Source organism: Actinocrispum sp. NPDC049592, from assembly GCF_040675465.1.
In the GTDB taxonomy this organism is placed as follows: domain Bacteria; phylum Actinomycetota; class Actinomycetes; order Mycobacteriales; family Pseudonocardiaceae; genus Kibdelosporangium.
The window spans coordinates 170970-285346 of record NZ_JBFAPA010000012.1 but is presented as its reverse complement, the minus strand read 5'-3'; the positions used below and the strand labels follow the sequence as shown (position 1 = coordinate 285346).

The window sequence follows — 114377 nt, the reverse complement described above, 5'->3', positions numbered from 1 at the left end:
CTCGCGCCGGAACTCCTCGGCGGGAGCGGCCAACCGGTCCAGCTCCCTGCGGCTGATGTCCGCCCACGGATGCGCGCCGAGCCGTTCGTGCATGGCCACGGCCGCGGTCAGATGCCGGACGGCGTCCTCGTGGTTGCCGAGCGCGGCACTGAGCCGGCCGAGGTGGTAGTCGACCGCGCCGGAGTAGGACGCGCACCCGCCGACCACGATGTGCTGGCCCGCCAACGGCAGAAGTCGTTGGTACATCTCGGTTCGCTGCTCGGCCGAGCCCACCGCGGCGGCCACGAACGCCATCAGCGCGTACAGCTCCGGATGGGGCTGCTCGACCAGGGTCCCCAGGCTGAAGTCGGCGAACTCCGCGGCGGCTTCGTCGAGGGACCCCGAGGCAACCAGGACTCCGGCGCGGATCGCGGGCAGCATCGGCGCGATCGGGTCGGCGGGACCGAGCCCGACCGGCGCCTCCAGCCCGACGATCCCGATCATGCACAACGACAGGTGCAACGTGCCGTGCACCGGGATCGCGTCCGGCTGGCCGATCAGCTGACCCAGTTCGAGAGCCATGTGTGCCAGCTCGGTCGCCTCGGTGCCCGGACCGGTGATCAACGCGAGCGTCGCCCGCCGGGTCAGCGCGCCGTACCGGCCCCGCGAATGCCCCAGTCCTTCGCACAGGCGGACATAGGTGTGCAGTTCGGTCAGCCCGTCGGGGTAGCCGAGCTCGATCAACGCCGTGGCCCGCAACAACACCGCTTGCGCGATCATGTCAGGGTCGGCGGCCTGTTCGGCGGCGGACTCCATTTCGGACACGATGGCCAGCCGCCGGGAGGCGTTGCCGCGCTGCCAGGCCACGTCGTGCTCGGCCAGCAGCGAGAACGCCAGCACCGAGGGATCCCCGGACGCCCGCGCCAAAGTACTCGCCTCGGTCGCGACAACGGCCGCCCGCTCGGGGTTCGGCTTGGGTCCTTGCCGCAGGTCCCGGCCCAGCGCGGCAAGCACGCGCGACCGCATCGCCAGGTCCTCGGCGGGCAACAGGTCGATGGCCTCGTCGAGCAGTCGCAGGTGGAGGGTGTCGATGGTCCCGGTCCGGAACCCCAGACCGTGCATTCCCAACGCCGCCGTCGCCAACGCCCGGGCATCCCCGGTGCGAGCGGCCAGCTCGGCCAGTTCCCGGTAGGTTTCGCGGGCGGCGGGGGCGTCCCCGGCCCGATCCAACGCCTCGGCCAGCGACACCAGGAGTTCCTGGCGCCCGGTTGGCGACTCCAGCAGGTCCAAAGTAGACAGAGCGGTCCGGAAGTGTGCGGCGGCATCGTTGTGGGCCAGCCGTTCCCCGGCCTCGTGACCGGCCAACGTGCTGTACCGCACGGCCTTCGCGGCATCCGCGGCGGCGAGGTAGTGTGTGGCGATCTCGGCCGCGGACACGGGAGAACCGTTCTCGCGCAACGACTCCAACGCGTCCCCGGCGGCGTGGTGCAGCTCGGCCAGCCGCCGCGCGGGCAGCTCGGCGAGCACGGTCTCCCGGAACAAGTCGTGGCTGAACCGCAGGTCCGGCGTGAACACCCGGGCGGCGACGGCCTCGTCCAGCAGGTCCGGATCGGCCGAACCCATCCGGCTCAGCAGTTCCGGCCGGACCACCCGTCCGCCCACCGCGGCGGCGGCGAGCATTTCCGCGCAGGGGTGGGAAAGCCGCGCCAGACGGCTGCGCAAGGTGTCGCGCACGCTGTCCGGGATGGTGTCGGCGGTGCCGCGGGCGGCGATCAGCCGGGTCAGCTCGCGGACGAACAGGGGGTTGCCGCCGGACCGCCGCCACACCTGTTCGGCCAGGTCCTCGGCCGGCTTCCCGGCGATCGAGGTCATCACCGCGGCCACCTCGCCGGCGTCCAGCCCGAGCAGCTCGAACCGTTGCGCGGTACCGGTCAGCCGGGACAGGTCGGCCTCGCGGTCCCGGTACGCGCCGAGCAGCAGCACCCGGCTCGTACCCAGGTGGCGGCCGAGGAACTCGAGCATCCGCACCGAGGCCTCGTCCGCCCAGTGCAGGTCGTCCAGCAGCACCACCAGCCCGCTGTCCTCGCCGGCCCGGGTGAGCAGCCGCGCGGTGGCGTCGAACAACCGGAACCGCGCGTCCAGCGCCTCGGCCTCGGTGCTGACCCGCGGCACCGAGTCGACCAGGCCCGGCTCGATCTCCCGCAGCGCCTGGATCCACGGCCAGTACGGCGGGGCGCCGCCGTCCCAGCAGGTCGCCCGCAGCACCCGCGCACCCCGCTCGGCCGCCTCGTCGGCCAGCCGGGTGAGCACGGCGGTCTTGCCGATCCCCGGTTCCCCGGTGACCAGCACGAGCTGGGCCGACCCGGCCAGCGCCGTGTCGAGCGCGGCGCGGGCCATGGCCAGCACCGCGTCCCGGCCGACGAGCCGTTCGAGCGAGGTCACCGCTCGAGCCTACGGCCGCAGCTCCAGCAACAGGTGCATCGGCACATCGGGCAGGATCCGGCGGACCGTGCCGAACCCGGCGGCGTGCGCCACCTCGGTCAGCCGGGCGGGACCGGCCAAAGTGCCCAGGGCCTCGTCCGACTGGGACAGTGCGTTGGGGGTGCAGATCAAAGTGGACACCGAGTAGAACATCCGGCCGAGTGGCGTGAAGTTGTCTTCCGCCCGCTCGGCGCCGGGCGGCTCGACCAGCAGCACGGCGCCACCCGGGGCCAGCGCCTCGCGGGCGCGGGTGAGCGCGCCGACCGGGTCGCCGAGGTCGTGCAACGAGTCCACAAAGGTCACGAGGCTGTAGCCGTGGCCCGGGAAGTTCGTGGCCGAGGCGACTTCGAACCAGACGTTGCCACCGAGCGCGCGGGCCGCGGCGATGGACTGGTCGTGGTAGTCGAACCCGGTCACCTCCGCCTCCGGGAAGGCCTGCGCGATCATCCGGGTCGGCGCGCCGTACCCGCAGCCGATGTCGGCGACCTTGCCACCGTTGTGCAGCGCCTCGGCCACCCCGTCCAGCGCGGTGATCGCGCCTGCGAACAGCGCGGTGTCCTTGCTCGCCCTGGTCAGCGCGTCAGTGCCGCACCAGTGCTCAGGCCTGCGCTGGTGCCAGCCGAACCCGGTGCCGCCGCGGAACGCCTGCTCGAACTCGGCGAACCCCGCGCCCATCGCGGCGAGCATGTGGACACACGCGTCCACCATCGCCCCGCCGGGCGCGTGCAGGACCGCCACGGCCACGCCCTCCGGCAGGGTGAACCGGCCGTCCTCGTACTCCAGGTACCCGGCGGCGGCCTGGGCCAGCAGCCATTCCCGCACGTACGGCTCGACCAGGCCGGTCCGCCCGGCGACCTCGGCCGCGGTCAGCGGCCCGGCCCCGGCGAGCGCCTGCCAGATGCCGGTGCGCAGGCCCAGCGCGGTCAGCAGCACGCCGAGACTGGCGCCGAGCTCGGTGAGGATCTGGTCCATCACCTGGTCGGGGGAAGCGGTGGTGCGCGTCATGTCGTCCTCCTTCGTCCGGTTACCAGAAGGGCGCGAGATCCGGGCTCGCGGTTCGCCAGACCGGATCTGGCGCCCCAGGTGTGACACCGAAAGGAGCGGCGATGACCGACGTCACCGTGAACGGGACCACGCTGTACTACACCGAGACCGGCCAGGGCCCGACCACGCTGGTCATGCACGGCGGCCTCGGGGTGGACCACACCACCTACCGCGGGCTGGACATGTTCGCCGACCGGCTGCGCCTGGTCTACTACGACCACCGGCACAACGGCCGGTCCGGGCGGCCCCCGCTGGACACGCTCACCATGGAGCAGCTCGCCGACGACGCCGCCGCGCTGGCCACGCACGTGGCCCACGAGCCGGTGATCGTGATCGGGCACTCCTACGGCGGGTTCATCGCCCAGGAGTTCGCGTTGCGGCACCCCGGCCTGGTCCGCGCGCTGATCCTGGTCGACACCACCGCCGGCCAGCTCGGCTCCGGCGAGGACCCCAACGCCTACCAGGGGCCGCCGCCCCCGGACGAGTGGGTCGCCATCGTCAGCGACCCGCCCGCGGACGACGCCGAGATGGCCAAGGTCTTCCCCGACCTGCTGCCGTTCTACCTCAGGCCGGGCGCGGATCCGGCCGCGGCGCGGGAGGCCATGGCGGACACGATCTACAGCGCCGAGGCGGCCGGCCGGTCGATGCAGGTCCTCGCCCAGTGGAGCTCGTTCGACCGGCTCGCCCGGATCACCGTGCCCACGCTGGTCCTGGTCGGCGCGCACGACGTGATCACCTCGCCGCCGCAGGCACTGCGGATCGCCGACCACGTCCCGAACTCGACGCTGGTGGAGTTCGCCTCGTCCGGCCACTTCCCGTGGATCGAGGAGCCCGAGCGGTTCAACGAGGTCGTGCGGTCATTCCTGAGTACTGCCGCGCGGGGTTAGCCGCGGCAGCTCGTCCTCCAGGTCGCCGGTCGCGGTCCCGTCCATCACCTCGACCAGGCGCTGCGCCGCGCGCCGGCCGAACGCGTAGGTGTCGCGGACCAGCGCGGTGAGCATCGGATGGGTGAGCCGGCAGAGGGGGGAGTCGTCCCAGGCGACGAGGGAGACGTCGGCTGGGACGGCCCGGCCCAGCGCCGCGGCCGCGCCGATGCCCGCGACGGCCATGATGTCGTTGTCGTACACGATCGCGGTCGGCGGTTCGGCCGCGGTGAGCAGCTCGCGGGTGACCCTTCGGCCGGCCTCGTCGCTGTAGTCCGTGGTGACCGACTGGGCGCCGGTGGCGCGGTGGAAGGCCTCGATCCGGTGCTGCGTGTGGACCAGCTCGGGCAGCCCGGCCACGTGGGCGATCCGGTTGTGCCCCAACGAGGTCAGGTGCTCCACAATGGACGTCATGGCCCTGGCGTCGTCGGCCCAGATGCTCGGCAGCGTCCCGGTCGGGTCCGGGCCGCCGATCAGCAACGCGGGCAGCCCCAGCTCGGCCAGCAGGCCCGGCCGCGGGTCGTCGGTCCTCGGGTCGACCACGAGCACCCCGTCCACCCGCCGCTCGGACCACCAGCGGCGGTAGATCTCGGTCTCCGCCTCGACGTTCTCCACCACCTGGAACATCAGCGCGGTCGAGCTGGCCGAGAGCGCGGACTGGATCCCGGACACCAGCCGCAGGAAGAACGGCTCGACCCCGAGCGTCTCCGCCGGGCGCGCGAACACCAGCCCGATCGCGCCTGCCTTCGCCCCGCCCAGCGCCTTCGCCGCGCTGTTCGGCCGCCATTTCATCTCCTCGGCGACCTGCAGGATCAGCCTGCGCGTGTACTCCGACACCCCCGGCCGGTTGTTCAGCGCGAACGACACGGCGCTCTCCGAGACACCGGCCCGCTGCGCGATCTCCCGGATCGTCACCCGCCTCACAGTGCACGAACGTAGAGAAACTAAAGCGCATTAGTCAAACAACGGACAGGCTCCTTTCGAATGGTTGACAAGTCCCCGGACGCAGTGCTTTCTTGGGGCCGAATCGCTACGCAAAGGAGCTCCGCGATGCAGCAGGTGAACCGGGTCCGCCGAATGGCGGCGGTGGTGCTGGCGGCAGGCCTAATGGCGTCCGGCTGCGGCCTGTCGGGAGGTGGGCAGGCCCCGGCGGCCGGCCCCGCGGACGGGCAGGTGACCGGGACGATCTCGTTCCAGACCTGGAACCTGCGCGCCAAGTACTCGGACTACTTCAACGGCGTCATCAAGAAGTTCCAGGTCGAGCACCCCGGCACCACGATCACCTGGCTGGACCAGCCCGCCGACGGCTACGCCGACAAGCTCAGCGCGGACGCCAGCGCCAACGCGCTGCCGGACGTCGTCAACCTCTCGCCGGACCTCGCGTTTCCGCTGTACCAGCGGAAACTGCTGGTCGACCTGGACCAGGCCGTCCCGGACGCGGTCAAGGAGTATCTGCCCGGCGCCTGGCAGGGATTCGTGATGCCCGGCCAGCGGGATTCCTACTCATTCCCGTGGTACCTCAATACCGGGCCGGTGTTCTACAACAAGAAGCTGTTCGCCGACAACGGCCTCGACCCGGCCAAACCGCCCAGGACGTATACCGAGCTGCGGGACCAGGCGCTGGTGCTGGCCGCCAAGAGCCAGGGCGCGGTCGCGATGTTCGGCCAGACCCCGGGCATCGAGGACTTCGGGCTCTACGGCGTCGAGCTGATGAACCCTCAAGGCACGAAGTTCACCTTCAACAGCGCCAAGGGCGTCGAGCTGACCGAGCTGTTCAAGCAGATGTACGACGTCAAGGCGCTGCTGCCGGAGGCGCTGACCGCGACCTACACCGGGTCGGGCAAGAAGTTCATGGCCCAGCAGGTCGCCCTGTCCTCGGGCAGCGCCTACGACCTGAAGAACTTCAAGACCGACGCGCCCGGGCTGTACGCGAACATCGGCATCACCACGCCGATGACCAACACCGGCAAGGCGAACATGTACCTGCAGGGCGTCTCGGTGTCCGCGAACAGCAAGAACAAGGCCACCGCGCTGGCGTTCGCCCGGTACGTCACCAACGCGGAGAACCAGCTGGCCTTCGCCAAGATCGTGACGATCTTCCCGAGCACCACGGGCACCCTGAACGACCCGTACTTCACCACCGATGACGGTACGGACGACGCCCGCGTGCGGGTCGCGGCGGCCAAACAGCTCGCGACAGCGGTGAACTACACGCCGGTCTCGTTCACCGACCAGATGAAGAGCATCCTGCGCAACGAGCTGGCCAACGTCATGCTCGGCAAGTCCACCGCCCAGCAGGCCCTCGACAGCGCGGTCGCCCAATGCAACAAGCTCCTAGCCGCGTAACCCCGGTCGTGAGTGGTTTCGGTCGTTCTGACGTCCGGAACCACTCGCGAGGGGTACGCAGGCACTTCGCGGTGACGCCGTGGTTGTTCCTGTTGCCTGGCCTTTTGGTGACGCTGTTGTTCACGGTGTATCCGTTCGTCAACACGGCTGTGCTGTCGTTCACCGACGCGAAGGTGTTGGGCGGCGGGGCTTTCACCGGGCTGGCCAACTTCTCGAAGATGCTCGACGACCCGCTGTTCTGGGTCGCTCTGCGCAACAGCGCGCTCTATGTCGTTGGCGTGGTGCCGTTTCTGGTGATCCTGCCATTGCTGCTGGCGTTGCTGGTGCAGCGGCACATCTTCGGGATGGCGTTCTTCCGGGCCGCGTTCTTCACGCCGGTGGTGGCGTCGATCGTGGTGATCAGTCTCATCTGGACCTGGCTGCTGGACAGCCGTGGCCTGGTGAACAACGTGCTGTCGGTGTTGCACGTGATCTCCTCGCCGATCCCGTTCCTGACCGACCAGACCCTGCTGCTGATCAGCGCCATGCTGGTGACGATCTGGCGCGGCCTGGGGTACTACATGATCGTGTACCTGGCCGCCTTGGCCAATGTGCCGCGGGAGCTGCACGAAGCGGCCGAAGTGGACGGTGCTGGGGCGGTACGGCGGTTCTTCTCGGTCACCGTGCCGATCATCCGGCCGACCATGGTGCTGGTCGGGGCGTTGTCCGCGGTGGCCGCGTTCCGGGTGTTCTCCGAGGTGTACCTGCTGTCCGGGACCTCGGGCGGGCCGGCCGGGCAGGACACCACCCTGGTGATGCTGATCCGGCAGGTCGGCACCGGGCTGAGCGGGAACGCCGGCTATGCCTCGGCTCTGAGCCTCGTGTTGTTCGCGCTCACGCTGGGCCTGCTGCTGGTGACGTTGCGGCTCAACCGGAGTGACTCATGAGCCGGACCGTGCGGTATGTGTTGCTGCTGGCGGTGTTCCTGATCTCGATCGGGCCGTTCCTGTGGCAGCTCTCGACCTCGTTGAAGGGCATCGGGGAGGACATCTACGCCAACCCGCCGCAGTTCTTGCCCGCCGACCCGACGGTGTCGAACTACTCGCGGGTGGCCGGGGTGATCCCGGTGTGGGACTTCGCGTTGAACTCGCTGATCGTGGCCGTGGCCAACGTGTTCAGCAACTGCGTCGGCGCGGCGATGGCGGGCTATGCGTTGTCGCGGATGAAGTTCCGCGGCAAGCGGTATGCGTTGCTGGCGTTCATCCTGGCGTTGCTGGTGCCGGGAGAGACGATCATGATCTCCCAGTTCCTGATGATGCGGTCGGCCGGGCTGACCGACACGTTGGTGGCCGTGGTGCTGCCCGGTGCGGTGTCCGCGTTGAACGTGCTGTTGATGCGCAACGCTTTCGCGGCCCTGTCGAACGAGGTCGAGGACGCGGCGATGATCGACGGCGCCAACTCCTGGCAGCGGTTCGCCCGGATCGCGGTGCCCTCGGTGAAGGGCACCATCGCGGTGGTGGCGATCTTCTCGTTCATGTTCAGCTGGGACGACTTCCTGTGGCCGCTGATCGTGTTGCGCGATCCCGGCAACTACACGCTGACCATCGGCCTGAACTACCTGCAGGGCACGTTCGCCAGCGACCAGCGCCTGGTCGCCGCGGGCACGATCATCGCGGTGGCGCCGTTGATCGCGTTGTTCCTGGCGCTGCAACGGTATTTCTTCCGGGGAGTCGGAGAGGGAGCGGTGAAGGGCTGATGGTGTCCAGCGCGCGTTTCGGAGTGAACTACACCCCGTCGGTCGGCTGGTTCCACCATTGGCTGGACTTCGACCTGGACGACGTGCGGGCCGACCTCGACTCCCTGGCGGGGCTGGGACTGGACCACATCCGGGTCTTCCCGCTGTGGCCGGTGTTCCAGCCCAACCGGGCCGTGGTCCGGCCGCGCGCGGTCGACCAGCTCGTGTCCCTTGTGGACGCGGCTGGTGAGCGTGACCTCGATGTGGTGGTCGACGGGTTGCAGGGACACCTGTCCAGCTTCGACTTCCGTCCTTCGTGGACGGTGACCTGGCACCGGCGCAACCTCTTCACCGATCCGGCGGTCGTCGCCGGCCAAGCGCACTACCTCCGGACGCTCGCCGAAGCCCTGCGCGACCGGCCCAACTTCATCGGCATGAGCCTGGGCAACGAGTTCAACCAGTTCTCCGACAAGCCGCACCCGGACGCCGATCCGGTCGGCGTCGACGAGGCCGCGGACTGGCTGACCGGGTTGCTGGCCGCCTGTGAAAGTGGTGCGCCAGGCGGCTTTCACACGCATTGCGAGTACGACGCCGTGTGGTACCAGGACGGTCACCCTTTCACGCCTGCCCATGCCGCCCGGCTCGGGGCGGCGACGAACGTGCATTCGTGGGTGTTCAACGGAACCGTGCAGCGGTACGGCCCGCTCTCGACCGCCAGCGTCCGGCACGCCGAGTACCAGGTCGAACTGGCCACTGCCTGGGCGGTGGATCCTCTCCGGCCGGTGTGGTTGCAGGAAGTCGGGGCGCCCAGCCCGCACGTTCCGGCCGATCTTGTCCCGGAGTTCGCCGCGCAGACCATCCACAATGTACTTACTTGTTCGTCGTTGTGGGGCGTCACCTGGTGGTGCTCGCATGACGTCTCGCGCGAGCTGGCCGACTTCCCGGAGCTGGAGTACGGCCTGGGTTTGCTGACCTCTTCTCGTGAGGTCAAGCCGATGGCCCGGCGGATCGCGGCCGCCATGGCTTCGGAGCGGGAGCCTGTGCCACGGCAGACGGCGTTGGTGCTCGATGTGGGGGATGAGCGGACCGCTCCCGGCCGGTCGGCCTGCGGCCCGGGTGGCGAGTTCTTCGAGGCGTGGATGGCGTTGGCGGACAAGGGGGTCCGTGCGGCGGTGGTGCTCGCGTCGCGAGTCGGGGACACTGAACACCTTGCCGCACGCGGCATCACGGACGTGGTGGAGGTACGGGCCGATGCACGATGACCGCAAGCTCGTCGAGGACCGGATCACCCGGGTCCTTGCCGAACGCATCAAACCCGCAGTCTATCCACGGTTCGTGCCGCTCGATCTCGCGGTGTGGAACGCGCCCGGTGAGCCTGTACCCGTCGCTGAGGGGCTGAGCGCCGACTATGAGACCTGTTCTGTTGGCTACCAATGGGGTCCGGCGTGGGGAACGAGCTGGTTCCGGATCTCGGGAACGGTTCCCGGCGAGTGGGCCGGGCAGACCGTGGAGGCCATCGTCGACCTCGGCTTCGACGAGAAGATGGTCGGCTTCCAGTGCGAAGGCCTGATCTACCGGCCGGACGGTACCCCGGTGAAAGGCCTCAACCCACGCAACATGTGGCTGCGCCTGGAACCGTCCACAACGGACGTTCTGTTCTACGTCGAGGCGGCCGCGAACCCGGTCCTGTTGGACTACCACCCCTTCCTGCCCACTGAGCAGGGCGACCGGCTGACCTCGTCGGCAGAGCCGTTGTACCGGATCCGTGCGGCCGCGTTGGCCGTGTTCGACCGTGAAGTCTGGCAGCTGGTGCAGGACATCGAGGTGCTCGACCAGCTGATGCGTGAGCTTTCGCCGGACAGTGCCCGGAAGTGGGAGATCCTGCGTGCTTTGGAACGCTGTCTGGACGCGATCGACCTCCAGGACGTGAACGGGACCGCGGCCGCGGCCCGCGACTTGCTGGTCGACGTGTTGGGGCGGCCTGCTTCGGCGAGCGAGCACCGGATTGTCGCGATCGGACACTCGCACATCGACTCCGCCTGGCTGTGGCCGACCCGGGAGACGGTCCGCAAGGTCGCGCGGACCACGTCGAACGTGACCAACCTGATGGACTCGCATCCCGAGTTCCTGTTCGCCATGTCGTCGGCCCAGCAGCTCGCCTGGATCGCCGCACATCACCCTCGGGTGTTCGAGCGGGTGAAGGCGAAGGTGGAGGCCGGCCAGTTCATCCCGGTGGGCGGGATGTGGGTGGAGTCGGACACCAACATGCCCGGCGGCGAGGCGCTGGCCCGGCAGTTCGTGCACGGCAAACGGTTCTTCGCCGACCAGTTCGGCATCGAGACCGAGGAGGTCTGGCTGCCGGACTCGTTCGGCTACACCGCCGCTTTGCCCCAGCTGGTGGCCTTGTCGGCGTCGAAGTGGTTCCTGACCCAGAAGATCTCGTGGAACAACGTCAACAAGTTCCCGCACCACACCTTCACTTGGGAAGGCCTGTACGGAACCAGGATCTTCACGCACTTCCCGCCCGCGGACACCTACAACTCCGAGCTGTCCGGCAAGGAACTGGCCCACGCGGCAAGGAACTTCCGTGAGAAGGGACGCGCTTGCGTCTCACTGGTGCCGTTCGGGTGGGGCGATGGCGGCGGTGGGCCGACCAGGGAGATGCTCGCGCGGGCCTCGCGCCTGTCCGATGTGGAGGGTTCGCCGCGGGTGAGCATCGAGCCGCCCAGCGAGTTCTTCCGCCGTGCGCAGGCCGAGTATCCGGATGCCCCGGTCTGGGTGGGCGAACTGTACCTGGAGTTCCACCGCGGCACGTACACCAGCCAGGCCAAGACCAAGCAGGGCAACCGTCGCAGCGAACACCTGCTCCGCGAGGCCGAGCTGTGGTCGGCCACCGCCGCCGTCCGGGTGGGTTTCGAGTATCCCCATGCCGCGCTGGACCGGATCTGGAAGGCCGTGCTGCTCAACCAGTTCCACGACATTCTGCCCGGCTCGTCGATCGCGTGGGTGCATCGCGAGGCCGAGGAGACCTACGCGGCGGTGGCTGCCGAACTGCTGGAGATCATTTCCGCCGCCCAGCAGGCTTTGGCGGGGGAGGGCACCCAGGAGATCGTGTTCAACGCCGCCCCGCACGCGCGGGACTCCGTGCCCGGTGGTGGCGCTTCGATCGTTCCCGTGTTCGACGGCCCCGCTGTCTCGGTGAGTGAGTCCTCGTCGGGATTCCTGTTGGACAACGGCGTCCTTCGCGTGGTCGTGTCCCCTGCCGGGCTTCTCACTTCGGTCTATGACATCGCGGCCGACCGGGAGGTGTTGGCCGGTCCGGCGAACTTGCTGCAGCTGCATCCCGACTTCCCGAACATGTGGGACGCCTGGGATGTCGATGCCTTCTATCGCAACACTGTCACGGAGTTGTCTGATGTGGACAGTGTAGTGCTGGAGGCCAAGGAACCCGGCCGGGTGTCCCTCCGGATCAGGCGGTCGTTCTCTCAGTCGAGTGTGTCCCAGCTCGTGACCCTGCGTGCCGGGGGGCGCCGGGTGGACATCGACACCGACGTCGACTGGCATGAGTCGGAGAAGTTCCTGAAGCTGGCGTTCCCGCTGGATGTCCGGGCCGACCGGTCGGCCTCGGAGATCCAGTTCGGACACGTCTACCGGCCCACGCACACCAACACCAGTTGGGACGCCGCCAAGTTCGAGATCTGCGCGCACCGGTGGGTACACGTGGGCGAGCCCTCTTATGGTGTCGCTTTGGCCAACGACTCGACTTACGGGCACGACATCACCCGGACCGCTTTCACCACAACGGTTCGGGCTTCTCTGTTGCGGGCGCCGCGGTTCCCGGATCCGCGGACCGATCATGGCCCGCACCGGTTCCGGCATGCTCTGGTCGCCGGGGCTTCGATCCCCGATGCCGTGCGGGAGGGCTACCGGATCAACCTGCCTGCCCGTGTTGTAGCCGGTTCGCGGCCGGTTGCCCCTCTGGTGTCCGTCGACAATCCCGATGTGGTCATCGAATCGGTCAAGCTCGCGGATGATCAGTCGGGCGATGTCGTGGTGCGGCTGTACGAGTCGGCTGGTGGGCGGGCGCGGACCCATTTGACCGCTGGGTTCCCGTTGTCCTCGGCGGTGTCCACGGACCTGTTGGAGCGGGAGTGGCGTGAGCCTGTCTCATACTCGGTGACTTCGGACGCGATCTCGTTGCGGCTGCGGCCTTTTCAGATCCTCACGCTGCGGCTTTCGCGTTGAGTTTCTCGTCGACGAAGGCGACTTTCGCGATGGACTGCTGGTACATCCGCAGCGCCGGGTCGAGATTGATGTGGCCGAACTCCAGCATGGTCCGCAGGCTGTCCAGTTCCGCGTTGGCCGCTTCAGCCGCCGTGACCTTCCCCGCGTGGTTCTGCGACCGCAACAGGTTCGTGCACACAGCCGCGACCACCGAAACCGCCAACGCCAGATAACACAACAACCGCCAGACAACCGAATCCGTCGCGAACCCCACACTGTCCTTAACAGCCCCGGCAAACCCCTCCCCACCCACCGCCGGCCCCGCGGTGAAAACCGCGGCCAACGCACTGCTCACCACACTCACCACCCCCAACCGCGCCGACCGCGGCCGCGTGTGGTCGAGAAACTCATCGACCTCCGCCCGCCGCCGCTCGATCCGCGCGATCAACCGTCGCCGCGCCTCAGCATCATCACCATCGTTCACAAACCCGAATAATGGCCCCCGCACCCCACCACGACCACCCCTCCGGCAAGACTTGGCCACAAAGGAATCCCCAGCAACCCCAATAAGTTCACCACCCCCAACCCACCCCACAGCCCTGTCAGCGAGCACCGCGATGCGCCCCCACCACCCTCAGCCGCGCGGCAATCGTGCCTGTCCCGACGCCGCGATCGTGCCGGTGAGGCGGGGGTCCTGCCCGCCGGGCACCGCAATCGTGCCGGTGAGGGCGGGGTTTCCTGCCCGTCGGGCACGGGATCGTGTCGGTGAGGCGCGGATTCCTGCCCGTCGGGTACGGGGTCGTGTCGGTGAGGGTGGGGGTCCTGCCCGTCAGGCGCGGGATGTGCTTGCCGTGCATCCGCGATTGAGGCCGCCAGTGCCGTGATGGCTTCTGCGTGCCCGGACAGTTACTCGCCTGTGTCGCCGCGGTTCGCACCGGGCTCGCAATCGCTGCTGTGGTTCCCGCGTGTGCGGCTCCTGCCGTCTGGCGTGGGTGCCAGCTCAGTTGGTGCCGCAATGGTTCAGGGCCGCACGATGTGCTCGCCGTCGCTGTCGTGGTTTCGACAATCGCTGCGATGTTCCACCAGGTGGCTAGAGCGTCGCCGAAGCTTGGCGATGGTCTGTGCGGGGATGATTCACAGGTCCGCGATGAATCTGCCTGGGCCGGGGCGCCGTGGCTCCTGTCAAGGCGCGCCAAGGGCCGTCTGCCGGCCGCCGGCAGGGCCGCGGCCTTGCCTCCGGCCCCCGAAATCCACGCTACCGCACGCCACCGACAAGATCGGCGGACCAAGATCGCCGCGACCGCGGTTGTCCACAGGGGCGACACCCATTCCCGGTCACCGTGCAGTTGTTCCGCTACTTGAACTCGGCGGATATCCATGGGACTGATGGGGGTTGGCTATGGGGGATTTCGCGCAATGTGTCGAGAGGGTATCTCAGTATGGTCGGATCATTGGTTTAGGGAATTGGTTTGTAAAACGCTTTTTGCTCCGTTCAGTCGGATGTCTTCGGCTGGGGGTGGGCTACTGTGCGTGTAGCGCCTCGATCGTAATTGATCAGCATCGGAAAGGTGCCCCCCATGATTAGCACCCTGCTCTCGCTTGCCCTCGCCACCGTCGCGGTGGTCCCGCAAGCGGCCGCGCCCCGGGCGGTGGGTGAGGACGAGGTTCCCATCCAACGGGCCATCGTGGAGATCGTCTCCGTCAACGGCTCCGGGTGTCCCGCCGGGACAACGGACGTCGCCGTCGCCGACGACAACCTCTCGTTCACCGTGTCACATCGGTCGTTCATCGCCAAGGCGGGCGGCGGGGCTGAACCCACCGACGCCCGCAAGAACTGCCAGCTCGCGCTGGACGTCTTCGCGCCGAAGGGATTCACCTTCGGTATTGCCAGCGCCGAGTATCACGGCTTCATCAATCTGCAATCGGGCGCGACTGCCGCCCAGCGAGCCCTCTACTATTTCCAGGGTAGTGCGAACACGACAGTCCGCACGCACCCGTTCAAGGGCCCGTTGCGGGACGACTGGCAGTCGGTCGACACCACCGACCCGGCGTCGATCGAGTACGCACCCTGCGGTAACGACCGCCTTTTCAACATCAATACCGAATTGCGGGTCAATGCCGGCTCGTCGAACCCCTCGGCCACGAGCTGGATCTCCATGGACAACCCCGACCGCAATCCGGTCGTCCGCTACCACTTCGCGTGGAAGCGCTGCTGACACCGTCGTTGCTGAGATCACCGATGTGAACCGCGACCCGAGACCCCCAGCCTCGGGTCGCGGTCTCAGCCCATGATCCGCACGTACCGCCGCGGCATGTACAGCCGCTGCGGGTAGAGCTGGACGCGGTAGGTGGTACCGGAGTCGCCCGCCTGCTCGAACCCCCAGTACGAGTTGCGGCTGGCCCACCGGTCGAAGATGACGACGTGCCGGGTGATGTTCGTGCCGTCGCTGCGCAGCAGCACGTCGCCGGGCAGCAGGTCCTTGTGGTGCACCGGGTAGCTCACCGCCGCGAGCCCGAACGTGTTCAGGCCGCCGTCGCGCAGCATCGGGTGGCCGGGCAGGCCCCAGGCCATGGACACGTAGCCGGAGCAGTCGGCCCGGTAGCGCCCGTACTGGTTGGTGTGCAGCTCGGTCTGGCTGTAGGGGACCTCTTCGGTGAGCCAGCTGCGCGCCCGCTCCATGACCTGGTCGCGGGTGACGTCCGGGCCGAGCAGAATCCGCGACTCACTAACCCTCGTTGCCATGGTCCTTGCCTTCCCCAAGTCGTTCCGATCTCTGACATGGAGAAGCTTCGACCTCGCGCCTATAGATCGCCTATAAACGCGCTAGCCATCCCTCTGGCGAGGATTCCCGCAGCTCAGCGGCCTCGCGCCCGCCCACAGAGGTCATCAGCTCCAGAGCACGCGCCCAGTGTGCACCAGCGACATCCGGGGTCGCCACCGAGGCCGCCGCGAGGTCCCGGAGGGTCCGCGCCTCCCACAGCGGCAGCCCAAGTTCGGACCACCGTTCCAGCGCCTCGGTCAGCAGCTCCCGGGCCCGCGCGTGGTCGCCGAACGCCAGCGCCGCCTCGCCCATGGTCCGCACCGCGAGCGCCAGCCCGAACCGGTCCCGGTGCGCCAGGAACACCTGATGGCAGGAGTCGAGCAGGTCCGTGACCGGCTTCCGTTGCCGCAGCAGGGCTTTCGCCAGCGACTGACGCGCGTACGCCGCCCCGAGCGCGTCTCCGGCCTCGCGCAGGATCACCTCGGCCTGCCGGCTCTGGTCGGCGGCCTTGCCGAACTCCCCGGCCGCCCGGTGGCACAGGCTCACCCCGCGCAGTGCCAGGCCTTCGCCGCGTTGGTCACCCAATTCCCGGTACAACGCGACACATTTGTCGAACGACTGGGCCGCGGACGCCAATTCCCCCAGATCCCGTTTGATGGCACCGAGGCCGTACTGCGCCGCGGCGGTCACCCCGGCATCGCCCGCGCGGTCGGCGAGCTCGCTGCCCGCCAGCAGGTGCGCGATCGCCGGATCGAACTCGCCCAGCTCGCGGTGCACCGTCCCCATCCCGACCCGCGCGACACCCTGCGTGAGGTCGTCCTCCGCGGCCTCGGCATGCACCCACGCCTGATGGAAATGTGCCATGGCCGAGGAGAAGTCGTCCTGCTCGTACCGCAGCTGCCCCAGGCTCGCGTGCACGGTCGCCAGCTCCTGACGCGTCTGGGCCGCGCTCAACGCCACGTCCAGGATCCGCTGCCAGCCGTCGAACTCGTTGCGCACCGCGAACGGCGACGCCAGCAGCGACACGATCAGCATGATCGTCGCCCGGTCGACGCCCAGCTCGTGCGAACGCTCCACCGCGCGCACCACCGCGGCCGTCTCGGACTTGAGCCACTCGGTCGGATCCTGCTCGACCTCGTAGCGCAGTCCCGGGTCGATCTTCTCCTGCGACGCCGACGGGCGCAGGCCCAGCGTCACCCGGGGCAGCTGCCGGGCGCCGTACTCGACCAGGCGCATCCACGTGGTCAGCAGGCGGTTGAGCGCCGGCCCGAGCGGCTCGTCCGCGCCCTGCTCCGCGCCGAACAGCTGGATCAGGTCGTGGAACCGGTAGCGCACGCGCCCGAGCGAGTCGATCCCGACGACCTCCAGCAACCGCAGGTCGACGAGGTGCTCGACGATGTCCTCGGCGGCGCCGGGGGTGATGTCCAGCAGCGGCGCGGCCAGCCAGGCGCCGAAGTCCGGCAGGTCCAGCCGGGTCAGCAGGTGGAACGCCGTGCGGTGGTCCGGGCCGAGGTCGGCGTAGTTGAGCTGCAGGCTGGACCGGATGGCCAGGTCGCCCACGGCCAGCTCGTCCAGCCGTCGCCGTTCGTCGGACAACCGGCCGGCCAGCGCCCGCACCGGCCAGTGCGGCCGCGCCCGCAGTTTCGCCGCGGCGGCCCGGATGGCCAGCGGGATCCCGCCGCACAGCCGCGCGATGGTGGCCGCGGCCTCGGGTTCGGCGTTGATCCGCGGCGCCCCGACGATGGTGCTCAGCATGGTCACCGACGCGTCCGTGCGCAGGAAGTCCAGCTCGATGACCTCGGCGCCCTCCAGCCCGGTCAGCCGCGACCGGCTGGTGATGATCACCAGGCAGCGCGGCGATCCCGGTAGCAGCCGCCGGACCTGGTGTTCGCCGGTGACGTTGTCCAGCACGACGATCAGGCTGCGCCCGGCCACTTTCCGCCGGTACAGCTCGACCCGATCGTCCACAGTGTCCGGTAGGTCGGCGCCGGACACCCCGAGCGCGCTGAGAAACCGCCGCAACGCGTCCCGCACGCCGAGCTCGGGATCGGCCCCGCGCAGATCCGCGAACAGCTGGCCGTCGGCGTACTTGCCGGCCAGCAGGTGCGCGGTGTGCACGGCCAGCGCGGACTTCCCGGCCCCGCCGAACCCGGACACCACGACGGTAGGGGTCGCCGTGCGCGGCTTCGCGATCGCCTGTTCGGCCAGACCGACCAGGAAGTCCAGCTGCTCGTCGCGGCCGGTGAAGTCGCCGATGTCCGGCGGCAGGTGGCGCGGCGTGGTGTAGGCCGTTTCGGTGACGAGCGGGTCGAGCGTTCCGGTGAGGACGTCGTTGTGCAGCTGCTGCAACTTCTCGCCGGGTTCGACGCCCAGCTCGTCCAGCAGGTGCTTGCGGCCTTCGCGGTAGACCGCCAGAGCGTCGGCCTGCCGCCCGCTTTCGTACAGTGCGCGCATCAGCACCCCGCGCGCCTCTTCACGCAACGGGTGAGCCGCGGTCACCTTTGCCATGCGGGCGGCGGCTTCGGCGGTGCGGTGCTGGGCCAGTTCGCAGCGCGCGAGTCCTTCCTCGACGGTCAGCCGGTCCTCTTCCAGCGCCACGGCACGGTTTCGGGCGAAGTCCGCGTCGACGCCGCCGAGCGCCGAGCCACGCCACAGCTCCAGCGCTTGTTCGTACCGCGTGGCCGCTTCGGCGTAGTCGCCGTCGCGCTCCAGCCGCCTGCCCGCGCTCAGCAGCTGGGCGAACGCCTCGAGGTCGTTGTCCTCCGGCGCGATGTCCAGCCGGTATCCCGGTGGCTGGGTGACGAGAACCGAGCCGTTGCCCGCGGTGGTGAACGCGCGCCGCAGCGCGGACACATAGGTATGGACCAGTGCGGTCGCCGACCGCGGCGGGGTCTCGTCCCAGATGGACGAGATCAGCTGGTCGATGGAGACGACCGCACGCGGGTTGGTCATCAGGGCGGCCAGCAGGGTCCTCGGCTTGGCACCGCCGAGCGGGACCGGCTTGCCGCCGGCCCGCAGCTCGACCGGACCGAGCATCAGGACGCGCACACGATCATTATTCCTCACATCGGGTGGTCTTCCAGATACTGCGCCCAGACCTTCTTGGGAACACACATCCGCCACGCATCCACCACGAGCTCGCGCAGTTCGTCGGAGTCGATGGCCGAAAGCCAGACGCAGACCCAGTTGTAGCGCATGTCAGAGGCCCTCGGCAGGTGGAACTTGGCCGGTTCGCCCGCGACCAGAGCCGCGCGTTCCTCCTTCGGATAGCCGAAGCCCATGACCGTCTCGTCCCGCGACAGGGCCGCGAAGACGATCCGGCCCACCCGGAACTTCGCCCGATCGCGCACGTACGCCTGGTACGCCCTTGGCAGCTCCAGTGCGATTTCGCGCACGTCATCCCCAGTGACCATGCCGTTCATCATGCGCGCAACCGGCGTCCGCCACCAGTGTCCACAGTAGATATTGGCCGGAAATCCCGTTGTGCCTGGATACACAGGGCTGAAGGATGATGGGGTGACTGTGGAGAACCCTGCCCCGCTCCGCCTCCGGCCCCTCATCCCGCTCGCCACCCTGAGCCTCTCGGTCGGTATCGCCGGTGCGCTGGTGATCCCGTTCCTGTCGCTGTTCCTCACCGACGGGCTGCACGCCGGCCCGGTCCAACTGGGCGCCTTCCTGCTGGTCGTACAGATCGCGACGGTGATCGTGAGCACAGTGCTGGCCAGAGTTTCCGATTCACGGGACATCCGCCGCACCCTGCTGCTGGCCGGAGCCGCTGCCGGTACCTGCAGTTATGTCCTGTACGCCGTTGTGCGCGACTACTGGACGCTGCTGCTGGTCGCCTGCACCCTCGTGCCGGTCGCCTCCTCGCTGTTCCCGCAGCTGTTCGCGTACGCCCGGCAGTCGTTGCAGCGCACGGGATCGGCGAAGGTGCCGCAGATCATCGGCAACCTGCGCATGCTCATCTCGCTGGCGTGGGTGGCCGGTCCGCCGATCGGCGCCGCGCTGATCGGAGTAGGTGGGTTCGCCACGTTGTTCGGCGTCGCCGCGGTCCTCTACGGAGCCGTTGGCCTGTCGGTCATCCGCCTCCCAGATGTTGGGAAAGCGGACAAGACCGCCACTGTGTCCGACGAAGCCGCGGCCCCGCCGCGGGGAAACGTCGCGCTGAGCTTCGTGGCGTTCGGCCTGATGGCGGCGGCCAGTTCGCTGGGCACGTCCGCGCTGCCGTTGTTCGTCACGTACGACCTGCACGGCTCGACCGGGGACGCGGGCCTGATCTTCGGCCTGTGCGCCGCCCTGGAGATCCCGATCATGATCGGGTTCAGCTACCTGACCGGGAAGACCGATCTGCACCGGCTGGTTCTCGCCGGGCTGGTGGTGGCGCTGGCCTACCACGGCGTCATGGCGTTGACGACAAGCCCGTGGCAGATCGCCGCGGCGCAACTGCTCAACGCCACGGTCATCGCGTCGGTGATGGGTGTGGGCATCAGCTACTTCCAGCTGCTGGCGCCGGACCGGCCCGGGCACGCGACCACGTTGTACGCCAACACGAACACGGTCGGCGCGATGCTGGCCGGCCCGCTGCTCGGTGTCGCCGCGAAGTTCGGCTACCGCAACGCCTATCTGATGACTCTGGGGATGGTCGTCGCCGCGGTCGCGCTGATGGTCATCACCCGGCCGCGCCGGACGGTCTGACGACGGTGGAAGCACCCGGCCAGGGGCATGCGGGCTTTCGCGCGATTCGCGTTGTATCAAATCCGCCACGACTGGGTACCCGCTCGCTCGTGACTCCAATCGAGGTGGTCCGCGCGGACGGATCCACCGCACATGTGACCGTGTCCGGCGAGCTCAACCTGGCTACCGGTGACGTGGTGTTACGGAAGCTCTCCAGCCTGATCGACCGGGGTTATGTCCGGTTGAGCGTCGACGCGTCCGAGGTGAGTTTCTGCGACTCCAGCGGCCTGGGGGCGCTGCTGCGCGCACGGGCCCGGGCCACCGCGGTCGCCGGGAGCCTGTCGCTCACCGCGGTCTCGCCGCAGTTGCGCAGAGTGCTTGAGATCGCGGGCATTCAGAAGCTGTTGGTGGCACGCTAAGACCCGTTCGGCTGATCCCGGTCGCGCCCATCCTGCTCGTACTGTGAGGTAGGTCTCATCGGTGCGGCTGTGGGGAGTTGGGCATGCGAACCGGTTTGAAGCTTGGACTGTTATGCACCTTATTGGCATCTTCGGTGGTGACCGCCCCGCAGGCGTTCGCCGACGATCGGCCGACAGCGGTGGTCTCGTTGGGGGACAGCGCGATGTCGGGCGAGGGTGCCGGCGACTACGAACCCGGGACACGGGGTGAGAACGGCGACTGGTGCCATCGCTCGGTGCACGCGATGATCCACCGCACCCAGCTGGCCACCAACACTTTCAACCTGGCCTGCTCGGGTGCGGACTCCGCGAACGTGTCCCTCGCGAACACCTCGCACTACACCGAGGGTTCGCAAGCCCAGCGCCTGGTTGACATTGCTCGCGCCAATCGGGTGACGGCGGTCCTGGTTCAGGTGGGGACCAACGACGAACCGGCGTTCGCGGACACGCTCGTGGGCTGTATCAAGGAATGGTTCAACCCGTTCAGCAGCGGCTGCGCGCCGAAACTGCGTCAGCAATGGCCGCAGCGGCTGGCCGCGATGGCACCGCGGGTGACGGCCGCTCTGACCGACGTGCGGTCCGCGATGCGCCAGGCGGGGTACGCGGATTCCTCGTACTCCTTGGTGTTGACGTCCTACGCGTCGCCGCTGACGGAGAACATGGACCCGATCCTGCATGGCCCGCAAGGCTGTCCGCTGAAGCTCAACGATGCCAAGTACGCCCGCACCGAAGCCGTTCCGCAGCTGAGCGCCGCACTCCAGGGCGCGGCGGCCAACGCGGGCGCGAAGTTCCTGGACTTCTCCCGTGCCACCGAAGGACATGAGGCCTGCAGTGGCGGCGACAGCTCGGCGAACGAGTGGCAGCGGCGGCTGACCGTGGACCCGAAGGCGTTGGTGTACGGCGGGCTGGACGCGATCGGCATCCACCTCGCGCAGGAGTCGTTCCACCCCAACGCGACCGCGCATGGCCAACTGGGCCGCTGCGTCACCGAGTTCGTGAACAGCGGCGCCAACACCGCACGGTGCCTCGTCGGCACCGACGGCAACGTGCACTCGGTTCAGAGCGCGGCGAGAGCCTCGCGTGCCTGAGCGCGGAACTTGTCCACATTGGCCAGTTTGACGTCTTCATAGCCACGCACGACGTCGTAGAGCGACACCAGCGCTACGACGTCGTGCAGGTTGTCCTCGGTCAGCTTCGCCACGGCCTGGCCGACGAGCTGCTGGTACTCCTCGATCAGCTCCCGCTCCAGGCGGCGGACCTTGGCGTAGCCGAAGATGTCCGCCTTCGTGCCGCGCATCCGGCGGGCCGCCCGCAACGCCTTGAACACCGGCGTCGCGGTCCGCCGGAGCCGGATCTTGCGCTTGAGCCCCATGGCTTTGAACACCGGCGGGTGCAGCAGCACGGACACCGACGCGTCGGGGCCGAACTCGGCGTCCCGGCGGGCCCGTTCGACGGTGTCCAGGTGCAGCCGGGCGACCTCGTACTCGTCCTTGTAGGCCATGAACCTGTGCAGCCCCTTGGCGTACTCGATCGCCACCTCGACGCCCGCCTTGCCGACCCGCTGGGCGACCTCCTGCACGGCGTCGAAGTAGCGGCGGGCGTAGGCGGCGTCCTGGAACTCGATCAGGTCCGCGACCCGGGTGCTGAGCACCTCGTGCAGGTCGCCTTCGGTGTCCTGGGCGAGCGCGCGGGCCTCGGGCGTCACGGTGACCGTGGCCGGTACCGGCCGGGTGACCGCGGCCTGCACAGCCCCGGGATCGACGACAGCCGCGCGGCCCCAGCGGAAGGCGGCCAGGGACTTCTCCACACTCGCGCCGTTGAGCCGGATCGCCTGCTCGATCGCCTCGGCGGTGATCGGCAGGCAGCCGTGCTGGTAGGCCGCGCCGACCAGCAGCAGGTTCGTCGGCATGTGGTCGTCGAACAGCGCCTCGGACAGGCCCTGGGCGTTGAGGTAGAGGTTGCCGGTCGCCCGGGTGGCGGACTCGAGCCGCTCGATCGAGTCGTCCGGTGACCCCGGGACGACGACCCGGTTGGTCACCATCGCCGCGGTGGGCACGATCGCGGTGTTGATGACCCCGATCGTGTGGCCCGGCCTGCACACCGCGAGGTTGCTGTCGTCAGCGCAGCCCAGCAGGTCGAACCCGATGAGCACGTCCACGCCGCCGCGGGAGGCCCGCAGCGAGCCGGTGATCGGCTGCTTGGCGATCCGCACGTCGCTGACCACCGGGCCGCCCTTCTGCGCCAGCCCGGTCTGCTCGATCCCGGCCGCGTACCGGCCGTCGATCCGGGCCGCCATCTGCAGGATCGCGGACACGGTCACCACGCCGGTGCCGCCGATGCCGGGCATCCGCAGCAGGGTGCCGTCGGCGGGCACGCGCAGGACGGGTTCGGGCAGCTCCACGGGCAGCGCCGGAACCTCGCGCTTGGCCTTGGTGCCCGGTTCGACGAGCAGGAACGACGGGCAGTCGCCCTTGAGGCAGCTGAAGTCCGAGTTGCAGGAGGCCTGGTGGATCTTGGTCTTGCGGCCGAACTCGGTCTCCACCGGCTGCACGGACAGACACGTCGAGACGTCCCCGCAGTCGCCGCAGCCCTCGCAGACCCGCTCGTTGATGACCACCTTCTCCTTGGGCGTCGGCAGGGTGCCGCGCTTGCGCAGCCGTCGTTCCTCGGCGGCGCAACGGTCGTCGTGGATCAGGATGGTCACGCCGTCCATAGCGGACAGTTCGCGCTCGACGTCCGCGAACTCGTCGCGGTGGCGGACCGAGGCGATCGGGTCGAGCGTGACACCGCGGTACTTGCGCGGCTCGTCGGTGGTGACGACGATCCGCCGGACGCCCTCGGTGGCCAGCAGGCGGGTCAGCGCGGGCACGTCCACCCGGCCTTCGGCCTTCTGCCCGCCGGTCATCGCCACGGCGTCGTTGTAGAGCAGCTTGTAGGTCATCGAGACGCCCGCGGCGATCGCGGCGCGGATGGCCAGCGAGCCGGAGTGGTGGAACGTGCCGTCGCCGAGGTTCTGCACGAAGTGGCGGTCGTCGGTGAACGGCGCCAGCCCGATCCACTGGGCGCCTTCTCCGCCCATCTGTGTGACGCCCAGCTGCGTTCCGCGACCGTCGCCGTCGAGCGCGACCATGGCGTGACAGCCGATTCCCACCCCAACGAGCGTGTCGTCGCCGGTTCGGGTGGACGTGTTGTGCGGGCAGCCGGAACAGAAGTACGGCGTGCGCTTGTCGATCGTCGGCAACGCCAGCCGGGCCGGCCTGATCTCGATCGGCGGCGAGGGCAGCCGGTCGGTGCCGACCCGCCGGGCCAGCGCGCGGGCGACATCCTCGGCGCCGACCTGGCCGCGGGCGCTGAGCAGCGGCTTGCCGGTCTCGTCGAACTTGCCGATCACGTTGGGCGCCTGCGGGTGGCGGTAGAGCGCGTCGCGGACCAGCGTCTCCAGGAACGGGTTCTTGTCCTCCACCACGAGGACCTCGTCCAGGCCGCTGAGCAGCTCGGTGACGGCCTCGCGGTCCAGCGGGAACGGCATGGCCAGCTTGATCAACCGCAGGCCCAGGGCGTCCAGCTCGGGCTCGTGCAGGCCGAGGTCGCTCAGCGCGCGCTGGACCACGGCGTAGGCGGTGCCACCCGCGATGATGCCCAGCTTGGCCTGGCGGGCGCTGAATGTGATCTTGTTCAACCCGGCAGAGCGCGCATACGCGCGGGCGAGGTTGAGCCGGCGGGTGAGCATGTCGTGCTCGACGTCGACGGACACCGGGCCGACCAGGATCGGGTTCAGCGCGCGGCTCTCGGTGGCGGGCATCGGGATCCCGTGCCGCAGCGCGCCGACGTCGATGGTCGCGGAGGCGTCGGCCACGTCGGCCACGATCTTCAGGCCGGTCCACAGGCCGGTCGCCCGGGACATCGCCACCGCGTGCAGGCCAAGCTCGATGACCTCGGCGACCGAGCCCGGCGCCAGCAGCGGCATCGACAGGCTCTGGCACATCGGTTCGCACGAGCTGGGCAGGGTGGAGGACTTGCTGGCCGGGTCGTCGCCGATCAGCGCGACCGCCCCGCCGAGGGCCGCGGTGCCCGAGACCACGCCGTGCCGGATGGCGTCCGCGGCCCGGTCCAGGCCGGGGTTCTTGCCGTACCAGAACCCGGTGACCCCGTCGTGGCGACGGCCCGGCGTCTTGTCCAGCAGCTGAGTGCCCGCCACCGCGGTCGCCGCCAGCTCCTCGTTCAGCCCGGGCTGGAAGACGATGCCGTCGAGAACCTTGCGCGCCCGCGCTAACTCCAGGTCCAGCCCGCCCAGCGGCGAACCGGGGTAGCCGCTGACGAAGATCCGGGTGTTCAGCCCGCGCGACTCGTCCAGCCTGCGCTGTTCGAGCATCAGCCGCACCAGCGCCTGCACGCCCGACATCAGCGCCCAGCCGGTGCCGGCCATGTACTTGTCGTCGAGCGACACAGAGGTGTCCATCGCGGGCTCCACGGCGTTGGAATGGGGGTTTGGCGATAAGGGAACATAGTCAACCACCCGGCTCACAAGGTGTTGACGCAACCAGGCCACCAAGACGCAAACTTTTGTACCCTGTGAGACCGTTCGCACATATTCCTTGCGTCACAAGGCCGGGGAGGGACCATGCCGGTGGACGTGGACGAGACCGACCGCAAGCTGCTGGCGCTGCTCAAGGCGGACGGCCGCCGCACCTACTCGGACATGGCCGACGAAGTGGGTCTTTCGGTCGCGGCCGTCAAACGCCGGGTGGACCGGCTGCGCGAAATCGGCGTGATCACGGGTTTCACCGTCCAAGTTGACCACACCAAACTCGGCTGGGGCGTGCAGGCCTTCACCGAGCTGCGCTACATGGGCACCACGCGCGTGAACGAGATCCTGCAGACCGCCGCCACGGTTCCCGAGGTCCAGGCCGTCTACACCATCGCGGGCGACCCCGACGCGCTCATCCAGGTCCGTGCCCGCGACATGAGCCATCTCCAGCAGGTGATCGACACGCTGCGTCATGTCGGCAACGTCACAGGCACCAAAACCCTCATCGTCCTTGGCGCCTGGACCACCGACGAACCCCAATTCCGGTGAAAGAAACGGTTTTCACGAAACCACCCGTATGTGTCCGGTCACTGACAAAAATGGGTTGGGCCGAACGGTCCAATGTGGATCGGCTGTTCGGTCCACTCGGTCCGGTGGGATGCTCAAGTCGTTGCGCGCCAACGGGTCCTGATACGCTTCTCGGCCGGTCCACCCCTGCCGGACCGCCGTCCGGCCTCCACGGTAATCGGAGGCGGGGAGACCGACTTGAGTACCACGACCGCCGCACAGCTCGGCGAATTCCGGCCGTCCGGTAACACCGTTGACAAACGCGAGCAGAATGGTTTCCGCACCGATGTGCAGGCGCTGCGCGCGGTCGCGGTGCTGGCCGTCGTCGTCAACCACCTCTGGCCGGAGTCGCTCACCGGCGGCTATGTCGGCGTCGACGTCTTCTTCGTCATCTCCGGGTTCCTGATCACCTCGCACCTGGACCGCGAGATCATGAAGACCCAGCGGCTGCGGCTCTTGCGGTTCTACGCCCGCCGGGTCCGCCGCCTGCTGCCGGCCGCATTCCTGGTCATCGGCCTGAGCGTGGTCGCCGCCTACTTCCTGTTGCCGTACCCGTGGTGGTCGTCCACCACACAGGAGGCTGTCGCCAGCGCCACCTACTGGGAGAACTGGCTGCTCGCGGCCAACTCGGTCGAATACTCGAACCTGACCCGCGCGGCGAGCATGTTCCAGCACTACTGGTCACTGTCGGTGGAGGAACAGTTCTACCTGTTCTGGCCATTGCTCCTCTTGCTGCTCTACAAGGTGCGCGTGCGGCGGGCGAAGGTGATCGGTATCGCCGTTGCGGGTGCCGCCTCGTTCGCGTTCTGCGTCGTCTTCACGGATTTGTCGAAGAGCCAGGCCTACTTCGCGACCCCGGTGCGGGTGTGGGAGTTCGCGATCGGCGCGCTGATCGCGTTGGCCGGTGCGCGGATCGTGCTGCCCGCGATCCTGGCGAACCTCGCGTCGTTCGCCGGTGTCGTGATGATCGTCGGGTCGGCGTTCGGATACGACCACCACACGAACTTCCCGGGCTGGGCCGCCCTGGTCCCGAGCGCAGGCACCGGCCTGATCATCCTCGCCGGGACGCACACCGCCCGGCAGTGGCACACTCCGGTCTCGGCGCTGCGGCCGGTCCAGTTCGCCGGGAACATCAGCTACTCGCTCTACCTGTGGCACTGGCCGTTGATCGTGCTGGCGCCGTTCGCGTTGCGTGGGGCGCTTGCGGACGGCCGGCTGACCCCGCAGTTGAAGGCCGGTGTCCTGGTGATCTCGGTCGCGCTGGCGTGGGTGACGAAGCTGCTGGTCGAGGACCGGTTCCGCACATGGGCGCCGATCGCGCGCAGCTCGCGGCTCACGTTCACCGGCATGATCGCCGGGATGGCCGCGGTCGCGGTCGCCGCGGGTGTCCTGAACTGGACGTACGACCGGCACGTGGCCCAGGCGGCGCTGGAGATGGGCACCGGCGGCCCGTGCCACGGCGCCGCGGCGCGGGTGAAGGGTGCGAACTGCCCGGACCCGTTCGGGCCGGCGAAGAACGTGAACATGGGGCCGGCCAACGAGTACTGGAACCCGCCGGAGGAGTGCGGGGACCCGGTCGCGGAGTTCGACTTCGACGGCCAGCCCTCCACCCGCTACTGCGACTTCAGCCTCAACGCACCGGGCCACAAGGTGGTGTGGCTGGTCGGCGACTCGCACGCGCAGCAGTGGCTCGGCCCGATCGTGGACCTGGCCAAGGAACGGCAGTGGGAGCTGAAGATCAGCTTCCAGGGCGGCTGCCCGTTCGCCAGGATCCAGTACCGCGGCTACCAGGACACCTGGCCGGAGTCGCTGACCCAGCGGTGCATGGCCTGGACGCCCCGGATCGCGGACCTGATCGCGAGCAGCAAGCCGGACATCGTGTTCACCTCGTTCTTCGCCCGCCAGGAGTACGCCGACGACCACAGCGGCCGGTCCCAGACCGAGCAGTACCGCGAGGGCGTCCAGCGCTACTGGCACAAGTGGACCGACGCGGGTGCCCGGGTGATCTGGCTGGTCGACCCGCCGCTGAACAAGGACGTCCGCGCGGTCGACTGCGTGACCCTGAACCCGCGGACCCCGTTGAAATGCGCGGTCGAACGAACCCAGGCCCAGCCACCAGACCCACTCACGGACATTGTGAAGTCCTACAACGACCCGAACGTGGCCTTCGTCGACCTCACCGACTACTTCTGCGACGAACGCAAGTGCTACGCCGTGGTCGGGAACGTGGCCGTGTACTTCGACGCCAACCACATGAACCTCGACTTCAGCCGGACCCTGCGGCCGATGATCGCGTCGGTCGTGGACAGCTGAGGTCAGGCCACCGAGCCGAGGACCCGCATCACCGTGATCTCGAGGACCACGCGTCTGGGGTTCACGCGGGGGACGCGGTAGCGGCCGGCGTACCGGGTCTCCGCGTCGCGGACCGATTCGGGGTCGTCGCGCAGGACGGCGACGCCTTCGAGGGTGGACCAGCGGCGGCCGTCCACCTGGCACACGGCGACGGGCATCGAGCCGGCCCGGCGGACCTGGCGCGCCTTGGCGGAGTCGCCGGAGGTGATCACCCTGGCGATGCCCTCGTCGACATCGAGCGTCACGCCGACCGGCACGACGTGCGGCGTCCCGTCGGCGCGGATGGTGGTGAGGGTGCTGAGGTGGCGTTCCTGCCAGAACGCGCGGAAATCGGCTCCCCTGTCCTTGGTGACGCTCATGCGGTGAAAGTTAACCGGATTGTGCCGCCGAACGGCACGCGCGTGTCACGCCTCATACAATGTGGTGAAAGTGCTGGTCGCGGACAGTCAGCCGATGTACCTCAATGGACTGGCGACCTACCTCGGACAGACCAGGGACGTGTGCGTGGTCGGGATGGCCGCCACGCCGGCGCAGGCGCTCGACCGGCTGCGTGCCGACCCGCCGGACGTCGCCCTGCTCAACGTGGACATGCTGGCGATCGTCCAGGATGTACCGGATGTCGTGGTCGTCGCGGTCAGTGATCTGGACAAAGAGGAGCATCTCGGCGCGGCGATGGCCGCCGGGGCCGGTGCCTACCTGACCAAGAACGCCGAACCGGAGGACGTGCTCACCGCGATCCGGGTGGCGGCGCGCGGCGGTTTCTTCACCAACGCGGCGGTCGCGCCGAGGATCCGCCGGATGCTCAGCCCTGGCACCGCGTTTCCTCAGCTCACCGCGCGGGAACGGGAAGTGCTCGACCTGCTCGCCCAGGACACCGGCCTGACCGCCATCGCCGGATCGCTCGGCGTCACGAGCAAGACCGTCGGCCGGCACGTTTCCAACATCTGCCTGAAGCTCCCGGCCCGCAGCCAGGCCGACGCGATCCGCATCGCGCGGGCCGCTCGAATCCACAGTAGACAGTAGTCGCCGGGCCAGTTGGCGTGACACCGATATCAATCCGCCGGGCCATACGGCAGACTTTCCCGGCGTGGACACGTTCGTCGGCCGGGGTGACGAGCTTGCCGTGCTGTCCGGCATCCGGGCGCGCGCGGCGGAGGGCCGTCGCCAGGTGGTCGTTCTCGCAGGTGAGGCGGGGGTCGGCAAGACCTGGTTGGGGGAGCGCGCCGCCGACGAGGCCGAACGCGAGGGCTTCGAGGTGGTCTGGGGCCGGTGCTGGCCGCACGGCGGCGCGCCCGCGCTCTGGCCGTGGCCCGCGATCTTGCCCGCCCTGACCGGACCCGAAGGCGCGCAGTTGCTCGCCTCGGACACCGGAGGCGAAATCGTCGGCTCGGAACGGTTCGCGCGCTTCGCGGCCGTGGCGGACCTGCTGCTCACCACCCGGCGCGGCAAGCCGACCATGATCGTCATCGACGACCTGCACTACGCGGACACGAGCACCCTGCTGCTCACCCGCTTCCTCGTGCAGACCCTCGACCGCCTGCCGCTCGTGCTGGTCCTGGCCACCCGCCCGGACTCCTCGCCGGACTCGTTGATCGCCGAGCTGCAGCGGGACGCGACAACCGTGGTGCTGCGGCCATTCGGCCTGGCGGACACCACCGCTTTGCTTACCGCGCACGGCATGCAGGACGTCAGCGACACCGCCGCTCTGGTGCTGTTACGGGTCACCGGCGGTAGCCCGCTGTACCTGACGCAAGCCGTCGGCCTGGGGTGGACGGGTTCCGGGGATGTCACCGCCGGGCACGCGATCGCCGCGGCGCTCGGGCGGCTGGCGCCCGGGACACGGCGGATCTTGGCGTTCGCCGCTTTGCTGGGTGTGGACGGCACGACGACTGAGGTCGGCGCCCTGGTCGGGGAGCCGCCCGAGGTCGTGGTCGAGGCTTTGACGGTCGCCTCCGGCACGGGGCTGGTCGACCTCACCGACACCGGATGGCGGTTCCACGACCTGGTTCGTGAGGCCGCTTTGGGTCTGCTGGACCACACCGAGCAGTTGAACGCGCACGCCGGTGCCGCCGCGATGTTGCCGGGGCCGCCTGAAAGGGTCGCTCACCACGCTCTGGCCGCGGCGCCGCGGTCGGCGGCGGACACCGACATCGCGATCGCCGCGTGCCGGACGGCGGCCGTTTCGTTGCAACGTGGGTACGCGTACGAGCAGGCGGCGGAGCTGCTCGACCGGGCGGTGGCGTTGGCGTCGCGGATGGGGGCGTCCGCGGAGTTGCTGATCGAGCGGGCCGATGCGGTGCTCGCTTGTGGACGGTTGATCGATGCGCGGGCCGGGTTCGAGGTGGCCGCGGAGGCAGCTTCGCGGGTCGGTGAGCCGGTCTTGTTGGCGCGTGCGGTGCTGGGGCTGGGCGGGGTGTGGGTGCACGAGCATCGCAATGCCACTGTGCGGCAACGGGTTCTGGCGCAGCAGCGGGCAGCTTTGCGGGCGTTGCCGCCGGAGGAGGAGTCGTTGCGGTGCCGGCTGAAGGTCCGGCTGGCCGCGGAGGCTGTTTACGAGGGGGCTCCCGAGCAGGCGGTGCTGGACGCCTTGGAAGAGACCCGGCAGGTGGGTGACGACTGGGCGCTGGCGGACGCGCTTTCGTTGGCGCATCACGCTTTGCTGGCTCCGGAGCACGCGCACGCCCGGATGGCGCTCGCGCAGGAACAGATCGAGGCGGCTTCCGCCGCCGGTGACGCGATTTTGTCGTTGTTCGGGCTGTTGTGGCTGACCGCGGATCGGTATCTGGTGGGGGATCCGCTGGCGGAGCGGTCGTTGAACGAGCTGCGGCAGCGGTCGGCGGCTTTGGGTGTGGCGAGCATCGGGTACATCGTGGCGGCGATGGACGTCATGCGGTTGATCCGGGCCGGGCGGCTGGCAGCGGCTGAGGAGGCGGCGGGGCCGTGTCTGCAGCTGGGGATCAAGGTGGGGGACGCCGACGCCACGGGGTACTACGGCGCGCAGCTGATGGCGATTCGGTGGTTGCAGGGGCGGGACGCCGAGCTGGCTGAACTCGTTGCGGCGACTATGGCTTCGGCCAGCCTCGCGGTGCCCGAGTACGGGTTCCGGGCCAGTGCGGTGATGTTGCTGGCGCGGGGTGGACGGCCTGCTGAGGCGCGGGCTGCTTTGGCTCCGTTGCTGGAGATCGGGTTGGCTCAGCTGCCGCGGTCGAGTACGTGGCTGGCGGCGATGGTGGCGTTGGTGGATGCCGGGGTGTTGCTGGACGACGCGGAGCTGGTGAAGCAGGCCGCGGATTTGATCCGGCCTTTTGCCTCGTTGCCGGTAATGCCTTCGCTCGCGGTTTCCTGTATTGGGGCGGCTTCCCGGGCGCTTGGGGTGGCCGCGATGATGGATGGGGATCTTGACGCGGCTGTGTCCTATTTGGAGCAGGGGGTGCTGGACAACGTCCGCATCGGGCATCGTCCGGCTGTTGCCTTGAGTCGGGCGCAGTTGGCTGAGGCTCTTATCGCGCGGGGGCATACTGGGGATCTTCCTGCGGCTCGTTCTTTGTTGACTGAGGCGGCTAATGAGGCTCGGGCTATGGATATGCCTGAGCGGGCTGAGGCTTGGCTGGCTCTGGCTGGGCCGCCTGACATCCCAGCGGTTCTGCGGCGGACACCCACCGGGTGGGCGATTGTGATGGGCGAGGCGGTGACAGCCTTGCCTGATCTGGTGGGGATCCGGTATCTCAGTGTGCTGCTCGAGCATGCGTGGCAGGATGTTCCGGCACTGGACCTGGCTGCGGCGGGGGTGGTTGACGCGCGGCACGAGCTGATTGATGAGTCCGCTGTGGATGCTTATCGGCGGCGGTTGCGGACCATCGACGCTGAGATCGATGTGGCGGACAGCGATATGGATCTGGCGCGGGCTGAGCGGTTGCGGTTGGAGCGGGAGGCTTTGACTTCCGAGCTTGCCGGGGCGGTTGGGTTGGGAGGGCGGATCCGGGGGTTTCCGGATTCTCCGGAGCGGGCTCGGACTGCCGTGCGGAAGGCTTTGAAGCGGGCGCTGGATGTTATTGCTGAGGCCGATCCTGTGCTGGGGGATGAGCTTCGGGGGTCTATCAGTACTGGTCTGGTTTGTCGTTGCGCTCCGGGACGGCAGTGGCGGGTTGAGCGTTAGCTCTCTTGGCGGTCGCGGTTGAGCGCTGGCTTCGGCTGGGTGGAAGAGATGTCCTCGCCGGACGGGCAGGCCGCCAAGAGGGGCGGGGGATCCTTCGGATCCTTGTGGGCTGGGTTGGGTGACCTGCGGTGTGGGGGTGGCTGGTGGGGGTGGCGGGTTTGGTCTTTTGGAACATTGCAGGCGGGGGGATGGGGTGTTGCCCTTTTGGGCGTTGTGTGGGGGTGGGTGGGTTGTGATTGTTTGGGGTATGGGGCAGTTTGATCGGTGGGTTGAGCGGGTTGATGGTGCTGTGCGGGCTGGTGGTGATGATGGTGGTGGTGAGGGTGGGAGGGTTGTTCGGCCTGGTGGGGCGGAGGGGCCTTCGTTCCTGGCCGCGGGCAACCAGGCTGTGGCCAAGGCGGCGGCTGAGCCTTCGATGCTTGTGCGGTTGTGGGGGCTGGGGGATGTGTGGGATTCGGCTATGGGGGCCGTTTCTGAGGTGTCGCACGGGCTTTTCGGGCAGGAGCTGCGTGGGTCTGTTGGGGTTGAGGGGGAGAACCAGCCCGGGGATGTGGTGATCGTCGAGCGCCTGTTGATGGGCGTGGGGATGGCCGATCTGGATGTCGGGGCCGCCATCACCAAGTTCCAGCGCGAGATCATGGGGTGGCCCAAAGCCGACGGGCGCGTTGACCCAGGTGGACGGACGTTCGCGGCCTTGCGGAAACACCAACCCAAGCCGCAGCAAGGAAAACCGCACGGCGAGGCGGCGGCGGGAGCGGCGGCGCCCGCGGCGGCGGCCTCGAAGCCTGCGGCGCCGCCGGAACTGGGTGGGCTGGAGAACTGGCCGACCGTCCTGCCCGTGGCCAAACGGGACAAGAAGACCAAGATCACCCTGACCAAGGGTGAGGACCAGGTCAACATCCCCGAGATCGACGTCCCCGAACTCACCGCCGAGCAGAAGACCCTCGTCGAGAAGATCAAGGCCAACCGCGAAACCCTGCCCGAGTACGCGATCAAGAAAACCACGTACCACGGCAACAAAGGCATGGTGCTGGGCGACAGCGGTGCCAACGAGAAACTCACCCCGACCCAGCTGCAGGGCGACGCGAACGACCCCGCCGCCAAGGCACGGAAGGTCGCCTTCAAGGAGCTCGGGCACGAGGGGACCGTCGACTCCATCAACACCTACGACGACCAGATCCTCACGTGGGGCAAGGGGTTCAGCGGCAAGAGCGGCTCGATGAACGAGGTCCTCATGATCATGTTCGAGCAGGACCCCGAAGCCAGGGCCGTTCTCCTGCGCGCGGGGATCGACTGCGGGCGGAACAGCTGGCGTGTCGTGAACACCGACACCGGGATGATCGAGACCGACGACAACGCGTTGCGGCTCATGCAGTTCGACAAGAAGCTCCTCGGCGTGTTCGTGACCCTGGGCCGCGATCCGGAACACCAGCAGCACGCGCTGGACGCCCAGTGGGCCGCGATGGAGAAACACGCCGCGCACATCCCGGAGTACGCCTACGACTGGCCGGAGTCGTCGATCGCGCTCGCCGCGCACCTGGCGCACTGGTCACCGGCGTTCGGGTGGGGCACGCATCCCAAGAGCTTCGAGAAGACCGGCGGCGACCTCGTGGAGATCGCGGGGGTGTGGGGCAGGCTGGCCGCGTCGAACCCGAAGTACACGACCGTGCTCAAGAACGGCGCGATCGTCGGCCCCTACGACATGATGCACGAAGGCCACCGGCTGCTCGGGTTCGCCGACGGCGCGGGCGGCAAGGCGGTGAAGGCCGCCGCCGAGATCATCACGGGCACCCGTGACGAGATCGGCGACGACCCGAAGTACACCAACCACGTGCTCTTCCCGGTCTACGACAAGAAGAACCAGTACTACGACATCGGCATGGCGGGCAACTAGCAGGCCCGCAACGCCTGGTGCGCGGCGGAGGTGGTGTCCGCCAACGCCCGCGCCAGGCGGGGCGCGCCCGTCCGCAACGCGCTCTCGACGGCCACATGCCGGGCCCGGCGCAGCAGCTTGTCCTGCAACGCACGGGCATCCATCGCCCACGGGGACGCCGGGTACTCGGTCAGCACCTGCCCCGGCACCAGCAGCTTGATCGCCTGCTCGGCGACCAGCAGGCAGTGCGCGGGCTGAGCGCTGCGCAGGGCCCGCTCCGCCTTGGTCACCAGCACCGCGGCCTCGTGCAGATCCACCTGCACGGTGCCGCCCAGCCGGTAACCGGTGCGCCGGCCGATGATGGTCTCCAGGCCGAACCTGGCCCGCAGCCGGCTGACCAGAGTGGCCACGTTCGCGGCCGGTTCCTTCGGTGGCGCGCCCTGCCACAGCGCGTCCACGATCTCCGTCAAGGTGACCCGTTGATCACCGTGCGCGCCCAGCAACGCCATCAGGGTCAGCGCCTTGCGGCTGCCGACCGGGCTGGTCTCCCACGTCGCGCCCATCCGGGCCATCTCGACCTTGCCGACCAGCCTCAGCTGCCAGCACGCCCCCTGCTGCTCGCGGAAACCCACGATCCCACTGTCCTCGCCCATGCCACACTGGCGTGACACAGACGTGCCGTGACCGTGCCGTTCACTCTCCGCGCATGGCCCGTCGGATTTCCTCGAGCTTGTCCTTGCCCGCCTGCTCCCGCTCGGCCATCTGCTGGTCGATCGACTGACCCTGCGGCGACTCGCCGGCCAGCTCGTTCGCGCCCACCGAGGTGGCGAACCGGCCCTCGATCCGGTCACGGACGTAGTCGAACGTGGGCACGCCGCCCTCGGTGTAGTCCGGGTCCGGCACGACCGGCGGCACGTACGGCTCCGAGGAGGCCGGGACGATCTCGCCCTCGATGACCGGGGGCTCCTGTTCTTTGTCCGTCATGATGTCAACCTAGCCGACATTCCAGCGGGCCGACGCGTTGTCCCTGGCCGGTCAGCACGACCGGGCCGAGCGTGCAGCCGATCTGCGAACGGGCCACTGTGGACAGTTTGGACACGTCGGCGGACACGGTGATCTCGGTGCCGGATTCGGCGGACGGGCCGATGTCCGCGGGCACCTCGGTGGTCAGGCCGGGCTCGGCCGGGCCACCGGCTAGCAGCGCCAGCGTTTCGAGCAACGACAGTGTGTGATCCGTGGGGCGTTCCTCGGCGATGAGCTTTCTGTTGGCCACGAAGAAAAGCCGCACCGGCGACAGGTCGACTCGAGGCGCCTGAACGCCGGAGATGACGCCACTGGCCTGGATTCCGCAAGCGGCCGTCATCGACACGGCCAGCACCACCATGAGCGAGCGCAGGATCCTCATGAGGTCGTCCCCGAGGGCAGCCGGAGGGTGAACACGGCGCCGCCGTCCGGCCGGTTCGCCGCGACGAGGGTGCCATGGTGCAGGTGCGCGTTCTCCCACGCGATGGCCAGGCCGAGCCCGCTGCCCTCGGACCGGCTGCGGGCCGTGTCGGCCTTGTAGAACCGGTCGAACACGTGCGGCAGGACCTCGGCGGGCAGGCCCTTGCCGTTGTCGCTGACCGTGATCACGACCCAGCCGGGGAACGCGTCGAGCGTCACGGACACCGGGGCAGCGCCGTGCCGCAGCGCGTTGCCGACCAGGTTGGCGACGATGACGTCCAGCCGCCGCCGGTCCACCGGCGCGACGATCGGCGGCAGCCGGGTCTCCACCATGTCCAGCCAGCCGCGGGTGTGCAGGGTCGCGGTGATCGCGGCGGCCAGGTCGACCGCGTCCAGCGCGAGCCCGGCGGTGCCGGAGTCGAACCGGCTGATCTCCATCAGGTCGTCGACCAGCCGGGTCAGGTTGCGGGTCTCCTGGCTGACCAGGCGCGCGGCCTGACCGGCGTCCCCGGGCAGGTTGGGCGCCTCCTCGTCGAGGATGTCGGCCACCGCGGTCATCGCGGCCAGCGGGGTGCGCAGCTCGTGCGACACGTCCGCGACGAACCGGCGCAGCTCGCCGACCTGGTGTTCCAGCGCCGAGGCGGTCACGTTGAACGTCCGAGCCACGCCCGCCAGCTCGTCCGTGCCGCGGACCGGGACGCGGGTGGTCAGGTCGCCCAGGCCCAGCCGGTGCGCGGCCATGTCGAGGTCCCGCACCGGCCGCAGCACGCCTCGCGCGGCCAGCCACGCCAATGTCATCGCGAGCACGAGCGACGCGGCGCCCAGGCCCCACGCGATCGTCGCCAGCTGGTTGACGCGTTGGTCCTCGTTGTCCATTCTCCGCTGGGTGTAGAGCTCCACGCCGTACGGCCTGTTGGTGGCGCGGTTGACCGGCGCCATCCCGACCACCAGCCAGATCGAGCCACCGCCTGAGACTCGTTGCCAGGCAACGCGTCCCGTGCGCACCTCGGCCCGCAGCTCCGGCGACACCCGCAGGTTCTGGTCGCCAAAGGACTGTCCGTTGTAGACGATCTTGGCCGAGGTGTCCCGGTCGGACAGCACGCCGATGAGCCCGTCGCCGCTGGGCGGCAGCTGCAGCCGCGCGGTGGAGACCCGGTCGGTCATCGTCCGCACCGCCGCGTCCTGGGTCTGCTGCACGATCACGTCACGCGCGTTGACGTACATCCCACCGGCGACCGCGGCCGCGGTGACCGTGGTGAGCAGGGCGAACGCGAGCAACAGGCGGGTGCGCAGGCTCCTCACAGCGGCCCGAACCGGTAACCGAAACCGCGCACGGTCTGGATGTACAGCGGGCCGGCCGGATCGTCCTCGATCTTGGCCCGCAGCCGTTGCACGCATGCGTCGACCAGCCGCGAGTCACCCAGATACCCGTGTTCCCACACCGCTTCCAGCAGCTGCTGGCGGCTGAGCACGCGGCCGGGCGAGCTGGAAAGCTCCAGCAGCAGCCGCAGTTCGGTGGGGGTGAGGCCGATCGTCCGGCCGTTCTTGCTGACCACCAGGCCCGCCCGGTCGATGGTCAGCCCGCGGTAGTCGTCGCCCTCGGGTCGTGGCCTGGCGTCGGTGGTCGTGCCGCGGCGCAGGACCGCGCGGATGCGGGCCTCGAGAACGCGGGCCCGCACGGGTTTGACCACGTAGTCGTCGGCGCCCGCCTCCAGCCCGGCGACCACGTCCATGTCGTCGTCCCTCGCGGTCAGCATGATGATCGGCAGGTCGCCCTCGGCGCGGATGCGGCGGCACACCTCGAACCCGTCCATCCCGGGCAGCATCAGGTCCAGCACGACCACGTCGGCCTCCGGCAGCCGGCCGAGCCCCTGCTCGCCGGTCCCGGCGGCGTGCACGGTGTGGCCTTGCCTGGTCAGCGCCAGCTGCAGGCCGTCGCGCACGGCCTCGTCGTCTTCGATCAGCAGAACCCGGGACATGTCCTCAACAATCGCACCGCGGACAGAACTCTGCTCGCCATGGTGCCCCAGGTGTGTCCCGATCGCGTGCGTGACATGTACGGGTTGTGTCACAGAAGTTCTGTTACACAACTCGGACACGACCAGCAACAGGCGTCCACAGTCGACGCTCACCGTGGGGTTCATGAGTTCACGGGAACAGTTCTTCGCCGCCACGACCAAAGTCCTCGCGCGCTGCCTGCTGCCGGTCGCCTTCCTGCGCGCCCCCGGCCACGCCCGCTACTTCGCCGCCCAGTGGGCGCTCTCGCTGCGGTTCCCGCACGAGAACCTCCGCGGCCTCACCAACGACACTTACCTGGCCTTCACCGCCGCGCGTTCGGAGGCGCTGTGGCGCGACGGCCAGCTGCTCGGCCTGACCTCCGGGCACCGCGACCCGGTGGAGCAGCATCGGCTGTACTGCGAGGAGATCATGCGGACGGGGTCTTCGGCTTTGGCGCGGGAACGGGTGTTGCCGCCCGAGGAGTCGTCGCATGTGCAGGGGATCGCCCTGGATGTGCGGCCCCGCGAAGGCGCCCGGTGGCTGGAGGCGAACGGCGCGCGCTATGGCCTGTACCGGACCTACGACAACGAATGGTGGCACTTCGAGTTCCGCACCTACGCGCCGACCCGCATCCCGAACCCCAGCCTGGTCACGATAATGCGGACAGAACGTATGTCGCTTCGTCAGGGTGCATACGCGGCTCGGTCCGGCCGTCTTCGGACCGGAACGTGACGAAGTACCTGTGCACCGCGGCCAGACTCAGCCCCCACGGCTTCGCCCATCCCGCACACGTACTCCACTTAGTTCAGTACTACTCAAGCAGTTGATATTGGCCGTGACGAAAACCGTCTCTCTGCCGCAGCTCGCCGTACGAGGTGGCCCAGGTGATCGATGCCATCGCCGAAACCGCGCTGAAAAGTCTGCTGAAGTAGATGTCGACCGACGGGGGACCCGTTCGACGTTGGGGTGAAGGATCACCCGAGCAAGGAGATGATGATGGCATACGCACAGGTCAACGGGCTGAACGTGTACTACGAGGTGCACGGCACCGGCAAGCCGCTGGTCCTGCTGCACGGCGGGCTGCTCACCATCGAGCTGGCGTTCGGCGGGCTGCTCCCGCACCTCGCCAAGTCCCGGCAGGTCATCGCGATCGAGATGCAGGGCCACGGGCGCACCGCCGACACCGACCGGGTGCCGAGCCTGGAGCTGTTCGCCAGTGATGTCGCCGGGGTGCTGGACACGCTGGGCATCGAGCGCGCTGATGTGTTCGGTTACAGCCTCGGCGGCCTGGTGGGCCTGCAGATGGCGCTGACCCAGCCGGATCGCGTCGACCGGCTGGTCGCGGCCGCCGCGCACTACCGTTCGCAGGGCTACCACAACGACATCCTCGACCCGGCGCTCTGGTCGGCCTCCCGCCGGATGCCGACCGCCGAGGACTTCCAGAAGATGCGCGACGCGTTCACCGCCGTCGCCCCCGACCCGAGCGTGTTCGACCAGGTCGAGGCCAAGCTGCAGCCGCTGGTCTCCGGCGTGGACGCGTGGACCGAGGCGGACTTCGGCGGGATCACCGCGCCGACGTTGCTGATCATCGGCGACAACGACTTCGTCACCATCCCGCACGCGGAGCTGATGCGCGACCTGATCCCCGGTTCGCAGCTGGCGGTCCTGCCCGGAACCACCCACATGCAGATCCCCCAGCGGGTGGACGTGCTGCTCGCCCTGCTCGGCGACTTTCTGCAATGACCGTCTGAGCAGGGGCTGGGACACGTTACGTTGGGTGTATGAGCTTCCGGGTGAACGGACGGTTTGTCGCTGACCCGCACACGAGCTACGAACGGCTGCGGCAGGAGGCGCCGGTGTGCCCGGCGCGGTTCCACGGCGGGCTGGACGCGTGGCTGGTCACCCGGTACGCCGACGCGAAGGCGCTGCTCAACGACCGGCGGCTGAGCAAGGACGTGACCAGGGGACTGCCGCTGTTCCCGCCCGGGTCGGAGGGCGCGCACAGCTCGCCGCTGGCCAAGCACATGCTGCACAGCGACCCGCCGGACCACACCCGGTTGCGCCGCTTGGTGAACAAGGCGTTCACGCCGCGGACCGTGGCCCGGCTGCGGCCGCGGATCGAGCGGATCGTCGACCGCCTGCTGGACGGGATGTCCGGCACGGTGGACATGATCGAGTCGTTCGCGCTGCCGATCCCGATCGCGGTGATCTGCGAGCTGCTCGGCGTGCCCGAGGAGGACCGGCTCGAGTTCCAGGAATGGTCACACCGCCTCGCCGGTGAGGGCACGGTCGAACAGATCGCCGAGGCCAGCGACAAGATGGGCGCGTACCTGGCCGGCATGGTCCGGGCCAAGCGCGAGCGCCCCCGCGAGGACCTGGTCTCCGACCTGATCCAGGTCTCCGACGGGGGCGACCAGCTGTCCGAGCGGGAACTGCTGAACATGGCGTTCCTGTTGCTGGTGGCCGGGTTCGAGACCACGGCGAACCTGCTCGGCACCGGTGTCAAGGGGTTGCTGGAGAACCCGGAGCAGCAGGCGGCGCTGCGGGCCGACCCGTCGCTGCTGCCCGCCGCGGTGGAGGAGTTCCTGCGGTTCGAGGCGCCGATCCACATGGCCACCTTGCGGTTCACCACCGAGCCGGTGCGGATCGGCGACGTGGAGATCCCGGCGAACCAGATCGTGATGATCTCCTTGCTGTCGGCCAACCGCGACGGGGACCGGTTCGAGGACCCCGACCGGCTGGACATCTGCCGGTCGGGCGACCCGCATCTGGCCTTCGGCTACGGGATCCACCACTGCCTGGGCGCCCCGCTCGCCCGGCTGGAGGGGGAGGTCGCGTTCGGGCGGCTGCTGGCGCGGTTCCCGCTGCTCACTCCCGCCTGGGAGCCGGAGTCGCTGGTGTGGAAGCGAAGCACGCTCTCACGGGGGCTCAGCAGCCTGCCCGTCCGAATCGGACCCTAGATCCGGTGGCCGGTCGTGACTTCGACGTGGTCCGGGACTTCCTCGTGTTCGTCGCCCACTGACAGGGTTCCGGTCGGCTCGACCAGCAGCACCACCGCTCCCTGTTTTGTGGACGGTTTGTGGAAGGTGTTGCGGGGCACCACGAAGAGGGAACCCTTGGGCAGGGTGACGACTCGTTCGCCGTCGGGCTCGCGCAGGGCGATGTCGATCTCGCCGTCGAGCACGAGGAAGAACTCGTCGGTGTTCTCATGCTTGTGCCACACGTGTTCGCCCGCGAACCTGGCCAGCCGGATGTCGTAGTCGTTGACCAGGGCCACGATCCGCGGGCTCCATGGTTCGGTGAAGGTGTCGAGCACGGACTGCAGGTCCAGGGGCTGAGATGTCATGGAGCCATCGTGGGGGCTGGCGCCGGGCGAGCGTGAGTGCTAGGAATCGCACATGTCGCAAGAATCCTCGCACCGGGTCGCCGTGCTGGTGGACGAGGGCTCGAACCCGTTCGAGCTGGGCGTGGCGACCGAGCTGTTCGGGCTGCGCCGGCCCGAACTGGACCGGCCGTGGTACTCGTTCACGTTGTGCGCGGCCCGCCCGGCGGTGTCGATGCACCTCGGGATGTTCACGCTGTCCGGGGTCGCGGGCCTGGAGGCCGCGGACGCCGCCGACACCCTGATCGTGCCCAACCGGCCGGACCCGTTGAACACGGCGTCCCCGGAGGTGCTGGCGGCGATCGCACGGGCGGCTGAGCGGGGTGCGCGGCTGGTGAGTTTCTGCACGGGCGCCTTCACGTTGGCCGATGCCGGCGTGCTGGACGGGAGGCGGGCGACCACCCACTGGCGGTGGGCCGATTCCTTTGTCGCGCGGTACCCCTCGGTGCTCCTCGAGCCGGATGTGTTGTTTGTGGACAGTGGGAACGTGTTGACAGCCGCGGGGAGCGCGGCCGCGCTGGACCTGGGGTTGCATCTGATCCGGCTGGATCACGGCGCGGAGATCGCGAACGCGGTGAGCCGGCGGCTGGTGTTCAGCGGGCACCGGGACGGCGGGCAGCGCCAGTTCGTCGAGCGGCCGATCCCCGCTGTGGCCGACACTTCACTCGCTCCAGTGCTGGCCTGGGCCCGGGAGCGGCTGGATCAGCCGTTGACCGTGGCGGATCTCGCCTCGCGGGCGGCGGCGAGTCAGGCGACGCTGCACCGGCGGTTCCAGACCGAGCTGGGCACGACTCCGTTGGCGTGGCTGACTTTGGAGCGGGTGACGTTGGCGTGCCGGTTGATCGAACGCGGGGAGTCGCAGCTGGACCGGGTCGCCGGGGCCAGCGGACTGGGCACGACCGCGAACCTCCGCGCCCAGTTCCGCCGGCACACCGGCGTGACGCCGTCGGCTTACCGTCAGCGGTTCGGCCGTTAGAACCAGAGGGCCTTGTCCACCACGTTGATCAGCGGTTCTCCGGCGGCGAACCGCTTGGCGTTCTCCAGGATCACCGCGAACCGGCGTTCCTCGCTGTGCGGCCCGGCTCCGGCGACATGCGGCGTGATCAACACGTTCTTTCGTTGCCACAACGGATGCTCCGCCGGCAACGGCTCGGTCTCGAACACGTCGAGTGCCGCTCCCGCGAGCTCTTTGACTTCCAGCGCATGGTTGAGCGCGTCGAGCTGCACGAGCGGGCCACGGCCGATGTTGATCAGGTAGGCGCTCTTGCGGAACAGCTTGAGCCGCCGCGGGTTGATCAGGCCTTCGGTCTCTGGGGTGTGCGGGATGGCCAGGATCACCAAGTCGGCACGCGGGATCTCATCGTCCACTGTGTCCGGTGGCCGCACGGTTGTGAACCCTTCCGGCGCGTCGGTCCGCCGGGCGTCGATGCCCACGACCTGTGTCCCGAACGCCGCGAGCATCCGGCCCACCTCGGCCCCGATCGCACCGACCCCCACCACCAACGCCCGGATTTCCGCCAACGCCAGCACCGACCCGGGATCCCAGTCCGGCGCCCACCTGGACTGCTCCTGCGCTCGCACATACATCGGGATCCCACGCGCCAGACTCAGCACGAGCGCCATCGTGTGCGTCGCCACATGATCCGTGTACGTGTCGCGCATGTTCGTCACCCGAACCGGATGCGCGATCAGATCCGCGTGGTAGAACCCGGGCGGCGGCCCCGCCTGCGGCGCCTGCAACCACCGGAGCCTGGTCGCGTGCCTGAGCAGATCGGCCGGCAGGGTGCCGTACGCCGCATCCGCCTCAGCCAACGCCTCAGCGGCCTCGTTGGTCGTTCCCGGCCGCAGGACCTTCAGGCCGGGCACGGCTTGCTCGAGCCGTCGCGGCCACGTCGAGGTGTCCTCCTGATGGGGCGGCACCATCACCAGCGTGAATCCTTGGGTCACCGCCGCGACGTTACCCTGACCGGGCGCTGTTCGTGATCGCCCCCATCGTGCCGGGCAAGGGGCTTTCTCCCGCGATCGCGTGCGGGAGAAAGCCCCTTGCTTCAGTTACTTCAGAATGCCTGGCCCGCTTCGATCGCCGCCTGGGTGGCGGCGGCGCGGCGGTCGGCGGACTTCTGCTCGCCGGTGTTCACCCGGGGAGCGGCGGCCTGGGCGCGGGCGGCCTTGGAAGCTGCGGCCGCGGCGCCGGTCTGGCCGACGACGCCGCCGCGGATGCGGTTGTTGGCGGCGACGGCGGTCGCGGGGTTGTTGCCGTTCAGCTGGAGCTGTCCGTTGATGATGGTGTCATCGACGGAGGACTTGCCGTTGGTGTTGCTGATGCTGACGTCCCGGCCGAAGTAGCCGCCGGACGCGCAGCTGTCCAGGGCGCCGTTCGGGCCGAGCTGCACGCCACCCTGGTTGCCGGCGAAGGTGGCCTTGCCGGCGACCGAACCGCCGCACACGACGCTGCCGTTCGCGTTGTTCAGCACCGACAGCGTACCGTCCACAAAGGAGTCACGGACGTCCGTGGAGTACGCGCCGCTGCTGTTGACGTTCCCGGTCACCTGGGTGTTCTTGTCCAGGCGGACCTCGCCGACGCCGGCCGTGACATTGCCGTCGATGACCGAGTCGTCCACGAACAGGAAGCCCTCGACCGTGGCGGTTCCCTTGGGCTGCAAGGTGACCGAGGCGCCCCGGACCTTGCGCAGGTAGCTGCCGAACCCGCCGGGGGCGAGCACGACCTCACCGTCGACGCGGGTGTTGGTGGCGTCGAAGTAGCCGTTGTTGGCCACCTGGACCTGGCCGTTGATCGTGCCGCCGGAGATCACCAGGTTGGCGCCGGCCTGGACGCGCACGTTGCCGGTGACGGTCGTGCCCTCCAGTGAACAGGACTCGCCGGAGGGCACCAGCAGGTCGCTGGGCACGGTCACGGCACCACCGGTGCCGACGCAGTACATCACCAGGTCGGCGTTCGCGTTGGGCGCCGCCACCAGCGCGGTGACGATGGCGCTCAGGGCAGCGAGCGCGGAAACGGTGCGTCTTGGCATTCTCTTAACTCCTTGTGGTGAAAGGGTCCTGCTCATCTGCCAATGTCCGAACGGGACGCCGCGCGCACGATGGTGCCCTGGTCCCTGCGAGAAAGCACGCCGTTGGCCACCAGCGGGCTGGTGACGTCCTCGACGTGCCGGACGAACGTGCCATGGTCGGGGTAGGACGCACGCTCGGCGATCAGATCGTTGACCGTGCAGCCGTTGCCGGTGTCGATGTTGGCGACCTTGGTGTCCTCACCGCCGATGATCACCGTGGCCCGCGTGTCCGAGTCGGGGCAGACATCCCCACTCGGCTCGACCACCGTGAACGACACCGAAACCGGCGCCGAGGCGTTCCCGGCGTTGTCGGTCGCCCGGGCCTGCACGGTGTGCTGACCGTTCGTGCCAACGACAACGGGAGCGGTGTAGGCCGCGAACGCCCCACCGTCCACTGAGTACTCAACGGTCTTCACGCCGGACTGCGAGTCGGTCGCCGTCACGGAAACCGTTGCGCTGTCGATGTAGTTGCCGTTGGCGTCCCGGTTCCCGGCGACCGAAGTGGACACCACTGGCGGCGTCGTGTCCTGCACCGGCGGCTCGACGACCGTGAACGACGTCGACACCGGGGTGGAAGTGTTCCCGGCGTTGTCGGTGGCCCGGGCCCGCAAGGTGTGCGATCCCTTGGCGCTCACGACAACCGGCGCCGTGTAGGCGGTGTAAGCCCCGTTGTCCAACGAGTACTCGACCGTCTTGACGCCTGACTGCGCATCCGTGGCCGTGACAGTCACCGAAGCGCTGTTGACGTAGTTGCCGTTGGCATCCCGGTCACCGGTGACGGTGGTGTTCACCGACGGCGGAGTGGTGTCCTGCGGCGGCGCCGAGACGACGGTGAACCCGGACATGCCCTCCGGAGAGATGTTCCCGGCGTTGTCAGTGGCGCGGTAGTGGATCATGTGTGATCCGGCTGCGGTCACCTCGACGGGGGCGGTGTAGACGGTGAAGGCGCCACCGTCCAAAGAGTACTCAACGGTCTTCACGCCCGACTGGGTGTCCGTCGCGGTGATGGTGACCGTCGCCTTGCCGATGTAGGCGCCGTTGGAATCCTTGTCACCGGCAACAGTCGCGTTGACCGTCGGCGGGGTGGTGTCCTGCGGCGGTGCCTGGACGATGGTGAACCCGGTCATCCCCTCGGGTGAGGTGTTCCCGGCGTTGTCAGTGGCCCGGTAGTGGATCATGTGTGAACCCACTGCCGTGACCTCGACGGGGGCGGTGTAGGCGGTGAAGGCGCCACCGTCCAAAGAGTACTCAACCGTCTTGACCCCGGACTGGGTGTCCGAGGCCGTGATCGTCACGGTCGCCTTGTCGACGTAGTTCCCTTGTGGATCCTTGTTCCCGGCGACGGTCGCGCTGACCGTCGGGGGAGTGGTGTCCTGCGGGGGAGCTTCGACGACCCGGAACGACACCGAGCCGACGGGGGAGACGTTGCCCGCCTTGTCGGTCGCGCGGAACTGCACCGAGTGGTCGCCGACCGCCGTCACGTCCACCGGGGCCGTGTAGGGCAGGAAGCTCGTGTCGTCCACCTGGTACTCGATCTTGTCCACACCGGACCCGGTGTCGGACGCGGTCACCGTCACCGTCGCCTTGCCCAGGTAGTTCCCGTTGCCGTCCTTGTTGCCGGAGACGACCCCGTTGACCGTCGGGGGAGTGGTGTCCGGGCCGGCCGGTCCCACGGTGAACTCGCCGACCATCTGCTGATGGCCCGGCATGGTGCAGAAGTACCGGTACTTGCCCGGCGTCAGCGTCACCGTCTGCTCGTGCCGGCCGTTCTCGGTGTCGAACGGGTTCGCGAGGATGTTGACGTTGACGTCGTGGTTGTAGCCCGGGGTGTCGGTGTCGAACGTCAGCGTGTGCGACATGCCGGTCGTGTTGCCGGTCGCCTCGCTGTTCTCGAACACGATCGTCGTCTGCCCGGCCGTGGCCGAGGTGGGCGCGGACTTGTAGCGGGTGATGTCGTTGTCAGCGGTCCACGTCAGCGTTTGCGCCAGCGCGGGCTGCGGGATGGTGGCCGACGCCACGGGGACGACGACCACCGGGATGAACAGCGCTAGGCCGAGCAGAACCACCCAGCAGCGTTTCAGAACCGTTTGAAACATGGCACCTTCCATGAGTGCGGTACCGAAAGGGCCCGGCCGGTGGGCAGTTCACCGGCCGGGCCACGCGGTTACAGCGACCGCACCCGGATGTTGCGGAACTCGATCAGATCGTTGTCACTGTGGTTCTGCAGACCCACGAACCCGGTCAGGAACTGGCGCAGATCCGTCGGCGGGTCGCCTGCCCGGGAGGACTGCTTGCCCGGGGTGTTGTCGAACTCGTTGATCACCACGCCGTTGCGGATGATCGTGTAGTGCTGGCCGACAACGCGGATCTCGTAGTTGTTCCACTGCGCCTTCGGCGTGACACCCGCTCCCGGCAGGCTGACCGGGTCGAAGTTGTAGATCGACCCCGTCTTCTGCGGCTCACCGGTGTCACCGTCGTAGATCTGGATCTCGTGTCCACAGTAGATCGCCACCCAGGCCTGCGAGGTGGCCGCTGATCCCGTCTGACCGCACGCCGGGCGCTGGCTGACCGGCTGGCGCGGGTCGGGGAACCGGGTGAAAACACCGCTGTTGGCGCGGAACCCGTCCGGGGCGATGTCACGGAACTGCAGCTTGAGCGAGAAGTTCGCGAACTGCTCGTTCTTGTACCACAACATGCCCAGGCCGCCAGCCGACCTCAGTGACCCGTCCGGCTGGATCGAGAACGACCCGGACGGAGCCTGTGTCCAGCCCTGCAGCGACTCGGGAGTGCCGTCGTACAACGGCTTGTAGCCGGTGTTCGTCGACTTGCCCACGTCGGACGCGGACGCCGCGCGCACCAGGGCCGAGTTCTCCCGGCTGGTGATCGTGCCGTCCTTCTGCAGCTGGTCGGCGATCGTGGTGACATAGCGGACGAACGCGCCGTGGTCGGGGTAGGCGCTCTCGTCGTCGATCAGGTCGTTGATCGTGCAGCCGCCACCGACCTGCTTGTTGGCCACACCGGAGTCCTGGTCGCTCAGCCACACCGTCGACCGGTTGTCCGGCACCGCACAGCCGACGTTCACAGTGGACTGCGCGGAGGCGATCTCACCGTCGGCGTAGGTGACCGTCAGCTTCGCCGTGTAGGTACCCGGCTTGGCGTAGACGTGCCGCGGGTTCTGCTCGGTCGACGAGGTGCCGTCGCCGAAGTCCCAGCGGTAGGACACGCCACCGGACTTGGACCCGTTGAACGCGATGGTCAGCGGCTTGTTCTGCACTGCCACCGAGTTCGCGGCCGGGGCCGGGGTGGCCGGGCCGCCGGTGTAGGCCACGCGGATCAGCTTCTGGTTGGGGTGCAACGAGAAGAAGCCGCCGCCGTAGTCCAGCATGTACAGTGCGCCGTCCGCGCCGAACTTCGCGTCCATCCAGCTCTGCATCCGGTTGTCGCCGTTGCCGGACGGGATGATCCGCGACAGCGTCTCGGCGAACGCCGGGGGCGCCTGCTGCGGCACCTTGTTCGGGTCGACCGTGACCGCGATCCGGTTGTTCGGGCTGGACTCGTCACCGATGAACCACTTGTCGTTCCAGTACGACGGCCACGCGACGCCGCTGTTGGCGTTGATCAGCTCGCGGTGGTACGTCGGGCCGGACATGATCGCCTGGCCGCCACCGCGCACGTACGGCTCGGTGTAGACCGCGTCGGCCGCGTTGTAGGTCGGGATGCCGCTGCCGTCGGAGCGCAACGGGAAGACCGGGCCACCGCCGTCGGGCGAGTACCAGATCATGTTGTCGCGGATCGGCGGCAGGTCGACGAGACCCGTGTTGCGCGGCGAGTTGTTCTTCGGCGCGTTGCAGTCGTACCACCCGGTCAACACCGTGGCGTCGGTGTTGCTGCGGTCACGGTACGGCTGGCGGTTGCCCATGCAGTACGGCCAGCCCTGGTTGCCCGCGGAGGTGATGATCGTGCCGGTCTCGTACTTCGCCGGTCCCAGCTCGGGGTTGGGCGAGGACGCGTCCGGGCCGACCCAGCCCGCGGTCAGCCACTGGTGCACCGGGTCGATCGCCAGGCGGGCGATGTTGCGGACACCCATGACGTAGATCTCCGGGCGTGCCTTGGGGTTGCCCGGCGGGAAGAGGTTGCCTTCGGGGATGGTGTACGTGCCGTCGGCCTCCGGGTGGATGCGGATGATCTTGCCCGCGAGGTCGTTGGTGTTGCCGGCGGTGCGGCGGGCGTCCTGGAACGAGATGCCCGCGAACTCCTGGGTCCAGTTGTTGCCGGAGTACCCGCTGGAACCCTCGGAGGAGTTGTTGTCGCCGGAACCCACGTACAGGTTGCCCTTGGCGTCGAACGCCATACCGCCACCGGCGTGGCAGCAGCTGTGGATCTGCACCGGCCAGGACATGATGTCCTTGCGGGTGGCCTGGTCGATCGTGTTGTTCGCCTTGTCGTAGGTCAGCCGCGAGATCGTCCGGTAGCCGATCCGCTTGACCCGGTCGATCGACTCGTGCGGCATCCAGTAGACGTAGATCCAGCCGTTGGCCGCGAAGTTCGGGTCGGGCACGATGCCGAGCAGGCCCTCCTCGTTCTTCACCAGCTCCGAGCCGCTGCCCCGGTTGCCCATGACCTGCAACGTGGTCAGCAGCTTGGTGGTCTTGGTCGCCGGGTCGTAGCGGTGGATCGTGCCACAGCCCAGGCCCACGTTCGGGTCGTCCCAGCTGACGATCGGGCCGGTCGGGCAGGCGGCCTTGCCGACGTAGAAGATCGAGCCGTCCGGCGCCACGGTCAGCCCGTGCGGCTCACCGATCTGGTCGAGCTGCCCGGCCTGGTTCTGCCCGGTCAGCCGCTCGATCTTGTAGTTCGACGCGATGGTCGCCTGGCAGTCGCCGCGCACGAGACCGGCCGTCCACTTGAGAGCTCCGTTGAGGTGCTTGCGGAACGCGTCCTCGCCGTAGCTGCCCTCGGTGTGGCCCATGCCGGTGTAGAACGACCGGCCGCCTTCGTAGTCACGGCACCAGGACACCGGGTGGAAGGCGCCGTTCGCGCCCGGACCCGGGTTGTAGAACCGCTCCTCGACCTGCGCGACCGTGTGCACGGTGCCGACCGGGCTCGGATCCCAGTTGTACCAACGGTCCGAGCGGGTCACGTTGAGCGGCAGCTCCTTGGTCGCCGGGTGCTGGCGGTCGAGGATGTCGACCACGGCCTGGTTCACACCGGGCGCGGGCGGGGGTGCCGAGCTGCCGGTGAACAGGCGGATGTCGGCCAGCTGCACCAGCGGCTCACCGGAGTTCGCGGTGATGTTGAGCCGGTAGTACGTGTACGCGGTGGTGTTGACCGGGGTGGTGGTGAACTTCCTGGTCTGGAACCGCTCCGGGAACGTCTGTCCGGTTTGGACGTCCACATTGGTCCACGCCTGGCCGTCGTTGGAGCCCTGCAGCTGCCAGTCCCGCGGGTCGCGGCCGGGGAAGTCGTTGGCCGAGGTGAGCGCGTAGCTGGTCACCACGGTCGGCTTGGTCAGCTGCAGCCGGGCCCAGCCGGTCGGGTTGAACGTCAGCCACTTGGTGTTGGCGTCGTTGTCGATCAGCTTGGTGGCGATCTCGTTCGGCGGGTTCTCCGCGCTCGCGGTGACCGCGGCGACCGCCTCCGGGTTGGCGATGCTGCCGACCGGGCGGGTGCCGATCAGACCGGTGAACCAGGACGAGCTGTCCTGCGCCTTGGCGGCGTCACCGATGCCGAGGAAGCCACCACCGGCCTTCATGTAGTTCTGCAGCACGGCTTCCTGGTCCCGCGTCAAAGCGTTGCCCTGCGCGGAGAGGAAGACGACACCGCGGTAGCCGGCCAGGTTCTCCGGCGTGAACACACCCGGGTCGGTCGACTCGGTGACGGTCAGGCCGTTGGCCTGGCCCAGATCCTTGATCGTCTGCGTGGCCACAGCGACCGGGTCCTCCTGCTGCGCGACCTGGCCGTGGAACACCAGCACCGAACCCGTCGCGGCCGCGGCCGCTGGCGGCGCGGCCGGTGCGGCGGCAGCGGAGGCCGGGACCACCATGCCGCCCAACGCGATCGCGGCCCCGGTCAGCACGAACAGCGAGCGATGTCTCGCCGTTCTGCGCCGGTGGCCCGTGGAAAACCTATGCCCCATCCGTGAACTCCTTTGTCGTTGGCAGGCCGAGAAAAGGAAGCGATGGCTCTAGTGCGACATCCCTGGCATGTCGGTCGCGGCTGACGCCGCGTGCACGTGGCCGTGGAAGCGGTCGATGGCGTCCTGGGCGCCCGGCGGCATGCTGCCGTCGGCGTTGCGCACCAGGAAGATGCCGACCATGCCGCCGTCGGAGTGGTTCTGCACGTGGCAGTGGTACATCCACGCGCCCGGGCCGACGCCCTCGCCGGCGATCACCTGGAACCCGAACGAGCTGCCCGGGTTGAGGTCCTTGTTGTCGATGGCCCGCGTCGGGTCCGACGGGCCGTCGAGGTATCCGGTCCGGTTGTCGGCCCAGCGGTGGGCGTGCAGGTGGAACGTGTGGAACAGGTCGCCGTGCCCGATGGCGATCCACTCCACCCGCTGGCCGAGGTTGGCCTCGAACATCGGGGTGTCCGGGGCGACCTTGTTGTTGATCTGCATGCCGTTGAACACGGCGACGAACTGCTTGTCGGGCAGGATGTCCCCGCGGCGGCGCACGATCAGCGCTCCGTACAGTCCTCTGAGGACACCCTGGGTGCCGTGGTCGGTGCCCATCGCGTGGTCGTGGTAGTGCCAGTACCCCGCGCTGCCGGGCAGGTACTGGCGGCCGGCGGTCTGCGCCGCGACCCGCGAACGCCAGGTGTAGACCTTGGTCTCGCCGGGGTTGTTGAAGGAGGCGTTGAACGGGCTGCCATCCGAGTCGGTGCTGTAGTCCACGCCGTGCGGGTGGATGGACAGCCGCTTGTCGGTCTTGTTCACCAGGGTGATCTCGAGCGTGTCGCCCTCGTACATCTCCAGGGTCGGCCCGGGCACGGTGGCCTGTCCCTCGGCCAGCCCGTAGCCGTAGAGGTTGCCGGGTAACAGCTCCGCGTAGATGGTCACCTTCTTCACCACGCCGGTCTGGGCCGCCGCGGTGTGCGTCGGCGCGGCCGCGCCGACCGTCATGGCGGCCGGGACGGCCAGTCCGACCGTGGTGCCCGCGAGCACCGAGCGCCGGGAGACGAGCTTGTTGAACCAGCCGGTCTGGGCGTGCTTTTCCATCCCTCTCCATTCGGGGTCCATGAAAAACCGGGAACAGCGCCATGCGGGGCATGGCGTGAGGCACGCACATCCCCAGGGATCGACTTCTTACCCCTCGCCGCGCGCACAGGGGGTATCGGTGTTACTCGGTTGCCTTCCGGGCCGTCGGTTGCTCATATTCTTTCGTGTCGATCACGTGGAACTTATGCATTCCCGAGACAAAAGTTAAGGGCCAAACGGCGTAACGGGCCGGACAGGCCTGTGTCATTTTCGCAGGACAGGCGTCCTATGGGCACTGTATGGGTTCAGTTCCGAACAAAGTTCCCGTCACGGTCTGCCAGCATTCCCAGCGAAGGCTCTCACTGTCCGCGACCGCCCGGCAAGATCCAGAAGTTCTCGATCAGCGGCATGAGCTGGCGGTCCTCGTGCATGCCGGTGATCGTTCCGGCCCCATGATGGGCTGTCTGTGCGGGCCAATAGGATCGGTCGCGAATCACCGACTGGGGGCGTGCATGCGTAAGTTCTTTGTCGTCATCGGAGTCCTGTTGGCGGCGGGCTGCACTTCGGTGCCCGACGAACCAGCGAAGGCCGCGGGCGGGCAGCCGTGGCTGGACGACACCAAGGCCGCCACCGCCGCCGGCCCGATCGGCGCCACCGGCAGCCTGTGCCCGATGCCGGTCACCTTCGAGGTGGCCAAGTCGTGGAAACCCAAGGCGATCGAGAACAAGGGTGACGACGAGCTCGGCCTGGCCCGGATGGGCAGGTTCACCGCGGTGTGCGAGGTCGACGCGAAACCCGCCGGGATGATCGGGTTCCTGCGGGTGTGGACCGACGAGGACGGCGGCCCGCAGGCTCGTGCCGCGCTGGAGGACTTCGTCGCCGACGTCAGGTACGCCAAGCAGCCCGAGTACCGCTCGGTGCGGCTCGGCTCGCTGGCGGCCGAGGAGGTCACCTACTCGCTGGAGGCGCCGCAGTCCGATCCCAAACGGGAGAGAGCGTTGGCCGTGCCGACGCCGAGGGGCCCGGTCGTGCTGCACGTCGGTGGCCTGGACACCGAGGAGCACGAGCAGATGCTGCCCGCCTATGTCCTGGCCAAGCAGACCCTCAAAGTCTCGTGAGCGGTTGAGCTGGCAGTTGGGTCAGCCCCGTCACGATAGGTTTTGAACACGTTCAAAAAGTCGTACCGTGGCAGTGGAGAGGGGACTGCCATGAAGATCGTCATTCCCGGTGGGACCGGGCACATCGGCCGCTTCCTGACCCCCGCGCTGCGCGCCGCCGGCCACACGGTGGTCGTGATCGCCCGCAGCGACGGGGTTGTCTGGGACGGCCGGACGTTGGGACCGTGGGCTGCGGAGATCGACGGCGCCGACGCCGTGATCAACCTGGCCGGACGCAGTGTGAGCTGCCGCTACACCGACGCTCATCTGCGCGAGATGATGTCCTCGCGAATCGACTCGACCCGCGTGATCGGCGAGGCCATCGCCTGTGCGGACAAGCCGCCGTCGGTGTGGCTGCAGATGAGCACGGCGACCATCTACGCGCACCGGTTCGACGCGCCGAACGACGAGGCCACCGGCATCATCGGCGGCCACGAACCGGATGTGCCCGCGTACTGGGCCTACAGCGTGGACATCGCCAAAGCGTGGGAACACACCCAGGAAGAGGCCGTCGTCCCGGGGACCCGCAAGGTCGCGTTGCGCACGGCCATCACGATGAGCCCCGGGCGGGGCGGGCCGTTCTCGCACCTGTACCGGATGGCCCGGCTCGGGATCGGCGGGCCGGTGGCGGGTGGCAGGCAGTTTGTTTCGTGGATTCACGAAGTCGACCTCGTGGCCGCGGTGGAGTTCCTGCTCGGGAGCGACCTCACCGGCCCGGTCAACCTGGCCGCACCCGCCCCGCTGCCGCACCGGGAGTTCATGCGCGAGCTGCGCAAGGCCGCGAAGGTCCCGTTCGGAATCCCGTCCACGGCCTGGATGGCCGAGATCGGCGCGTTCGTGATCCGCACCGATACCGAGCTGCTGCTGAAAAGCCGCCGGGTGATCCCAGGGCGGTTGCTGGACGCGGGTTTCTCGTTCACGTACCCCGAATGGCCGAAGGCCGCGGCCGACCTCGTGCGACGTTATCGCTCCAGGACATGGACGCCCGCCGGGGTTTCGTGATCAGCTGGGCGAATGGACTTCGCTGATGTGCTGAAGGTGCGCCGGATGGTCCGGGACTACCGGCCCGATCCCGTTCCCCCGGACGTGCTGCGCCGGATCGTGAAGGTGGTCCACCGCGCGCCCAGCGCCGGGTTCAGCCAGGGGCACCGGCTGATCGTGGTCACCGATCCGGCGGTACGCCGGCGGATCTCCGACCTGTACGACCCGGCCTACAAGGGCGCGGACATCCAGGGCTGGATCGGCAAGGCCCCGGTGCTGATCGCGGTCTGCGTCCGGGAGGAGTCCTACCACGAGCGGTACACCCAGCCGGACAAGCTGGACGACGACGGCAACGAGATCGAGTGGCCGGTGCCGTACTGGTGGTTCGACAGTGGCAGCCTGCTCGTGCTGCTCCAATTGGCCGCCGCCAACGAAGGGCTGGCGACCGGGTTCTTCGGTCCGCACGAGGAGGGGCTGCGCGAGATCCTCGAGCTGCCGGACGACATCGGCCTGTCCGGGATGCTGACGCTCGGCTACGCGGGGGACAAGGGTTCCCGCGCCGCGGAGCTGAAGAAGCGCCAGCTGCCGTTGGAGGATCTGGTCGAATGGCGCTGAAGCACGCGGTGGTCACCGGTGGGTCCAGCGGGATCGGGCTGGCCATCGCGACGCAGCTGGGGCAGCGGGGGATGACGGTCTCGCTGATCGCCCGCGACGCCGAGCGGCTCTCGGCCGCGGCGGACTGCTTACGAGCCAAGGAGATCAAGGTCCACACCGCCAGCGTGGACGTGTCCGACCAGGACGCTGTCACCAAGGCGCTCGCCTCGCTGACCGAGGCCGCCGGTCCGTGCGACATCCTGGTGACCGCGGCCGGCCAGGCCCGGCCCGGGCAGTTCCAGGAGCTGGACGACGAGGTGTTCCGCCGGATGGTCGAAGTGGACTACTTCGGCACGCTGTACGCCGTGCGGGCGGTCGTTCCCTCGATGGCCGAGCGTGGCACCGGGTCCATTGTGGCCATCTGCTCGGCGACCGGGATCCTGGGGATCTACGGCTACACCGCTTACGCCCCGGCGAAGTACGCCGTGCGAGGCCTGATGGAGTGCCTGCGGGACGAGCTGCGGCCGCGCGGTGTGCACGTGGCCTGCGTTTACCCGCCCGATGTGGACACGCCGCAACTGGCCGAGGAGAACCTCTACAAGCCCAAGGAGACCGCCGCGATCAGCGGGACGGTCAAGGCGATGACCGCCGAAGCCGTTGCCTCGGCGGTCATCCGGGCCATCGACCGCAAGCGCTTCACGGTGTTCCCGGACCGGTCGATCGGCCTGCTCGCCGCGTTCGGGCCACTGATCGCGCCGATACTGCGCAGGATGATCGACCGCAAGGTCCGTCAAGCGCAGCGGGTCACATCGGCATGAGCACCGAGTCGACGATGTAGACAGTGGCGTTGGCGGTCTTGATGTTGCCGCAGACCACGTTGGCGTCGTTGACCTTGTACGACTCGCCGCTGCCGGAGGTGGTCAGCGACCCCTTCTCCAGGGTCTCGAAGCTGCCCGCGGCCAGCTGCATCGGGCTGATCGTCCGCGGGACCACGTGGTAGGTCAGGATCTTGGTCAGGGTGGCCTTGTCGGCCAGCACCTTGTCCAGGGTGTCCTTGGGGAGCTTGGCGAACGCGTCGTTGGACGGCGCGAACACCGTGACGTCCCTGGCCCCGTTGAGGGTGTCGACCAGACCGGCCTGTTTGACCGCCGAGACCAGTGTGGACAGTGCCGGGTTGTTGGAAGCCGCCGTGGCGACGGGATCCTTGGCCATGCCGGCAAACGACCCGGCACCGTCCTTCGGCACACCGGCGCAGGCGGGACCGAACTGTTGCGCCGAGGTGGTCTGCGTCATGGACGGCTGGGTTCCGCTGCCGGCCTGGTTCGAGCTGCCGCAGGCGGCCATGCCGAGCACGGCCAGTCCGGCGGCCGCCAGGCCCGCGGTACGTCGCAGAAGCATGGTGGTGCACTCCTTGGGAAGTGGAACAGGTGCCGGGGGTTCGAAGCGATATGCACGCCAGGCTTGGACTTCGTGGCCGAATCACCCGGTCGGAGGGAAAACCCAATCCACCTCGCGACCGGCGCCGAATCCCTGGAGTCGCGTGCGGCGGCGCCGGGTATCCCGTGCGATAGACGCCACTGCGAGGCAATTGCACATCACTTGTGACAGTGCGGGGCACAGCGTAGGTTCGTAGGTGGTCAAAACAAGCAGTGCTTGGGAGGTGGGAGTGACCGCAACGTCCGTTTCCGCACGCGATTCCCGTTGGTCGCGAATGTGGGGCGCGCTGACCCGCCAGGACCGCCGGTCGCTGGCCGGGATGCTCGGGTTCATCGTGTTCCTGCACGTCGCGGGCTTCGGTGTGCTGCTCCTGCTGGTCATCCCGCGGCACTACGACCTCGGCGAGACGGGCGTTTTCGGAATCGGCGTCGGCATGCTCGCCTACACGCTGGGAATGCGGCACGCGTTCGACGCGGATCACATCGCCGCGGTGGACAACACCACCCGCAAGCTGATGGCCGACGGCGGCAGGCGGCCGTTGTCGGTCGGATTCTGGTTCTCCCTCGGGCATTCCAGCGTCGTTTTCGGACTGACCTTCCTGCTGTCGATCGGCGTGAAGGCGCTCGCCGGCCCGGTCGAGGACGACGGCTCGGCGCTGCACTCGGTCACCGGGGTGATCGGCGCGTCGGTCTCCGGCGTGTTCCTGTGGATCCTCGGGATCCTGAACCTGGTGGTGCTGCTGGGGATCGTGCGCGTGTTCCGGCAGATGCGCACCGGCCGGTACGACGAACAGGAACTCGAAGCCCAGCTGAACAAACGCGGCTTCATGAACCGGATCCTGGGCGGGCTGACCAAGTCGGTGCGCAAGCCGTGGCACATCTACCCGATCGGTGTCCTGTTCGGACTCGGCTTCGACACCGCCACCGAGATCGGCCTGCTCGTGCTGGCCGGCGGCGCGGCCGCGTTCAACCTGCCGTTCTACGTGATCCTGGTCCTGCCGGTGCTGTTCGCCGCCGGGATGTGCCTGCTGGACACCATCGACGGCGTGTTCATGAACTTCGCCTACGGCTGGGCGTTCGCCAAGCCGGTGCGCAAGGTGTTCTACAACATCACGATCACCTCGGTGTCGGTCGCGGTCGCGCTGGTGATCGGCACGATCGAGCTGGTCGGCGTGCTGGTCGACCAGGCGAAGATCACCTCCGGCCCGCTGGTGGCGATCGCGGACATCCCGCTGGACTACGCCGGGTACGGGATCGTCGCGCTGTTCGTGGTGGCCTGGCTGGTCGCGCTCGCGGTGTGGCGGTTCGGCCGGATCGAACAGAGGTGGAGCGCGCGCGAGGAGACCTGAGATCATGGCCCGGGACACGCTCTAGGCGAAGGAGTTCGGGTGAACCGGGTCACGCAGGCGTACGAACGCATCCGGCGGGTCGACCGGCCGGAGATCTGGATCGATCTGCGGCCGGAGGCCGACGTCCAGGCCGAGTTCGCCGCCGCCACCGGGCCGCTGGCCGGGAAGCTGTTCGCGGTCAAGGGGAACATCGATGTGGCCGGCCTGCCGACGACCGCCGCCTGTCCGGCGTACCAGTACCAGCCCGTCGAGGACGCCGCTGTGGTTGCGCGGCTGCGGGCCGCGGGCGCTGTCGTGGTGGGCACGACCAACATGGACCAGTTCGCGACCGGTCTGGTGGGCACACGCAGCCCGTATGGCGCTGTGCGCAACGCCATCGACCCCGAGCGGGTGTCCGGTGGGTCGAGTTCGGGGTCGGCCGTGGCGGTCGCGCTGGGCATTGTGGACTTCTCGCTGGGCACGGACACCGCCGGCTCAGGCCGGGTTCCCGCCGCGTTCAACGGGATCGTCGGCCTGAAGCCGACCTACGGGCTGATCCCGACCGACGGGGTCGTGCCCGCGTGCCGCAGCCTGGACTGTGTCTCGATCTTCGCGCGGACCGTCGCCGAGGCGTCCCAGGTGCTCGCGTGTGCTTCGCAGCAGCCGCCGACGCCGGTGTTGTCGTTGCCGTACCGGCTGGGTGTGCCTGCTGAGCTGGGGGAGTTGGCGCCGGGGTGGGCCGAGGCGTTCAAGGTCGCGGTCGAGCGGTTCCCGGGTGCCTCGCTGGTGCCGATCGACCTGGAACCGTTCCTCGCCGCCGCGCGGTTGCTGTACGAGGGTGCGTTCGTGGCCGAGCGGTACACGGCCGTGGGCGAGTTCATCGACGCGCATCGGTCCGAAGTGGACCCGATCGTCGGTGGGATCATCAGCGCTGCCAAGGACGTTCCCGCGCACCGGTTGTTCGCCGACCAGGAGGTGCTGGCACGGCTGCGGTCGATCGCCCTCGGCCAATTGTCCACTGTGGACGCTCTGGTGCTGCCGACCACCGTGGCGCATCCGACCATCGCGGAGGTCGCCGCCGACCCGGTGGGCGTGAACGCGCGGCTGGGCCGGTTCACCAACTTCGCCAACCTCTTCGGGCTGGCGGCGCTGGCGATCCCGGCGGGGACGGTCGACGGACTGCCGTTCGGGATCTCCTTGCTGGGTGAGGGATTCAGCGACGGGTTGCTGGCCTCGATCGCCGGGACGCTGCCCGCGACCGCGAAGGTGGCCGTCGTCGGCGCCCACCTGAGCGGGCAGCCGCTGAACAACGAGCTGGTGTCCCGCGGGGGTGTGCTCGTGCGGGACACGACCACCGCTGCGGCCTATCGGTTGTACGCCTTGGACACGACCCCGCCGAAGCCCGGCCTGGTGCGGTCGGACGACGGCGCGGCGATCGTGGCCGAGGTGTGGGAGCTGCCGCTCGACGCGTTCGGGTCGTTCGTGGCGTCGCTGCCCAGCCCGATGGCGATCGGCCGGGTCGAGCTGGCCGACGGGACCTGGGTGCCGGGCTTCACCTGTGAGCGGTACGCGCTGGAGGGCGCCGAGGACATCACCTCGTACGGCGGCTGGCGACCCTATCTGACCAGGGCTTTGTAGCTCAGTTGTATGTGGCTGGGTCACCCTTGCGCCCACCTCGACCCAAGGGAGGTTCAGCCATGCGGGTACTCCTGCTGACCGCGATGGTGGCCGTCTCGGTCGCCGCCGCTCCCGCCCAGACCGCCGTCGCGGCCCTGCCGTCGGTGAACATGGAGGCGGTGCTCAAGGCGGCGCAGATCGATCCGCGCCGGCCCGACACGGCGCTCACCCCGGGCGCCAAGGACAGCGTGATCCTGGTCGAGCAGGCCCTCGTCGCCAAGGGCCTGCTCGACAGCCAGTACGTCGACGGCCACTTCGGCACCTCCACGATCTCCGCGTACGCCGCCTACCAGCGATCCCTCGGCTACACGGGCATCGACGCGTCCGGCTTCCCCGGCCCGACGTCGCTCAAACAGCTGGGCACCAACAGGTACACGGTCGCCAACGTCATCAGCGCGGGCAGCAAGGTCACCTACCACGGCGCCACGATGAACACGCGCACGAAAGCCATGCTCGTCGCCGCCGAAGGCCTGCTCGGCCGCCAGCTCGGCATCACCCAGGGTTCCTACAACCCGGGCGGCGTCGGCGGTTCGGCCGGAACCCACGACGGCGGAGGAGCGCTGGACATCTCCGTTGAGGGCATGTCATCGGCGACCAGGGTGACGGTCGCCAAGAACCTGCGCCTGGTCGGGTTCGCGGCCTGGGTCCGTACGCCGGACCAGGGCGACTGGGGCTACCACATCCACGCGATCGCGATCAGCGACACCGACCTGTCCACCGCCGCGCAGCACCAGGCGGGCGACTACTACCTGGGCTTCAACGGCCTGGCCAACCACGGCGCCGACGACGGCCCGGCCGTGTCGCCGAAGCGCACGTGGGAGGAGTACCAGCGCGCCTAGAGCAGCGTCTGCTGGCCGTCCAGGTCGGCGGCGAGCGCCTCGATCTGCGTCCGCACCAGGCGCCCGTACCCCTCCTCGGGCAGCGTGGCCTCGGCTGCGCGGGCGGCGTCGAGCTGCTTGCGGGCGTCCTCCGGGCGGCCGAGCTTGTTCAACGCGGTGGCGGCGTTGACGTGCAGCGATGCACGCAGCGGCGCCACCGCTCCGGCGTCCTCGTGCTCCGGCGTGACCTCGGCGGCGGCTTCGAGGGCGCGCTCGTCCCAGAGCAGCTCCTCGGCCGGGTCGTCCTGCAGATCGGCCATGTAGTGCGCGATCGAGACGCGGTGCAACGGCTTCTCGGCCTTGGCCCACAGCTGCTCGTACGCGGACTTGGCCTGCTCCTTGTGCCCCCGCAGGGCGGCCTGCTGGACCTGGGCGATCGTGGCCATGACCGGGTCGTCCATCGGCACGGCGGCCGCGCTTTTGTTCTGGTCCAGGCCCTGCAGGATCTCGTACGAGGCCCGCACGCACCCGTCGCAGATCCACACTTCCGGCCCGGTGAACAGGTAGCCGACCTGCGCGCGACCGGCACCGCAGAAGGAACAGGCTTCGCTCATGAGCGCAGTGTGGCAGGCGGGGCGAGCAGGGCGATCGAGGCCCGGACCGCCGTCTCGGTGACGTCGCTGGCGCGTCCGCCGTCCTCGATCGTCGTCGCGATCAGCTCGCGCAGGCCGCCCAGCAGCAGGATCACGATCTGCCGGGACACCGGGCCGGCGCCCGCCCCGCGCCATTCCGGTGTGTCGCAGAGGGTCTGGACCATCGTGATGAAGCCCTCCATGCCGTCGCGCTGCAGCTGGCGGGCGGCCATGCCGAGGGTGGGCACGTCGCGGATCCAGGCCAGGTTGATCTCCTGGTTCGCCTCCATGCTCGCGACCCAGCTCTCGATCGCCTGGCGGACCTGGGTCGCCCACGGCGCGCTCTGGTCCACCGCCGCCGTGATCCGGCGGATCATCTCCGCGTTCGCGTCGGCCAGCAGGGCGACCAGGCACTCCTCCTTGCCGGCGAAGTGCTCGTAGAAGGTGCGGCGGCTGGTGCGGGCGAGGCGGACGATGTCGGCGACCGTCGTCTTGCGGTAGCCGTCCGCGACGATCGACGCGGCCAGGCCGTCGAGCAGGCGCTGGCGGAACGTGGTGTCGTCGAGCGTGGTCACGGCGCTCCCTGCGGTCCGGGTCTTGCCGCACATGGTACAGCGGCGTACCGTCGGTGTGGTACGTCCGCGTACCACGTGTGGAAGGGCTGCTCGATGACGACGACACTTCCCCCGGGATCGACCGCGCCCAGGTTCGTGCAGGGCGCGTTCGCGTTGGCCGGGCGTCGCCGCAACCTGCTGCGGTTACGGGCCAAGTACGGCGACGCGTTCACCATCGACGTGCCGGTGTTCGGCCGCGCGATGGTGATCAGCGACCCGGCGGAGATCAAGCAGCTGTTCACCACGCCGCCGGAGATCGCGGACAACCTCGAACGCAACCTCGGCCGTGTGCTGGGCCCCGGTTCGCTGTTCGCCAAGATGGGGGAGGAGCACAAGAAACACCGCAAGCTCCTCGTTCCGTCGTTCCACGGCCGCAGACTGGCCGTGTACGAACGGATCATCGAGGAGGAGACGGTCCGCGAGCTGGCCCGCTGGCCGCAGGGCCGGCAGTTCCCGGTGCTGCCGTCGATGATGCGGATCACCCTCAACGCCATCCTCAAAGCGGTGTTCGGCGCGGAGGGCGAGGAGTTCGCCGAGCTCCGGGAGCTGCTGCCGCGGTTCGTGGAACTCGGCTCCAAGCTCGCGGTCCTGCCGGTGCCGACCGTCGACTTGGGACGGTTCAGCCCGTGGGGCCGGTTCTGGCTGATGCGCCGCCGGTACGACGCCATCGTGGACAAGCTGATCGACAAGGCGTCGCCGGACGGCGACGACGTGCTGGCGATGATGCTGCAGAGCCGGTACGACGACGGCACGTCGATGACCCGCGGCGAGATCGCCGACCAGCTGCTGACATTGCTCACCGCCGGTCACGAGACCACCGCGACCACCCTTGCCTGGACCGTCGAACGGCTCCGGCGCCACCCGGATGTGTTGCACAGGCTCACTTCCGAGGTCGACTCGGGCGGAAGTGCCTTGCGGCAGGCCACCATCCTCGAGGTCCAGCGCAGCAGGCCGGTGATCGACATGGTCGGCCGCCAGGTCCGCGCGGACAGCCTCCAGCTGGGCCGGTGGACCGTGCCCAACAGGACGGCCATCCTGGTCTGCATCGCGCTCGTGCACAACGACGACGCGGTCTTCCCCAACGCCAAGGCGTTCGACCCCGACCGGTTCCTGAACGCCAAACCGGACCTGTACGAATGGATCCCGTTCGGCGGCGGCACCCGGCGGTGTGTCGGCGCGGCCTTCGCGAACATGGAGATGACCGTGGTGCTGCGCACGATGCTGCGTGAGCTCACCTTCATCCCGACCCACGAACGCGACGAGCGATGGCACTCCCGCGGGATCGCCAACGCGCCAGGCAAAGGTGGCCTCGCGGTGGTTCAGCGCAGGCCCGTACGGCACAGCACCGACACCGACGCGGCAAGGAGCGTTCATGCCCCGACCCCATAGGATCACCGGCCGGCCCGTGGTCATCACCGGCGCGGCGTCCGGCATCGGCCGCAGCCTGACCCGGCGGCTCGCCGGGCTCGGCTCGCCGGTGGCCATCGCGGACGTGGACGAGTCCGGCCTCAAGGAGACCGCTCGATCGCTCAAAGTGCCGGTGTACAGCCGGGTTCTGGACGTCCGGGACGCCGAGGACGTCACCCGGTTCGCGCGTGAGGTCGACGACTGGCTGCCCGCGCCCCTGGCGGCGGTGTTCAACAACGCTGGTGTGGCACTGAGTTCGTCCGTGCTGGACTCGGTTCCCGAGGACGACGACTGGCTGTACCAGATCAACTTCAAGGGCGTGGTGCACGGAACCCGTGCGTTTCTGCCGATCCTGGTCGAACAGGACAGCGGTGTCATCGTGAACACCTCCAGCGTCTTCGGGTTGCTGGGCATGCCGAACCAGAGTGCTTACTGTGCGGCCAAGTTCGCCGTCCGCGGCTACACGGACTCGTTGCGCCAGGAGCTTCGCGGCACCGGCGTGAGCGCGGTCAACGTGCACCCGGGCGGGATCAAGACGAACATCGTGCGCAACGCCCGGATCCGCAAGGATCCCGAAGGCCGTGGCCGCACGATCGAGCAGATGGCCGAGGACTTCAACGCCGTCGCCATGACCACCCCGGACAAGGCGGCGATGATCATCCACAACGGAGTGGAGCGCGGCAGGGCGCGGATCCTGGTCGGCCCCGACGCTTACGTGTTCGACGCGCTCGCCCGGATCGCCCCGACCGGCTACTTCACCGTGATCGACCGCTTGCAGCAGCGGTTGCGCGACCGGCAGAAGGAGGCGGCGAACACACCATGACCGCGGACGTCGACGTGCTGATCATCGGTGCCGGGTTGTCCGGCATCGGTGCGGCGCACCACATCCAGTCGGCCTTCCCGGGCCGGACCTACACCATTCTCGAGGCACGCGAAGCGATCGGCGGCACCTGGGACCTGTTCCGGTACCCGGGCATCCGGTCCGACTCGGACATGCACACCCTCGGCTACCGGTTCCGCCCGTGGACCAAGGCCAAGGCGATCGCGGACGGTCCCGCCATCCTGAGCTACGTCCGGGAAACAGCTTCGGACGCGGGCATCGACCGGCACATCAGGTTCTCGCACAAGGTGCAGAGCGCCGAGTGGTCCACTGAGGACGCCATGTGGACAGTGAACGCCTTGCACAACGATGAACCAGTGCAGATCACCGCCCGGTTCTTGTACGTGTGCAGCGGCTACTACAACTATGACGGTGGCTACACACCGGACTTCCCTGGGGTGGAACGGTTCCGCGGTCAGGTGATCCATCCGCAGAAGTGGCCGGAGGACCTGGACTACGCGGGCAAGAAGGTCGTCGTCATCGGCAGCGGGGCGACGGCGGTGACGCTGGTTCCAGCGATGGCGGACAAGGCCGCGCACGTGACGATGCTGCAACGGTCGCCCACGTACATCCTCGCGCTGCCGGGTGAGGACAAGATCGCGAACACGCTGCGGCGCGTGCTGGGGGCGCGCTTGACGTACCCGATCACCCGGTGGAAGAACGTGATCCTGTCCACTTTGCTCTACCAGCTCAGCCAGCGCCGCCCGGCGATGATCCGGTCGTTCATCCGTGGCGCGACGGTGAAACAACTCCCGGCCGGGTACGACGTCGACACGCACTTCAAGCCGGAGTACAACCCGTGGGACCAGCGGCTGTGCCTGGTGCCCGACGGCGACCTGTTCCGGTCGATCAAGCACGGCAAGGCCTCCGTGGTCACCGACCGGATCACCGAGTTCACCGAGACGGGCCTGCGCCTCGAGTCCGGCGCCGAGCTCGAGGCGGACATCATCATCACCGCCACCGGCCTGAGGCTGCTGGCCATGGGCGGGATCCGGCTCGCGGTCGACGGCGACGACATCAAGTTGCCGGAGACGATGGCGTACAAGGGTTTGATGCTCAGCGGCGTGCCGAACTGCGCGTTCACAGTCGGCTACACCAATGCCTCGTGGACCCTCAAGGCCGACCTGGTCAGCGAGTTCGTCGTCCGCGTCCTGCGGCACATGGACGACCACGGGTACGACAAGTGCGTGCCGATGAACGACGATCCCGCGGTGACCGAAAAGCCGTTGCTGGACTTCGCCGCCGGGTACGTGCTGCGGTCCATCGACGAGTTCCCGAAGGCCGGGTCGCGGGCGCCGTGGCAGCTGGGCATGAGCTACGCGCACGACCTGGTCAAGCTGCGGTACGGGAAGATCGACGACGGCGCCCTGAAATTCTCCCGGACGAGAGCCAATCAGCCGTCGATCCGGTAGCGGGGGTGGAAGACCCGGTCGAAGCCGACCTCGCGGCGGGGCCCGGCCATCACGACGGGCACCGTCGCCCGGATGTCCACACTGGACGCTCCGACGCGGAGCTCGACTTCGCCCGGGTCGACCTGGCGGCACCCGGCGCGACCGGTGTAGGCGGCCAGGTCGGCGTGCAGCTCGATCGTGACGGTGCGGGTGGCTCCCGGGGGAAGGCCGACCGGGACCGCGCCGATGAGCTGTCGCACCGGCCTGGCCACTTCTGCGACCGGGTCATGCAGGTAGATCTGGATCACTTCGCTCGTGGCGATCGGAGTGTCGTTGTGCAGCCGCACTTGCAGCTCACACGTGCCGTCGGTCGGCCAGGACGCGGGCCCCCGCACGTCGAGCCACGTCGCCGGAGCGTAGGAAAGCCCGTGGCCGAACGGGAAGAGCGGGGTCGGGTCGACCGTGCTGACCTCACTGCGTTGGCCGAGCGGCGCCGCGAGGTAGGTGGAAGGCTGAGGCACACCCGCGGCCGGGAAGCTGATCGGCAGCCGGCCGCTCGGGTTGATCCGTCCACAGAGGACGTCCGCGACCGCGTTCGCGCCCTCCTCGCCGGGGAAGAACCCGCACACCACAGCCGCCAGCCTGTCGATCTGGCGGGACAGTTCGTACGGCCGGCCCACGAACAGGACCAGGATCACCGGCGTTCCGGTGGCCAGCAACGCCTCCAGGAGCTCCTCCTGGCGGCCGGGCAGCTTGAGGTCGGCGGCGTCACAGCCTTCGCCGGACGTGCCACCGCCGAACAACCCGGCCTGGTCGCCCAGAACCGCGATGCACACGTCGGCATTCCATGCCATGTCAGCGGCTTTGGCGATGTCGTCGTCGCTGCCGCCGAGCACTGGGCAGCCCTGCGCGTACAGCACGTCGTGGTCGGCCTGCAACGCCTCCAGCAGCGTTGGCACCTCGATCCCCATCGGCACATCGGGATGGTGTACACCGACGTGCAGCGGGAACGAGTAGCACCCCATCATGGCCCCCGGGTCGGCGGCCCGCGGTCCCACGACGGCGACCTTCGACCCGGTGTGCAACGGCAGGAGTCCGTTGTTGCTCAACAGGACCGTGCCGCGTTGGGCGATCTCGCGGGCCAGCGCCCTTGACTCGGCGTCGTCGAGGTCGATCGAGCCGGGCGGGTCGGGCGCCCAGTCGTCGTCCAGCAACCCGAGCTGGCACTTCTGGATCAGCACCCGCTCAACGGCCCGGTCGACCACCGTGATGTCGATCTCGCCGCTCTCCACCGCTTCCAGCAGGGGAGTGCCATAGCAGTGGACGGTCGGCAGCTCGACATCGATCCCGGCTCGCAGGGCCTCTCCGGCCGCGGCGGCCGGTGATCCGGCCGTGCTGTGCAGGGTCTGCAGGAACGCCACCGAGAAGTAGTCGGCCACAACGGTTCCCTGGAAGCCGTACTCGTCGCGCAGCAGCTCGGTGAGCAGCTGCGGATCGGCCGCGACCGGGACGCCATCCAGGTCGACGTAGGCGTTCATCACCGACCGGGCGCCCGCCTGCAACGCCATCTCGAACGGCGGCAGCAGCACATCGGCCATCTCACGGCGGCCAATGGAGACCGGCGCGAGGTTGCGGCCACCGCGAGACGCGGAGTAGCCGACGAAATGCTTGAGCGTTGCCACCAGCCCGGTGGACTCCAGGCCGCGGACGTAAGCGCTGCCAATGGTTCCGACCAGGTACGGGTCCTCGCCGATGGTCTCCTCGATCCGGCCCCAGCGCAGATCCCTTGCCACGTCCAGCACCGGCGCGAGTCCCTGGTGGACACCCAGCTTGCGCATCACGGTGCCGATCTGGGCGCCCATCCGCTGGATCAGGTCCGGGTCGAACGTCGCACCCCAGCACAACGGCGACGGGTACACAGTGGACTGCCAGGCGGCCAGGCCGGTGAGGCACTCCTCGTGCACCATCGCGGGGATGCCCAGGCGGCTGGCGGCCATGATCTGCCGCTGGCTGCGGGCCACCGCGTGCGCGCCGACCTCGGGGGCGACCGGCGCGGTGCCGAACGGGCGGGTCAGCTGGCCGACGCCGTCGCGGATGTGCGCCTCCCAGTCCGGCGGCTCACCGGCGAAGTCGTGCTGGTGCGGGGCGACCGCGCCGGAGTCGATGCCGACCCAGATCCCGGACAGCTGCGCGACTTTCTCGGCTGTGGTCATCCGGCCGACGAGATCGCGGGCCCGGATGGTCGGCGGGGCCATGGTGTCGCGCCAGGTCTCCTCCGGCATCCGGTAGGTGATCATGACAGCGCCCTGGCGGACTGGCGCACCACGAGTTTGGTCTCCAGGGTGACGTGCATCGTGTCCGGCTGCTCGCCGCGGATGAGCTTGATCAGGTCCTCCACCGCGCGTTTGCCCATCCGGCGGATCGGCTGGTCCACTGTGGTCAGCGGGGGAGTGCAGAACGCGGACTCGGGCACGTTGTCGAAGCCCACCACCGAAAGATCCTCCGGGACTCGCAGGCCGAGCTCGCGGGCCACCTCGATGGTCGCGATCGCGGACAGGTCGTTGGCACCGAAGACCGCGGTCGGCCGGTCCTCAGTGGACAGCAGGTCTCGCGCGGCGGCGGTGGCGATCTCCGGGTCGTAGTCGCCGATCCGGACCAGCTTCTCGTCCACCGGGACCCCGGCATCGGACAGCGCCTGCCGGTAGCCGCGTTCGCGCAGTTGCGCGGACTGCAGGTCGGCGCGGCCGGTGAGCATGGCGATCCGCCTGTGGCCCAGCGAAAGCAGGTGCTCGGTCGCGAGCCGGCCGCCGTGCAGGTTGTCCGAGTCGACGGTCAGCAGGCTCGAAGGGCCCGTGTGCGGGTCGACCGCGACGATCGGCGCCTCGTACTGGACGTCGACGACGGTCGGCGTGACCAGAACGGCCCCGTCGATCAGGGTGCCGCTCAACCGGGACAGATAACGGCGTTCCCATCCGGTGTTGTCGCCGGTCCGGCCGCCCGCCGAGTAGACGACCAGCTCGTAGCCGGTCTCCCGGATCGCGTCGGCGGCGCCCTTGAGCAGCTCGGTGCTGAACGGCTCGATGTCGGCGACCAGGATGCCGATCACGTTAGTCCGGTGGTTGCGCAGGCTCTGCGCGACCAGGCTCGCCTCGTAGCCCAGCTCCTCGATCACGGCCAGCACGCGCGCGTTGGTCTCCGCGGCCACGCCATAACGGTGGTTGATGACTTTGGAGACAGTCGCGACCGAGACGCCGGCGCGGGCGGCGACGTCCCGGATGGTCACGCGAGAACTCGGCTGCACGCTGGCAACGATAGCCATGTAAAACGTTATCGACAACGATTGACAGACCAGTTTCTGCGGCGCCACACTCTTGGCCAACCTGGGCCGCAGCACGCCCGGTCCGTCTGTCGTCGCCGCCAGGAGTGGACCAATGCGCAGCATCCGAACAGCGTTCTCCATCATGTCCGCCGTCGCGCTCGTCGCCGCGTGCAGCAGCAGCGGGGGTGGTGATGCGGCACCCAGCCAAACTGGTCCGGTCACGCTGACCTGGTGGCACAACGGATCCAGCGAGCCGCTGAAGAGCCTGTGGCAGCAGGTGGCCGACGACTACCACGCCGCCCATCCGAACGTGTCGTTCCAGGTCGAGCCGATCCAGAACGAGCAGTTCCAGACCAAGGTGCCGCTGGCGCTGCAGTCGGACAACCCGCCCGACCTCTACCAGCAGTGGGGCGGCGGCCAGCTGGCCAGCCAGATCACCTCCGGCAAGGTCAAGGACATCACCGCGGACACCAGCGGCTGGATCGGTCAGCTGGGCAAGGCCAAGGACGGCTGGCAGATCGACGGCAAGCAGTACGGCGTCCCGTACGTCCTGCACGCGGTCGGTTTCTGGTACCGCAAGGACATCTTCACCAACGCCGGGATCACGGCGCCACCGTCCACAATGGCCGAACTGGCCGACGCGGTCACCAAGCTGAAGGCGGCCAAGGTCACGCCGATCGCCATCGGCGGCAAGGACAAGTGGCCGGACGCCTTCTACTGGGCCTACTTCGCGGTCCGGGGCTGCTCGACCGACACGCTGAAGAGCGCGTCCAAGACGATGAAGCTGGACGACGGCTGCTGGACCAAGGCGGGCGAGGACGTCAAGGCGTTCCTGGGCACCAACCCGTTCCAGGACGCCTTCCTCGGCACCCCGGCGCAGCAGGGTGCGGGCAGCTCGGCGGGCATGCTCGCCAACGGCCAGGCCGCGATGGAGCTGCAGGGCGACTGGGAACCGTCCACAATGGCCGCACTGACCTCGGACAAGGACCTCTCGTCGAAGCTCGGCTGGTTCCCGTTCCCGGCCGTCAGCGGAGGCAAGGGCGACCCCGCCGTGCTGCTCGGCGGCGGTGACGGGTTCTCCTGCACCACCAAGGCCCCGCCGGCCTGCGCGGACTTCCTGAAGTACATCACCGGCGCCGACGTGCAGAAGAAGCTCGCCGCCGCGGGCGTCGGCCTGCCGGTGAACCCGGACGCCGCCGCCGCGGTGACCGACTCGGCCACCAAGTCCACTTTGGAGAAGGCGCAGAAGGCGCCCTACATCCAGACCTACTTCGACATCGCGTTCCCCACCGCGGTCGGGCAGGCGCTCAACGACGCCATCGCGAACTTCTTCGCCGGCAAAGGCACCCCGCAGTCGATCGTCCAGGCTGTCACGGATGCCTCCACGGGGGGCCGGTGATGCGGGAGGCCACCACGCTGCGGGACAAGCCCGCGCTGGTGACCGTCGGGCCGGCCGCGGCGCAGGGGCGGCCGGCCCACCGCTTCACCACCAAGCGGCTCGAGCTGATCGTGTTGCTCGGGCCCGCCTTGGTGCTGTTCGTCGGGTTCGTCCTGGTGCCCATCGGCGTCGCGGCCTACTACAGCCTGTACGACTGGAACGGGTTCGCGGCGCTGGACCGGTTCGTCGCGCTGGACAACTACTGGCTCGTCATCACCGGACCCGTTTTCCAGCAGGGCGTCCTGCACAACCTGATCATCGTGGTGCTGTCCATCCTCGTGCAGCTGCCGATCAGCATCGGTCTCGCCCTGCTGCTCAACCGCAAGCTGCGCGGCCGGGCGTTCCTGCGGCTCGTGGTGTTCGCGCCCTACGTCCTTTCCGAGGCCACGACCGCGGTGATCTGGTTGCAGTTGTTGCAGCCCAACGGGTTCGTCGACGCGCTGCTCCGGCCGTTCGGGCTGGTGCACCAATGGCTGGCTGACCCCTCGCTCGTGCTGTACACGTTGTTCGTCGTGATCACCTGGAAGTACATCGGGTTCGGGATCATCCTGCTGCTGGCCGCCCTGCAGAACATCCCCACGGAGTTGCGGGAGGCGGCGGCGCTGGACGGGGCTTCCTCCTGGCAGACCACGCGGCATGTGGTGATCCCGTTGCTGGGGCCGACGATCCGGATCTGGATCTTCCTGTCGGTGATCGGCTCGCTGCAGCTGTTCGACCTGGTGTGGATCATGACTCTGGGCGGGCCCGCGAACGCGTCGACGACCATGGCGACCTACCTGATCGACCACGGGTTCAAGCGGTACCAGTTCGGGTATGGCAGCGCGGTCGCGGTGATCCTGTTCGTGATCTGTTTCGTGTTCGCCCTGCTGTACCAGCGGTTCGCGCTGCGCCGGGACACCGAGGGCGCGCTGACCCGGCTGGCCGGGTGACCGGCGTGCGGACCCGCGACGGCTTCGCTTATCTGGCGGCGGTTCTGGTCATCGGCGTGACCGTGGTGCCGATGCTGTTCGTCATCCTCGGCGGGTTCCGCACCACCGCGCAGATCAACTCGGCTCCTGCCGGGCTGCCGGATCCGTGGGTCTGGGACAACTACGAGTTCATTGTCACCTCCGGCGCCTTCTGGCGGTTCCTGCTCAACAGCGGTTTGGTCGCCGTGGTGGCAACGGTTCTCGCGGTGGCCTTGGGTTCCATGACCGCGTTCGCCTTGTCCCGGTACTCGTTCAAGGGGCGGGAGGCGATGTACACACTGTTCACCATCGGCCTGCTGTTCCCCATCGGTGTGGCGAGCCTGCCGCTGTACCTGTGGATGCGGCAGCTGCACATGCTCGAAAGCCCGCTTGCCCTGGCCGTTCCCGAGGCGGCGTACTCCCTGCCGGTGACCATCGTGATCCTGCGGCCGTTCATGCGCGCGATCCCGGCCGAGATCGAGGAGGCCGCCGTGCTGGACGGCACCAGCCGCCTCGGGTTCTTCTGGCGGATCCTGCTGCCGTTGAGCGTTCCAGCCCTGACCACGGTGGCCGTGCTGGCCTTCGTGACGAGCTGGAACGCCTACCTGCTGCCGTTCCTGGTGTTCAACGACTCCAGCAACTTCACGCTGCCGCTCGGTGTCGCGTCCTTCCAGTCCCAGTACACCTACGACACTTCCCGGATCCTCGCGTTCACCGCGTTGTCGATGCTGCCCGCGCTGGGGTTCTTCGTGCTGGCCGAGCGGCGGCTGATCGGCGGCCTGACCGGATCGGTCAAGGGGTAGCGATACCCCAGAACTGGCCGATCTGCCATGCCGCGCATACGCCCACGTCCAAGATGTACGCGGCAGCGTGCCCGCAGTGCCCGTCGGTGGTGCCGGGTGAGACCGGCTGGCCGTGGCCCATCCCGATGATCAGGTGCGTCTCAACGGTTGCGCCCACGTCGGTCCACTGTTCCTTGAGCTCACGCAGGTTCGACGGGTTGACCGTGAAGTCGGCGCTGCCCTGCCAGATGCTCACACCCGGACGGGGCCCAGTGGATGAGCTGGCGGCTCGGACCTTGTCGCCCCATTGCTTGGGAGTCAGGTCCTTGCCAGGGTTCATGCAGGTGTAGGCGTCGACAATCGAAGTGGCGCAACCATAGGGCAGGCCGGCGACGACCGCGCCACCGGCGAACAGATCCGGGTACGCCGCCAGCATCACCGAAGTCATTGCGCCACCGGCGGAAAGCCCGGTGACGTAGGCGCGGCTGCCGGCGGCGTCGGCGATCCCGCGCCGGGCCATCTGCGCGATCGACTCGGCCTCACCGGAGCCGCGCGAGATGTCGTTGGCCTGGAACCAGTTGAAGCACTTGCTGATGTTGTTCGCCATCACCTGCTGGGGCAGCACGACCGTGAACTTCCAGCGGTCGGCCAGTTCCGTCCAGCCCGCGTTCTGGCCGTAGGTCGCGTCCTCGGTGCAGCCATGCAGGGCGACAACGACCGGGCGCCCAGCGGGCAGGCCGGCCGGGGTGTACTCGAACATCTGCAGTGCCCCCGGGTTGCTGCCGAACCCGGTGACCTGCCGCAATGTTCCCGCAGCGGACGCTGGGGGAGCCAGGGCGAGCAGCGCCGCCAGGACGATGAGGATTCTCCGCATCCCGACCACCTCCTTGTGACCGTCGTCACTCTGAGGGTACGAACGGTCACCGGACGATCCCACGGTGCCAACCACTACAGTCCGCAGGCGTTTTGTGTGGGCAGACCGCATATCGCTCGGCGATGTGGCCACCTACCGTCCGGCCAATGCGGCTTTCCTTGGTTATCGCCGGAGTTCTCCTTGCCACCTCGGCCACACCGGTGGCCCACGCGGATACCTGCGCGCCCGTGTTCGTACCCGGGGCCGCGCACACCGAACAGTCCTGTTTGGACGACCTGACCACGACCGGCACACTGAAGACGGGCCACACCGTGCAAGCGGACTGGGCGGGTCTGACGTCGGCCGGACTGCCCGCGCCGAGCGGGGTTCCCGGGGTTCAGGTGGACGGCTACTTCCCGGACACTTCCACCACCAACACCAACCACGGCTGGAACCACGACTCCCAGTTCGTCCTGCGCCTGCCCGCACGCTGGAACGGCGGGCTCGTGGTGTCCGGCTCACCAGGAGTCCGGCGCCAGTACGCGAACGACCGGGCCATCGGCGACCAGATTCTGGCCGCCGGATACGCCTTCGCGGCCACCGACAAAGGCAACACCGGCGCGGACTTCTTCACCGACGGCAAGCGCCCGGGTGATGCGCTCGTCGAGTGGAACGACCGGGTCACGCAGCTCACGATCGCCGCGAAGCTGGCCGTGACGTTCCACTATGGACGCTTCCCGAAGCGGACCATCGCCGCGGGACTGTCGAACGGCGGCTACCTCGTGCGGTGGCAGCTGGAGAACCGCGCCTGGCTGTACGACGGTGGCGTCGACTGGGAAGGCACGTTGTGGCGCGCCGAAGGGCCGAACCTGTTGACGTTCCTGCCGCCCGCGATCCGAGGCTTCCGCGATGGCAAGCCGCAGCAGGTTCTTGACGCCGGATTCGCGCCGGGGTCGGAGTTCCTGTGGCCGTACCACAAGCAGGTCTACTGGGACCTGACGCAACGGATCTACCGCCAGGAGGTCGATCCCGGTTACATCGGTGACGACGCCGACTACGACTACGCGTCCCGACCGGTCCACCAGGTCGTCGCCCGCATCGAGCTGACCGGCCGGATCGGCAAACCGATGATCACCCTGCACGGCACGCTGGACTCGTTGCTGCCGATCAGCCAGGACTCCGACGTGTACCAACGCATGATCGCCGCCCAGGGCCGGGCGCATCTTCAGCGTTACTACCGGATCGAGGGCGGCAACCACGTCGACGGCCTGTACGACGCCTACCCGGACCTGTTGCGGCCCATGGGTCCCTGCTTCCGGGCGGCGTTCACCGCGTTGGCGGGCTGGCTCAACGGCAGGCAGCCACCGGCGTCGGCGACCATTCCCCGTCCGGCCGCCACCGACGCCGCCACTTGTGCTTTGGGTTAGAGCTGGTGCTTGTGGATCACGCCGTGCACCCGGCCGTCCACAAGCACCCAGGCCGCGTCCCGGCCGTCCAAACGCGACAGCACGGTCTCGGTGCTCTCGCCGATGCCCACGGCGGGCAGCGGTTCGGTGGTGTGGTCGGTGACGAGGGCCGCTGGGTCGGCATCGCTGTCGCGGAGGGCGGCGATGTCCAGCGTGCCAACGACTTCCGCGACCGATGGCGGCCCGGCGGCGCGGACCGCGCACACCGGCCACAGGTCATCAGGTTCGGTCCGGGCGAGCGCGTCGCCGACGGTCGCGGTGGCCGGCAACCACGGTACGGGAGACGGGCTGAGCGTCTCGGTACCCTCCAGGAAACCAAGCCGCGCAAGCCATTCGTCGTCGTAGTACTTGGACAGGTAGGCCTTGCCGGAGTCGGGGATGATCACGACCACGACGTCATCGGGCCGCTGCGCCACTCGCAACGCCGCGGCGACCGCGGTTCCGGCCGAACCGCCGAGGAGCAGGCCTTCTTCGCGCGCGAGGCGACGCGCGGTCAGGATCGACTCGCGGTCGCCGATCCGCTCGATCCGGTCGGCCACCTCGGCGTTGTAGGACTCCGGCCACACGTCGTCCACAGTGTCCGGATGCCGGTAGTGGCCGATGCTCTCGACCAGGTACGGGCTGCCGTCGCCGCCCGAGTAGGTGGAATGTTCGGGGTCGGCGCCGATGACCTGGACTCGGCCGTCGCTGATCTGTTTGAGGAACTCACCCGTCCCGGTGATCGTCCCGCCCGTGCCGATGCCGCAGACGAAATGCGTGATCCGGCCCTCGGTCTGGGCCCAGATCTCCGGGCCGGTGGTGGCGCGGTGCGCGTCCGGGTTGGCCGGGTTGTTGTACTGGTCGGCCCACCAGGCGCCGGTCTCCGCGGCGATCCGCGCGGCGACCTCCCGGATGTGCTCGGGATGTCCGAGTGGCCGCATGCCCGGGGTGATGACCACCTCGGCGCCGTAGGCCTTGAGGGTGTCGATCTTTTCCTTGCTGCTCTTGTCCGGCAGCACCACGATGAGCCGGTACCCGCGCTGGGCGGCCACGATCGCCAGACCGATGCCGGTATTGCCCGATGTGGACTCGATGATCGTGCCACCCGGCTGTAGAACGCCCGATTCCTCCGCGGCCAGCACCATCGACAGCGCCGCGCGGTCCTTGACGCTGCCGCCAGGGTTGAGGAACTCGGCCTTGAGCCAGACCTGCGCGCCGGAGGCCGGCGCCATCCGGTTGAGCCGGATCAACGGCGTGCCGCCGACCTGGTCCAGCACGGAACCGAACTCCGCCATGGTCACCCCCGGGTCTGTCGTCCCATCTCACCGTACCCGCATGTCGCGGGTTGTTCTGGTCGGACTACCAGTGGCGGGGTGTGTACAACTCATGTACCGGCCGTGAGCGAGGCCGGCACCGCCACCCCGGAGGAGGGGCACCGAAAATGGAAATGAAGGTGACCAGCACCCGCGAGATCCGTCCGCTCCGGCTGCTCGGGATCATCGCGGCGCTCTGCTTCTTCGCCTACCTCGCCGGGGGTGCCACCGCCACCGCCAAGGCACCCGCCGCGCCCACCGTCGCGGCCTGCACCAGTCGGTAGGCGTTTACTTGCTCGCAGGCAGCATGCCGGCGGCCGGCGTCGCCAGCAGCTCACGCACGCGGGGGATGACCGCGTTCCCGTACAGCTCGATCGTGGTCATCAGCGACTCGTGCGGCAGGCCGCCGATGCCGTACTTCAGGTCGAACCTGGTGGCCTGCAACACCCGCAGGTTGGCCGCGATCTTCTGCGCGACCGTCTCCGGGGAGCCGACGTAAAGCGCCCCATGGGGTCCGACCTCGTGCGCGTACGAAGCCTCGGTGGGCGTGGCGAATCCGCGCGTCCTGCCGACCCGGGTGATCACATCCCGGTAGTACGGCCAGAACTCGCGCTGCGCCTGCTCGTCCGTGGCGGCGACGTGACCGGGGGAGTGCACGCCGACCGGCAACGGGTCGCGGCCGAACTGCTTGAGCGCCTGCTGGAACAGCTGCGAGTAGGGCGCGAACCGCTTGGGGTGCCCGCCGATGATCGCGAGCATGAGCGAGAACCCGTAGTGCGCGGCCCGCACGACTGACTGAGGGCTGCCGCCGACGCCGACCCAGACCGGGAAGTCGCCGGTGTGCGGCACGACATCCTGGTTGTCCAGCGCTGGGCGGGTCTTGCCGTGCCAGGTGACCGGCTCGCCCTTCATCAGCTCGGCGAACAGGTTCGTCTTCTCCTCGAACAGCTCCTCGTAGTCGGCGAGGTCGTAACCGAAGAGCGGGAACGACTCGATGCTCGAACCGCGGCCGAGGGTGACCTCGGCGCGTCCATTGGAGACGGCGTTGAGCGTGGCAAACCGTTGGTAGACACGGACAGGGTCGTCCGAGCTGAGCACGGTGACCGCCGAGCCGAGCCGGATGTCCTCGGTGCGGCCCGCGATCGTCGCCAGCACGATGTCCGCGGCGGGCATGGGCATGTCGTCCGTGTGGTGTTCGCCGATCCCGAAGAACTGCACGCCCACCTGTTCGGCCAGCACGGCCTGCTCGACGACGTTGCGGATGGCCTCGGCGTGCGACACCGGCTTGCCGTTGGCGTCCTCGGTGACGTCGCCGAAGGTGTCCAGCCCGAATTGTGCCGTGGTCACGACAGTCTCGCTTTCTCAATGGCCGCTTCGAACCCGGCGCGGGTCAGGCGCGCGCCGAAGACCGGGCCGCCGGGTTCCAGCAGCCGCCCGTCGGCGAGGCTGTCCAAAAGCACGGCGTCGTAGCCGATCCGTTCGATCAGCTCCGCCACCGTCTTGGTCGCGGTCGTGTCGTCGCCCGCGACGCCCAGGGCGCGTCCGGTGTTCCGGTCCTCGTCGAGCTCGTGGTAGCCAAGGTGGTTCAAGGTCTTCACGATCGTGGAGTTCGCGAGGCGGGCGGCGACGATCTCACTGCTGCCGCGCCGGCCGTCCTCGAACATCTCCTGCACGCCGTCGACCGGCGGCCAGTAGTTCATCGAGTCGATCACCAGCTTGCCCGCGACCAGGTCCGGGTCCAGCTCCGGGAACCGGTGCACCGGCAGGGAAAGCACGACGATGTCGGCGTCTCTCACCGCGTCCGCCGCCCACTTCGCCGTGGCGCCCGGGGCGAGCACCTGGGCGATCAGCTCGATGTTCCTGGGGTCGCCCGAGTTGGCGATCGACACGTCGTACCCCGCCTCGGCCGCGACCCGGGCGATGATCGGCCCCATGTGGCCGCTGCCGAGGATGGCGATGCTCATGTCGTCGCCTCCATGTGCTTGCGCAGGGTGGTCAGGATGTCGTCGAGGGCCTCGAACTGCTGCGCGGACAAGGCATCCGCGAACACCCGCTTGATCGCGCGCAGGTGCGGCCGGCCCGCCCTGCGGAACGCCTCGGCGCCTTCATCGGTGAGCACGACCTCCGCGCCCCGGTTGTCCGTGGCACAGTCGTCCCGCCGGATCAGGCCGCGGCGTTCCATCCGGCCGAGGTGGTGGCTGAGCCGGCTGCGTTCCCAGTCGATCCCGGCGGCGAGCTCGGACGACCGCAGCCGGTGCTCCCTGGCCTCGCTCAACGCCAGCAGCACCCGGTAGTCCCCGCTGGAGACACCCGACTCCTGCAGCTGCGCGGTCAGCACCCTTCGCAGATCGTCCGTCGTGTCCAGCAGCGACCGCCACACCGACAACTCGTACTCCGTCATCCGCCCGGCCATCACACACCCCATCTCATTGACACGTCAATATTGACACATCAATTACTTGGACGCGAGAGACGCCGGTCACCTCCGCGGTCAGCCGCCCGATCGGGCAATCCGGTGATCCGTCGAAGCGATTTGCCGGAGGGGCCGGGAAATGCGACGATCGAATCGTGACGTGGTCGCCGGACAGTACTGCCCTGGCCGGACGGGTCGCCGTGGTCGCGGGCGCGACTCGTGGGGCCGGACGAGGGATCGCCGCCGCGCTGGGTGAGGCCGGAGCGACGGTGATCTGCACTGGGCGCAGCAGCGCCAATGGGTCGGGCGCGTCGGACTACGACCGGCCGGAGACCATCGAGGAGACCGCCGAGCTGGTGACCCGGTTGGGCGGCAAGGGAATCGCCGACCAGGTGGACCACCTCGACCCGGTCGAGGTCGAGCAGCTCGCCGCCCGGATCCGGGCCGACCACGGGCACATCGACATCCTGGTGAACGACATCTGGGGCGCCGAACGGCTCAAGGGCGGCCCCGCCGAATGGAACACCCCCATCTGGGACCACGACCTCGACCGGGGCCTGCGGATCCTGCGCCTCGGCGTGGATACCCACCTGATCACCGCGCACCACCTGCTGCCGTTGATGATCGACCAGCCGGGCGGCCTGCACGTGGAGATCACCGACGGCACCGCCAAGCACAACCGGACCGAGTACCGGATCTCGGCGTTCTACGACCTGGCCAAGGCCTCGGTGAACCGCCTCGCGTTCTCCCTCGGCCACGAACTGGCCCCGCACGGGTGTACCGCCGTCGCCGTCACCCCCGGCTGGCTGCGCTCCGAGATGATGCTCGACGCCTACAACGTCACCGAGGAGACCTGGCGGGATGCCCTGGAGTCCGGCGCCCCGCCCGAGTTCGCCGAGTCCGAGTCGCCCCGGTTCGTCGGCCGCGCCGTCGCCGCCCTCGCTGCCGACCCGGACCGCGCACGGTGGAACCAGAAGTCCGTGACCGCCGCCAAACTCTCCCGCGACTACGGCTTCACGGACATCGACGGCCGCCGCCCAGACGCCTGGTCCGTCTAGACGGCGACCGCCGCTCAGCGGTCGGCCCAGGCGCAGGCGATGTCGATGTGACCTGGGTCACCTAATGTCACGTCAGTTCACGCGCTGCCCGTCTCGAGGTCGACACAACGAGAAGGGACCGGCAGATGACCAGGATCGTGGTTCTCGGCGGCGGCTACGCGGGCATGACAGCCGCCATCACCCTCGCGGCGCGGACCAAGCGGCGCGACGACGTCACCATCACCCTCGTGAACGCGACCGCGCGGTTCACCGAACGACTCCGGCTGCACCAGACCGCGGCCGGCGAACAGCTGGCGGACCTGCGGATCCCCGAACTGCTCGAGGGCACCCGCATCGAGTTCGTCCAGGGCTGGGTCACCGGCATCGACGCGCATACCGTCCGTGTCGACGACGAACACACAATCGGGTACGACAAGCTCGTCTACGCGCTGGGCAGCGTCGCGGACACGGCGACGGTCCCCGGGGCGGACGATCACGCGTACACACTGAACACCGCCCAGGACGCCGAACTGCTGGCCGGACGGCTGACGAACGCGAACACCGTGGCGGTCTGCGGCAGCGGCCTGACCGGCGTCGAAGTGGCGGCCGAGATCGCCGAACGCCACCCGGACCTGCACGTGGTCCTGCTCGGCCGTCAGGAACCGGGCGCGCAGATGGGCCCGAAGGCCAAGGCCTACCTCCAGGAGTCGCTGGCCAGGCTGGGCGTCGAGGTGCGCAGCGGCGTCGAGATCGTCAAGATCCGCCCGGACGCGGTCGAGCTGACCGGCGAGACGGTGGAGGCCGACCTGGTGCTGTGGACCAGCGGCGTCCGGGTCTCCCCGCTGGCGGCCAAGGCCGGGCTCGAGGTCGACGGTCACGGCCGGATCGTCACCGATCCCCAGCTCAGGTCGATTTCCAACCCGAACGTGTACGCCGTCGGTGACTCGGCGGCGGTCCAGCAGGCCTACGGCCTCATGCACGGCACCTGCCAGAGCGGCATGCCGACCGGTGTGCACGCCGGGACGTCGATCGTGCGGGAGCTGAACGGCAAGCAGCCCAAGCGGTTCCGGTTCGGCTACCTCCACATCCCGGTCAGCCTGGGCCGCGCCGACGCGGTGATCCAGTTCGTCCGTCCGGACGAGACGCCCAAGCGGCTGAGCCTGACCGGGCGGCGCGCGGTCTGGTACAAGGAGACGGTGAGCTCCGCGCCGTGGCCGTCGTTCCAGCGGCTGAAGAAGATGCCCGCCGCCGGCCTGTTCGCGTGGCGGCGTGGCGGCCGGTACACGCGATGATCCCGGAGTCGACTTTCGGCCAGTACCGCAACCTGCTGTTCTCGGTCGCCTACCGGATCCTGGGAACCGCGGCGGACGCCGAGGACGCGGTGCAGGACAGCTGGGTGCGCTGGTCGGCCGCGGACCGTTCGCAGGTCGCCGACCCCAAGGCCTACCTGGTGCGGATCGTGACGAACGTGGCCATGGACCGGCTGCGGGCGGTCAGCGGCCGCCGCGAGACCTACGTCGGCCCGTGGCTGCCGGAACCCATCCTGACCAGCACCGACACCGCCGAGGACGTGGCCGCGGCGGACTCGGTGTCGATGGCCCTGCTGGTGGTGCTGGAGACGCTGAGCCCGCTGGAACGGGCGGTGTTCGTGCTCAAGGAGGCGTTCGGGTTCAGCTACGGCGAGATCGCCGACGCGGTCGACCGGTCCGAGGACGCGGTGCGCCAGGCCGCGCACCGCGCCCGCAGCCACGTCCAGGCCCGGCGCCCCCGGTTCCACGCCGACCGCGCCAAGCAGCGAACCGTCACCGAGCGCTTCCTGACCGCGGCGACCGGCGGCGACATCAACGGGCTGATGGAGTTGCTCGCGCCGGACGTGACACTGTGGACGGACGGCGGCGGCAAGGTGCGCCAGGCGATGCGGCCGATCACCGGCGCCGACAAGGTGGCCGTCTGGTTCGCGGCCGTCGGCACCCGCGCGTACGAAGGCGTGCTGCCGTCGGAGATGAACGTCGAACTGGTCGAGCTGAACGGTGGCCTGGGCGTGATGTTCACCGGCGCGGGCCGGGTGATCTCCACGCTGAGCCTCGAGGTGGACGCCGACGGCCGGGTCGTGGAGATCCACAACGTCGCCAACCCGGAGAAGCTGCGCGCGGTGGCCGCCCGGACGGTCCACTCCGTCCACAGTGGACGACCGGATTAGTTCCGCTCTGGGTGGGTATGCCCCTTCCAGACCGGGAAGGAGGCCCGAGGCATGTCCATCAAGACGGACGACCGTTCGGTGAGCCAGCTGGTCTCGGACGCGTCCGAGCAGCTGTCCAGGCTGGTCCGCGACGAGATGCGGCTGGCCGCGGCCGAGCTGAGGCAGAAGGGCAAGCGGGCCGGGATCGGCGCCGGGATGTTCGGCGCCGCGGGTGTGCTGGCGTTGCTGGGGGCGGGCGCGTTGGTCGCCACCGCGATCCTGGCGTTGGCGCTGGTCATGGCGGCCTGGCTGGCCGCGCTACTGGTCGGCGCGGCGCTGCTGGTGATCGCCCTGGTGGCCGCGCTCATCGGGAAGTCGCAGGTCAGCAAGGCCACGCCGCCCGTGCCCGAGGAGGCCGCCGCCAGCGTGAAGAACGACATCGCCGCAGTCAGGGAAGGGGTGCACCGATGAGCGAGCACCAGACCGAAGCGGAGATCCGCCAGGACATCGCGGACGCCCGCCGCCGCCTCAGCGACACCGCGGAAGCGTTGGCCTACAAGGCGAACGTGCCGGCGCGGGCCCGTGAGAAGGCCGGCGAGATGCGTGACAAGGCCATGCACACCGCCTCGGTCGCGGCCACCAAGGCCGACGCGGCGATGGACAAGGCCCAGCACGCGGCCGCCGAGAAGCTCCCGGACCCGGTGGCCCAGCCGGCCGAACAGCTGATCGCCACGATCCGGCGCAACCCGGTGCCGTTCGCACTAGGAGCGGTGGTGGCCATCTGGATCCTTCGGCGGCTGTTGAGCTGACAACTTGATACGGTCCCCGCGCACCGAGCGAAGGGGACCGGTATGACCAGGACGTCCAGACTCCGCTGGGTGCTGCCCGCCTTGCTCGTGGTGGTGTGGCTGGGGCTCGGCGGATTCGGCGGGCCGTTCACCGGCAAGCTGTCCGAGGTCGCCAAGAACGACAACGCCGCCTTCCTGCCGAAGTCGGCCGAGGCGACGGCGGTGGCCAACGAACAGAAAACGTTCGTGCCGCAGGAACTGCTGCCGGGCATCATCATCGCGGAGCACCAGGGTGGGCTGACAGCGGATGATTGGGCCTATCTGGACGGTCTGGCCACTCGCGTCGCCCAGGTACCCGGGGTGGTCGGCCCCATCGGCAAGTTCCGCCCACCGCGCAACGACAACGCCGCCGCGCAGTTGATCGTGCCGATCGCGGCCGGCGGCAAGCCGGTGGACGTCGTCAAGGCGGTCCGAGCCGCGTTCGGCACTGGTCCAACCGATCTCGCCGTGCACATCACCGGTCCGGCCGGGCTGATCTCGGACTTGGTGGCGTCGTTCGGCGGCATCGACGGCGTGCTGCTGATCGTCGCGGGTGCTGTAGTGGCTTTGATTCTGGTGGTGGTGTACCGGAGTCCGGTGTTGCCGCTGCTCGTGCTGGTGTCCGCCGGGTTCGCGCTCGGTCTGGCCAGCTTGGTCGTGTACACGTTGGCTCGTGACGATGTCCTGGCGTTGAACGGGCAGAGCCAGGGCATCCTGTCGATCCTGGTGTTCGGTGCGGCGACGGACTATGCGCTGCTGACCGTTTCGCGGTTCCGGGAACAGTTGCGGGATACCCCCAGCCGGTATGACGCGATCCGGGTCGCCTGGCGGGCCACGCTCGAACCGATCGCCGCTTCGGCCGGGACGGTCATTCTCGGCGTGCTGTGCCTGTTGTTCAGCGATCTCAACTCCAACAAGGGCCTCGGTCCGGTGGCGGCGATCGGCATCGGCACCTCGCTGCTCGCGTCGACCACGTTCCTGCCCGCCGCGCTGGCTTTGCTGGGGCGCGGGGCGTTCTGGCCGTTCCGGCCCGCACTGGGCTCGCCGCACCCGGAGAAGACCGGCGTCTGGGCCCGGATCGCGCGGATGGTCGGCGCCCGCCCGCGGGCGACGTGGGTGGTCACGACGCTGGTCCTGTTGGTGGGTGTCGCGTTCGTGCCGCAGCTCAAGGCCTCCGGGACGGCCCAGACCGACGTGTTCCTGACCAAAGTGGACTCGGTGACCGGTCAGGAGGTCCTCAGCCGCCACTTCCCGGCAGGTCTCGGCTCACCGGCGGTCATCATCGCCAACGAGTCCCAGGCTCAGGCTGTGGCCGCTGCCGCCAAAGTGGACGGTGTCGCTGAGGTAACGCCCATTCCGCGGGTGGTGAACGGGCGCGTCGAGATCCAGGCTGTGCTGGCGAACCCGGCCGACTCCGAGGAGGCCATCGCCACCGTGGGCCGGTTGCGTACGGCCGTGCACGCAGTGCCTAGCGCTGACGCGAAAGTCGGCGGTGCCACGGCGATCCAGCTCGACACGCAGCGAACGTCCGAACGGGACCGGGCGCTGATCATCCCGATCGTGCTGCTGGTGATCTTCGTCGTGCTCGCGCTGTTGCTGCGGTCGTTGCTGGCTCCGCTGCTGCTGATCGCCACTGTGGTGTTGTCGTTCGGCGCGACCATGGGCGTGTCGGCGATCGTGTTCAACCACATCCTCGACTTCCCCGGCTCGGACCCGAGCGTGCCGCTGTTCGGGTTCGTTTTCCTTGTCGCCCTGGGCATCGACTACAACATCTTCCTGATGACCCGGGTTCGCGAGGAGGCGCTGAGAATCGGCACCCGTGACGGCACCCTGCGCGGGTTGACGTTGACCGGTGGTGTGATCACCTCGGCCGGTGTCGTGCTGGCGGCGACTTTCTCGGCACTGTCGGTGATCCCGATCCTGTTCCTGGCGCAGATCGCGTTCATCGTCGCGTTCGGCGTGCTGCTGGACACTTTGCTCGTGCGGTCGTTGCTGGTTCCCGCGCTCGCCGTGGATGTGGGACGGCGGATCTGGTGGCCTTCCGCCCTGTCCCGCCAGCTCAGTGCGCCGCCGCCAGTTCCGCGAGAGACTTCAGTGAGCGGCGGATGACGTCCTGCTGACCGGTCAGCCGGTGCGCCTCGGCGGCCGGGATCTCCACGTGCACGGTGATCTCGGTACCGTGGTCGGTGGCGCTCAGCCGCCACTCGAACCGCAGATCCGAGACCAGGCAGGAGATCGCGACCGTCCCATTGGTCCGGTCGGTGCTCAGCGCCTGCGGCATCGGGTAGTCGGGATACCCGGCCGGGTACATCGTGTACCGGTCCGTTGTGGACGATTCCACGGTCTCGATCCCGGCCCACCACTCGGGGAACCGGGCCGGGTCGTAGAGCAGCTTCCAGACCTCCTCGACCGGGGCCGGGCTGGTGGCGTGGTCATCGAACGTCGGCACGGCGGTCCCCTAACGCTTCCAGCTCGGCGAGCACGGCGGCCAGCTCACGGTCCGGCTCGATGAAGACGCTGATCGGCGGGCGGCCGAGGTCGATCAGCGCGGCCACGTACCGGGCGCCGGGGTCGCGTTCGATCCGGCCGCGCCAGCCGCGTTCCGCCTCCCGCAGCCGTTTCCGGGCCAGCGCCAGGTCACCGCGGTTGAGTGCTATGCGTGCCTGGACGCGGGCCATCCGGGCGACGAGGGTGTCCGGGAAGTCGGCCGGGGTCAACGGTTCCAGCGCGGTGGCTCTCAGCTCGGCTTCGGCCTCGTCGAGCTTGCCGAACCAGGCCAACGCGTTCGCGCGGTGCAGGCGGGCGAGCGGGATGCTGATCGACCCGTGTGCCTGGATGGCCTTCTCGAGTTCGGCCGCCGCGGTGGCCCAGTCCTGGGTGTCGTGGGCGAGCATGCCGCGGTCGTAGTGGACCAGACCGTCCACTGTGGAGAGGCCAATGCGTTCGGCGAACATCGCGGCACGGTCGACCGCCGCGCTCGCCTCGGCGAGCCGGCCCAGTCGACGTAGAACCGTTGCCTGCGCCGAATACGCGTAGACCGCGAGCCCGATCAGTCCATTGGGGACGACCAGTGGCAGGCAGCGGTCGGCGAACTCCAGCGCGCGGTCGAACTCTCCGGCACATGCGGCGGCGCTGGCCGCGCTCGTCATGCAGCTGTAGGCCATGTCCGGGCGGCCCGCGCGCGTGGCCGCCGCTGCGGCGGCCACCAGCGGCGCATAGCTCTCGACGAACCGGCCCGCCCGTAGCAAAGCGTGGCCGCGGGCGCAGCCGAGGTCGTGGTTGAGCAGGTTGGTGGTGCCGTGCTCGCGGGTGATGGCGGCTGCCTGGTCGAGCAGGTGCTCGGCTTGGGCCGGGTCGCCCGCAACCGACTCGGCCCAAGCCACCCCGGCCAGAACCTCAACGCGGGCAAGAGGATCGGCGGTGTCGTTCTGCACCATGTCCAGCGCGGCCCGGTAGGACCGTTGGGACTCCCGGGGATGGCAGATCCCACCCCGCAGCCACCGGCCTCGCCGCAGCCACGCACCCGCGCGGGCCGCGGTGTCGAGGACCGGGATGGCCTGGATCGCGCGGTCGAAGGCGGTGTCCGACTCGGCCAGCAGCCCGCGCCAGGCCTGGACTTCGGCGAGTTCGACCCAAGGGTCCGGGTCGTCCGGCTCGATCTCCGCCGCCTCGGTGAGCAAAGCCGCTGCCTCGGCCAACGCGGAGACCGTTCGAGCGTGGGCGGCGGCGGTGACGAGGTGGGCGACCGCGAGGTGGTCCTTGCCCGCCAGCCTCAGGTGCCGCGCGATCTCTGCCGCGCTGCGCCGGGCGTTGCGGCCCGCTCGTCGTCGTAGCGCGTCGGCCAGGGCCGCGTGCAGCCGCGCCCGCAATGGGGCCGCCAGATCGTTGTAGACGGCCTCGGACAGCAGGGCGTGCCGGAACCCGATCGTCTCGCCTTTGGTCCGCAACAGCCCGGCCCCGAGGGCCTCCGTGGCCGCTCGCACGGGATCGCCGGGGATCGGCAGCTGCGCCAGTTCCGCCTGGTCGAGGTCGCGCCCGGCCACCGCCAGGAACTCCACGAACAACCGCGCGGGACCCCGCAACCGGCTGATCGCCGCCCGGATCGCTCCTTGTACGCCCGCGACCGGGTCCCGCGCGCTTTCCAACGCTATCAACGGGTTCCCGTCGGCCAGGCTCACGATCTGCGCGACCTCGGCATCGGGGACCGTGCCCCGTACCAGTTTTCCGACCGCGCTGGGCTCCAGCGGCCGCACTTCGAGGTCGATCGCCAACGCCCCGCGTCCCCGCAAGGCACCCAACACCGCATCCACGTCAGCCCTCGGCGGCAGTCTCCGCCGGGTCACCACCAGAACGACCGGCATCCGCACGATCCGCCGCCCCACGTGCGCCACCAGCTCCACAGTGGACGAATCGGCCAGCTGCACATCCTCCACCACCAGCAAAACCGCCCGCTCCCGGCACGCCCAGGCGATCAACTCCACGACGGCCTCGAAGAACCGGATCCGGTCGAACCCCGGCTCCGTCGCGGGCTGGGATCCGCGGCCCGGTGCCGCCCCGGCAAGAACGCGAGCCAGTTCGGCGGCCCACGGCTTGTCCTGGGGGAGCGGGCCGAGCTCGGCAGTGAGGTCGTCGATCAGTTCGGTCCAGGGGCCGAACGGGGTCGTGCCGCCCAGCAAAGTCGCCGTGCCGGTGGCGGTGAGCGCGCCGGTGTGGGTGACCGCGGCCATCAGTTCCGTGGTCAGGCGCGTCTTGCCGATACCGCCGTCGCCGCTGATCGCGATGGTGGCGCCGGTTGCGTGGGCGGTGCGGTTCCAGACCTCCAGCAGGGCGGCGATCTCCCGGTCACGTCCCACCAACTGGCCGGAGACTTCGGCAGTTGTGTCCACCAGTTCGCTTGTCTCCTTGGCGGGCAGGACGTTCAGCTCGGTCCGCAGCCGCCCGGCGAGGCGCGTGTAGGCGGCGACGGCGGCCGAGCGTTCGCCGGTCATCGTCAGCAGGCGGATCACTTCGCGGCCCGCGGCCTCGTCAAGCGGGCGCAGGCTCGCCCGTTGCCGCGCCCACTCTGCCGCCTTGTCCAGGTCACCGGCGGCCTCAGCCCGTGCGGCGAGGTCGCCGAGCAGGGCCGCGCGCTTGTCCTCGTAACGTTCGCGCAGGTCAAGGACCCATTCCGCGTCGAACCGGTGCAGCAGCTCGTCCCGGCTCAGCCGCTCGGCCGCCAGCGGATCGACGCGATCGAAGTCGTGCAGGTCCACCTCAACGTCGATGAGCGACACGTTGTCGCGGTCGGTGTGCAGGTGGTCGCCGGCCGCGCCCAGATGGCTCCGCAACGTCCAGATCGCGCTGCGCAGGCTGGCCCGGGCGCTCGCGTCCAGCACCTCCGGCCAGAACTCCGCCGCGAGCCGGGACCGCAGGTGCGCGCCGGGATGCGCGGCCAGCCAGGCGAGCAGCGCGCAGGCCTTGCGGCTGGCCGGAAGCACCAGCGGCGAGTCGTTCACCCACACGGCGAGCTCGCCGAACAACCGGATCCGGACCATCGCCGATCAGTGTCCGCGCGGGTGCGTCGCGGCGCAACGGCGGCGTTGACGGTGGTGTTGACGCTGGATTGACGGAGAGAGCGGACGCTGCTGAAGCACAACCCGTCCTATGAAAGGCATTCACGATGAGTCCAACTGAGACGGTGCCGTTCCACGCCGAGGGGCTGCGCCGCGGCATCGAGGAACGCGACGCGAGCGCCCTGCTCGCGCTGTACGCCGACGACGCCGAGGTGCGGATCATCGACCGGACCAGCCCGCCGAGCAGACCGCGGACCCTGCGCGGCAAGGCGGCCATCGCAGAGTACGTCGAGGACGTCTGCGGCCGCGACATGACCCACTCGCTGGACCGGCTCGCGGTGCAGGGCGACACCGCCGCGTACCTGGAGTCCTGTCAGTACCCCGACGGCACCCGTGTGCTGTGCTCGGCCGTTCTCGACCTCGAGGACGGCCGGATCACCCGTCAGATCGGCGTTCAGGCTTGGGATGAGTGAGCGATGATGGAGAACAAGGATTTCGCGACCCCGGACGAGGTCCGGACCTTCGGCAACGGCCGGGCCGAGCTGTTGAAGTTCACCGGCGGCGAGATCGGCAGGCTCGTGTTGAAGCCCGGCTGGCGCTGGTCCAACGACGTCAAGCCGATCGCGGGCACGCAGTGGTGCGAGGCGCCGCATTTCCAGTACCACGTGTCGGGCACACTGCGGATCCGGATGGCCGACGGCACCGAGTTCGAGGCCACTCCCGGTCAGGTCACGAACCTGCCGTCCGGGCACGACGCCTGGGTGGTCGGGGACGAGGACGTCGTGATCGTCGACTGGTGGGGCGCGGCGCACTACGCGAAGCAGTGAAGAAGTGACCGGACGGCCTGGCTCACCGCGTGCGGACTGTTCAGGTGCGCGTGGTGGGCCTCGCCGGGCAGTTCGGTGAACCGGGCGTGCGGCAGGCTGCCCAGCAGGAACGTCGTGGCGTCCTTCTGCCGCTGGATGGTCTCCGACCCGACGAGCAGGTTCGTGCGTCGCGGGATGGTCATGTACGGGCCCAGCCTGCCCACAAGTGCGTTGGTGGCGCGGAACTCTCGTTCGAACGTCGGCGCGACGCCGGCCATGGCCGTCCACAGTGGAGTGCCGCGCAGCTTCTCGGCCAGGCCGGCCGCGCCCATGGCCTCCGTGAGGATCAACGTCAGCGCCAGCTCGGTATCGCCCGCGTCGAGCGCTTTCCCGATGCGGGGCAGGGCCGTGTCGTCCCACGGCCCGTTCACCGGCAGCGGCGGTTCGTACAGCACCAGGGCCGCGATGTCCGCGCCCGCCGAAGCCGTTGCGGCGGCACAGATCCCGCCGTACGAGTGGCCCAGCAAAGCCGCGCCGGGGCCCGCGTGTGCCAGTACCGCATGCAGATCCGCGACCTCGGCGGCCAGGCAGTACTCCGGGCCGTCGCCGCTGAGGCCGCGGCCGCGCCGGTCGACCAGCAACACGGTGTGGTCGGCGGCGAGGTCCTCGGCGACCGGGTACCACTCCTGGCCGGTCGCGAGCCAACCGTGCACGATCACCAGGGCGGGCCCGCGGCCGAGCTGCCGCCAGCCGATCCTCGTCCCGTCGGCCGAGAGGGTGTGGCCGACCGTTCGCTGTGCACCCATGATCCAACGATAGGTTCGGCCAAAGCCGTTGTCCCGTGCGGAAACACGCCACGATGGCGGCTGGCAGCCGGTCACCGCGCACCGTATCGTTTCAGGGTTGCCCGTGATCGCGGAAAACGCGACCTCAATTGCTGTCCGGAAAACGGACGCGCTATTGCCGAGTGTTATGTCCTTCTCGTTTGACGGCCCCGGACAACCCACTTTTGTAGGGTGGCCAAAACACGTCCGGCCCGGGAAGCTGATCACGTACTCCCTTGTCACCCCTGCAAGGCGGCTTCGGCCGTCGACGACGGAGAGAAGTAGATGCGCAAATTCCTTATGGCCGCGTTCGGCGCGTGCGCCATCGCGGGTGCGGTCGCCGCGCCCGCCTCGGCGGACGGCATGCAGCCGAACATCATCGGTGGGCACAACGCCTCCGAGACGTACTCGTTCATGGTCGCGCTGAGCAACGGCTGCGGCGGTAGCCTGGTCGCTCCACAGTGGATCGTCACGGCGAACCACTGCGGCAGCGCGTCCCAGGGCCGGATCGGGTCGGTGAACCGCAACTCCGGCGGTGAGCTCGGCCGGATCGACCGCCGGATCACCAGGTCCGGCACCGACCTGACGCTGATGCACCTGGCCACCCCGGCCCGGTCGGCTCCGGTCAAGATGGCCCAGGCCAACCCCGCTCCGGGCGGTCCGGTGCGGCTGCTGGGCTGGGGCTGCACGGCGTGGCCGAGCTGTCCCACGCCGCAGACGCTGCAGGAGATCGACCTGACCGTGCTGCCCAGCAGCCGGTGCCGGGCCGGTGGCGGCGGCGCCAACGACCTGTGCGTGTCGGGCGACCGGACGCACTCCGCCTGTCACGGCGACTCCGGCGGCCCCGCGGTCACCGGCGTTCGCGGCGACTGGACGTTGGTCGGCGAGACCCACGGTCCCGGTGACAACAACGGTGAATGTGCGACGACGACCCTGTACACCGGGATCGCCCAGCACCTGTCGTGGATTCGTCAGCAAACCGGTATCTGAGGGAGGTCCCATGGTCAAGACCATCCGGGCACTGGTCGCCGCACTAGGGCTGATGGCCTCGTTGGTGGCGTTCGGCGGGACGGCGGCCACGGCCGCCCCGTTGGCCGTCCGCACGATCTACTACGACGCCAGCCAGGCCCAGGAGTTCAGGGCGGCGGTGGATGAAGGCGCGGCAGCGTGGAACGCCGCTGTGCCGACGATCCAGCTCAAGCCGGCCACCGGCAGCACCGCCACGGTCAAGGTCTACGCCGACAACGGCTGGCCCCGGACCTACCCGGGCGGGTTCGGCCGCGGCACTGTCTACATGGGACGGGAAGCGGTCAGCGACGGGTTCTACCCGCCGCGGATCGCCGCCCACGAGCTGGGGCACATCCTCGGCCTGCCGGACAACCGCAACGGTCGCTGTGACTACCTGATGTCCGGTCACAGCTCGCCGACGTCCTGCAAGTCGACCACCCCGCACCCGACCGAGGCGGCCCAGGTGCGCCGCAACGCCGGCAATGGCCTTGTCGCCGCGCTGGCCTCGGTCCGCACGACCGAGTACGTCGACTGCTACGTGTTCTAGAAAACAGCCGCACACTGGGAAGAGGGCACTGCGTGGCGTGCCCTCTTCCCGCATGTCCGCTCCCGTGAACCGGATCGTGGCACCAAGATGCCACCACAAGAATGCTCGCCACAATCATGGTCGATCCCCACGGTTTTGTAGATCTGTTGAGCGGCGTCACCGATGTACGCGGCTTCGACCGCGCCGGGCGCACGCGAGCCTGACCAGGCTGGACGGCTCCTGGTTCGTGGCTCATAAAACCTGAAAGAATCGCGCGCCTGCCTCGGCGGCTGTTCACACCTGTCTGGCGTTTGGCCAGTTGCTGGCCAGAAATGGATGAGATTCCGTACAAACGCGGGATTCTCAGTTCTTTCAGGTGACTTTTTCCATTTACGCCTCCCGGATTCGTCACTTCGATGAGCACTCAGAGTGGGTGCCCGCGCGCGAAGGCCTCTGGAGGGGGGTGGGGTCGATGTCCGTACCGAGCGGCGTGGCGTGGTCCCCGCGCGCGGGGATCCGTGGCCGACCCGACCGGGGTGTGGACCCCCATCAGTCGCGGTCCCCCGAACGCCCCATGCCGGAGCACACGAAACGGACCCCAGCGTGCTGAACGTACCGCCCACCCCGAGTGACCCGATCCGAGAACGAATGGACCCCGCCTTCGTCAACCTCTACCCGGACCTGCGTGCACAGGTCCGGTTCTACCTTCGTCACCGGTTCCGCGACCTCCTCGACGTCGACGAGATCGCCGACGCCGTGCTGGAGAAGCTGCTGGTGAACTGGCCGACCGTGCGCAAACCGCTGAACTGGGCCATCACCGCGGCCCGGCACCTCGCGCTGGACGAGCTGCGGCGTACCCCGGTCGAGCGGATCGAGCGGATCGAGGACGCCATGGACTCGGTCTCGCAGTGGATGTCCAGCTCCGTCGACGAGCGGGTGAACGTGGACGCGATCCTCGACGCCCTGCACGTGCTGTCCGTGTCCGAACGCAAGGCGATCGTGCTGGCGGCCCTCGGGTACACCAACCCGGAGATCGCCGAGCTGCTCGAGCTCGCGCCCTCGTCGATCCCCCGATGTCTCTACGCCGGCCGCAAGAAGCTGGAGAAGATCCTCCGCTACCGGCGGCGAAAGTCCAGCAAGTCAAGGAGATCCTCCGGCCGTGGACCCGGCCGGGCGTAGCCCGCATTCGCACAACGAAGGGTGGTCACCGTGTTTCGCCGGTTGTGGTCTCGGTGGGAGAACAGACGAACAGCCAGCACCGAGCCCGTGGGCGCCTGGTTCACGCGGCTGCGCGACGCCGCGGACGCCGAGCTGCCGCCCTCGGGGATGGATCGCCGTCGCCGCGCCGAGCTGATCCTCGAGGTCGTCGAGGCGATGCGCCGGCCGGATCCGGCCGTGGCGCCCGCCCTGGCCAAGGAGACTCCCGTGCCGGGCCGGGTACGGGGGAAGCACCGCGCGGAGACCGTCCGGGGCCCTGCGCGGCACCGAGCCGGGGGACGGTCTCCCGCGGTGGCCCGGTTCCTGCACGCGAGCCGGCGCACCCAGTCGTTCATCATCGCCGCCGTGGTCGTCGCGGTGTTCGCGGCGGTCACCGCGGCCCTGGTGCGGCTGCCGGAGGACCCCTCGCCCGGTGCGGGGGCGTTCAGCGACTCGGTCATCGGCCGGCCCAAGCTGCGGGTCGGTGTGCTGCCGGTGGTCGACGTGGCGCCGTTCTTCCGCGCGCTGGATGCCGGGTACTTCGCCCAGGAGGGCGTGGACATCGAGACGGTGACCGTCCAAAGTGGACCCGACGCGGTGTCGGCGCTGGGCCGCAGGCTGGACGTGGCGTTCAGCAGCTATCCGGCGATCCTCCAGGCGCAGAGCGACGGCAAGGCCGACCTGAAGATCATCTCCCCGGCCTACACCGCCCTGCCCGGGCACCTGGAGCTGGTGGTGCCGCCGGAAGGCAGCATCCAGAAGGCCGAGGACGTGCCAGGCAAGCGGATCGCGGTCACCGGCACCGGCTCCATCTCCGATCTCGGCGTGCTGTCCCAGCTGCGCAACCGCAACCTGGACGGCTCGTCGATCAGGTGGGTGCCGATGGCGATGCCGGACATGCCCGCCGCGATGCAGCGCGGCGAGATCGACGGCGCCGTGCTCGCCGAGCCGTACCTGACCATCACCAACAGCGACTTCCACGCCCGGCCGATCGTGGATGTGGCCCTCGGCCAGCCCGGCGGGCTGCCGATCTCCGGCTGGGCCGTGCGCGCCCAGGACTACCAGCGCGACCGGGACGCGCTCGACGCGTTCGTCCGCGCCCTGCGCAGGGGGATCGCCGACATGGGCACCGCCGCGATCCTGCAGCCCCTGCTCGTGAAGTACCTCAGGCTCGACCCCGCGACCGCCCAGAAGGTCCGGATCGCCGAGTACACCGCGGACATCGCGGCAGGCGACATCCAGCGGGTCGCCGACCTGATGCGGGAGTTCGGCGCGATCTCCCGCCCGCTGCCCGTCCAGCCGATGCTGCTGCCGAGATGAACGAGGTGTGCCATGACCATGCGTGTTGACTTCCACCTTGTCGACGACCTGGACGGCACGGTCGGGCCCGACGTGGGCACCGTGACGTTCGGCCTGGACGGGCAGCACTACACGATCGATCTCACCGCCGCCAACGCCGCGCTGCTGCGCAGCCGGCTGGCGGGTTTCGTCGACGCCGCCCGCCGGGTGGCGTGACTTCTCCGTTCCCGTACCCACCACGAGGTCTCTGTGCTCGTTCCCCCGCAAGCGGTCCACCGGACCATTCTCGTCCTGGACGTCGAGGGCTTCGGCGCCCAGGAACGCACCACACCGCACCAGGTCGCCGCCCGCGACGGGCTCTATGCCGTGATGAAACGGGCCTGCGCGGACGCCGGGATCGGCTGGGGCGACTGCTACCACGAGGACCGTGGCGACGGGCTGTTCCTGCTCGCCCCGGTCAGCGTGCCGAAGTGCGTGTTCGTCGAGTCGTTTCCCCTGTCGCTGGTCAAGGAGCTGCGCCGGTACAACGCCGGCTGCCCGCCGCAGGCCCGGATCCGGCTGCGGCTGGCCATCCACGCCGGTGAGCTCACCCACGACGACCACGGCGTGGCCGGCAAGGCGCTGAACTTCACCTTCCGGCTGTCCGACGCCCCGGCGCTCAAGCAGGCACTGGCCTCCTCGCCCGGGCTGCTCGCCGTGATCACATCCACCTGGTTCTTCGAGGAGGTCGTGCAGCACAGTCCCGCCGGTGAACCGGGCAGCTACCGGCGGGTCGAGGTCGGCGTCAAGGAGACCTCGACCGTGGGCTGGATCTGCCTGCCCGACCACCCTTATCCGCCCGCGGTGCCGGTTTCCGACGCACCACACCAGTTGCCCGCGCACACACCGTACTTCGTCGGCCGGGCAAAGGAACTCGCCATGCTCGACACGGCGGCGATCGTCGCCGTCAACGGCCGCGGCGGGGTGGGCAAGACCGCTTTGGCCGTGCAGTGGGCAAGGCAGGTGGATGCACGGTTCCCCGACGGGCAGTTGTACGTCGATCTGCGCGGATTCGGCGGCGGGCCGCCGATGTCGCCGGGCGAGGCGATCCGCGGGTTCCTCGACGCGCTCGGCGTCACCCGGATCCCGGCCGGGCTGAGCGCGCAGGCCGCCTTGTACCGCAGCGTTCTGGCCGCCAGGCGGATGCTGATCGTGCTGGACAACGCGCACGATGTCGCTCAGGTGCGGCCGTTGCTGCCGGGCACTCCGGCGTGCACGGTCGTCATCACCAGCCGTGACCCGCTTGTCGACCTCGTGACCTGGGAAGGCGCGCGGCCACTGACCCTGGCCCCGCTCGATCTGGAGGACTCCCGGCAGTTGCTGGTTCGCCGGATCGGGGCCGCGCGGGTGGCGTCCGAGCCGGAGTCCGTGCTGCGGCTGCTCGAACGTTGTGCCGGACTGCCCTTGGCGGTGGCATTGATCGCGGCCCGGCTGGAGCTCGACCAGGCGTTGTCGTTGCGCGCGTTGGCCGACGAGCTGGCGGGGGAGACCCGTGACGAGCTGCGGGCCGTGATCGCCTGGGCCTACCAGCATCTGGATCCGGCCGCGGCCCGCATGTTCCGCCTGCTCGGGTTGCACCCCGGCGCCGAAGCGTCCACCACCGCGGCCGCCAGCCTTGCCGGGGTCCCGGTCGACGAGGCCAGAAGCACGTTGACGGACCTGATCCAGGCGGAGCTGTTCACCGAGGTCACCCCCGACCGGTTCGCCTCACACGACTCGCTGCGCGACTACGCGGCCACCAAAACGTCCACTTTGGACACGGGGGCCATGCGTCAGGAGGCGATCCGCCGGTTGCTGGACCACTACCTGTACACGTTCTTCGCCGCCGGGGGATATGAGATCGACGACCCGCCCGGCCACGGCGTGACGCCGGCGGAGATCCGGTCGGCCCGGCAGGCCAGTGCCTGGTGCACCGCCGAACACCACACGTTGCTGCGTCTGATCGAGGATGCCCACCGGCTCGGCTTCGACGCGCACGCCTGGAAACTGGCCTGGGCCCTGTCGTCCTTTGTGGACAGAAATGGACGTTCGCAGGATCTGGTGGCGTTACAGGACTGCATTCTGTCCGCGGTGGACCGCAGCGGCGACGATCTCGCCCGCGGCCGGGTACACCTGATGCTGGGCTGGATGTACGACCGAATGGGCGCTGGAGTGCGGGCGCGCGGACACGTGCAACGGGCACTGGAACTGTTGCGTCCCGGCACGGACGAGCTGACCCGGGTGGACCGCGACCGGATCCGCAGTCTCACGGGTGACTGACCAGGTCACTGGCCCGGGGTGACCGGTGCGGTGGGGGGACGGTCGAGCTTGCGCAGGTCGAGCCAGCGGGTGCTGATCTCATCCCAAACGCCTTGCTGGCGCGCGAAGAACTCCGCGAGGCGGTCGCGCGCCAGCTCGGCGGACGGTGTCGAGACCAGGTAGTAGTCGATCTCGTCCCGCAGCCGGTTGAACCGGTACTGCGCCTCCTCCATCAGCACCCACCGCGACCGCCAGTTGAAGAACGTCTCCAACGTGCCGAGCACGGTTACCATTGCTACCAACGGAAGTGCCCACGAGGCACGGTCCGGAATGGACTGAACGCCGAGCACCACAGTGGACGCCGCCGTCAGTCCAAGTGTCAGGCCTCGCAGCCAGACGGAGTTGCGACGGAACCGGCGTTTTCGCGTGTCGGTCCACTCCAGGTCGAGGCTCACCTGTTCCCGGAAGTGGATCAGGGCCTCCGCCACCGGCAGATCCAGCCTGCGGCCGGCCTGCTGGAAGAACCCGAGCTCGGACGGCGGGACCTGGGTACTGCGCCACGGCCACTTCATCGCAGCAGCCTGCCGGGCGCGCCCGGTTCGGGGCAAGACGGCTTTCCGCGGTTCGCCGGGATAGAGTTGGGAACGTGGTCGACGTTCCTGAACTGACGCTCAACGATGGACACAAGATCCCGCAGTTCGGCCTCGGCGTGTGGCAGGTGCCCAACGCCGTGGTGGCCGACGCGGTGACCACCGCGCTCGACGTGGGGTACCGCAGCGTGGACACCGCCGCCCTGTACCGCAACGAGCAGGGAGTCGGCCTCGCGCTGGCGTCCTCGCCGGTGCCCAGGTCGGACCTGTTCATCACCACCAAGCTGCTCGGCAACTCCAACAGCTACGACAACGCCATGCGCGGGTTCGACGAGAGCATGGACCGGCTCAAGCTGGACTACCTGGACCTTTACCTGATCCACTGGCCCGGCGGCTCGGACTTCGCCGGCTCGTGGAAGGCCTTCACCGAGATCCAGGCGTCCGGCCGGGTGCGCTCGATCGGCGTGTCGAACTTCGAGATCCCGCACCTGCGCCGGATCATCGACGAGACCGGCGTGGTCCCGGCGGTGAACCAGATCCGGCTGCACCCCGGCGAACCCGAGACGCAGCTGCGCGCCTTCCACGCCGAGCACGGCATCCTGACCGAGGCCTACAGCCCGCTCGCGGTCGGCGCGCTGATCAAGGACCGGACCGCGGCGCAGATCGCGCACAAGTACGGCCGCACCCCGGCCCAGGTGCTGCTGCGCTGGAACGTCCAGCAGGGCAACCGGGTGATCCCGAAGTCCATCACGCCCTCGCGGATCCGCGAGAACCTGAACATCTTCGACTTCACCCTGTCCGACGAGGACATGGACACCCTCACCAACCTCTGACCGGCGGGCCGGTGCGCGACCGGCCCCATCCGGATCAGCAGGGGGTGGACTGGGTGCCGAGAGCGGCCTTCGGGGTTGCGGTGGCCAGGCCGGTCAGGGTGACCGGGATGCGCACGCAGTTGTTGGCCTCGTTCAGTTCCTTGATCTTGTTCGCCGGGTCGACGTGCGTGACCAGCACGTAGGTCGCGTCCGTCAACGCGCTGACCTCGATCATCTGGTCCGGCAGGGCCCACCAGTACTCGTCCGCCCAGCCGCGGGAGATGCCGTTGTTGAACGCGTCCACGTCGGCGGGCGAGTCGGCTCCCGGCTCGAGGCAGCGCGGCGCCGGGTAGCTCTGCGGCGCGTTGCCCTTCTTGGCCCACCACGGCAGTTCGGTGTCGGCCATGCAGAACCCGTTCTTCTTGCCGGTGGCGACCGGGGCGGTCCCGGTCGGTTTGCCCGAGGCGTCGGCCGCCCACAGCTCCGAGACCGAGAAGTCCTCGAAGTGGTAGTGCTGGTGGATCGGGTGGTAGTGCATGGTCCCGATGGACGGCACGTCGTGGTAGGTGCCGTCGGACCGGAAGATCCGCTGCGACCCGGGCACCTCCGGCGGGCGCTGTCCCTTGGGCGTGCTGAACCGCACGTCCACCGGCCCGTCGCCGATGTTCGACATGGCCTGCCCGAACCGCAGGCACAGCTTGGCGTGCTGCTCCTGGACCTCGCTGGTGAAGCAGGAGGCCCCGGGCGCGGCCGAGTCGTCGAAGAACGGCGGCGGCGTGTCGAACGTCGCGAACCGTTGCGGCAGCACCTGAAGGTCCGGCAGCAGGTCCCGCACTCCAGGGCTGGACGGCGTGTTCTCGTTCTCCGCCAAGCCTTCGTAGCGCACCGACGGCGACGCCAGGTCCGGCACGAAGGGGTTGTAGAACACGTAGACGGTGTACCGGGCGTCGGCCTTGGGCAGCCACACCGACCGCGCCGGGCCGATCTGCGCGTCCGCCAGCGCGACCCGCTTACGCCCTTGGTACACAACAAAACCCAGGCTGTCGTCCGGCGTGGCGCCCACCGTGCGGATCGCCAGCTCGACCCCACCCGCCTTGCGTTTCAGGTCCCTGGGCAGCCGCACCGCCACCTCGGCGCGGTCACACCCCGCCGCCTTGCACTCCGGCACATCCCGCACCCTCGGGTCGTTCTTGACCACCTTCCCCTGCCAGAACTCCGGCCGGTCCGAGTCCACTGTGACGCCCCCGTGCGCATCCGCCGCGGGAGCACACAACAGCAGTGCGAGCACGACCCCGATCAACGTTCCCGTTCCGCGCATGCGCGCCAGCCTGCCGGGAACCCCTGCCCCTGTCAGCCCCCAGACGTAGGGTTGGCGCATGGGCTGGGTGACGTTGCGGCAGTTCGCGTGGACGGAGCGCGCGGCGCACGTCGATCCGTATCCCGAGGTGGACGGGGTGCACCGGGTGGCGGCGGACCGGTTGCTGCCGGTGGATCTCAGCTACGCGGTGAGCGTGAACGCGCTGGCGGTGCCGGCGAGCGGACCGGTGCGGTACGAGACGCGGCAGCACGAGCTGCGGCTGGTGCTGTGCTACCTCAACAGCGAGCCGGGGACGGCGATCCGGTTGCGCGACGAGCCGTTCCGCGCGAGCGCCTCGCACATCCGCAGGTTCGTGAGCGAGTCGATCGGGCTCGGGATGCTCACCGCGGCCGTGCAGACCGCGTACCAGTGGCAGGCCACGTCCGGCACGATCGCCCACTTCGACGCCCTGCCGACCGCCCTGGCCGGGCACTACAACGTCACCAAGGCCCGGCCCGACCTGCTGTTCGACATGCCCGGCGTGACCTTGGCGGGGGAGGCGCGCGGCCGGTCCGAGGCGCCGCCCACCCGGGTGACGGCGCAGCAACGCGACCGCCTCAACAGCCTGCTGCCCTGGTCTCACCACCACGGCGTGCACCCACTGGCCGTGACCTGGGCGTACACCACTGGCCACGGGATCACCGTCGACCTGTTCACCCGATCGGGGCGGCTGCCGGGGATGAACGGGCCGGTGGGTCAGCCGATGCCGTCGCCGGTGGCGTTCCAGCCCGAACTGTTCGACCAGCTCTCCGCCTCGCCGTCCGACGAGAAGGCTTTGGCACCAGCCCGCCGCGACAGCCGCGCGAGGGACTTCGACCGCAGCTCACCGCGGGAGCTCGCCACCACCATCGCCCGCCGCGTGAACGACATCGCCGACCAGCTCTACGCCACCGCCCCGGAGTCGTCGGTCCGCGTTGCGGGACAAGCATTGCGGGGCACGTGGGCCGGCCTGGACCTGCTCGGCCCGTCCACCGGCTCGTTCCTCCTCGGCGTCCTGGAACACCCCCTCACCCGTGAGCAGAGCCTCGAGCTCACCGCGCGCCTGCACCGCGAGAACCAGTTCGACGACAACGGGTTGTCCGCGCACGTCTCCGGCCGGCTGGTCATCGCGATCACCGCCGAACGCGACCAGCCCTGGGACCTGTTCACATAACGGGTTTACGACTCACTTCCCCCCAAGAACACGTACGGGTTGTCGACATGTGGTTCAACTCCGAGAAAGGCTTCGGGTTGATCGGAGGCCGGTCGAGGAATTCGTCGTTCAGATCTACCTGGACACCGCGGATGGCGCGACGAGCGCCGCCGTTGTTGAGGGGCCGCTGGTCCAGCATGGTCTGCGGGTCTCGCAGGACGATATGCCGGTGCGCCTGCTTCTGCCCGGTCAGAGCGCAATGCTCAGCGTTGTCGGAAATGGCCATTCCAGTACGGTCAACCTCGCACTTCGCGGGGAAGGGCCGGTCGGCGAAGCCGTCGAATGCGTGATCAGCGTCGAGTTCCAGTTCGGCGACGGCCGCGATGCCTCTAGGTCAGCCCGAACTCGGCGGCGGCTCCGTCGAGGACGGCGCGCAGGCCGCGTTCGAACTGTTCGCGCAGGCCGTCCTCCGCCATGGCCGGGCTGGGTGCGTCCTCGGGGAACGACGAAAGATCGCCGCCCAGCAAGGCGGCGGTATGCGGGAACTCGCCGGTCCGGAGCTGGGCCATGCCGAACTCGATGGCGGCCTGGACGGCGGCGGGGTCGGCGTCCGCTGTGGACTTGCGCTTGCGGATCTCGCTGGCGCGCAACACCGCGCCGCGCACGTAGTCGTCGACCAGGGTCAGCACGCTGAACTTCGCGGGGGTGTCGATCCCGGTCCTGGCCAGTGCGGCGAGGGTCTGTTCGAAGTGGCGCATGGCGTTCGGCCCGAACTGGGCCTCCTGCAACGAGTTCAGCGCCCACGGGTGGCGGGCCATGACGTCGTGGGTGCGGTGGGCGATCAGCGTCAAGGCGCCGCGCCAGCTGTCCGGCAGCTCGCCGGGCACGAGGACCTGGGCCATCAGCTCGTCGTGCATGAGCGCGACCAGTTCGTCCTTGGTACGGACGTAGTTGTAGAGCGTCATCGCGCCCGTGTTCAGCGTCGCGGCGACGTGCCGCATGGACACCGCGTCGAAGCCCTCCCGGTCCGCGATCTCCAGCGCCGTGCGGGCGATCTGCTCCCTGGTCAGCCGCGGACGGCGGCCACCGGGCTCCGGGCGGGCCCAGATCGGCTGGTCATCGCTGGTCCTTGACACACGTACACCGTACTTCCTAACCTGGCACGTACAACGTACGTAATCACGTACCTTGTACGTGTCTGGAGGGGTCACCCATGAAAGAGGCGCTGCACCGGGCCATGCACCGGCTACCCGGAGTTCCCGCGCACGAGGACCGGCCCGCCGGTCACCAGGGCCGCAGCCTGCGAAACCGCCGGCCAAGGGTCCGTCAGCCGAGGGTGCTGGTCGCCTGGCAGCGGCGGATCGGCCGGTTGTTCGGGCAGGAGCTGCCGTGAAGGCCGCCGTGCTGCACGCGGTGGGGGAGGTGCCCCGTTACGAGGAGGTGCCCGAACCCGTTGTGGGCGAAGGACAAGACCTCGTGCGGGTGACGGCCTGCCCGGTGATGAACTACGACCGGGCGTGGGCGGCGGGCACGCACTACTCGTCCCCGGACAAGCTGCCGACCGTGTGCGGGTTCATCGGCGCGGGAGAACTTGCCGACGGGACAAGAGTCCTGTTCGGATCGCGGGACGGTGTCATGGCCGAACGTGCTGCGACACAACGAAAGTGGTCCACGGAGATCCCGGACGGCGTCGACGAGGCCGTGGCCGCCGCGATCCAGAACCCGGCGATGTCGGCGTGGACCGCGTTGGAGTGGCGGGCCAAACTTCAAGCGGGGGAACGGGTCCTGATCCTCGGCGCCACCGGGGTGACCGGTCAGCTCGCGGTGCAGCTCGCCAAACAGCTGGGAGCCGGGCACATCGTGGCCGCCGGACGCAACCAGCGCGTGCTGGACCTGTTGCCCGGCCTCGGTGCCGACGCGACGATCCAGCTCAACCAGCCCGAAGACGCCCTGCGTGAGGCCTATCGCGCACACGGGCCGTTCGACATCGTGCTGGACTATCTCTGGGGCCGCCCGACCGAGGTTCTGCTGAGCACGTTCGGCGCGACCGACATGGAGCTCCGGTTCGCCCGGACCCGCCTGGTCCAGGTCGGCGTGATGGCCGGGCAGACGCTGAACCTGGACGCCGAGGTCCTGCGCAGCCACGCCCTGGAGATACTGGGCAGCGGCTCCGGCAACGCGCCGCCGCTGGAGGTCATCACCTCGTACCTGCCGAAGGTGATGGACATGGTGGCGAGCGGCGCGCTGCGGATCGAGATCAACCGCGTCCCCCTGGCCGAGGTCGACCGAGTCTGGAACCTCGACCAGGGTGGGCGTCGGACGGTGCTGATCCCTTAGCCGGCCATCAGCTGGAAGGCGCCCTTGACGATGGCCAGGGCCTGGCCGGCCACGTGGTTCTCGTTCAGCGGCGCCGCGGTGTCCGAGACCATCACGCTGCTGACGAACGTGCGGCCGGTGGCCGTGCGGGTCAGGAAGTTCATCGTCAGCACGCCCGGTTCGCTGCCGCCCTTGTACCAGATGACCGGGAACCGGGTCCGGTCCAGGCCAATGCCGGCGTCATTGATCGACAGCGCGTGGCCGATCTCCGGCTGGTTCTCCTTGGCCAGTCCGGAGTAGGCGCGGCACATGTCGTTCGGTGAGCCGAACCACTCGATCTGGTCGATCTTCTCCGGTTTCTGCCAGCCGGCCAACCCGGTCAGCGGAAGGCGTTCCAGCGCGTTGACCGCCACGGGCTTGGCCCACTCGGGCAGCGCGAGGTACGCGTCGGCGCGGGCCGGGTACTGCGTGGCCTTCAGCTCGAACATCGCCTTCGTCGTCAGGAACGGGATGTTGGCCTGCGGCCGCTGGTTGCCGAACGCGAACAGCTGACGCTGCACGGCATCCCGGCCCAGCCGGTGGATCAGGTGATCCGTGGCGGTGTTGTCGCTGATCGAGATCATCTTGTCGGCGTACTCGGCCAGCGTGTGCTGCGTGCCTGCCGGGTCGTTCTGCAGCACCCCGGAGGGCAGGCTCTTCCAGTCGTCGCGGATCGCCAGCTGCTCGGTCCAGGACGCGCGGTGCTCGGCCACGGCCTTGCCTAGCGCGCCCAGCACGTACAGCTTGAACGCCGACCCCAACGGCCGTTGAACCTGTTCGCCCACACCGTGAACGACGCGGCACTGTCCATCAGCGACGATCTCGGACGCCCCGAACGACACCCGCGCGCCCAACGCGGACAGCTTGGCGTCGACCTCACTCCACGAGGTCGGCGCCGGGTTGTTGGGCGACGCGCGCAACCCGTCGATCAGGCCCGACTGGTCGGTGTGGACACTCATCAGATAGTCGTCCGCCGGTGCGTGCACGTTCGCCTGGACGACATTCGGTTGTGAGACAACGATCTTGTCAAGCGTCAACCGGCCGAGGCTGGTCAGCGCCGCGTTGACCCCGGCAGGCCCGCTGACCGCGTCGAGCAGGACCTGCGCCACGTGCTCGCGGATCTCGTTCTCCGGCAACGGAACCCGGCCGGACGCGTCGAGCACCCAGTCCAGCTGCTGCTCGGCGGTCGGCACCGCTGCGGCGACCGCCGGTGTCCCCACAAGCCCGGCCAGCGCCACAACGCAGGCCAGGACTGCCTTTCTGAACATCAACTCCCCCACTTCCCTTGTGAACTACTGGTTCGACGGCCGGATCCAGAGCCCGGCCACCTGCCCCTCGGCGTTGAACGTCACCTGCGCGGTCAACTCGCCCGCCTCGAAGAACAGCGGGACCTGGACCATCGTGAAGTCGCCCGCGCCCCGCGTGAACGGTTCGCCCATCCGCTCGTACTGACCGACCAGGCTCGCGGTCTGTGCCCACACCTGGCCGAGCATGGTCTCGCTGATCGCCTCGAGCATCCGCTCGTCGAAGTCCCGGCGAACGTCCGCCCACCGGCACTCGATGATCGCGACCACAAGGTCCTCCGCGCGCCGGTCGGCGCCGGCCAGCGTGGGCTCGGCCATCGGGCTCCCCGTTCGTGGATCGATCGGACGGCCGAACCGCTGGAAGGCGGCCTGCCGGCTGGTGCCCAGCAGGTCGCCGAGCTCCTGCCAGGTGTGCCCGGCCCGCCTCGCCGCCTCCACGGCCTGCCGGAGCTCGGCTTCCGCGGCACGGACCTTCCGCACCGCGTCGCCGACCCCGGACAGCGGGTCGTTCAGCACGCTGTCAAGACTGGCTTGACGTTCGGCCGGTGTCAAGTCTGGCTTGACGCGTTCGCGCCGCCGCCGGGCCGCGCTGCGGCAGGTGGCGTCGCAGTATCGCCTGATCCGACCGGTTTTGAAGGCTGGTGGGAGCGGGCGGCCGCAGGCTTCGCAGTTCACGTGGCTGAGTCTACCGCACGAAACTCTGATTCGTGCCGTTTTCCGGGTGGCACGAAACTCCGTGACCGGCTGTGATGTCGCTCGTTGTCGGCAGGCTGGGAAGGGACAGCGCCGGTAATCTGCGCGACGACGCGCCGGGTGCGGGCGCGATGCACCAGGAGGAGCGCCGTGTCCGACCACAAGGGCCGGGACAGTGTCCGGCTCGCGATCGTCGTAGGCGCGCTCGGCGTCGTGTTCGGCGACATCGGGACCAGCCCGATCTACACCCTGCAGACCGTGTTCAACCCGGGCGACCCGCATCCGGTGCCGGTCAGCACCGAGAACGTCTACGGCGTGGTGTCGCTGGTGTTCTGGTCGGTGATGATCGTCGTCACGGTCACCTACATCCTGCTGGCCATGCGCGCGGACAACGACGGCGAGGGCGGGATCATGGCCCTGATCACGTTGCTGCGCCGCTGGGGCCGTCAGCAGGGCGGCAGGGCGGCGGTGATCCTGGCCGGGGTGGGCATCTTCGGCGCGTCGCTGTTCTTCGGCGACAGCATGATCACGCCCGCGATCTCCGTTCTGTCCGCTGTGGAGGGTCTGAAGGTCGTCGAGCCCTCGCTGGACACGCTCGTCGTGCCGATCACCGCGCTGATCATCGTGGCGTTGTTCATGGTGCAACGGCGGGGAACCGCGGCGGTGGGCCGGGTGTTCGGGCCGGTGATGATCCTGTGGTTCGTGGCCATCGGCGGCTTCGGCCTGGTGGGCATCGCCCAGCACCCGGACATCCTGAAAGCGCTCTCGCCGACCTACGCGGTGAGCTTTCTCGTCGGCCACTTCGGGATCGCGTTCTTCGCGCTGGCCGCCGTCGTACTCGCGGTGACCGGCGCCGAGGCGCTTTACGCCGACATGGGCCATTTCGGCCGCCGCTCGATCACGCGGGGCTGGATCTTCCTCGTGTTCCCGGCCTGTGTGCTGAGCTACCTGGGCCAGGGCGCGCTGATCCTCAACGATCCCAACAACATCAGCAGCCCGTTCTTCCTGCTGGTACCGGGCTGGGGCCGGCTGCCGATGGTGCTGCTGGCCACCGCCGCGACCGTGATCGCGTCCCAGGCCGTCATCACCGGCGCGTTTTCTGTTGCCTCCCAAGCCGCACAGCTCGGCTACCTGCCGCGGCTGCGGATCGCGCACACCTCCGAGTCCACCATGGGCCAGATCTACGTGCCGTTCATCAACTGGCTGCTGATGGTCTCGGTGCTGACACTCGTGTTCGCGTTCCGGAGCTCGGCCGCGCTGGCGTTCGCGTTCGGCATGGCGGTGACCGGCACGATCACCATCACCACGACGCTGTTCTTCTACGTCGCCCGGCGTCGGTGGGGGACACCTTTGTGGCTGATAGCGATCGGCGCCGCCGTCCTGTTGACCGTGGACCTGCTTTTCTTCGCTGCCAACATGACCAAGCTCATTCACGGCGCCTGGCTGCCGCTGCTGATCGCCCTGATCGCGTTCACCGTGATGACGACCTGGCAACGCGGGCGCGAGATCGTGACCGCCGAGCGCGAGGACGCCGAGGGTTCGCTGAAGGAGTTCATCGCCCTGCTGCGCTCCGACAGGTCACCCGCGTCCCGCGTTCCCGGCACCGCGGTCTTCCTCAACCGTGGCAAGCGAACCGCGCCGCTCGCCATGCGCGCCAACGTCCAGCACAACCACGTGCGCCACGACCACGTGGTGATCATGTCCATCGAGACCGAGCCGATCCCGCGGGTCGCCACGGCCGACCGGATCGTCGTGGATGATCTCGGCTACGCCGACGACGGGATCACTCACGTCACGGCCAAGTTCGGCTACATGGAAACCCCTGATGTGCCAACCGCCCTGCGGCTGCTGGACCCCACCCGGACCGAAGGCCGGCTGAACATCGACGGCGCCTCCTACTTCCTGAGCAAGATCGAGCTCCAGCGCGGCGCCAACCCCACCATGGCCGGCTGGCGCAAGTTCCTGTTCATCGCCACCAGCCACATCACCGCCGACGCGGCCGACCAGTTCGCCCTCCCCAGAGACCGGACCGTGGTGATGGGCTCCCATATCGAGGTCTAGCCATACGTTGCCCAAGATTCGAACATAGCCGCTCCCTGACGGCAGCCATGCCCACCGCACCTCAGGGGACCGTGACGCAACCCAGCCACAAGTACGAGACCAACGAAACTTCCGTCGGAACGCAACCACACCCGAAAATCCGGGGAGGCGGTCAGCGCGCGGTGTGGAAGGCCAGGCCGTCCTTGTCGCAGCCGATGATGCCGGTGCCCTGGGCGCCGGTGTCGGCTAGGCAGGTCCAGCCCTGGACGGTGAGGGTGTGGGCGGTGCCCTCGGACTTGGTGGGGGCGTCCCGGTAGTAGTCCGAGATGATGGTGAAGGCCTCGGTGCAGCCGACGGTGCCGGTCTTGGTGGCCACGGCGATCAGGTCGACCTGCTTGCCGCCGGCCGGGCCGACCTTGCCGGCGCCGTTGGAGCTGCAGTTCACGTCCTTGCCGATGGACTCGGTGGATCCCTTGGGTTTCTGCCCCGCGGGCTTCTGCACGGGCCTGGCGGACGCCGAAGTGGACGGTGAGCTGGTGGCGGTGCTTGTCCCGGTTGTGGTTGTGGTCGTCGCCGGGGCGGCGGCGGTCTGGCTGGAACACGCCGTCATCAGCGCGGCCCCGGCGATGAACATTCCCACGGTCACAGCACGCATCTGGATATCCCCTTACCTGGTTCTCGCGGACCCCTTGCCAGACAAGACGTGCGGTGCGCGCCAGGGTTGCATTCGGACTCCTCAGCACAGCTCACGCTTGAGGACCTTGCCCGCAGTGGCTCGAAGCACTGGTCCAGGATCGGGCCGACATCTGGAACGGCGTACCAGGCTGTGCGGATGGGATCGTCGAAACACAAGGCGTCGTCGGGGCAACGAAGCACGGGTCCAATATGGACCCCTGAGTTGTGAAACACCGCCGTGCATTGGAGTTCCCGCAGTCCACGGCGGATGGTTGGCAGTTTCCCCGCCGGACCACCAGTGCATCGGGCTATCTGGCTCGCCGCTTCTTCACAGTGAGCCCAGTGCGCCGGATCGGGCCATCAGGTGGTCGTGGACCAGGGCGATCGCGGGGATGGTGAGGGCGTTGGTGCGGGTGGCGAGGAAGGAGGTGTTCAGGGGGCCTACCCGGGCCTGGTGGAGGAGTTCGACGGAGCCGGAGGTGAGGGCGGGTTCGGCGATGTACCTGGGCAGGGCGGAGATCCCGGCGCCGGCGATCACCGCGGCGAGGACGGCCCGGAGGTCCGGGACGATCATGGCGGTGGGGTTCGGGGGTTTGTGGCCGAACTCGGTTCGCCAGTAGCGGCGGATGATCGGGAGGGTCTCCGCGTACGCGACCAGGGGGAGGTGCGCGAGGGCGCGGACGGGGTCGGCGGCGAGGCGGGCGGGGTCGATGGTGCGGGCGAGTGGGGGTGGGCCGACCAGGACGAACTCCTCGTCGGCAAACGTTGTCGCGACGATGCCCTTGTGCCGGGGCCGGATGGTGGACAGCACCAGGTCCAGGCGGTCGTTCTGCAGGTCGGCGAGCAGGTCCTCGGTCAGGCCCAGGCTGATGTGCAGGCGCAGGCCGCGGGTGGTCAACGGTGCCAGGGTCGGCACGAGCCGGGCCGCCATGAACTCCGACGGACCGCCGATGCGTACCACGCCGGTCGGCGCGGGTGTGGTGGTCAGTTCGGCGGTGAGCTGGTCGAGGTGCGGGCCCACTCGTGCCGCGAGGTCGTCGCCGGAACGGGTGGGCGTGACCCCGCTGCGGGACCGGACGAACAGCTGAACGCCCAGCTCCTGCTCCAGTTTCGCCAGCTGCCCGCTGACCGCGGGCTGGGTCAGGCCACGCCGAGCCGCCGCCGCGGTGAGCGATCCGCTGCGGTGGATCTCCAGGAACGTGACGAGCAGGTCGAGGTTCGGCATGCAACTCCGCGGCGATAAGAATAGTTATGACCCTGCCGAGCTTAACGGATGATTCCTGATGGAATGGCCGTTGTCGCGATCAAGAGCCAACACGAAGGAGAAGGCAATGGCCAAGGTCCTGATGGTGCTGACCGGCGCGGACCACCTGATCATGTCCGACGGCACCCGGCACCCGACCGGCTACTGGGCCGAGGAGGTCGCCGAGTCGCACCGCATCCTCACCGAGGCGGGCATCGAGATCGACATCGCCACCCCGGGCGGCGCGGAGCCGCCGGTCGACCAGAACAGCGCGAACCCGCCGTTCACCGAGTACCTCGACGGCATCGCCGACCACCTGGCCAAGCCGCTGGTGCTCGCGGATGTGTCCATTGAGGACTACGACGCCGTGTACCTCCCAGGCGGCCACGGCCCGATGACGGATCTGGCCGTGGACAAGGACCTCGCCCGGTTGCTGCGGACGGCCGACGAGGAAGGCAAGGTCATCGCGGCGCTGTGCCATGGTGGTGCGGCGCTGCTCAGCACTGCGGTCGACGGCGAGTTCGCCTTCGCCGGCAGGCGGTTGACCGTGTTCAGCGACGCCGAGGAGCTCAACGGTGGAACGGGCGAGAAGACCCCGTACTTCGTCGAGACCCGGCTGCGTGAGCTGGGTGCGGTCGTGGAGCCGGGACCGCCGTGGTCGCAGACCGTTGTGGTGGACGGCACCCTGATCACCGGTCAGAACCCGCAGTCCAGTGTGGACACGGCGAACCGGGTCGTGGCAGCGCTAGCGAGCCGGGCGTCGGCGTAGCACGAAGAACGCCACACCCGCCAGCACGGCCGGGACGGCGATGGACAAAGTGATCAGCACGGGGTCCGGACCATCATCCACAATGGACGCCGCTGTCCGGACCGGAAGGGCCTTCGAGATCACCGCAACCGATTGCTGCGCCGGGGAAGGGTGCGTGGCGGTCACAGTGACGGTCCACGTGCCGACCGGCAGCGGTTCGGCGCTGGTGTAGAAGGACTGGCCCTCGGCGGAGGCGACCAGCTTGACCGGGCCGATGGTCTTGTTGTCCGACGAGATCGCGGTGTACGTCATGTGCACCTCGTCGGGCACCATGTGACCGTCGTTCTTGTACGTGACGGTGACATTGACGCCCTGACCGCCGTCACCGTGCACGTCGAGCTTGATCGGCCCGCCGTGCGCATGCGCGATCCCGCCGGACAGCAGGAAGGTCAGCACGAACACGAACAGCGCTGCGGCCTTGCGGATCATCGGCTTCCGCTTCCTTCCGGGGAACCGTCGGAGGTGAACGCCCCGCTGCCGGGGTCGGCGGGCAGGAACACGTGCTGGTGGCCGTAGCCGGCGTCGATGTTCACCTGGTCGAGCTGGGTGCTGGCGACCGACCAGGTGGCCACCGCGTTGGTCCGTTGCCGGCCGGCCAGCTCGCGCAGTTCCTTCTGCGCGGCCGGATCGGCGGTCAGCGACAGCGTGTAGGTCTTGACGGCGCTGCCGATCTGGTTGACAGCGGCGGTGAAGCCACCGCGAGCGACGTTGGTCGCGGTGGCTCCGGACGGCGGGTCGGCGAACGCGGCCACGGCTTTGTCCGCGGCCTGTTGCCACCCCGCCACGTCCGCGGCAGCCGCAGGCTGCGGAGCCTTCGCCGGGTCGACCGGCATCGCCGTGGCCATCCGGGTCAGCACGGGCATGAGCTGGTCCCGGGTGGTCCGGGCCAGGGTGGTCAGGTCGGCGACCTGAGCCTTGTCCCTGGCCGCGTCGGCCTGCCGGATCTGGTCGGCGTCCTGCTGGACACTGCTGGGCCTGCCGATCAGGTATCCGGCGAGGAAAAGCAGCGCGCCCACGAGGATGACGCTCACCCAGCTCCGCCAAGGCACAGCGGCCTTCGCGGGCGTGGCTGTCCACTTAGCAGGAGCGGTGGTTCGCTTCGCCATCACGGGAACTCCCTGCCGGGAGGGGCGGGGCCGGGCCCCGCCCCTCGCTGGACTACTTGACTCTTCCGGTAGGACCGGACAAACGGGCTATCAGCGCGTCGGTGTCGCGGACCAGGGTCTGGCGGACCTCGGCCACGGGCACTGTCTGCTGGTTGTTCGCCAGCGTGCGGAACGCCTGCAGTTCCTTGACCGTCTTGGCGTCGTTGCCGTTGGCTTCGGCCTTACGCACCTTGGTCAGCTGGTTCTGCAGTTTGTTCGCGTTCGCCTGGGACAGCCAGCCGACCGCCTTGAACCGGTCCACCAGGTTGCCGACGTCCCTTGTGGACGTGGTGACCCCGAAGGTGACCGTCTGCACGGTCTGGTTCCCGGCCTTGTCCACCGCCGTCACCGACAGCGAGTGGATGGACAGGCCCAGCTCGTAGAGGGCTTGCAGAGTGCCGGACGCATACGCCTTGCCGTCCAGCGACCCGGTCACCGTCTTGATCCCGGAGGTCGAGTCCACGGCCTGCCAACCGATCCGCAGATCCTGGCTGTCGCCGTAGATCTGCCCGTCGGCCACACCCGAGACGAGGACCGTCGGCTTGGTGCCGTCGATCTTCACCGTGGCCGCCTTCTGCGCCTCGACGTTGCCCGCCTTGTCGGCGGAGCGGTACGCCAGGGTGTGCGTGCCATCGCCGGTCACGTTCACCGGCTCGGTGTACGCCTTCCACGGTCCACCGTCGAGCGAGTACTGGGTACTCGCCACCCCGGACGCGCTGTCCGTTGTGGACAATGTCACGGGAACGGTGCCGGGGTTCCAGCCGTCGTCGTTCGGCGCGGCGAACTGGGCGGTGGTCAGCGGCGCGGTGGCGTCCTTGTTCACCGGCAGGCTCCCGGAGAACGTGTTGCCCGCCGTGTCGGTGACCCGGTAGCCGACCGTGTGAGCACCGTCGGCGGCGATGCTGACCGGGTCGGTGTACGCCGTCCAGGCCCCGCCGTCGATGCTGACCTCGGTCTTGGCCACCCCAGAGGTGGCGTCCGCCGCGGTCACCGCGACCGACACGCTGGAGACGAACCAGCCGTTCTGACCGTCCGGCGCCGCCGGGGTCGTCGCGGCCGTGGCCGTCGGCGCGGTCGCGTCCACCTGTACCGCAAGGGTCTTGGCGGCCTCGACGTTGCCCGCCTTGTCCGCGGAACGGTACTGCACCTGGTGGTTGCCGTCGGCGCTGACCGTGAACGGAGCGGTGTACGGCGTCCAGTTGCCACCGTCCACTGTGTACTCCGTGCGGTCCACGCCGCTACCGGTGTCCGTGGCGGTCAACGTGACCGTCACCGGCGTCTTCGACCAGCCCGGCCCGGCCGGGTTGGCGACCGCCGTGGTCACCGGCGCCTCCGCGTCGGCGGGCTGGCCCCACGAGGCGTGGAAGTAGTCGAACTTGGCCGTCTTCGACGCCGTCTGGTTGGCACCGAAGGCGAACAGGCCGACCTTGGCGGAGGCCACCGCGGGGTTGCTCACCGCACCGATCTCGGTCCACACCGAACCGTCCGGTGAGGAGAACCCGTGATAGGTGTTGCCCTGCTTGACCATCCGCAGCCACCACACACCCTGCGTGAGGTTGTTGGCCCCTGGTTGCGGGTCCAGTACCGTGTCGTTCGCCTCACCGCGCAGCTCGATCCGGCGCGTGACCGCCGCACCGGCCGTATTGTCGGTGATGTAATCGAACTTCACGTAGTTCGCGTCGTCGACGTACGCGATCAGCCCCGCCTGCTGGTACTGCTCGTTCAACGCGCTGCCGTCGACCTTCGTCTCCACCGTCCAGTCGCCGCTGGGCGGCGCCTGCAGGGTGAAGTTGTGCGGACCGGTGTTGCCGGTGCCGTAGATGTCGCCGGTCTGCGTGTCGATCTCCAGGTTGCCGCCGGTCACCCGCTCGGTGGTGGGGTCGGGCCGCACGATCGTGGCCCAGCGGCAGGTGTTCAGCGCGGTGCCGTCGAACTCGTCGTTCGGCGACGGCGGGGTGGCGGTGTCGTCCGGCACGAGCTGGAACCAGTCGAACGCCGCGTCCACCACCGGGCGGGTCCCGGTGCTGGCCAGCGACATCAGGCCGATCCGCGGGTTGGTGATGCCCGCGATCAGCTTGTCCGTCTGCGGCATCGACGTCCAGGACACACCATCGGCGGAGTAGGCCGCGGTGATGTGCGTGCCGTCACTGGCCAGCCGGACGTACGCGGTGTCCGGGAAGGCCGCGCCGAGGTTGCCCGTGTTGGACTCGGCCACCTCGTTGGGAACACCCTTCTCCTCGCGGACGAACTGGAAGACCCGCGCGTTCGCGTCGTTGGTGCCCCGCGCCTCCAGCATCATCTTGGCGTAGTTGTCGTCATCGCCGTAGAGCACGAGACCGGCCTGCTGGTAGGCATCCCGTGCCACCATGCTGACCTTGGTGGTCGCCTGCCAGGTGCCCGAAGGCATCGGCTGCAGCACCAGGTTGGGCACCGGTTTGCTGTTGTCGGTGCCGTAGATCTCGGCCAGTGCGGTCGGGATGTGCAGGCTGCCGCCGGACACGGCCAGGTCCTGGTTCTCCCGCAGGACCGTCCACTTGGACCGGTCGAGCGGACCGTCGAACCCATCGGACTTGCCGGACAGGCATGTCGTGTTCGGACTGTCCACAGTGATCGCCACGTGCTCGCTGCGGGACGCACCCTTGGCGTCGGTCACGGTGACCATCGCCTCGTAGTTGCCCGGCACCTGGTAGGTGTAGCTGGCGTCCGGAGTGGACGGTTTCGGCGCGCCCGCGACCCCGAAGTCCCAGGCGTACGTCAACGGCGTGTCACCCTCGGGATCCGTCGCGGTGGCGTGGAAGTTCACCGTCAGCGGGGCGGTTCCACGGGTCGGCGTACCGGACACGGTCACATCGGGCCGCTGGTTGTCGGTGACGCCCTTGCCGAGGAAGTCGACCCAGTTGACGTTGAACAGGCCCCCGTTGTTGCCGCTGCCCGCGGGTTTGCGGGCGACGAAGAACAACGGGCCGCTGCTCGTCGGCGGGTTGCTGAGGTTCAGCGTGACATTGGTGTAGACCTGCCAGTCACCGGTTCCCGGTGCGGTCACCGAACCGATCAGCGGGCCATCGGTGGCGCCGGTGTGCACCTCGATGACGCCACCCGTGCCCGCCGACGCGGTGCGCAACCGGAGCGCGGTCACGTTGGACAGGTTCGTGGGGTCGAACGACCACCAGTCACCGTCCTCGATGGACCCGATGTCCTTGAACCCGCCCTGCGTGTCACTCGCGGTCTCCACCTGCACACCCGGGTTTCCGGTGCCGGTGCCGTCCGCGGTGCGGCCGGTGGCCGCGAAGAACTCGGCCTGCTTGTGCTTGGGCTGCAGGATCGCCTGTGCCCGGCCGGTCAGTGGCGAGGCGCCGCCGGCGCCGCCCTTGTCGGTGTAGGAGGCCTCGAGCACGGCGAACACGTTGTCGCCGTCGCTGTGCCCGGACGACAGCGTGGTCTGGACCGCACCCGAGCACCCGGTGTACTGGTCGAGCGGGTGGCCGTGCGTGTCGTGGCCGAGGATCGACTGCAGCTTGACGTCGGTGCAGTTGATCGTGCCGTCCTCGGGGTCGGTGACCGTGATGCCGAACTTGACCTGGTCACCCCAGTCGAAGAAACCACCGTTCGGCGGCAGGTTCAGCGTTACCGTCGGCGCGCTGTTGCCCACCACGACCGGCACGTTCGCCGTAGCCGTCCGGCCACCAGGGTCGGACACCGTCAGCGTGGCGCTGAAGTTCCCGTTGTTCTGGTAGGTGAACGTGGGGTTGGCCTCGGTGGAATCGGTGGTGCCGTTGCCATCGAAGTCCCACGCGTACGTGACCGGCGTGCCGTCGGGATCCCGTGAACCGTCACTGGAGAAGTGGACGGTCAACGGTGCCGGCCCGGATGTCCGGTCCGCACTGGCTTTCGCGATCGGCGCCCGGTTGCCCTGCACGTAGTCGATCCGGTAGACGCCCGAGTCGGTGTTGTCGCCACCGAAGCCGGACCCCCACTCGATCAGGTACAGCGCGCCGTCCGGGCCGAACTTCATGTCCATCGGCTTGAGGAAGCTGAACGAGCCGAAGATGGAGTTGATGTCGACCAGCTTGCTGCCGTCCTCGTTGAGCTGGAACGAGTACAGCTTGTTCTGGTTCCACTCGCCGAAGATCGCCTTGCCGTCCCAGTAGGCCGGCCACTTGCGGCTGGAGTTCAGCGCCGCGTCGTACCGGTAGACCGGGCCCGCCATCGGCGCGCCACCGCCGCCCAGTTCGGGGAACGCGGGGTCGGGCGAGTAGTGGTAGTAGACCATCGCCGGCAGCGCCGGGGGCAGGTTGGTCATACCGGTGTTGTTGGGGGAGTTGTTCACCGGGTTCGCGCAGTCGAACGCCGCACCCGAGACACCGGTGGCGAAGTCGTAGTCGTTGTAGGCCTTGTTGTTGCCGACGCAGTACGGCCAGCCGTAGTTGCCCGGCTGGTTCAAGATGTCCCACTCGACGGTGTTCTCCGGGCCGCGGGTCGCGCTCGGGTTGCCGGCGTCCGGGCCGTAGTTGGCGACCAGGAGCTTGTGCGTCTTCGGGTCGATGCCGATCCGGAAGGGGTTGCGGAACCCCATCGCGTAGATCTCCGGGCGGGTCTTGTCCGTGCCCGGCGCGAAGAGGTTGCCCGCCGGGATGGTGTAGGTCCCGTCCGGCTGCGGGTGGATGCGCAACACCTTGCCGCGCAGGTCATTGGTGTTGCCCGCGGTGCGCTGGGCGTCCCAGGAGGACCGGCCGGCGCGTTCGTCGATCGGGGTGTAGCCGTCGGACGCGAACGGGTTGGTGTTGTCGCCGTTGGCCAGCCAGAGGTCGCCGGTCTGCTTGTCGAACACCATGCCACCCCCGTGGTGACAGCATTCCGCGCGCTGGACCGGCACTTCGAGCACGGCCTTCTCGCTGGCCAGGTCGAGGGTGGAGTCGGCCTTCACGGTGAACCGGGACAGCCGGTCGACGTCCTTGCCGTTGGGGGAGTAGTAGAGGTAGATCCAGTTGTTCGTGGCGAACCCGGGATCGAGGGTGACGCCGAGCAGGCCGCTCTCGTTGGCGGTGAACACATCCAGGTGCGCCGCGGTCGCGACGCCCCCGGTCGGCCGGATCACCTTCACGTCACCGAGCCGGTCGATGTAGAACACCCGCCCGTCCGGCGCGATGTCCAGCATCATCGGGTTGGACGTGTTGTCGTCCAGGGTGACCTTCTCGAAGCTCTTGTTCAGCGAGGCCGAGCAGTCCGCCGGGACGACGCCCGCCGAGGTCTGGATCCCGCCCAGGATCAGGTGCAGGAAGTTCGGCTCGGTGTAGCTCTCCTTGGTGTGCCCCAGACCGGTGTACCAGGAGCGGCCGCCGTCGTAGTCCTGGCACCAGGTGTCGGGGTGGTCGGTGCCCATCGTGCCGCCGGTGTAGGACCGTTCGTCCAGCGAGGTCAGCACGTGCACGTTGGCGCGCGGGTTGGTCTGGTAGTCGTACCACTCGTCGAACCGCGACCACGTGGTCGGCAGGCCCTGCGTCGACGGGTGCGCGGGGTCCTCGACCTTGACGGTGGCCTGTTGCGGGGCCGGGTGCTGCTTGAAGTAGGCGCCGACCAGTCCGCCGTACCAGGACCAGGCGTACTCGGTGTCGGCCGCGGAGTGGATACCGGTGTAGCCGCCGCCGGCGCGGATGTAGCGCTCGAACGCGGCCTGCTGGGTGTCGTCCAGGACGTCACCGGTGGTGGAAAGGAAGATCACGACCTGGTACTTCGCCAGGTTGGTGTCGTTGAAGGCGGCCGAGTCCTCGGTCGCGTCGACGGTGAAGTTGTGCTCCTGCCCCAGCTTCTGGATCGCCGCGATGCCGTCCGGGATGGAGTCGTGCCGGAAGCCCGCGGTCTTGGAGAACACCAGCGCCTTGAACGCCTGATCCGCGGCGGGCGCCGCGGCCGCCGTTGCGGCGGTCGTCGCCGGTAAGGCGGCGAGTACGACCGCGACGGCAGACATCACCCGTCTGCTCGCGGCCGCCATCCTTCTGCCGAACATCTACTCTCCCTGCTTCGGGTGTGACAGCGTTGTTCCCCCGAAATGCGCGGAATGTCCGCGGCTCCTCCCTCCGTCCCCAGAGCCCGCGCCCA

98 protein-coding genes (1 of these 98 only partly in view) are annotated in these 114377 nt (G+C 68.9%); 54 read left to right on the top strand and 44 right to left on the bottom strand.

Annotated features, from left to right (window positions below; all coding sequences use genetic code 11):
- Positions 1–2421 carry the 5' portion of an AAA family ATPase gene (locus tag AB0J95_RS28975; protein ID WP_364764464.1) on the bottom strand. Its footprint begins 492 nt before the window's first position, so only the first 2421 of its 2913 coding nucleotides appear in the window; it begins with the start codon at positions 2419–2421; its stop codon lies off the left edge, out of view.
- 9 nt (positions 2422–2430) lie between these two features.
- Entirely contained in the window at positions 2431–3465 is a 1035-nt protein-coding gene (locus AB0J95_RS28970; protein ID WP_364764462.1) for a methyltransferase, read from the bottom strand.
- Between the two features lie 101 nt (positions 3466–3566).
- Between AB0J95_RS28970 and AB0J95_RS28965 the strand changes: the two genes are divergently transcribed.
- Positions 3567–4391: an alpha/beta hydrolase gene (locus AB0J95_RS28965; protein ID WP_364764459.1), complete on the top strand. Its 825-nt coding sequence runs from the start codon at positions 3567–3569 to the stop codon at positions 4389–4391.
- Here AB0J95_RS28965 and AB0J95_RS28960 read toward each other — a convergent pair.
- Entirely contained in the window at positions 4362–5342 is a 981-nt protein-coding gene (locus AB0J95_RS28960) for a LacI family DNA-binding transcriptional regulator (RefSeq protein WP_364764457.1), read from the bottom strand. The two genes, AB0J95_RS28965 and AB0J95_RS28960, sit on opposite strands and share 30 nt — an antisense overlap.
- A gap of 135 nt (positions 5343–5477) precedes the next feature.
- On the opposite strand from AB0J95_RS28960, the gene AB0J95_RS28955 reads away from it, so the two are divergent.
- The 5 genes from AB0J95_RS28955 (at position 5478) to AB0J95_RS28935 (ending at position 12732) form a co-directional block, all read left to right on the top strand.
- Complete coding sequence (locus AB0J95_RS28955) at positions 5478–6773, top strand: sugar ABC transporter substrate-binding protein (RefSeq protein ID WP_364764454.1); 1296 nt, start codon at positions 5478–5480, stop codon at positions 6771–6773.
- 71 nt (positions 6774–6844) lie between these two features.
- Complete coding sequence (locus AB0J95_RS28950) at positions 6845–7699, top strand: sugar ABC transporter permease (protein WP_364764451.1); 855 nt, start codon at positions 6845–6847, stop codon at positions 7697–7699.
- Positions 7696–8508, top strand: coding sequence for a carbohydrate ABC transporter permease (locus AB0J95_RS28945; RefSeq protein WP_364764448.1), 813 nt, complete (start codon positions 7696–7698; stop codon positions 8506–8508). The genes AB0J95_RS28950 and AB0J95_RS28945 overlap by 4 nt, the downstream gene beginning before the upstream one ends.
- 2 nt (positions 8509–8510) lie before the next feature.
- Complete coding sequence (locus tag AB0J95_RS28940; RefSeq protein ID WP_364764446.1) at positions 8511–9749, top strand: glycosyl hydrolase; 1239 nt, start codon at positions 8511–8513, stop codon at positions 9747–9749.
- Positions 9739–12732, top strand: a complete 2994-nt coding sequence (locus tag AB0J95_RS28935; protein ID WP_364764444.1) for a glycoside hydrolase family 38 C-terminal domain-containing protein — start codon at positions 9739–9741, stop codon at positions 12730–12732. Before AB0J95_RS28940 ends, AB0J95_RS28935 begins: the two co-directional genes overlap by 11 nt.
- Here AB0J95_RS28935 and AB0J95_RS28930 read toward each other — a convergent pair.
- Positions 12710–13195 carry a hypothetical protein gene (locus AB0J95_RS28930; RefSeq protein ID WP_364764442.1) on the bottom strand — a complete coding sequence of 162 codons (486 nt, stop codon included), beginning with the start codon at positions 13193–13195 and terminating at the stop codon, positions 12710–12712. The genes AB0J95_RS28935 and AB0J95_RS28930 overlap by 23 nt on opposite strands.
- A 1093-nt stretch (positions 13196–14288) precedes the next feature.
- Here AB0J95_RS28930 and AB0J95_RS28925 point away from each other — a divergent pair.
- Positions 14289–14927, top strand: coding sequence for a DUF4360 domain-containing protein (locus AB0J95_RS28925; protein ID WP_364764439.1), 639 nt, complete (start codon positions 14289–14291; stop codon positions 14925–14927).
- 65 nt (positions 14928–14992) lie between these two features.
- Here AB0J95_RS28925 and AB0J95_RS28920 read toward each other — a convergent pair whose 3' ends face one another.
- From AB0J95_RS28920 to AB0J95_RS28910, 3 genes are all read right to left on the bottom strand, one after another.
- On the bottom strand, positions 14993–15454 hold the full coding sequence (locus AB0J95_RS28920) for a hypothetical protein (RefSeq protein WP_364764436.1): 462 nt from the start codon (positions 15452–15454) through the stop codon (positions 14993–14995).
- A 70-nt stretch (positions 15455–15524) separates the two neighbouring features.
- Positions 15525–18521 carry a BTAD domain-containing putative transcriptional regulator gene (locus AB0J95_RS28915; RefSeq protein WP_364764433.1) on the bottom strand — a complete coding sequence of 999 codons (2997 nt, stop codon included), beginning with the start codon at positions 18519–18521 and terminating at the stop codon, positions 15525–15527.
- A 14-nt stretch (positions 18522–18535) separates the two neighbouring features.
- On the bottom strand, positions 18536–18886 hold the full coding sequence (locus AB0J95_RS28910) for an MmcQ/YjbR family DNA-binding protein (protein WP_364764430.1): 351 nt from the start codon (positions 18884–18886) through the stop codon (positions 18536–18538).
- A gap of 103 nt (positions 18887–18989) precedes the next feature.
- Here AB0J95_RS28910 and AB0J95_RS28905 point away from each other — a divergent pair, with 103 nt between their 5' ends.
- The 3 genes from AB0J95_RS28905 to AB0J95_RS28895 all read left to right on the top strand — a co-directional run bounded on the left by AB0J95_RS28905 (position 18990) and on the right by AB0J95_RS28895 (position 21693).
- Positions 18990–20168 carry a sugar efflux transporter gene (locus AB0J95_RS28905; protein WP_364764428.1) on the top strand — a complete coding sequence of 393 codons (1179 nt, stop codon included), beginning with the start codon at positions 18990–18992 and terminating at the stop codon, positions 20166–20168.
- Between the two features lie 89 nt (positions 20169–20257).
- Positions 20258–20566 (top strand): STAS domain-containing protein, encoded by a 309-nt coding sequence (locus tag AB0J95_RS28900; RefSeq protein ID WP_364764425.1) that lies wholly within the window; start codon positions 20258–20260, stop codon positions 20564–20566.
- Positions 20567–20703: 137 nt separating this feature from the next.
- Positions 20704–21693, top strand: a complete 990-nt coding sequence (locus tag AB0J95_RS28895; protein WP_364764422.1) for an SGNH/GDSL hydrolase family protein — start codon at positions 20704–20706, stop codon at positions 21691–21693.
- Here AB0J95_RS28895 and AB0J95_RS28890 read toward each other — a convergent pair.
- On the bottom strand, positions 21663–25064 hold the full coding sequence (locus AB0J95_RS28890; protein ID WP_364764419.1) for an indolepyruvate ferredoxin oxidoreductase family protein: 3402 nt from the start codon (positions 25062–25064) through the stop codon (positions 21663–21665). The genes AB0J95_RS28895 and AB0J95_RS28890 overlap by 31 nt on opposite strands.
- A 162-nt stretch (positions 25065–25226) precedes the next feature.
- Between AB0J95_RS28890 and AB0J95_RS28885 the strand changes: the two genes are divergently transcribed.
- On the top strand, positions 25227–25682 hold the full coding sequence (locus AB0J95_RS28885; protein ID WP_364764416.1) for an Lrp/AsnC family transcriptional regulator: 456 nt from the start codon (positions 25227–25229) through the stop codon (positions 25680–25682).
- A 216-nt stretch (positions 25683–25898) separates the two neighbouring features.
- Positions 25899–28013 carry an acyltransferase family protein gene (locus tag AB0J95_RS28880; protein WP_364764413.1) on the top strand — a complete coding sequence of 705 codons (2115 nt, stop codon included), beginning with the start codon at positions 25899–25901 and terminating at the stop codon, positions 28011–28013.
- Between the two features lie 2 nt (positions 28014–28015).
- On the opposite strand, the gene AB0J95_RS28875 is transcribed toward AB0J95_RS28880, so the two are convergent.
- The gene (locus AB0J95_RS28875; RefSeq protein WP_364764410.1) at positions 28016–28411 is read right to left on the bottom strand and encodes a PPOX class F420-dependent oxidoreductase; all 396 of its coding nucleotides are present in this window, start codon (positions 28409–28411) and stop codon (positions 28016–28018) included.
- 70 nt (positions 28412–28481) lie between these two features.
- Between AB0J95_RS28875 and AB0J95_RS28870 the strand changes: the two genes are divergently transcribed.
- The 3 genes from AB0J95_RS28870 to AB0J95_RS28860 all read left to right on the top strand — a co-directional run bounded on the left by AB0J95_RS28870 (position 28482) and on the right by AB0J95_RS28860 (position 34102).
- Positions 28482–29075 carry a response regulator transcription factor gene (locus AB0J95_RS28870; protein WP_364764407.1) on the top strand — a complete coding sequence of 198 codons (594 nt, stop codon included), beginning with the start codon at positions 28482–28484 and terminating at the stop codon, positions 29073–29075.
- 64 nt (positions 29076–29139) lie between these two features.
- Positions 29140–32208 (top strand): AAA family ATPase, encoded by a 3069-nt coding sequence (locus AB0J95_RS28865; RefSeq protein ID WP_364764405.1) that lies wholly within the window; start codon positions 29140–29142, stop codon positions 32206–32208.
- A gap of 460 nt (positions 32209–32668) precedes the next feature.
- Complete coding sequence (locus tag AB0J95_RS28860; RefSeq protein WP_364764403.1) at positions 32669–34102, top strand: hypothetical protein; 1434 nt, start codon at positions 32669–32671, stop codon at positions 34100–34102.
- Here the strand turns inward: AB0J95_RS28860 and AB0J95_RS28855 are convergent.
- From AB0J95_RS28855 to AB0J95_RS28835, 5 genes are read right to left on the bottom strand one after another with little or no spacing between them, the layout of a single operon-like run.
- Positions 34099–34734 carry a hypothetical protein gene (locus AB0J95_RS28855; RefSeq protein ID WP_364764401.1) on the bottom strand — a complete coding sequence of 212 codons (636 nt, stop codon included), beginning with the start codon at positions 34732–34734 and terminating at the stop codon, positions 34099–34101. The two genes, AB0J95_RS28860 and AB0J95_RS28855, sit on opposite strands and share 4 nt — an antisense overlap.
- A 40-nt stretch (positions 34735–34774) precedes the next feature.
- Positions 34775–35065, bottom strand: coding sequence for a hypothetical protein (locus AB0J95_RS28850; protein ID WP_364764398.1), 291 nt, complete (start codon positions 35063–35065; stop codon positions 34775–34777).
- A gap of 4 nt (positions 35066–35069) precedes the next feature.
- The gene (locus AB0J95_RS28845) at positions 35070–35486 is read right to left on the bottom strand and encodes a hypothetical protein (protein ID WP_364764395.1); all 417 of its coding nucleotides are present in this window, start codon (positions 35484–35486) and stop codon (positions 35070–35072) included.
- A complete protein-coding gene (locus AB0J95_RS28840; RefSeq protein WP_364764392.1) occupies positions 35483–36826 on the bottom strand; it encodes a HAMP domain-containing sensor histidine kinase in 1344 nt (447 codons plus the stop codon). The genes AB0J95_RS28845 and AB0J95_RS28840 overlap by 4 nt, the downstream gene beginning before the upstream one ends.
- Positions 36823–37503, bottom strand: a complete 681-nt coding sequence (locus AB0J95_RS28835) for a response regulator transcription factor (RefSeq protein ID WP_364764389.1) — start codon at positions 37501–37503, stop codon at positions 36823–36825. The genes AB0J95_RS28840 and AB0J95_RS28835 overlap by 4 nt, the downstream gene beginning before the upstream one ends.
- Before the next feature lie 163 nt (positions 37504–37666).
- On the opposite strand from AB0J95_RS28835, the gene AB0J95_RS28830 reads away from it, so the two are divergent.
- The 3 genes from AB0J95_RS28830 (at position 37667) to AB0J95_RS28820 (ending at position 40482) form a co-directional block, all read left to right on the top strand.
- Complete coding sequence (locus AB0J95_RS28830) at positions 37667–38254, top strand: M15 family metallopeptidase (protein WP_364764386.1); 588 nt, start codon at positions 37667–37669, stop codon at positions 38252–38254.
- Between the two features lie 264 nt (positions 38255–38518).
- A complete protein-coding gene (locus AB0J95_RS28825; RefSeq protein WP_364764383.1) occupies positions 38519–39265 on the top strand; it encodes an alpha/beta hydrolase in 747 nt (248 codons plus the stop codon).
- A 38-nt stretch (positions 39266–39303) separates the two neighbouring features.
- Positions 39304–40482 carry a cytochrome P450 gene (locus AB0J95_RS28820; RefSeq protein ID WP_364764380.1) on the top strand — a complete coding sequence of 393 codons (1179 nt, stop codon included), beginning with the start codon at positions 39304–39306 and terminating at the stop codon, positions 40480–40482.
- Here AB0J95_RS28820 and AB0J95_RS28815 read toward each other — a convergent pair.
- Positions 40479–40868 (bottom strand): cupin domain-containing protein, encoded by a 390-nt coding sequence (locus tag AB0J95_RS28815; protein ID WP_364764377.1) that lies wholly within the window; start codon positions 40866–40868, stop codon positions 40479–40481. The genes AB0J95_RS28820 and AB0J95_RS28815 overlap by 4 nt on opposite strands.
- A gap of 52 nt (positions 40869–40920) precedes the next feature.
- Between AB0J95_RS28815 and AB0J95_RS28810 the strand changes: the two genes are divergently transcribed.
- Positions 40921–41880 carry a helix-turn-helix domain-containing protein gene (locus AB0J95_RS28810; protein WP_364764374.1) on the top strand — a complete coding sequence of 320 codons (960 nt, stop codon included), beginning with the start codon at positions 40921–40923 and terminating at the stop codon, positions 41878–41880.
- Here the strand turns inward: AB0J95_RS28810 and AB0J95_RS28805 are convergent.
- The 5 genes from AB0J95_RS28805 to AB0J95_RS28785 all read right to left on the bottom strand — a co-directional run bounded on the left by AB0J95_RS28805 (position 41877) and on the right by AB0J95_RS28785 (position 51191).
- Positions 41877–42851, bottom strand: a complete 975-nt coding sequence (locus AB0J95_RS28805; RefSeq protein WP_364764371.1) for a D-2-hydroxyacid dehydrogenase — start codon at positions 42849–42851, stop codon at positions 41877–41879. The two genes, AB0J95_RS28810 and AB0J95_RS28805, sit on opposite strands and share 4 nt — an antisense overlap.
- A gap of 110 nt (positions 42852–42961) precedes the next feature.
- Positions 42962–43936, bottom strand: coding sequence for a hypothetical protein (locus AB0J95_RS28800; RefSeq protein WP_364764368.1), 975 nt, complete (start codon positions 43934–43936; stop codon positions 42962–42964).
- A gap of 32 nt (positions 43937–43968) precedes the next feature.
- Complete coding sequence (locus AB0J95_RS28795) at positions 43969–46071, bottom strand: plastocyanin/azurin family copper-binding protein (RefSeq protein WP_364764365.1); 2103 nt, start codon at positions 46069–46071, stop codon at positions 43969–43971.
- Between the two features lie 68 nt (positions 46072–46139).
- Positions 46140–50111: a ThuA domain-containing protein gene (locus AB0J95_RS28790; RefSeq protein ID WP_364764362.1), complete on the bottom strand. Its 3972-nt coding sequence runs from the start codon at positions 50109–50111 to the stop codon at positions 46140–46142.
- A gap of 48 nt (positions 50112–50159) precedes the next feature.
- Complete coding sequence (locus AB0J95_RS28785; protein WP_364764359.1) at positions 50160–51191, bottom strand: multicopper oxidase domain-containing protein; 1032 nt, start codon at positions 51189–51191, stop codon at positions 50160–50162.
- 491 nt (positions 51192–51682) lie between these two features.
- Between AB0J95_RS28785 and AB0J95_RS28780 the strand changes: the two genes are divergently transcribed.
- The 4 genes from AB0J95_RS28780 to AB0J95_RS28765 all read left to right on the top strand — a co-directional run bounded on the left by AB0J95_RS28780 (position 51683) and on the right by AB0J95_RS28765 (position 54720).
- Positions 51683–52288 (top strand): lipoprotein, encoded by a 606-nt coding sequence (locus AB0J95_RS28780; protein ID WP_364764356.1) that lies wholly within the window; start codon positions 51683–51685, stop codon positions 52286–52288.
- Between the two features lie 90 nt (positions 52289–52378).
- Positions 52379–53329 carry a TIGR01777 family oxidoreductase gene (locus AB0J95_RS28775; RefSeq protein WP_364764353.1) on the top strand — a complete coding sequence of 317 codons (951 nt, stop codon included), beginning with the start codon at positions 52379–52381 and terminating at the stop codon, positions 53327–53329.
- 12 nt (positions 53330–53341) lie between these two features.
- Complete coding sequence (locus tag AB0J95_RS28770; RefSeq protein ID WP_364764350.1) at positions 53342–53923, top strand: nitroreductase family protein; 582 nt, start codon at positions 53342–53344, stop codon at positions 53921–53923.
- Positions 53914–54720, top strand: a complete 807-nt coding sequence (locus AB0J95_RS28765; protein WP_364764347.1) for an SDR family oxidoreductase — start codon at positions 53914–53916, stop codon at positions 54718–54720. The genes AB0J95_RS28770 and AB0J95_RS28765 overlap by 10 nt, the downstream gene beginning before the upstream one ends.
- On the opposite strand, the gene AB0J95_RS28760 is transcribed toward AB0J95_RS28765, so the two are convergent.
- The gene (locus AB0J95_RS28760) at positions 54707–55300 is read right to left on the bottom strand and encodes a fasciclin domain-containing protein (RefSeq protein WP_364764344.1); all 594 of its coding nucleotides are present in this window, start codon (positions 55298–55300) and stop codon (positions 54707–54709) included. The genes AB0J95_RS28765 and AB0J95_RS28760 overlap by 14 nt on opposite strands.
- Before the next feature lie 313 nt (positions 55301–55613).
- On the opposite strand from AB0J95_RS28760, the gene AB0J95_RS28755 reads away from it, so the two are divergent.
- From AB0J95_RS28755 to AB0J95_RS28745, 3 genes are read left to right on the top strand one after another with little or no spacing between them, the layout of a single operon-like run.
- Positions 55614–56687: a HoxN/HupN/NixA family nickel/cobalt transporter gene (locus tag AB0J95_RS28755; RefSeq protein WP_364764629.1), complete on the top strand. Its 1074-nt coding sequence runs from the start codon at positions 55614–55616 to the stop codon at positions 56685–56687.
- A gap of 39 nt (positions 56688–56726) precedes the next feature.
- Complete coding sequence (locus AB0J95_RS28750; RefSeq protein ID WP_364764341.1) at positions 56727–58304, top strand: allophanate hydrolase; 1578 nt, start codon at positions 56727–56729, stop codon at positions 58302–58304.
- Positions 58305–58363: 59 nt separating this feature from the next.
- Positions 58364–59182, top strand: a complete 819-nt coding sequence (locus AB0J95_RS28745; RefSeq protein ID WP_364764338.1) for a peptidoglycan-binding protein — start codon at positions 58364–58366, stop codon at positions 59180–59182.
- Here the strand turns inward: AB0J95_RS28745 and AB0J95_RS28740 are convergent.
- Positions 59179–59775, bottom strand: a complete 597-nt coding sequence (locus AB0J95_RS28740; protein WP_364764335.1) for a ClpX C4-type zinc finger protein — start codon at positions 59773–59775, stop codon at positions 59179–59181. The genes AB0J95_RS28745 and AB0J95_RS28740 overlap by 4 nt on opposite strands.
- On the bottom strand, positions 59772–60368 hold the full coding sequence (locus AB0J95_RS28735; RefSeq protein WP_364764332.1) for a TetR/AcrR family transcriptional regulator: 597 nt from the start codon (positions 60366–60368) through the stop codon (positions 59772–59774). The genes AB0J95_RS28740 and AB0J95_RS28735 overlap by 4 nt, the downstream gene beginning before the upstream one ends.
- A 93-nt stretch (positions 60369–60461) precedes the next feature.
- Between AB0J95_RS28735 and AB0J95_RS28730 the strand changes: the two genes are divergently transcribed.
- The 3 genes from AB0J95_RS28730 to AB0J95_RS28720 are packed head-to-tail and all read left to right on the top strand — an operon-like array spanning position 60462 to position 64106.
- Positions 60462–61796 carry a cytochrome P450 gene (locus AB0J95_RS28730; protein ID WP_364764329.1) on the top strand — a complete coding sequence of 445 codons (1335 nt, stop codon included), beginning with the start codon at positions 60462–60464 and terminating at the stop codon, positions 61794–61796.
- Positions 61780–62637: an SDR family oxidoreductase gene (locus AB0J95_RS28725; protein WP_364764326.1), complete on the top strand. Its 858-nt coding sequence runs from the start codon at positions 61780–61782 to the stop codon at positions 62635–62637. The genes AB0J95_RS28730 and AB0J95_RS28725 overlap by 17 nt, the downstream gene beginning before the upstream one ends.
- Positions 62634–64106 carry an NAD(P)/FAD-dependent oxidoreductase gene (locus AB0J95_RS28720; RefSeq protein ID WP_364764323.1) on the top strand — a complete coding sequence of 491 codons (1473 nt, stop codon included), beginning with the start codon at positions 62634–62636 and terminating at the stop codon, positions 64104–64106. The genes AB0J95_RS28725 and AB0J95_RS28720 overlap by 4 nt, the downstream gene beginning before the upstream one ends.
- On the opposite strand, the gene AB0J95_RS28715 is transcribed toward AB0J95_RS28720, so the two are convergent.
- Together AB0J95_RS28715 and AB0J95_RS28710 are read right to left on the bottom strand one after the other, a co-directional pair.
- Positions 64088–66382, bottom strand: a complete 2295-nt coding sequence (locus AB0J95_RS28715) for a glycoside hydrolase family 3 N-terminal domain-containing protein (protein ID WP_364764320.1) — start codon at positions 66380–66382, stop codon at positions 64088–64090. The genes AB0J95_RS28720 and AB0J95_RS28715 overlap by 19 nt on opposite strands.
- Positions 66379–67386: a LacI family DNA-binding transcriptional regulator gene (locus AB0J95_RS28710; protein ID WP_364764318.1), complete on the bottom strand. Its 1008-nt coding sequence runs from the start codon at positions 67384–67386 to the stop codon at positions 66379–66381. The genes AB0J95_RS28715 and AB0J95_RS28710 overlap by 4 nt, the downstream gene beginning before the upstream one ends.
- A gap of 130 nt (positions 67387–67516) precedes the next feature.
- Between AB0J95_RS28710 and AB0J95_RS28705 the strand changes: the two genes are divergently transcribed.
- From AB0J95_RS28705 to AB0J95_RS28695, 3 genes are read left to right on the top strand one after another with little or no spacing between them, the layout of a single operon-like run.
- Positions 67517–68803: an extracellular solute-binding protein gene (locus tag AB0J95_RS28705; RefSeq protein ID WP_364764315.1), complete on the top strand. Its 1287-nt coding sequence runs from the start codon at positions 67517–67519 to the stop codon at positions 68801–68803.
- Complete coding sequence (locus tag AB0J95_RS28700) at positions 68803–69771, top strand: sugar ABC transporter permease (RefSeq protein WP_364764312.1); 969 nt, start codon at positions 68803–68805, stop codon at positions 69769–69771. Before AB0J95_RS28705 ends, AB0J95_RS28700 begins: the two co-directional genes overlap by 1 nt.
- 5 nt (positions 69772–69776) lie before the next feature.
- On the top strand, positions 69777–70592 hold the full coding sequence (locus tag AB0J95_RS28695) for a carbohydrate ABC transporter permease (protein ID WP_364764309.1): 816 nt from the start codon (positions 69777–69779) through the stop codon (positions 70590–70592).
- Here AB0J95_RS28695 and AB0J95_RS28690 read toward each other — a convergent pair.
- Positions 70582–71445 (bottom strand): PHB depolymerase family esterase, encoded by an 864-nt coding sequence (locus AB0J95_RS28690; RefSeq protein ID WP_364764307.1) that lies wholly within the window; start codon positions 71443–71445, stop codon positions 70582–70584. The genes AB0J95_RS28695 and AB0J95_RS28690 overlap by 11 nt on opposite strands.
- Before the next feature lie 146 nt (positions 71446–71591).
- Here AB0J95_RS28690 and AB0J95_RS28685 point away from each other — a divergent pair, with 146 nt between their 5' ends.
- Entirely contained in the window at positions 71592–72851 is a 1260-nt protein-coding gene (locus AB0J95_RS28685) for a tannase/feruloyl esterase family alpha/beta hydrolase (protein ID WP_364764304.1), read from the top strand.
- Here the strand turns inward: AB0J95_RS28685 and AB0J95_RS28680 are convergent.
- Entirely contained in the window at positions 72848–74164 is a 1317-nt protein-coding gene (locus AB0J95_RS28680) for a pyridoxal-phosphate dependent enzyme (RefSeq protein WP_364764301.1), read from the bottom strand. The two genes, AB0J95_RS28685 and AB0J95_RS28680, sit on opposite strands and share 4 nt — an antisense overlap.
- Positions 74165–74322: 158 nt before the next feature.
- Here AB0J95_RS28680 and AB0J95_RS28675 point away from each other — a divergent pair, with 158 nt between their 5' ends.
- Positions 74323–74466, top strand: a complete 144-nt coding sequence (locus AB0J95_RS28675; protein ID WP_364764298.1) for a hypothetical protein — start codon at positions 74323–74325, stop codon at positions 74464–74466.
- Positions 74467–74470: 4 nt separating this feature from the next.
- Here AB0J95_RS28675 and AB0J95_RS28670 read toward each other — a convergent pair whose 3' ends face one another.
- The 3 genes from AB0J95_RS28670 to AB0J95_RS28660 are packed head-to-tail and all read right to left on the bottom strand — an operon-like array spanning position 74471 to position 76583.
- Positions 74471–75529 (bottom strand): LLM class flavin-dependent oxidoreductase, encoded by a 1059-nt coding sequence (locus AB0J95_RS28670; RefSeq protein WP_364764295.1) that lies wholly within the window; start codon positions 75527–75529, stop codon positions 74471–74473.
- Entirely contained in the window at positions 75526–76146 is a 621-nt protein-coding gene (locus AB0J95_RS28665) for an NAD(P)-binding domain-containing protein (protein WP_364764292.1), read from the bottom strand. The genes AB0J95_RS28670 and AB0J95_RS28665 overlap by 4 nt, the downstream gene beginning before the upstream one ends.
- Positions 76143–76583: a MarR family transcriptional regulator gene (locus AB0J95_RS28660; RefSeq protein WP_364764289.1), complete on the bottom strand. Its 441-nt coding sequence runs from the start codon at positions 76581–76583 to the stop codon at positions 76143–76145. Before AB0J95_RS28660 ends, AB0J95_RS28665 begins: the two co-directional genes overlap by 4 nt.
- Before the next feature lie 167 nt (positions 76584–76750).
- Here AB0J95_RS28660 and AB0J95_RS28655 point away from each other — a divergent pair, with 167 nt between their 5' ends.
- The 6 genes from AB0J95_RS28655 (at position 76751) to AB0J95_RS28630 (ending at position 82747) form a co-directional block, all read left to right on the top strand.
- The gene (locus AB0J95_RS28655) at positions 76751–77653 is read left to right on the top strand and encodes an SDR family oxidoreductase (RefSeq protein WP_364764286.1); all 903 of its coding nucleotides are present in this window, start codon (positions 76751–76753) and stop codon (positions 77651–77653) included.
- Between the two features lie 125 nt (positions 77654–77778).
- Positions 77779–78924 (top strand): FAD-dependent oxidoreductase, encoded by a 1146-nt coding sequence (locus AB0J95_RS28650; protein WP_364764283.1) that lies wholly within the window; start codon positions 77779–77781, stop codon positions 78922–78924.
- A complete protein-coding gene (locus AB0J95_RS28645) occupies positions 78921–79832 on the top strand; it encodes an RNA polymerase sigma-70 factor (protein WP_364764627.1) in 912 nt (303 codons plus the stop codon). Before AB0J95_RS28650 ends, AB0J95_RS28645 begins: the two co-directional genes overlap by 4 nt.
- Positions 79833–79883: 51 nt before the next feature.
- On the top strand, positions 79884–80282 hold the full coding sequence (locus AB0J95_RS28640; protein WP_364764280.1) for a phage holin family protein: 399 nt from the start codon (positions 79884–79886) through the stop codon (positions 80280–80282).
- Entirely contained in the window at positions 80279–80620 is a 342-nt protein-coding gene (locus tag AB0J95_RS28635; RefSeq protein WP_364764277.1) for a DUF3618 domain-containing protein, read from the top strand. Before AB0J95_RS28640 ends, AB0J95_RS28635 begins: the two co-directional genes overlap by 4 nt.
- Positions 80621–80662: 42 nt before the next feature.
- Complete coding sequence (locus AB0J95_RS28630; RefSeq protein WP_364764274.1) at positions 80663–82747, top strand: MMPL family transporter; 2085 nt, start codon at positions 80663–80665, stop codon at positions 82745–82747.
- On the opposite strand, the gene AB0J95_RS28625 is transcribed toward AB0J95_RS28630, so the two are convergent.
- Both AB0J95_RS28625 and AB0J95_RS28620 read right to left on the bottom strand, forming a co-directional pair.
- Positions 82698–83087: an SRPBCC family protein gene (locus AB0J95_RS28625; RefSeq protein WP_364764271.1), complete on the bottom strand. Its 390-nt coding sequence runs from the start codon at positions 83085–83087 to the stop codon at positions 82698–82700. The genes AB0J95_RS28630 and AB0J95_RS28625 overlap by 50 nt on opposite strands.
- The gene (locus AB0J95_RS28620) at positions 83071–86172 is read right to left on the bottom strand and encodes an AAA family ATPase (protein ID WP_364764269.1); all 3102 of its coding nucleotides are present in this window, start codon (positions 86170–86172) and stop codon (positions 83071–83073) included. The genes AB0J95_RS28625 and AB0J95_RS28620 overlap by 17 nt, the downstream gene beginning before the upstream one ends.
- A 125-nt stretch (positions 86173–86297) precedes the next feature.
- On the opposite strand from AB0J95_RS28620, the gene AB0J95_RS28615 reads away from it, so the two are divergent.
- Both AB0J95_RS28615 and AB0J95_RS28610 read left to right on the top strand, forming a co-directional pair.
- Positions 86298–86663 carry a nuclear transport factor 2 family protein gene (locus tag AB0J95_RS28615; protein ID WP_364764266.1) on the top strand — a complete coding sequence of 122 codons (366 nt, stop codon included), beginning with the start codon at positions 86298–86300 and terminating at the stop codon, positions 86661–86663.
- Between the two features lie 3 nt (positions 86664–86666).
- Positions 86667–87017, top strand: a complete 351-nt coding sequence (locus AB0J95_RS28610) for a cupin domain-containing protein (RefSeq protein ID WP_364764263.1) — start codon at positions 86667–86669, stop codon at positions 87015–87017.
- On the opposite strand, the gene AB0J95_RS28605 is transcribed toward AB0J95_RS28610, so the two are convergent.
- Positions 87002–87802 carry an alpha/beta hydrolase gene (locus tag AB0J95_RS28605; protein WP_364764260.1) on the bottom strand — a complete coding sequence of 267 codons (801 nt, stop codon included), beginning with the start codon at positions 87800–87802 and terminating at the stop codon, positions 87002–87004. The two genes, AB0J95_RS28610 and AB0J95_RS28605, sit on opposite strands and share 16 nt — an antisense overlap.
- Positions 87803–88105: 303 nt before the next feature.
- On the opposite strand from AB0J95_RS28605, the gene AB0J95_RS28600 reads away from it, so the two are divergent.
- From AB0J95_RS28600 to AB0J95_RS28575, 6 genes are all read left to right on the top strand, one after another.
- Entirely contained in the window at positions 88106–88810 is a 705-nt protein-coding gene (locus tag AB0J95_RS28600) for a trypsin-like serine protease (RefSeq protein WP_364764257.1), read from the top strand.
- Positions 88811–88820: 10 nt separating this feature from the next.
- Positions 88821–89375, top strand: a complete 555-nt coding sequence (locus AB0J95_RS28595) for a snapalysin family zinc-dependent metalloprotease (protein ID WP_364764254.1) — start codon at positions 88821–88823, stop codon at positions 89373–89375.
- 627 nt (positions 89376–90002) lie between these two features.
- Positions 90003–90533 (top strand): sigma-70 family RNA polymerase sigma factor, encoded by a 531-nt coding sequence (locus AB0J95_RS28590; protein WP_364764251.1) that lies wholly within the window; start codon positions 90003–90005, stop codon positions 90531–90533.
- Between the two features lie 87 nt (positions 90534–90620).
- The gene (locus AB0J95_RS28585) at positions 90621–91871 is read left to right on the top strand and encodes an ABC transporter substrate-binding protein (RefSeq protein WP_364764248.1); all 1251 of its coding nucleotides are present in this window, start codon (positions 90621–90623) and stop codon (positions 91869–91871) included.
- Positions 91872–91883: 12 nt separating this feature from the next.
- On the top strand, positions 91884–92066 hold the full coding sequence (locus AB0J95_RS28580) for a histone-like nucleoid-structuring protein Lsr2 (RefSeq protein WP_364764245.1): 183 nt from the start codon (positions 91884–91886) through the stop codon (positions 92064–92066).
- A 33-nt stretch (positions 92067–92099) separates the two neighbouring features.
- Positions 92100–94148 (top strand): NB-ARC domain-containing protein, encoded by a 2049-nt coding sequence (locus AB0J95_RS28575; protein ID WP_364764242.1) that lies wholly within the window; start codon positions 92100–92102, stop codon positions 94146–94148.
- A gap of 5 nt (positions 94149–94153) precedes the next feature.
- On the opposite strand, the gene AB0J95_RS28570 is transcribed toward AB0J95_RS28575, so the two are convergent.
- Positions 94154–94699 carry an SLATT domain-containing protein gene (locus tag AB0J95_RS28570; protein ID WP_364764239.1) on the bottom strand — a complete coding sequence of 182 codons (546 nt, stop codon included), beginning with the start codon at positions 94697–94699 and terminating at the stop codon, positions 94154–94156.
- Between the two features lie 74 nt (positions 94700–94773).
- On the opposite strand from AB0J95_RS28570, the gene AB0J95_RS28565 reads away from it, so the two are divergent.
- Positions 94774–95550, top strand: coding sequence for an aldo/keto reductase (locus AB0J95_RS28565; protein WP_364764236.1), 777 nt, complete (start codon positions 94774–94776; stop codon positions 95548–95550).
- A 34-nt stretch (positions 95551–95584) separates the two neighbouring features.
- Here AB0J95_RS28565 and AB0J95_RS28560 read toward each other — a convergent pair whose 3' ends face one another.
- Entirely contained in the window at positions 95585–96847 is a 1263-nt protein-coding gene (locus AB0J95_RS28560; RefSeq protein ID WP_364764233.1) for a lysyl oxidase family protein, read from the bottom strand.
- 58 nt (positions 96848–96905) lie between these two features.
- Between AB0J95_RS28560 and AB0J95_RS28555 the strand changes: the two genes are divergently transcribed.
- A complete protein-coding gene (locus AB0J95_RS28555) occupies positions 96906–98039 on the top strand; it encodes a hypothetical protein (RefSeq protein WP_364764230.1) in 1134 nt (377 codons plus the stop codon).
- Here the strand turns inward: AB0J95_RS28555 and AB0J95_RS28550 are convergent.
- Both AB0J95_RS28550 and AB0J95_RS28545 read right to left on the bottom strand, forming a co-directional pair.
- The gene (locus AB0J95_RS28550; protein WP_364764227.1) at positions 98032–98304 is read right to left on the bottom strand and encodes a hypothetical protein; all 273 of its coding nucleotides are present in this window, start codon (positions 98302–98304) and stop codon (positions 98032–98034) included. The genes AB0J95_RS28555 and AB0J95_RS28550 overlap by 8 nt on opposite strands.
- Positions 98305–98407: 103 nt before the next feature.
- A complete protein-coding gene (locus AB0J95_RS28545) occupies positions 98408–99154 on the bottom strand; it encodes a TetR/AcrR family transcriptional regulator (protein ID WP_364764224.1) in 747 nt (248 codons plus the stop codon).
- A 77-nt stretch (positions 99155–99231) separates the two neighbouring features.
- Between AB0J95_RS28545 and AB0J95_RS28540 the strand changes: the two genes are divergently transcribed.
- A complete protein-coding gene (locus tag AB0J95_RS28540) occupies positions 99232–99411 on the top strand; it encodes a hypothetical protein (protein ID WP_364764222.1) in 180 nt (59 codons plus the stop codon).
- Positions 99408–100355 (top strand): zinc-binding alcohol dehydrogenase family protein, encoded by a 948-nt coding sequence (locus tag AB0J95_RS28535; RefSeq protein ID WP_364764219.1) that lies wholly within the window; start codon positions 99408–99410, stop codon positions 100353–100355. The genes AB0J95_RS28540 and AB0J95_RS28535 overlap by 4 nt, the downstream gene beginning before the upstream one ends.
- On the opposite strand, the gene AB0J95_RS28530 is transcribed toward AB0J95_RS28535, so the two are convergent.
- Both AB0J95_RS28530 and AB0J95_RS28525 read right to left on the bottom strand, forming a co-directional pair.
- Positions 100352–101641: a serine hydrolase gene (locus tag AB0J95_RS28530; protein ID WP_364764216.1), complete on the bottom strand. Its 1290-nt coding sequence runs from the start codon at positions 101639–101641 to the stop codon at positions 100352–100354. The genes AB0J95_RS28535 and AB0J95_RS28530 overlap by 4 nt on opposite strands.
- 24 nt (positions 101642–101665) lie before the next feature.
- Positions 101666–102193 (bottom strand): DUF3887 domain-containing protein, encoded by a 528-nt coding sequence (locus AB0J95_RS28525; RefSeq protein WP_364764214.1) that lies wholly within the window; start codon positions 102191–102193, stop codon positions 101666–101668.
- Between the two features lie 327 nt (positions 102194–102520).
- Here AB0J95_RS28525 and AB0J95_RS28520 point away from each other — a divergent pair, with 327 nt between their 5' ends.
- Positions 102521–104431, top strand: a complete 1911-nt coding sequence (locus AB0J95_RS28520; protein ID WP_364764211.1) for a potassium transporter Kup — start codon at positions 102521–102523, stop codon at positions 104429–104431.
- A gap of 151 nt (positions 104432–104582) precedes the next feature.
- Here AB0J95_RS28520 and AB0J95_RS28515 read toward each other — a convergent pair whose 3' ends face one another.
- Together AB0J95_RS28515 and AB0J95_RS28510 are read right to left on the bottom strand one after the other, a co-directional pair.
- Positions 104583–105065: a hypothetical protein gene (locus AB0J95_RS28515; protein ID WP_364764208.1), complete on the bottom strand. Its 483-nt coding sequence runs from the start codon at positions 105063–105065 to the stop codon at positions 104583–104585.
- A 348-nt stretch (positions 105066–105413) separates the two neighbouring features.
- Entirely contained in the window at positions 105414–106310 is an 897-nt protein-coding gene (locus AB0J95_RS28510; RefSeq protein WP_364764205.1) for a LysR family transcriptional regulator, read from the bottom strand.
- A gap of 106 nt (positions 106311–106416) precedes the next feature.
- On the opposite strand from AB0J95_RS28510, the gene AB0J95_RS28505 reads away from it, so the two are divergent.
- Positions 106417–107097 (top strand): type 1 glutamine amidotransferase domain-containing protein, encoded by a 681-nt coding sequence (locus AB0J95_RS28505; RefSeq protein WP_364764202.1) that lies wholly within the window; start codon positions 106417–106419, stop codon positions 107095–107097.
- On the opposite strand, the gene AB0J95_RS28500 is transcribed toward AB0J95_RS28505, so the two are convergent.
- The 3 genes from AB0J95_RS28500 to AB0J95_RS28490 are packed head-to-tail and all read right to left on the bottom strand — an operon-like array spanning position 107074 to position 114285.
- Entirely contained in the window at positions 107074–107565 is a 492-nt protein-coding gene (locus tag AB0J95_RS28500; protein WP_364764199.1) for a hypothetical protein, read from the bottom strand. The genes AB0J95_RS28505 and AB0J95_RS28500 overlap by 24 nt on opposite strands.
- On the bottom strand, positions 107562–108242 hold the full coding sequence (locus AB0J95_RS28495) for a hypothetical protein (protein ID WP_364764196.1): 681 nt from the start codon (positions 108240–108242) through the stop codon (positions 107562–107564). The genes AB0J95_RS28500 and AB0J95_RS28495 overlap by 4 nt, the downstream gene beginning before the upstream one ends.
- 52 nt (positions 108243–108294) lie before the next feature.
- Positions 108295–114285, bottom strand: a complete 5991-nt coding sequence (locus AB0J95_RS28490) for a ThuA domain-containing protein (RefSeq protein WP_364764193.1) — start codon at positions 114283–114285, stop codon at positions 108295–108297.
- Positions 114286–114377 lie beyond the last annotated feature (92 nt).

What these genes read in the sequence shown, in the direction of transcription:
- AB0J95_RS28490 (WP_364764193.1), bottom strand. Translation starts at nt 114,285, where the DNA reads ATGTTCGGCAGAAGGATGGCGGCCGCGAGCAGACGGGTGATGTCTGCC.
- AB0J95_RS28790 (WP_364764362.1), bottom strand. Translation starts at nt 50,111, where the DNA reads ATGGGGCATAGGTTTTCCACGGGCCACCGGCGCAGAACGGCGAGACAT.
- AB0J95_RS28515 (WP_364764208.1), bottom strand. Translation starts at nt 105,065, where the DNA reads ATGCGTGCTGTGACCGTGGGAATGTTCATCGCCGGGGCCGCGCTGATG.
- AB0J95_RS28875 (WP_364764410.1), bottom strand. Translation starts at nt 28,411, where the DNA reads ATGAGCGTCACCAAGGACAGGGGAGCCGATTTCCGCGCGTTCTGGCAG.
- AB0J95_RS28615 (WP_364764266.1), top strand. Translation starts at nt 86,298, where the DNA reads ATGAGTCCAACTGAGACGGTGCCGTTCCACGCCGAGGGGCTGCGCCGC.
- AB0J95_RS28745 (WP_364764338.1), top strand. Translation starts at nt 58,364, where the DNA reads ATGCGGGTACTCCTGCTGACCGCGATGGTGGCCGTCTCGGTCGCCGCC.
- AB0J95_RS28620 (WP_364764269.1), bottom strand. Translation starts at nt 86,172, where the DNA reads ATGGTCCGGATCCGGTTGTTCGGCGAGCTCGCCGTGTGGGTGAACGAC.
- AB0J95_RS28730 (WP_364764329.1), top strand. Translation starts at nt 60,462, where the DNA reads ATGACGACGACACTTCCCCCGGGATCGACCGCGCCCAGGTTCGTGCAG.
- AB0J95_RS28530 (WP_364764216.1), bottom strand. Translation starts at nt 101,641, where the DNA reads ATGTTCAGAAAGGCAGTCCTGGCCTGCGTTGTGGCGCTGGCCGGGCTT.
- AB0J95_RS28765 (WP_364764347.1), top strand. Translation starts at nt 53,914, where the DNA reads ATGGCGCTGAAGCACGCGGTGGTCACCGGTGGGTCCAGCGGGATCGGG.
- AB0J95_RS28815 (WP_364764377.1), bottom strand. Translation starts at nt 40,868, where the DNA reads ATGACATCTCAGCCCCTGGACCTGCAGTCCGTGCTCGACACCTTCACC.
- AB0J95_RS28540 (WP_364764222.1), top strand. Translation starts at nt 99,232, where the DNA reads ATGAAAGAGGCGCTGCACCGGGCCATGCACCGGCTACCCGGAGTTCCC.
- AB0J95_RS28705 (WP_364764315.1), top strand. Translation starts at nt 67,517, where the DNA reads ATGCGCAGCATCCGAACAGCGTTCTCCATCATGTCCGCCGTCGCGCTC.
- AB0J95_RS28755 (WP_364764629.1), top strand. Translation starts at nt 55,614, where the DNA reads ATGTGGGGCGCGCTGACCCGCCAGGACCGCCGGTCGCTGGCCGGGATG.
- AB0J95_RS28610 (WP_364764263.1), top strand. Translation starts at nt 86,667, where the DNA reads ATGATGGAGAACAAGGATTTCGCGACCCCGGACGAGGTCCGGACCTTC.
- AB0J95_RS28605 (WP_364764260.1), bottom strand. Translation starts at nt 87,802, where the DNA reads ATGGGTGCACAGCGAACGGTCGGCCACACCCTCTCGGCCGACGGGACG.
- AB0J95_RS28760 (WP_364764344.1), bottom strand. Translation starts at nt 55,300, where the DNA reads ATGCTTCTGCGACGTACCGCGGGCCTGGCGGCCGCCGGACTGGCCGTG.
- AB0J95_RS28800 (WP_364764368.1), bottom strand. Translation starts at nt 43,936, where the DNA reads ATGCCAAGACGCACCGTTTCCGCGCTCGCTGCCCTGAGCGCCATCGTC.
- AB0J95_RS28680 (WP_364764301.1), bottom strand. Translation starts at nt 74,164, where the DNA reads ATGGCGGAGTTCGGTTCCGTGCTGGACCAGGTCGGCGGCACGCCGTTG.
- AB0J95_RS28650 (WP_364764283.1), top strand. Translation starts at nt 77,779, where the DNA reads ATGACCAGGATCGTGGTTCTCGGCGGCGGCTACGCGGGCATGACAGCC.
- AB0J95_RS28770 (WP_364764350.1), top strand. Translation starts at nt 53,342, where the DNA reads ATGGACTTCGCTGATGTGCTGAAGGTGCGCCGGATGGTCCGGGACTAC.
- AB0J95_RS28580 (WP_364764245.1), top strand. Translation starts at nt 91,884, where the DNA reads ATGACCATGCGTGTTGACTTCCACCTTGTCGACGACCTGGACGGCACG.
- AB0J95_RS28505 (WP_364764202.1), top strand. Translation starts at nt 106,417, where the DNA reads ATGGCCAAGGTCCTGATGGTGCTGACCGGCGCGGACCACCTGATCATG.
- AB0J95_RS28955 (WP_364764454.1), top strand. Translation starts at nt 5,478, where the DNA reads ATGCAGCAGGTGAACCGGGTCCGCCGAATGGCGGCGGTGGTGCTGGCG.
- AB0J95_RS28550 (WP_364764227.1), bottom strand. Translation starts at nt 98,304, where the DNA reads ATGGCCATTTCCGACAACGCTGAGCATTGCGCTCTGACCGGGCAGAAG.
- AB0J95_RS28700 (WP_364764312.1), top strand. Translation starts at nt 68,803, where the DNA reads ATGCGGGAGGCCACCACGCTGCGGGACAAGCCCGCGCTGGTGACCGTC.
- AB0J95_RS28560 (WP_364764233.1), bottom strand. Translation starts at nt 96,847, where the DNA reads ATGCGCGGAACGGGAACGTTGATCGGGGTCGTGCTCGCACTGCTGTTG.
- AB0J95_RS28970 (WP_364764462.1), bottom strand. Translation starts at nt 3,465, where the DNA reads ATGACGCGCACCACCGCTTCCCCCGACCAGGTGATGGACCAGATCCTC.
- AB0J95_RS28690 (WP_364764307.1), bottom strand. Translation starts at nt 71,445, where the DNA reads ATGCGGAGAATCCTCATCGTCCTGGCGGCGCTGCTCGCCCTGGCTCCC.
- AB0J95_RS28920 (WP_364764436.1), bottom strand. Translation starts at nt 15,454, where the DNA reads ATGGCAACGAGGGTTAGTGAGTCGCGGATTCTGCTCGGCCCGGACGTC.
- AB0J95_RS28925 (WP_364764439.1), top strand. Translation starts at nt 14,289, where the DNA reads ATGATTAGCACCCTGCTCTCGCTTGCCCTCGCCACCGTCGCGGTGGTC.
- AB0J95_RS28845 (WP_364764395.1), bottom strand. Translation starts at nt 35,486, where the DNA reads ATGAGGATCCTGCGCTCGCTCATGGTGGTGCTGGCCGTGTCGATGACG.
- AB0J95_RS28645 (WP_364764627.1), top strand. Translation starts at nt 78,921, where the DNA reads ATGATCCCGGAGTCGACTTTCGGCCAGTACCGCAACCTGCTGTTCTCG.
- AB0J95_RS28825 (WP_364764383.1), top strand. Translation starts at nt 38,519, where the DNA reads ATGGCATACGCACAGGTCAACGGGCTGAACGTGTACTACGAGGTGCAC.
- AB0J95_RS28885 (WP_364764416.1), top strand. Translation starts at nt 25,227, where the DNA reads ATGCCGGTGGACGTGGACGAGACCGACCGCAAGCTGCTGGCGCTGCTC.
- AB0J95_RS28715 (WP_364764320.1), bottom strand. Translation starts at nt 66,382, where the DNA reads ATGATCACCTACCGGATGCCGGAGGAGACCTGGCGCGACACCATGGCC.
- AB0J95_RS28725 (WP_364764326.1), top strand. Translation starts at nt 61,780, where the DNA reads ATGCCCCGACCCCATAGGATCACCGGCCGGCCCGTGGTCATCACCGGC.
- AB0J95_RS28910 (WP_364764430.1), bottom strand. Translation starts at nt 18,886, where the DNA reads ATGGTCACTGGGGATGACGTGCGCGAAATCGCACTGGAGCTGCCAAGG.
- AB0J95_RS28570 (WP_364764239.1), bottom strand. Translation starts at nt 94,699, where the DNA reads ATGAAGTGGCCGTGGCGCAGTACCCAGGTCCCGCCGTCCGAGCTCGGG.
- AB0J95_RS28660 (WP_364764289.1), bottom strand. Translation starts at nt 76,583, where the DNA reads ATGACGGAGTACGAGTTGTCGGTGTGGCGGTCGCTGCTGGACACGACG.
- AB0J95_RS28685 (WP_364764304.1), top strand. Translation starts at nt 71,592, where the DNA reads ATGCGGCTTTCCTTGGTTATCGCCGGAGTTCTCCTTGCCACCTCGGCC.
- AB0J95_RS28795 (WP_364764365.1), bottom strand. Translation starts at nt 46,071, where the DNA reads ATGTTTCAAACGGTTCTGAAACGCTGCTGGGTGGTTCTGCTCGGCCTA.
- AB0J95_RS28935 (WP_364764444.1), top strand. Translation starts at nt 9,739, where the DNA reads ATGCACGATGACCGCAAGCTCGTCGAGGACCGGATCACCCGGGTCCTT.
- AB0J95_RS28630 (WP_364764274.1), top strand. Translation starts at nt 80,663, where the DNA reads ATGACCAGGACGTCCAGACTCCGCTGGGTGCTGCCCGCCTTGCTCGTG.
- AB0J95_RS28835 (WP_364764389.1), bottom strand. Translation starts at nt 37,503, where the DNA reads ATGTCCCGGGTTCTGCTGATCGAAGACGACGAGGCCGTGCGCGACGGC.
- AB0J95_RS28810 (WP_364764374.1), top strand. Translation starts at nt 40,921, where the DNA reads ATGTCGCAAGAATCCTCGCACCGGGTCGCCGTGCTGGTGGACGAGGGC.
- AB0J95_RS28780 (WP_364764356.1), top strand. Translation starts at nt 51,683, where the DNA reads ATGCGTAAGTTCTTTGTCGTCATCGGAGTCCTGTTGGCGGCGGGCTGC.
- AB0J95_RS28600 (WP_364764257.1), top strand. Translation starts at nt 88,106, where the DNA reads ATGCGCAAATTCCTTATGGCCGCGTTCGGCGCGTGCGCCATCGCGGGT.
- AB0J95_RS28640 (WP_364764280.1), top strand. Translation starts at nt 79,884, where the DNA reads ATGTCCATCAAGACGGACGACCGTTCGGTGAGCCAGCTGGTCTCGGAC.
- AB0J95_RS28720 (WP_364764323.1), top strand. Translation starts at nt 62,634, where the DNA reads ATGACCGCGGACGTCGACGTGCTGATCATCGGTGCCGGGTTGTCCGGC.
- AB0J95_RS28595 (WP_364764254.1), top strand. Translation starts at nt 88,821, where the DNA reads ATGGTCAAGACCATCCGGGCACTGGTCGCCGCACTAGGGCTGATGGCC.
- AB0J95_RS28555 (WP_364764230.1), top strand. Translation starts at nt 96,906, where the DNA reads ATGGGCTGGGTGACGTTGCGGCAGTTCGCGTGGACGGAGCGCGCGGCG.
- AB0J95_RS28635 (WP_364764277.1), top strand. Translation starts at nt 80,279, where the DNA reads ATGAGCGAGCACCAGACCGAAGCGGAGATCCGCCAGGACATCGCGGAC.
- AB0J95_RS28510 (WP_364764205.1), bottom strand. Translation starts at nt 106,310, where the DNA reads ATGCCGAACCTCGACCTGCTCGTCACGTTCCTGGAGATCCACCGCAGC.
- AB0J95_RS28855 (WP_364764401.1), bottom strand. Translation starts at nt 34,734, where the DNA reads ATGGGCGAGGACAGTGGGATCGTGGGTTTCCGCGAGCAGCAGGGGGCG.
- AB0J95_RS28830 (WP_364764386.1), top strand. Translation starts at nt 37,667, where the DNA reads ATGAGTTCACGGGAACAGTTCTTCGCCGCCACGACCAAAGTCCTCGCG.
- AB0J95_RS28965 (WP_364764459.1), top strand. Translation starts at nt 3,567, where the DNA reads ATGACCGACGTCACCGTGAACGGGACCACGCTGTACTACACCGAGACC.
- AB0J95_RS28500 (WP_364764199.1), bottom strand. Translation starts at nt 107,565, where the DNA reads ATGATCCGCAAGGCCGCAGCGCTGTTCGTGTTCGTGCTGACCTTCCTG.
- AB0J95_RS28495 (WP_364764196.1), bottom strand. Translation starts at nt 108,242, where the DNA reads ATGGCGAAGCGAACCACCGCTCCTGCTAAGTGGACAGCCACGCCCGCG.
- AB0J95_RS28785 (WP_364764359.1), bottom strand. Translation starts at nt 51,191, where the DNA reads ATGGAAAAGCACGCCCAGACCGGCTGGTTCAACAAGCTCGTCTCCCGG.
- AB0J95_RS28945 (WP_364764448.1), top strand. Translation starts at nt 7,696, where the DNA reads ATGAGCCGGACCGTGCGGTATGTGTTGCTGCTGGCGGTGTTCCTGATC.
- AB0J95_RS28590 (WP_364764251.1), top strand. Translation starts at nt 90,003, where the DNA reads ATGGACCCCGCCTTCGTCAACCTCTACCCGGACCTGCGTGCACAGGTC.
- AB0J95_RS28740 (WP_364764335.1), bottom strand. Translation starts at nt 59,775, where the DNA reads ATGAGCGAAGCCTGTTCCTTCTGCGGTGCCGGTCGCGCGCAGGTCGGC.
- AB0J95_RS28820 (WP_364764380.1), top strand. Translation starts at nt 39,304, where the DNA reads ATGAGCTTCCGGGTGAACGGACGGTTTGTCGCTGACCCGCACACGAGC.
- AB0J95_RS28665 (WP_364764292.1), bottom strand. Translation starts at nt 76,146, where the DNA reads ATGAGCATCGCCATCCTCGGCAGCGGCCACATGGGGCCGATCATCGCC.
- AB0J95_RS28775 (WP_364764353.1), top strand. Translation starts at nt 52,379, where the DNA reads ATGAAGATCGTCATTCCCGGTGGGACCGGGCACATCGGCCGCTTCCTG.
- AB0J95_RS28850 (WP_364764398.1), bottom strand. Translation starts at nt 35,065, where the DNA reads ATGACGGACAAAGAACAGGAGCCCCCGGTCATCGAGGGCGAGATCGTC.
- AB0J95_RS28890 (WP_364764419.1), bottom strand. Translation starts at nt 25,064, where the DNA reads ATGGACACCTCTGTGTCGCTCGACGACAAGTACATGGCCGGCACCGGC.
- AB0J95_RS28860 (WP_364764403.1), top strand. Translation starts at nt 32,669, where the DNA reads ATGGGGGCCGTTTCTGAGGTGTCGCACGGGCTTTTCGGGCAGGAGCTG.